General features: G+C 70.4%; 107 protein-coding genes, 3 pseudogenes and 1 other annotated feature (2 of these 111 only partly in view). Of the genes and pseudogenes, 57 read left to right on the top strand and 53 right to left on the bottom strand.

Going from position 1 to position 115343, the window contains the following annotated elements:
• The 10 genes from ACNF49_RS40880 to ACNF49_RS40835 all read right to left on the bottom strand — a co-directional run.
• A protein-coding gene (locus ACNF49_RS40880) for a hypothetical protein (protein ID WP_482941095.1) crosses the window boundary here: on the bottom strand, positions 1-28 show its start. It extends 275 nt beyond the left edge of the window; the window shows 28 of its 303 coding nt (coding positions 1-28); its start codon is at positions 26-28; its stop codon lies beyond the left edge, outside the window.
• 299 nt (positions 29-327) lie between these two features.
• Positions 328-624, bottom strand: coding sequence for a hypothetical protein (locus ACNF49_RS40875; RefSeq protein WP_482941094.1), 297 nt, complete (start codon positions 622-624; stop codon positions 328-330).
• 248 nt (positions 625-872) lie between these two features.
• A complete protein-coding gene (locus ACNF49_RS40870) occupies positions 873-1955 on the bottom strand; it encodes an AI-2E family transporter (RefSeq protein ID WP_482941093.1) in 1083 nt (360 codons plus the stop codon).
• A gap of 253 nt (positions 1956-2208) precedes the next feature.
• Entirely contained in the window at positions 2209-2499 is a 291-nt protein-coding gene (locus tag ACNF49_RS40865) for a DUF6328 family protein (protein ID WP_482945652.1), read from the bottom strand.
• A 248-nt stretch (positions 2500-2747) separates the two neighbouring features.
• A complete protein-coding gene (locus ACNF49_RS40860; protein ID WP_482941092.1) occupies positions 2748-3320 on the bottom strand; it encodes a hypothetical protein in 573 nt (190 codons plus the stop codon).
• 262 nt (positions 3321-3582) lie between these two features.
• Entirely contained in the window at positions 3583-3801 is a 219-nt protein-coding gene (locus ACNF49_RS40855) for a hypothetical protein (protein WP_482941091.1), read from the bottom strand.
• 71 nt (positions 3802-3872) lie between these two features.
• A complete protein-coding gene (locus ACNF49_RS40850; protein WP_482941090.1) occupies positions 3873-4847 on the bottom strand; it encodes a LysR family transcriptional regulator in 975 nt (324 codons plus the stop codon).
• Positions 4848-5018: 171 nt separating this feature from the next.
• Positions 5019-5192, bottom strand: coding sequence for a CsbD family protein (locus ACNF49_RS40845; protein ID WP_125630100.1), 174 nt, complete (start codon positions 5190-5192; stop codon positions 5019-5021).
• 99 nt (positions 5193-5291) lie between these two features.
• Positions 5292-6095, bottom strand: a complete 804-nt coding sequence (locus ACNF49_RS40840; RefSeq protein WP_482941089.1) for an acyl-CoA desaturase — start codon at positions 6093-6095, stop codon at positions 5292-5294.
• A gap of 239 nt (positions 6096-6334) precedes the next feature.
• Positions 6335-6646 (bottom strand): UBP-type zinc finger domain-containing protein, encoded by a 312-nt coding sequence (locus ACNF49_RS40835; RefSeq protein WP_482941088.1) that lies wholly within the window; start codon positions 6644-6646, stop codon positions 6335-6337.
• A gap of 338 nt (positions 6647-6984) precedes the next feature.
• On the opposite strand from ACNF49_RS40835, the gene ACNF49_RS40830 reads away from it, so the two are divergent.
• Positions 6985-7278, top strand: coding sequence for a hypothetical protein (locus ACNF49_RS40830; protein WP_482941087.1), 294 nt, complete (start codon positions 6985-6987; stop codon positions 7276-7278).
• Positions 7279-7424: 146 nt separating this feature from the next.
• On the opposite strand, the gene ACNF49_RS40825 is transcribed toward ACNF49_RS40830, so the two are convergent.
• Together ACNF49_RS40825 and ACNF49_RS40820 are read right to left on the bottom strand one after the other, a co-directional pair.
• Positions 7425-7682, bottom strand: a complete 258-nt coding sequence (locus ACNF49_RS40825) for a hypothetical protein (RefSeq protein ID WP_482941086.1) — start codon at positions 7680-7682, stop codon at positions 7425-7427.
• 261 nt (positions 7683-7943) lie between these two features.
• Positions 7944-9166 (bottom strand): IS3 family transposase gene (locus ACNF49_RS40820; RefSeq protein ID WP_482939532.1). Its coding sequence is split into 2 segments (ribosomal slippage): positions 7944-8887 and positions 8887-9166, totalling 1224 coding nucleotides; the frame shifts between segments, so codons are not numbered across the junction.
• Positions 8775-8888, bottom strand: a sequence feature (AL1L pseudoknot). Its footprint overlaps the gene before it by 114 nt.
• 186 nt (positions 9167-9352) lie before the next feature.
• Between ACNF49_RS40820 and ACNF49_RS40815 the strand changes: the two genes are divergently transcribed.
• Together ACNF49_RS40815 and ACNF49_RS40810 are read left to right on the top strand one after the other, a co-directional pair.
• Positions 9353-9718 carry an STAS domain-containing protein gene (locus ACNF49_RS40815; protein WP_482941085.1) on the top strand — a complete coding sequence of 122 codons (366 nt, stop codon included), beginning with the start codon at positions 9353-9355 and terminating at the stop codon, positions 9716-9718.
• On the top strand, positions 9715-10194 hold the full coding sequence (locus ACNF49_RS40810) for a hypothetical protein (RefSeq protein ID WP_482941084.1): 480 nt from the start codon (positions 9715-9717) through the stop codon (positions 10192-10194). Before ACNF49_RS40815 ends, ACNF49_RS40810 begins: the two co-directional genes overlap by 4 nt.
• Positions 10195-10205: 11 nt before the next feature.
• Here the strand turns inward: ACNF49_RS40810 and ACNF49_RS40805 are convergent, their stop codons facing one another.
• Genes ACNF49_RS40805 through ACNF49_RS40780 form a run of 6 tightly spaced genes read right to left on the bottom strand, consistent with a single transcriptional unit; the run spans position 10206 to position 18539 of the window.
• Positions 10206-11420, bottom strand: coding sequence for an alpha-L-fucosidase (locus tag ACNF49_RS40805; RefSeq protein ID WP_364338875.1), 1215 nt, complete (start codon positions 11418-11420; stop codon positions 10206-10208).
• Positions 11417-13621 carry a right-handed parallel beta-helix repeat-containing protein gene (locus ACNF49_RS40800; RefSeq protein WP_482941083.1) on the bottom strand — a complete coding sequence of 735 codons (2205 nt, stop codon included), beginning with the start codon at positions 13619-13621 and terminating at the stop codon, positions 11417-11419. Before ACNF49_RS40800 ends, ACNF49_RS40805 begins: the two co-directional genes overlap by 4 nt.
• Positions 13618-14988 carry a M1 family metallopeptidase gene (locus ACNF49_RS40795; RefSeq protein WP_482941082.1) on the bottom strand — a complete coding sequence of 457 codons (1371 nt, stop codon included), beginning with the start codon at positions 14986-14988 and terminating at the stop codon, positions 13618-13620. The genes ACNF49_RS40800 and ACNF49_RS40795 overlap by 4 nt, the downstream gene beginning before the upstream one ends.
• A gap of 2 nt (positions 14989-14990) precedes the next feature.
• A complete protein-coding gene (locus ACNF49_RS40790; RefSeq protein ID WP_482941081.1) occupies positions 14991-16658 on the bottom strand; it encodes an extracellular solute-binding protein in 1668 nt (555 codons plus the stop codon).
• A gap of 26 nt (positions 16659-16684) precedes the next feature.
• Positions 16685-17572, bottom strand: coding sequence for a carbohydrate ABC transporter permease (locus tag ACNF49_RS40785; RefSeq protein WP_482941080.1), 888 nt, complete (start codon positions 17570-17572; stop codon positions 16685-16687).
• The gene (locus ACNF49_RS40780) at positions 17559-18539 is read right to left on the bottom strand and encodes an ABC transporter permease (RefSeq protein ID WP_482941079.1); all 981 of its coding nucleotides are present in this window, start codon (positions 18537-18539) and stop codon (positions 17559-17561) included. The genes ACNF49_RS40785 and ACNF49_RS40780 overlap by 14 nt, the downstream gene beginning before the upstream one ends.
• A gap of 168 nt (positions 18540-18707) precedes the next feature.
• Here ACNF49_RS40780 and ACNF49_RS40775 point away from each other — a divergent pair, with 168 nt between their 5' ends.
• The 7 genes from ACNF49_RS40775 (at position 18708) to ACNF49_RS40745 (ending at position 28374) form a co-directional block, all read left to right on the top strand.
• Positions 18708-19748, top strand: a complete 1041-nt coding sequence (locus ACNF49_RS40775) for a hydroxyacid dehydrogenase (RefSeq protein ID WP_482941078.1) — start codon at positions 18708-18710, stop codon at positions 19746-19748.
• On the top strand, positions 19745-20824 hold the full coding sequence (locus ACNF49_RS40770) for a LacI family DNA-binding transcriptional regulator (RefSeq protein ID WP_482941077.1): 1080 nt from the start codon (positions 19745-19747) through the stop codon (positions 20822-20824). Before ACNF49_RS40775 ends, ACNF49_RS40770 begins: the two co-directional genes overlap by 4 nt.
• A 112-nt stretch (positions 20825-20936) precedes the next feature.
• The gene (locus ACNF49_RS40765; RefSeq protein ID WP_482941076.1) at positions 20937-22256 is read left to right on the top strand and encodes a M60 family metallopeptidase; all 1320 of its coding nucleotides are present in this window, start codon (positions 20937-20939) and stop codon (positions 22254-22256) included.
• Positions 22257-22609: 353 nt separating this feature from the next.
• Positions 22610-23917, top strand: a complete 1308-nt coding sequence (locus tag ACNF49_RS40760) for a M60 family metallopeptidase (RefSeq protein ID WP_482941075.1) — start codon at positions 22610-22612, stop codon at positions 23915-23917.
• A complete protein-coding gene (locus ACNF49_RS40755) occupies positions 23914-26271 on the top strand; it encodes a polysaccharide lyase 8 family protein (RefSeq protein ID WP_482941074.1) in 2358 nt (785 codons plus the stop codon). The genes ACNF49_RS40760 and ACNF49_RS40755 overlap by 4 nt, the downstream gene beginning before the upstream one ends.
• Positions 26272-26274: 3 nt before the next feature.
• On the top strand, positions 26275-28158 hold the full coding sequence (locus ACNF49_RS40750; RefSeq protein WP_482941073.1) for a DUF2264 domain-containing protein: 1884 nt from the start codon (positions 26275-26277) through the stop codon (positions 28156-28158).
• Positions 28159-28170: 12 nt separating this feature from the next.
• The gene (locus ACNF49_RS40745) at positions 28171-28374 is read left to right on the top strand and encodes a hypothetical protein (RefSeq protein ID WP_482941072.1); all 204 of its coding nucleotides are present in this window, start codon (positions 28171-28173) and stop codon (positions 28372-28374) included.
• 271 nt (positions 28375-28645) lie between these two features.
• Here the strand turns inward: ACNF49_RS40745 and ACNF49_RS40740 are convergent, their stop codons facing one another.
• The 8 genes and pseudogenes from ACNF49_RS40740 to ACNF49_RS40705 form a co-directional block, all read right to left on the bottom strand.
• Positions 28646-29008 (bottom strand): IS3 family transposase, encoded by a 363-nt coding sequence (locus ACNF49_RS40740; protein WP_482941071.1) that lies wholly within the window; start codon positions 29006-29008, stop codon positions 28646-28648.
• A gap of 194 nt (positions 29009-29202) precedes the next feature.
• Entirely contained in the window at positions 29203-30183 is a 981-nt protein-coding gene (locus tag ACNF49_RS40735; RefSeq protein ID WP_482941070.1) for an IS30 family transposase, read from the bottom strand.
• Between the two features lie 198 nt (positions 30184-30381).
• Positions 30382-30633 carry a hypothetical protein gene (locus ACNF49_RS40730; RefSeq protein ID WP_482941069.1) on the bottom strand — a complete coding sequence of 84 codons (252 nt, stop codon included), beginning with the start codon at positions 30631-30633 and terminating at the stop codon, positions 30382-30384.
• A 221-nt stretch (positions 30634-30854) separates the two neighbouring features.
• The gene (locus ACNF49_RS40725; RefSeq protein ID WP_482941068.1) at positions 30855-31379 is read right to left on the bottom strand and encodes a hypothetical protein; all 525 of its coding nucleotides are present in this window, start codon (positions 31377-31379) and stop codon (positions 30855-30857) included.
• 228 nt (positions 31380-31607) lie between these two features.
• The gene (locus ACNF49_RS40720; protein ID WP_482941067.1) at positions 31608-37289 is read right to left on the bottom strand and encodes a LamG-like jellyroll fold domain-containing protein; all 5682 of its coding nucleotides are present in this window, start codon (positions 37287-37289) and stop codon (positions 31608-31610) included.
• 1211 nt (positions 37290-38500) lie between these two features.
• Positions 38501-38791, bottom strand: coding sequence for a hypothetical protein (locus ACNF49_RS40715; protein ID WP_482941066.1), 291 nt, complete (start codon positions 38789-38791; stop codon positions 38501-38503).
• Between the two features lie 305 nt (positions 38792-39096).
• Positions 39097-39417, bottom strand: coding sequence for a class I SAM-dependent methyltransferase (locus tag ACNF49_RS40710; RefSeq protein ID WP_482941065.1), 321 nt, complete (start codon positions 39415-39417; stop codon positions 39097-39099).
• Between the two features lie 97 nt (positions 39418-39514).
• A pseudogene (locus ACNF49_RS40705) lies at positions 39515-39571 on the bottom strand (hypothetical protein); the annotation flags it as partial.
• 201 nt (positions 39572-39772) lie between these two features.
• Here ACNF49_RS40705 and ACNF49_RS40700 point away from each other — a divergent pair.
• Positions 39773-40864 (top strand): glycoside hydrolase family 18 protein, encoded by a 1092-nt coding sequence (locus ACNF49_RS40700; protein ID WP_482941064.1) that lies wholly within the window; start codon positions 39773-39775, stop codon positions 40862-40864.
• A gap of 649 nt (positions 40865-41513) precedes the next feature.
• Here the strand turns inward: ACNF49_RS40700 and ACNF49_RS40695 are convergent.
• Positions 41514-42293, bottom strand: coding sequence for a neutral zinc metallopeptidase (locus ACNF49_RS40695; protein ID WP_482941063.1), 780 nt, complete (start codon positions 42291-42293; stop codon positions 41514-41516).
• 176 nt (positions 42294-42469) lie between these two features.
• On the opposite strand from ACNF49_RS40695, the gene ACNF49_RS40690 reads away from it, so the two are divergent.
• Complete coding sequence (locus ACNF49_RS40690; RefSeq protein WP_498703310.1) at positions 42470-44431, top strand: ATP-binding protein; 1962 nt, start codon at positions 42470-42472, stop codon at positions 44429-44431.
• Complete coding sequence (locus tag ACNF49_RS40685) at positions 44422-46914, top strand: WD40 repeat domain-containing protein (RefSeq protein WP_482941061.1); 2493 nt, start codon at positions 44422-44424, stop codon at positions 46912-46914. The genes ACNF49_RS40690 and ACNF49_RS40685 overlap by 10 nt, the downstream gene beginning before the upstream one ends.
• Positions 46915-46916: 2 nt before the next feature.
• Here ACNF49_RS40685 and ACNF49_RS40680 read toward each other — a convergent pair whose 3' ends face one another.
• Together ACNF49_RS40680 and ACNF49_RS40675 are read right to left on the bottom strand one after the other, a co-directional pair.
• A complete protein-coding gene (locus tag ACNF49_RS40680) occupies positions 46917-47072 on the bottom strand; it encodes an SbtR family transcriptional regulator (RefSeq protein WP_498703872.1) in 156 nt (51 codons plus the stop codon).
• Between the two features lie 86 nt (positions 47073-47158).
• Entirely contained in the window at positions 47159-47305 is a 147-nt protein-coding gene (locus tag ACNF49_RS40675; protein WP_482941059.1) for a hypothetical protein, read from the bottom strand.
• A gap of 463 nt (positions 47306-47768) precedes the next feature.
• Here ACNF49_RS40675 and ACNF49_RS40670 point away from each other — a divergent pair, with 463 nt between their 5' ends.
• From ACNF49_RS40670 to ACNF49_RS40625, 10 genes are all read left to right on the top strand, one after another.
• The gene (locus ACNF49_RS40670) at positions 47769-48062 is read left to right on the top strand and encodes a hypothetical protein (RefSeq protein ID WP_482941057.1); all 294 of its coding nucleotides are present in this window, start codon (positions 47769-47771) and stop codon (positions 48060-48062) included.
• Positions 48059-48280 (top strand): hypothetical protein, encoded by a 222-nt coding sequence (locus tag ACNF49_RS40665; protein ID WP_482941056.1) that lies wholly within the window; start codon positions 48059-48061, stop codon positions 48278-48280. Before ACNF49_RS40670 ends, ACNF49_RS40665 begins: the two co-directional genes overlap by 4 nt.
• A gap of 31 nt (positions 48281-48311) precedes the next feature.
• Positions 48312-48908 (top strand): hypothetical protein, encoded by a 597-nt coding sequence (locus ACNF49_RS40660; protein ID WP_482941055.1) that lies wholly within the window; start codon positions 48312-48314, stop codon positions 48906-48908.
• A gap of 16 nt (positions 48909-48924) precedes the next feature.
• On the top strand, positions 48925-49836 hold the full coding sequence (locus tag ACNF49_RS40655) for a LysR family transcriptional regulator (RefSeq protein ID WP_482941054.1): 912 nt from the start codon (positions 48925-48927) through the stop codon (positions 49834-49836).
• A 64-nt stretch (positions 49837-49900) separates the two neighbouring features.
• Positions 49901-50788, top strand: coding sequence for an alpha/beta fold hydrolase (locus tag ACNF49_RS40650; RefSeq protein WP_357985960.1), 888 nt, complete (start codon positions 49901-49903; stop codon positions 50786-50788).
• On the top strand, positions 50785-51612 hold the full coding sequence (locus tag ACNF49_RS40645) for an LLM class flavin-dependent oxidoreductase (RefSeq protein ID WP_482941053.1): 828 nt from the start codon (positions 50785-50787) through the stop codon (positions 51610-51612). The genes ACNF49_RS40650 and ACNF49_RS40645 overlap by 4 nt, the downstream gene beginning before the upstream one ends.
• A 117-nt stretch (positions 51613-51729) precedes the next feature.
• Positions 51730-52263 (top strand): GlxA family transcriptional regulator, encoded by a 534-nt coding sequence (locus ACNF49_RS40640; RefSeq protein ID WP_482941052.1) that lies wholly within the window; start codon positions 51730-51732, stop codon positions 52261-52263.
• Positions 52264-52780: 517 nt separating this feature from the next.
• Positions 52781-53008 (top strand): GntR family transcriptional regulator, encoded by a 228-nt coding sequence (locus ACNF49_RS40635; RefSeq protein WP_482941051.1) that lies wholly within the window; start codon positions 52781-52783, stop codon positions 53006-53008.
• Positions 53009-53792: 784 nt separating this feature from the next.
• Positions 53793-56024 (top strand): RHS repeat domain-containing protein, encoded by a 2232-nt coding sequence (locus ACNF49_RS40630; RefSeq protein WP_482941050.1) that lies wholly within the window; start codon positions 53793-53795, stop codon positions 56022-56024.
• A 1204-nt stretch (positions 56025-57228) separates the two neighbouring features.
• Complete coding sequence (locus ACNF49_RS40625; protein ID WP_482941049.1) at positions 57229-58260, top strand: RHS repeat-associated core domain-containing protein; 1032 nt, start codon at positions 57229-57231, stop codon at positions 58258-58260.
• Between the two features lie 93 nt (positions 58261-58353).
• Here ACNF49_RS40625 and ACNF49_RS40620 read toward each other — a convergent pair whose 3' ends face one another.
• A complete protein-coding gene (locus tag ACNF49_RS40620) occupies positions 58354-58809 on the bottom strand; it encodes a hypothetical protein (protein ID WP_482941048.1) in 456 nt (151 codons plus the stop codon).
• 172 nt (positions 58810-58981) lie between these two features.
• Here ACNF49_RS40620 and ACNF49_RS40615 point away from each other — a divergent pair, with 172 nt between their 5' ends.
• Positions 58982-59167 (top strand): hypothetical protein, encoded by a 186-nt coding sequence (locus ACNF49_RS40615; protein ID WP_482941047.1) that lies wholly within the window; start codon positions 58982-58984, stop codon positions 59165-59167.
• The gene (locus ACNF49_RS40610; RefSeq protein ID WP_357985980.1) at positions 59164-59505 is read left to right on the top strand and encodes a hypothetical protein; all 342 of its coding nucleotides are present in this window, start codon (positions 59164-59166) and stop codon (positions 59503-59505) included. The genes ACNF49_RS40615 and ACNF49_RS40610 overlap by 4 nt, the downstream gene beginning before the upstream one ends.
• Before the next feature lie 287 nt (positions 59506-59792).
• On the opposite strand, the gene ACNF49_RS40605 is transcribed toward ACNF49_RS40610, so the two are convergent.
• Positions 59793-60128 (bottom strand): nuclear transport factor 2 family protein, encoded by a 336-nt coding sequence (locus tag ACNF49_RS40605; protein ID WP_482945651.1) that lies wholly within the window; start codon positions 60126-60128, stop codon positions 59793-59795.
• Positions 60129-60227: 99 nt separating this feature from the next.
• Here ACNF49_RS40605 and ACNF49_RS40600 point away from each other — a divergent pair, with 99 nt between their 5' ends.
• The 3 genes from ACNF49_RS40600 to ACNF49_RS40590 all read left to right on the top strand — a co-directional run bounded on the left by ACNF49_RS40600 (position 60228) and on the right by ACNF49_RS40590 (position 61897).
• On the top strand, positions 60228-60821 hold the full coding sequence (locus tag ACNF49_RS40600; RefSeq protein ID WP_357985983.1) for a TetR/AcrR family transcriptional regulator: 594 nt from the start codon (positions 60228-60230) through the stop codon (positions 60819-60821).
• Between the two features lie 305 nt (positions 60822-61126).
• The gene (locus ACNF49_RS40595) at positions 61127-61282 is read left to right on the top strand and encodes a hypothetical protein (RefSeq protein ID WP_357985986.1); all 156 of its coding nucleotides are present in this window, start codon (positions 61127-61129) and stop codon (positions 61280-61282) included.
• A 75-nt stretch (positions 61283-61357) separates the two neighbouring features.
• Positions 61358-61897, top strand: coding sequence for a hypothetical protein (locus ACNF49_RS40590; RefSeq protein ID WP_482941046.1), 540 nt, complete (start codon positions 61358-61360; stop codon positions 61895-61897).
• A 459-nt stretch (positions 61898-62356) separates the two neighbouring features.
• Here ACNF49_RS40590 and ACNF49_RS40585 read toward each other — a convergent pair whose 3' ends face one another.
• From ACNF49_RS40585 to ACNF49_RS40565, 5 genes are all read right to left on the bottom strand, one after another.
• Positions 62357-62932 carry a GNAT family N-acetyltransferase gene (locus ACNF49_RS40585; RefSeq protein ID WP_482941044.1) on the bottom strand — a complete coding sequence of 192 codons (576 nt, stop codon included), beginning with the start codon at positions 62930-62932 and terminating at the stop codon, positions 62357-62359.
• A 282-nt stretch (positions 62933-63214) separates the two neighbouring features.
• Positions 63215-63679 carry a GNAT family N-acetyltransferase gene (locus ACNF49_RS40580; protein ID WP_482941043.1) on the bottom strand — a complete coding sequence of 155 codons (465 nt, stop codon included), beginning with the start codon at positions 63677-63679 and terminating at the stop codon, positions 63215-63217.
• 424 nt (positions 63680-64103) lie between these two features.
• Positions 64104-64577 (bottom strand): MerR family transcriptional regulator, encoded by a 474-nt coding sequence (locus tag ACNF49_RS40575; protein WP_482941042.1) that lies wholly within the window; start codon positions 64575-64577, stop codon positions 64104-64106.
• A gap of 19 nt (positions 64578-64596) precedes the next feature.
• Positions 64597-65469 carry an SDR family NAD(P)-dependent oxidoreductase gene (locus tag ACNF49_RS40570; RefSeq protein WP_482941041.1) on the bottom strand — a complete coding sequence of 291 codons (873 nt, stop codon included), beginning with the start codon at positions 65467-65469 and terminating at the stop codon, positions 64597-64599.
• Between the two features lie 97 nt (positions 65470-65566).
• Positions 65567-66457, bottom strand: a complete 891-nt coding sequence (locus ACNF49_RS40565) for an SDR family oxidoreductase (RefSeq protein WP_482941040.1) — start codon at positions 66455-66457, stop codon at positions 65567-65569.
• 90 nt (positions 66458-66547) lie between these two features.
• On the opposite strand from ACNF49_RS40565, the gene ACNF49_RS40560 reads away from it, so the two are divergent.
• The gene (locus ACNF49_RS40560; RefSeq protein ID WP_498703309.1) at positions 66548-67111 is read left to right on the top strand and encodes a TetR/AcrR family transcriptional regulator; all 564 of its coding nucleotides are present in this window, start codon (positions 66548-66550) and stop codon (positions 67109-67111) included.
• A gap of 264 nt (positions 67112-67375) precedes the next feature.
• On the opposite strand, the pseudogene ACNF49_RS40555 reads toward ACNF49_RS40560, so the two are convergent.
• A pseudogene (locus ACNF49_RS40555) lies at positions 67376-67543 on the bottom strand (recombinase family protein); the annotation flags it as partial.
• 416 nt (positions 67544-67959) lie between these two features.
• Positions 67960-68790 carry a phytanoyl-CoA dioxygenase family protein gene (locus ACNF49_RS40550; RefSeq protein WP_482941038.1) on the bottom strand — a complete coding sequence of 277 codons (831 nt, stop codon included), beginning with the start codon at positions 68788-68790 and terminating at the stop codon, positions 67960-67962.
• A gap of 64 nt (positions 68791-68854) precedes the next feature.
• Here ACNF49_RS40550 and ACNF49_RS40545 point away from each other — a divergent pair, with 64 nt between their 5' ends.
• From ACNF49_RS40545 to ACNF49_RS40530, 4 genes are all read left to right on the top strand, one after another.
• Positions 68855-69445, top strand: coding sequence for an AraC family ligand binding domain-containing protein (locus tag ACNF49_RS40545; RefSeq protein WP_357988646.1), 591 nt, complete (start codon positions 68855-68857; stop codon positions 69443-69445).
• Positions 69445-72111 (top strand): helix-turn-helix transcriptional regulator, encoded by a 2667-nt coding sequence (locus ACNF49_RS40540; protein WP_498703308.1) that lies wholly within the window; start codon positions 69445-69447, stop codon positions 72109-72111. The genes ACNF49_RS40545 and ACNF49_RS40540 overlap by 1 nt, the downstream gene beginning before the upstream one ends.
• An 86-nt stretch (positions 72112-72197) precedes the next feature.
• Positions 72198-73094, top strand: a complete 897-nt coding sequence (locus ACNF49_RS40535; protein WP_482941037.1) for an ABC transporter ATP-binding protein — start codon at positions 72198-72200, stop codon at positions 73092-73094.
• Entirely contained in the window at positions 73091-74653 is a 1563-nt protein-coding gene (locus tag ACNF49_RS40530) for an ABC transporter permease (RefSeq protein ID WP_357988655.1), read from the top strand. The genes ACNF49_RS40535 and ACNF49_RS40530 overlap by 4 nt, the downstream gene beginning before the upstream one ends.
• A 187-nt stretch (positions 74654-74840) precedes the next feature.
• Here ACNF49_RS40530 and ACNF49_RS40525 read toward each other — a convergent pair.
• From ACNF49_RS40525 to ACNF49_RS40515, 3 genes and pseudogenes are all read right to left on the bottom strand, one after another.
• Positions 74841-76158 (bottom strand): annotated as a pseudogene (locus tag ACNF49_RS40525) (IS256 family transposase).
• A 248-nt stretch (positions 76159-76406) separates the two neighbouring features.
• Positions 76407-77546 carry a DUF6183 family protein gene (locus tag ACNF49_RS40520; RefSeq protein ID WP_482941036.1) on the bottom strand — a complete coding sequence of 380 codons (1140 nt, stop codon included), beginning with the start codon at positions 77544-77546 and terminating at the stop codon, positions 76407-76409.
• 80 nt (positions 77547-77626) lie between these two features.
• Positions 77627-78319 (bottom strand): recombinase family protein, encoded by a 693-nt coding sequence (locus ACNF49_RS40515; protein ID WP_482941035.1) that lies wholly within the window; start codon positions 78317-78319, stop codon positions 77627-77629.
• Positions 78320-78671: 352 nt separating this feature from the next.
• Here ACNF49_RS40515 and ACNF49_RS40510 point away from each other — a divergent pair, with 352 nt between their 5' ends.
• Positions 78672-79448: a helix-turn-helix transcriptional regulator gene (locus ACNF49_RS40510; protein ID WP_357988664.1), complete on the top strand. Its 777-nt coding sequence runs from the start codon at positions 78672-78674 to the stop codon at positions 79446-79448.
• A gap of 57 nt (positions 79449-79505) precedes the next feature.
• Positions 79506-80753, top strand: a complete 1248-nt coding sequence (nuoH, locus tag ACNF49_RS40505) for an NADH-quinone oxidoreductase subunit NuoH (protein WP_482941034.1) — start codon at positions 79506-79508, stop codon at positions 80751-80753.
• On the opposite strand, the gene ACNF49_RS40500 is transcribed toward nuoH, so the two are convergent.
• Positions 80741-80926, bottom strand: coding sequence for a hypothetical protein (locus ACNF49_RS40500; protein ID WP_357988670.1), 186 nt, complete (start codon positions 80924-80926; stop codon positions 80741-80743). The two genes, nuoH and ACNF49_RS40500, sit on opposite strands and share 13 nt — an antisense overlap.
• A gap of 257 nt (positions 80927-81183) precedes the next feature.
• On the opposite strand from ACNF49_RS40500, the gene ACNF49_RS40495 reads away from it, so the two are divergent.
• From ACNF49_RS40495 to ACNF49_RS40480, 4 genes are all read left to right on the top strand, one after another.
• Positions 81184-81762: an MFS transporter gene (locus ACNF49_RS40495; protein WP_482941033.1), complete on the top strand. Its 579-nt coding sequence runs from the start codon at positions 81184-81186 to the stop codon at positions 81760-81762.
• Positions 81763-81768: 6 nt separating this feature from the next.
• On the top strand, positions 81769-82725 hold the full coding sequence (locus ACNF49_RS40490; RefSeq protein ID WP_482941032.1) for a D-alanine--D-alanine ligase family protein: 957 nt from the start codon (positions 81769-81771) through the stop codon (positions 82723-82725).
• A 37-nt stretch (positions 82726-82762) separates the two neighbouring features.
• A complete protein-coding gene (locus ACNF49_RS40485) occupies positions 82763-84142 on the top strand; it encodes a UDP-N-acetylmuramoyl-tripeptide--D-alanyl-D-alanine ligase (RefSeq protein WP_482941031.1) in 1380 nt (459 codons plus the stop codon).
• Positions 84143-84215: 73 nt separating this feature from the next.
• Positions 84216-84908 carry an aspartate/glutamate racemase family protein gene (locus ACNF49_RS40480; protein ID WP_357988682.1) on the top strand — a complete coding sequence of 231 codons (693 nt, stop codon included), beginning with the start codon at positions 84216-84218 and terminating at the stop codon, positions 84906-84908.
• 1 nt (position 84909) lies between these two features.
• On the opposite strand, the gene ACNF49_RS40475 is transcribed toward ACNF49_RS40480, so the two are convergent.
• The 4 genes from ACNF49_RS40475 to ACNF49_RS40460 form a co-directional block, all read right to left on the bottom strand.
• Positions 84910-86766 carry an ATP-binding protein gene (locus ACNF49_RS40475; protein ID WP_482941029.1) on the bottom strand — a complete coding sequence of 619 codons (1857 nt, stop codon included), beginning with the start codon at positions 86764-86766 and terminating at the stop codon, positions 84910-84912.
• Between the two features lie 6 nt (positions 86767-86772).
• Entirely contained in the window at positions 86773-87336 is a 564-nt protein-coding gene (gene vanY-N, locus ACNF49_RS40470) for a D,D-peptidase/D,D-carboxypeptidase VanY-N (RefSeq protein ID WP_482941028.1), read from the bottom strand.
• Between the two features lie 141 nt (positions 87337-87477).
• Entirely contained in the window at positions 87478-88284 is an 807-nt protein-coding gene (locus ACNF49_RS40465) for an MFS transporter (protein WP_482941027.1), read from the bottom strand.
• Entirely contained in the window at positions 88281-88499 is a 219-nt protein-coding gene (locus tag ACNF49_RS40460; RefSeq protein WP_482941026.1) for a hypothetical protein, read from the bottom strand. Before ACNF49_RS40460 ends, ACNF49_RS40465 begins: the two co-directional genes overlap by 4 nt.
• Positions 88500-88746: 247 nt before the next feature.
• On the opposite strand from ACNF49_RS40460, the gene ACNF49_RS40455 reads away from it, so the two are divergent.
• The 5 genes from ACNF49_RS40455 (at position 88747) to ACNF49_RS40435 (ending at position 92237) form a co-directional block, all read left to right on the top strand.
• Positions 88747-89136, top strand: coding sequence for an NADPH-dependent FMN reductase (locus ACNF49_RS40455; protein WP_357988694.1), 390 nt, complete (start codon positions 88747-88749; stop codon positions 89134-89136).
• A 21-nt stretch (positions 89137-89157) separates the two neighbouring features.
• On the top strand, positions 89158-89802 hold the full coding sequence (locus tag ACNF49_RS40450; protein WP_482941025.1) for a TetR/AcrR family transcriptional regulator: 645 nt from the start codon (positions 89158-89160) through the stop codon (positions 89800-89802).
• A 457-nt stretch (positions 89803-90259) separates the two neighbouring features.
• The gene (locus ACNF49_RS40445) at positions 90260-90835 is read left to right on the top strand and encodes an RNA polymerase sigma factor (protein WP_482941024.1); all 576 of its coding nucleotides are present in this window, start codon (positions 90260-90262) and stop codon (positions 90833-90835) included.
• The gene (locus tag ACNF49_RS40440) at positions 90835-91719 is read left to right on the top strand and encodes a hypothetical protein (RefSeq protein WP_482941023.1); all 885 of its coding nucleotides are present in this window, start codon (positions 90835-90837) and stop codon (positions 91717-91719) included. Before ACNF49_RS40445 ends, ACNF49_RS40440 begins: the two co-directional genes overlap by 1 nt.
• Positions 91720-91778: 59 nt before the next feature.
• The gene (locus ACNF49_RS40435; protein ID WP_482941022.1) at positions 91779-92237 is read left to right on the top strand and encodes a hypothetical protein; all 459 of its coding nucleotides are present in this window, start codon (positions 91779-91781) and stop codon (positions 92235-92237) included.
• Positions 92238-92345: 108 nt separating this feature from the next.
• Here the strand turns inward: ACNF49_RS40435 and ACNF49_RS40430 are convergent, their stop codons facing one another.
• Positions 92346-93080 (bottom strand): helix-turn-helix transcriptional regulator, encoded by a 735-nt coding sequence (locus ACNF49_RS40430; protein WP_357971560.1) that lies wholly within the window; start codon positions 93078-93080, stop codon positions 92346-92348.
• A gap of 67 nt (positions 93081-93147) precedes the next feature.
• Between ACNF49_RS40430 and ACNF49_RS40425 the strand changes: the two genes are divergently transcribed.
• Positions 93148-94518, top strand: a complete 1371-nt coding sequence (locus tag ACNF49_RS40425; RefSeq protein WP_482945648.1) for an MFS transporter — start codon at positions 93148-93150, stop codon at positions 94516-94518.
• 258 nt (positions 94519-94776) lie between these two features.
• Here the strand turns inward: ACNF49_RS40425 and ACNF49_RS40420 are convergent, their stop codons facing one another.
• Entirely contained in the window at positions 94777-95136 is a 360-nt protein-coding gene (locus ACNF49_RS40420; RefSeq protein ID WP_482941021.1) for a hypothetical protein, read from the bottom strand.
• Positions 95137-95324: 188 nt separating this feature from the next.
• Here ACNF49_RS40420 and ACNF49_RS40415 point away from each other — a divergent pair, with 188 nt between their 5' ends.
• The 3 genes from ACNF49_RS40415 (at position 95325) to ACNF49_RS40405 (ending at position 99303) form a co-directional block, all read left to right on the top strand.
• Complete coding sequence (locus ACNF49_RS40415; protein ID WP_357971558.1) at positions 95325-95447, top strand: hypothetical protein; 123 nt, start codon at positions 95325-95327, stop codon at positions 95445-95447.
• Positions 95448-95572: 125 nt separating this feature from the next.
• Positions 95573-98653 carry an AfsR/SARP family transcriptional regulator gene (locus tag ACNF49_RS40410; RefSeq protein WP_482941020.1) on the top strand — a complete coding sequence of 1027 codons (3081 nt, stop codon included), beginning with the start codon at positions 95573-95575 and terminating at the stop codon, positions 98651-98653.
• 110 nt (positions 98654-98763) lie between these two features.
• Positions 98764-99303 carry a response regulator transcription factor gene (locus ACNF49_RS40405; RefSeq protein WP_357971556.1) on the top strand — a complete coding sequence of 180 codons (540 nt, stop codon included), beginning with the start codon at positions 98764-98766 and terminating at the stop codon, positions 99301-99303.
• Between the two features lie 4 nt (positions 99304-99307).
• Here the strand turns inward: ACNF49_RS40405 and ACNF49_RS40400 are convergent, their stop codons facing one another.
• The 5 genes from ACNF49_RS40400 to ACNF49_RS40380 all read right to left on the bottom strand — a co-directional run bounded on the left by ACNF49_RS40400 (position 99308) and on the right by ACNF49_RS40380 (position 105581).
• Positions 99308-100891 (bottom strand): thiopeptide-type bacteriocin biosynthesis protein, encoded by a 1584-nt coding sequence (locus ACNF49_RS40400; RefSeq protein ID WP_482941019.1) that lies wholly within the window; start codon positions 100889-100891, stop codon positions 99308-99310.
• Positions 100892-100904: 13 nt separating this feature from the next.
• Entirely contained in the window at positions 100905-102668 is a 1764-nt protein-coding gene (locus tag ACNF49_RS40395) for a TOMM precursor leader peptide-binding protein (protein WP_482941018.1), read from the bottom strand.
• A gap of 2 nt (positions 102669-102670) precedes the next feature.
• Entirely contained in the window at positions 102671-104236 is a 1566-nt protein-coding gene (locus ACNF49_RS40390) for a hypothetical protein (protein ID WP_482941017.1), read from the bottom strand.
• The gene (locus tag ACNF49_RS40385; protein WP_482941016.1) at positions 104233-105315 is read right to left on the bottom strand and encodes a hypothetical protein; all 1083 of its coding nucleotides are present in this window, start codon (positions 105313-105315) and stop codon (positions 104233-104235) included. Before ACNF49_RS40385 ends, ACNF49_RS40390 begins: the two co-directional genes overlap by 4 nt.
• An 80-nt stretch (positions 105316-105395) precedes the next feature.
• A complete protein-coding gene (locus ACNF49_RS40380; RefSeq protein ID WP_329579942.1) occupies positions 105396-105581 on the bottom strand; it encodes a thiazolylpeptide-type bacteriocin in 186 nt (61 codons plus the stop codon).
• A gap of 204 nt (positions 105582-105785) precedes the next feature.
• On the opposite strand from ACNF49_RS40380, the gene ACNF49_RS40375 reads away from it, so the two are divergent.
• The 9 genes from ACNF49_RS40375 to ACNF49_RS40335 form a co-directional block, all read left to right on the top strand.
• Positions 105786-106730, top strand: a complete 945-nt coding sequence (locus tag ACNF49_RS40375; RefSeq protein WP_357971551.1) for an ABC transporter ATP-binding protein — start codon at positions 105786-105788, stop codon at positions 106728-106730.
• A 40-nt stretch (positions 106731-106770) separates the two neighbouring features.
• Entirely contained in the window at positions 106771-107535 is a 765-nt protein-coding gene (locus tag ACNF49_RS40370; RefSeq protein ID WP_482941015.1) for an ABC transporter permease, read from the top strand.
• 76 nt (positions 107536-107611) lie between these two features.
• Positions 107612-107773, top strand: coding sequence for a thiazolylpeptide-type bacteriocin (locus ACNF49_RS40365; RefSeq protein WP_357971549.1), 162 nt, complete (start codon positions 107612-107614; stop codon positions 107771-107773).
• A 10-nt stretch (positions 107774-107783) separates the two neighbouring features.
• Complete coding sequence (locus ACNF49_RS40360) at positions 107784-107930, top strand: thiazolylpeptide-type bacteriocin (protein WP_329579955.1); 147 nt, start codon at positions 107784-107786, stop codon at positions 107928-107930.
• A gap of 15 nt (positions 107931-107945) precedes the next feature.
• Positions 107946-108107 (top strand): thiazolylpeptide-type bacteriocin, encoded by a 162-nt coding sequence (locus ACNF49_RS40355; protein WP_329579958.1) that lies wholly within the window; start codon positions 107946-107948, stop codon positions 108105-108107.
• Between the two features lie 63 nt (positions 108108-108170).
• Positions 108171-110738 (top strand): lantibiotic dehydratase, encoded by a 2568-nt coding sequence (locus tag ACNF49_RS40350; RefSeq protein WP_482941014.1) that lies wholly within the window; start codon positions 108171-108173, stop codon positions 110736-110738.
• Complete coding sequence (locus ACNF49_RS40345) at positions 110735-111901, top strand: hypothetical protein (RefSeq protein ID WP_482941013.1); 1167 nt, start codon at positions 110735-110737, stop codon at positions 111899-111901. The genes ACNF49_RS40350 and ACNF49_RS40345 overlap by 4 nt, the downstream gene beginning before the upstream one ends.
• Positions 111898-113568 carry a hypothetical protein gene (locus tag ACNF49_RS40340; protein ID WP_482941012.1) on the top strand — a complete coding sequence of 557 codons (1671 nt, stop codon included), beginning with the start codon at positions 111898-111900 and terminating at the stop codon, positions 113566-113568. The genes ACNF49_RS40345 and ACNF49_RS40340 overlap by 4 nt, the downstream gene beginning before the upstream one ends.
• A protein-coding gene (locus ACNF49_RS40335) for a TOMM precursor leader peptide-binding protein (RefSeq protein ID WP_482941011.1) crosses the window boundary here: on the top strand, positions 113565-115343 show its 5' portion. Its footprint extends 108 nt past the window's final position; only the first 1779 of its 1887 coding nucleotides appear in the window; it begins with the start codon at positions 113565-113567; its stop codon lies beyond the right edge, outside the window. Before ACNF49_RS40340 ends, ACNF49_RS40335 begins: the two co-directional genes overlap by 4 nt.

Below are 115343 nucleotides of genomic sequence, written 5' to 3'. Positions count from 1 at the left end.
CGAGGACGATCCGAGCGATGATGCCCATGGCGGCACTCCTCTGGCGGTGCGTCGATGTCCGCACGGGACCAGTCTTCCGGACCGGTCGAAGCAGGGTTCCGGCCGCTGCGTGATCGCCGCGGCCGGGGTCGAACGCTTTCACCTCCAGAGCACACCCACGGGAGCCGTACAGACACAGGCGATTCGGAATGGATCCATCTCCAGAAGCGATCACCACGCGTTGGGTCCCGCACACCAGGCAGACTCATCAGTGGGCGCCGCGCGGCTCGCGGACTTGACGCCGCTCCTCACCCTCATCGTGGCCTCCAGACGCGGCCAGTCGCTCGGTCAGCGGCTCGCCTGCTCGTCGGCGAGTGCTGGTTGCTCGTGGGGGGTTTCGGCTGGTTGCGGGTGGTGCTCGTCGCCGTTGTCGAGGAGTTCCTCGAACAGGACGCGGTAGTGCACCATGGCCTGCCGCAGGTCTTCGGTGGAGGCGTCGCCGGGGGCGGCGCGCTCGCTGATCCGATGGGCTTGCCGGTGATGGTGAAGGGCGCGGCCGTGCACCACCGACAGGTCCGTCAGCTGCTGCCGGGTCCATCGCCCCGCGTAGGTCTGCCGGGAGGCGGGGGGTGAGCGGGATGACATCGAGGGTGGCGAAGCGTTTCTCCCCGGCACGCAGCTCCTGCTCGGCCTCTCCACGACTGTCTTGCTCGTTCAGGGTGTGTTCGTGTTCAGGGCCGAAGCGCCGGCGCGGGCCTTGCCGGCGGCGGCGTGGCAAGACGTAGCCGAGCGCCGGCGCCAGGATCACCGCCAACGGTGCAGGGGTCATCTCCAGGACCGATCATCAGGGAGAAAAGGGGTTGTACGGCACGTCCAATGGTGAGGCCGGCTCGTCAGACAGCCTCATCGCCGCGGTTGCCGGTGGCCGCTGGTGCGCCTGCGCCGAGTGCCGGTCCCGCCGGGAGGGCGAGCGGGTCGTCCTTGAAGAGTTCGGGCACGGCCCGGTAGAGGATGGCGGTGATCGGCACGGCCACGACCGCGCCCGCGATCCCGGCCAGGATGCCGCCGACGGCCAGCACGATGATGATCGCCAGCGGGTGGAAGTGCAGCACCCGGCCGACGATCAGCGGCTGGAGCACGTGGTTCTCCAGTTGCTGCTCGACGATCAGGATGCCGACGAAGATCAGCGCGTAGATCGGGCCCTTCGCGCCGAGCGTGACCAGCGTCGCGACCGCGCCGGCGAAGAGGATGCCGACGATCGGGACGAAGCTGGCCAGGAAGATCAGTACGGCCAGTGCCGCCCACAGCGGTACTCCCATGACGGCCAGCACCACGCCCATGAGCACGCCGTGCACTGCGGCCACGGCGACCGTGCCCTGCACGTAGTGCGACAGCGTGGTCCAGGCGGTCCGCCCGGCCCGGTCGACCCGCGGCGCCATCCGGCCGAACCCCTTGAGGAACCAGGACCAGATCTGGTCACCGTCCTTGAGCAGGAAGAACGTCACGAACAGCAGGAGCACGATCGAGGCCAGCGCCTCCACCACCACCACGGTCCCCGCCAGAACCGTCGAGGTGATCTGCTGCTGCCGCTCGGTGACCAGCTTGGCGATCTCGTCCACCCAGCCGCTGAGCTGAACGGGCTTCACGTGCAGAGGGCCGGTGTAGAGCCAGCCCTCCACCGTCTTGGCCGTCTGCCTGACCTGTGTCACCAGGCCGGGGAACTCCTCGTTGGCCCGCACGCCGATGATCCAGCCCGTCCCGCTCAGCACAGCGAGGGCGACGAGCATGGTGATCCAGGTGGCGTAGATCGCCCGCAGCCCTGACGCGCGCAGGTGTCGGGTGAGCGGGAACAGCAGCGCGGTCAGCAGCACGGCGACCGCCACCGGCAGGGCGAGGATGCGCATCGTCGCCACGAAGCCGAACACGAAGTTGGCCACGATGCCCATGACGATCAGGCATGCGCACCACGCGGCCATCCTCGCCAAGATCGGTGGCACCAATCTCAACAGCCGCTCCTGAGGTGAATCCATGTACGGCAACCTTTCCCCACTGTTGGGTGATGGCGCGATTCCCGCCCTCGAGCCAGGGACGTGTCGGAGAGCCACCGTCGAAAAGGCTGATCTTCGACGAGGTGGGCCCGTGGTCCTCGCCGTCCTCCTGGAGATCACCGGAATTCGGCAGATGCTTCTGTACGGCGATCGCGATCAGCTGGGCGAGCCCCCGAACCCGCTACTCCACCTCATCTGCCGCCTGCCGCTGCGTGGCCGTCGCCTGGCGGCGCAGGTCGATGATCGGCTGCAGGAGCCACAGCCAGCAGGTCGCCGGCGCCGCGGCGCCGGCCAGGCCCAGCTCGTTGGCCCGGTGCACGATCTTTTCCTTCAGCCCGGTACGAAACAGCAGCCGGTGTTGAACGGCGGGTGTGACGAAACAGAGCGACGCGGTGGCCGACCCTGTCAACGCGATGAAGAACAGCCAGTGGCCCGAGGTGTCCACCGTGGCGAAGCCGCTCCGAAACGGCATCGCCAGCAAGGGCGATGGGTTCCTCATGGCTCTCGTCGGCGCCGCTCTCCTTGGCCGTCCTGCCTGAGGATCCGTCAGCGGTGAGAGGGCGGCTTGATCTCTCCTGATGAGGCAACCCGTCGGTCTGGCACCTCAGTGTGTTTCCACGGCACGACCACGGCGTGGACTCATCGATCGTGGTTCCGTCCCTCGACCTCCTGAGCGCCCATGACCTTACTGGCGGAAACCCGCAGCTCCAGATGGGCGTGTCAGGGGTGCCCGAGCGGCCGAGCCTCCAGGGGCCACTGGTCGCCGCCGATGAGGTCGTCGAACAGAGCGTGATAGTGCGTCATGGCCTGCCGCAGTTCGTGTATCGGCACCCACCCGTCCCCGGTGCGCCCGCTGATCTCGTGGGCCTGGCGGTAGTGCTCCAGAGTGCGGCTGTGGCGCAGCGACAAATCCGAGACCTGCTGCGCGAAGTCCTCGGTGCTGTATCCGCGCTTGGCCATGACAGCCCGCACCAGCAGATCGGCCTCGCAGACAGCGGGACTCGGCTCGTTCACGAAACGCTCCTGCACCGCGGCCCATCGGCCGGCGTAGCCGCGGCGCGCCTCGGGATCGAGCGGCCGTACGTCGAGTGGCCCTGATCGCGCCCGGCGGGCTCGCAGGTCACGCTCGGCCGCCCGCCGATCGCCCGCCGCGGCGGCCATGCGCTCGTAGCCGGGCCCGAATCGCTCGCGAAGGCGATCTCGACGTCTGCGCAGCAAGAAGAAGCCGATGGCCGGAACCATGGCCATCACCCCCACGATGAGAGCCACCCGCATGACGGCCTCGGTGGACATGATCGCCTCCATCCCGATATCGCCGGCGCGTCCCGCCTGAAGGCAGGTGACCGGACAGCGCCAGTCAAGCCCGTCTGCCCGGAGACGGACAGGGGCGTTCGCAGCAAAGCTCATCACGGGAGCTGATCACCGCCGACCCCGCGATGACCTGTGTGGACCCGGCAGGCCGGTAGTCATGAATTGCCGGACCGGCTGAGTGTCGTCGCGCCCGCGACAGGTCCAGCCGCCGTTCATGGACGGCTTGACCGTCGCTGTCAGGTGGTCACGGCGCGGTGTCGCGGCGGGCGGGCTCTTGGGTGTCCCCGCCTGCGTTGTCCCAGCCGGCCAGGCTCAGTTCCTGCTCGGCGGGGTTGTCGTGGTCCGCGGCGGCGAGGATGTCGCCAGGACGGGTGCGGCTGCGGCACCGGGTGGCCATGCCGAGCGCCTTGTCGGCGGCAGGCTGGGTGTCGGGCGGGATGCCGAGCAGGTTGAGGTGCCTCACGCGTTGCCAGACATCGATTCGCCTTCTCACGCACACCGCGGCTGCACACCTCGCCGCCCGGCCCGCGCGCGTCAGACAGCCTCGTCGCTGCGGCTGCTGATGGCTGCCGGCGCGTCTTCGCCGGACGGCGGTTCGGTGGCCGGGGCGACGGGTTCTAGCCAGGCGAGCTGTTCGGCCAGGTGCCGGGCGGTGTCGAGGAGGGTGGCGATGTGCGGGGAGGGATTGGCGTCGTGCCACAGCAAGGACCAGGGATAGTGCGTGGCAGGGTCGGTCAGGGGCCGCCAGGTGGTGCCGGGCCGGTTGGAGGAGCGGAAGGAGGAGGGGACGCAGTGCACGCAGCGGTGCTGGAATACGAGGTCGGCGGCGGCCCGGGAGCTCTCGACGGTGCCTTCGTAGAGAGTGGGCTCGAAGCCGGCCGAGCGGCACAGCGCGAGGACGAACTGGTTGAGCTCCGGCGTCTGCGATTCCTCGCCGAGCAGGAGCAGTTCGTCGGCGAGGGCGGCGACGGGTACGCCGTTGAGGACGACGAAGCGGTGGTCGTCGGGGACCAGCACGCCGAGAGGATCGAGCCTGACGAGTTTGGAGGTCATCTCGGCCGGTGTCTGGGAGGCGTGTCCGATGGCGATGTCGAGGCGGCCGTCGGCCAGTTGCCGGTACTGCTCGGGGGTGCCCGCTTCGATCTGGTGGATCGTGATGCCGGGACGGTTGTCCTGGAGTTCGCGCAGGATCTGCGGCATGGTGTCGTAGCCGGCGTCGATGATGCCGACGCGCAGCGTGGGCGCGGACGCGGCGGCGTTGCGCGCGGCCTGCGCGGCCCGGCTGACGTGGTGGAGGATTTGGCGCGCCTCGACGAGGAAGGCGGCGCCGGCGGGGGTCAGGCCGACGTGGTGGGTGCTGCGGTCCAGCAGTCGCACGCCGAGCTCGCGTTCCAGCCGCTGGATCTGCTGGCTCAGCGCGGACTGCACGATGTGCTCGCGGGCGGCGGCGCGGCCGAAGTGCAACTCTTCGGCCAGCGTCACGAAATAGCGCAACTGCCGTAACTCCATGGCCGCCACCCTTCCCTTCCCGGGCGATGCCGATGCGGGCCGCTGTCTCCCACCCTAAGTTCCCCGTGGGTGCCCGAGCTTCTGGAGGCGCTCCTGGCCCTGGTTGCTGGATTGGGGCCGGCGCCTACGGCAGGTGATCTTTTCGGGGGAAGGCGCTTCGCCGAAGCGGGATCAGCGTTTGAAGGCATCCCTGGCCTTGTCGCCGGCCTGCTTCAGGTTGCCCACGACCCGATCGCTCTTGCCTGTGGCCTGCTGACGCCGGTTGCCGGTGACGCGGCCGAAGCGTTGCCTGGCCCAGCCCTTGAAGGCCTGGACCTTGTTGCTGATTTCCCAACGTAAACTCATTGTGATCTTCCTTCGCTGCTCCGCCGCGGTCAGGCGGCTTGGAGCCCCAGTGTCTGCTCCCGCTGGGGAGGGGGAAACGAGCAATGGCCGTGCCGGTCATCACAGGAACTGATGAGCAGTGGGGTATCGGGGGCGGTCTCCGGCCGGTGAGAGCGGGCCGGTACGGTGGCGCCGGAGGCGTTCGGGACCGGGCCGGCGCACGTCGCTCGCCCAGCCGAGCCGTTCGAACAGGCGGATAACCCCGCTGGACGGGTCGATCTGGCCCCGGTCGAGACCGTGGCGGGCGCAGGTCGGCTCGCTGTGGCGGCCGTTGTGCCAGCTCTCGCCGAACGACAGCAGGGCCAGCGGCCACAGGTTCGTCGCCCGGTCGTGGCCGCGGGTCTTGAAGGGCCGGCTGCCGATGAGGTGGCACAGGGAGTTGACGCTCCAGGTGACGTGCTGGAGCAGCGCGATGCGGATCAGGCCGGCCCACAGGAAGGCGGTCAGGCCGCCGTACAGGGTGCCGGCGATCACCCAGCCCGCTGCGAACGGCAGCGCCGGCGACAGCCCGCACAGCGCGGGGAAGGCGCGGGCCACGCGGGTCATGGCCGGATCTGCCGGCAGGTGAGGGGCGTAGCGTTCGGCGGACGTCTGGTCGTCGGTGAACAGCCAGCCGAGGTGGGCGTGGGCAAGCCCCCGAAGCTGCCCGCGCAGGCTGGTTCCGTACCGGTAGGGCGATTGCGGATCGCCCGGCCGGTCGGTGAAGGCGTGATGGTGGCGGTGCACCGCCACCCAGTCGATCACGTCGCCCTGGAAGCCCATCGACCCGGCGACCGCCAGCACCACGCGCAACCATGGCCGGGCGGTGAAGGAGCCGTGGGTGAGCAGTCGGTGGAAGCCGGCCGTCACTCCCAGCCCGGTCACCACGTAGAAGGCGGCGGCCAGGGCCAGGTCGGTGAGCGCGCCCCCCGTGCCCCCACGCCAGATAGATCACCGCACCGAGCGCGGCGAACGGCGCGATCACGATCGCTCCGGTCAGCGCGGTCTGTGGCCGCCCGGCCGGCACGTGCTCGCCGGCCCCGGGGAAGGGCGAGGTTCCGTCGTAGTCCCGCCGGCGTTGCTCCGGTCGTTCAGAAACAGCCATGAAGCAGCCTTCTTCCCATCTATACGGTCCGCCGGTGCACGTAGCACCAACGCCAGGCCGGCCTCGACCCCAGGGCGGCGGCGACAGGGTGGTCGGTCTCCTGGTAGTGGGCCTTGGCGTGGCCGCGCTGGGAATTGTCGGAACAGGCGACCCGGCCGCAGGTCAGGCACGCCAGCAGGCGCGTCCAGGTCTGGCCGAGGGCCAGGCATTGCCTGCATTCGGGTGGTCCGTACCGCACCTGGGGGAGTTGGTCGATGTGATCGCAGCGCGGGGTCTGACCGTTCAGGCAGGCGCGGTCGGTCGCGTCCGTTCCCTGTGCGTCCAAGGTCATGACGACCCCCTCACGGTGCCAGCGACGCAAGGTGCGCCGGCTGGTCACTTGCCAGTCAACGTGCTCAGCCGGGCCGGTGAGAAGACGCAGTCCCAGTCAGCCTCATCAGTTGCGGCGATGGCGGGCCTGCGGGCGATTTCACGAGAGGCCGCCGGATCACGCGGATCGCGACGCTGGGAGCGGCCGGACCCGCGAAATCGGCCGGATATTTCACACGACGCAGACCTTCCGTCGCTTATGCCGAGAGCGGATACCGCTCATTTATGCGAAATCTCCTTGCTATTTATTCCGGCAGGGTATTGAATGAGGAATGCAAGCAAAGAAAAGGGGAGGCTCTCATGAGCTTCGTACAGATTCTGGAATTCAGCACCAAACGCGCCACGGAAGTCGAGTCGCTCATGAACGAGTGGCGGGCGCAGACCGAGGGAAAACGCCACGTGAAGCGCGAGGTCGTGGCGAAGCACCGCGATCGCCCCGATCACTACGTGGCCCTCGTCGAATTCTCCTCCTACGAGGAGGCCCAGCGTAACAGCAAGCTGCCGGAGACCGGCCGGTTCAACGCGCACATGGTCCAACTGTGCGAAGGCCCGATCAAGTTCTCCGACTACGACGTGATTCGCGACAAGAGCTGATCACCGGCTGAACATCGCGAAAAGCTCAACCTGTGCTGTGGCGTGCGAGAACATTCTCGCGTCATGGCGCGGGGCTTTTTTGTGTCGGCCCATCGTCGCGCGAGACGTGAAGGGGCCGGCGCCGGCCGACCGGCGCTGCCCGACCGCTACGGATTCCTCCTGGCGAGCGCCTGCTCGGCCGCGGCGCTCAGCAGCCGGGCGGCGGCGGCCACCTCGGCGAGGCGGCCAGGTCCCATCGCCTCCAAACAGATGGCCAGCCGCTGCCGGTCACCACGGCAGGCCATGTTCGTCGCATGCTGAACGGCGAGGGCGCGCGAGGCCGTGCCGAGCGCCGTCAAGACGTCGGCCAGGGCCTGATCCACGCCGTCGTTCGGACCCGGCGGCCGCGCAGGTCGAGCAGTCATGCCATTCACCATGCCGTCCTTGACCCCTGAGCGCGATCCGATGCCGCCGGCCGGTCGGCTCCAGAGGCGGCCGAGGACAACGGGAGAGCGCCCCAGTGGTTCCCATCACACGCCACGAGCGATGTGGCGTCAAACCACTCGCGTCACCCCGCCGGCGCCGGCCGGTGATCACGGCTGATGACAAGCGCGGGGCAGATTGCCGCTTTCCACCTGGCCGAGCCACGGGATGATTGAACCGCGCCGGGTTTGTTGGAGACCGGGTTATGTGGCTGGGGTGAGAGTAGCTGAGTTGATCTCTGCGCGGTAGAGGGCTTCGTATTCGGCGGGTGGAAGGTCCTGGCAGGCGCTGTGGAGTCGGCGGTTGTTGTACCAGTCGACCCATTCCATGGTGGCGAGTTCGACGTCGTCCAGGCCCTTCCACGGGCCGCGGCGGTGGATCAGTTCGGTCTTGTACAGTCCGATGGTGCTCTCGGCCAGGGCGTTGTCGTAGCTGTCCCCGCGCGAGCCGACCGAGCTGACCGCGCCGGCGTCGGCGAGCCGGTCGGTGTAGCGGATGGATAGATATTGGCAGCCGCGGTCGGAGTGGTGCACCAGCCCGTTCAGCGTGTCGGTCTGGCCGCCGCGGCGCCACAGGGCCATCTCCAGCGCGTCCAGTGGCAGGTCGGTACGCAGGTGGTCGGTCAGCCGCCAGCCGACGATCATCCGCGAGTAGACGTCGATGACGAACGCGGCGTAGACGAACCCGGCCCAGGTGTGGATGTAGGTCAGGTCGGCCACCCACAGCCGGTTCGGCGCCGGCGCGGCGAAGTCCCGCTCGACCAGGTCGGCCGGCCGCGGACACAGCGGCTCAGCGATGGTGGTGCGGCGCTTGTGATCGCCCCGGACCGCGCCGGACAGCCCTAACCTGCGCATCAACCGGGCGACCGTGCAGCGGGCCACGGCCACGCCCTGGCGGTTGAGCGCCTTCCACATCTTGCGCACCCCGTACACCTCGAAGTTGTCGTTCCACAGCCGGATGATCTCGGCCGACAGCTGCTCGTCGCGTCGCTGCCGGGCCGAGGGCGGCCGGTTGCGGGCCGCGTAGTACGTCGCCGGCGCGAGATCGAGCACCTGGCAGATCGGTTCGACACCGAATTCGTCGCGGTGGGCGTCGATGAAGGCGACTATCTGGGCGGTCGGGGGTCGAGTTCCCGGGCGAAAAAAGCGGCCGCCGACTTCAGGATCTCATTGGCCCGGCGCAGTTCACGGATCTCCCGTTCGAGCTCGGCGATCCTCTGCGCATCGGCTGTCGAGGTGCCCGGCCGCTGTCCTCCGTCGACCTCGGCCTGCCGGACCCAGCTGCGCAACGCTTCGCGGTGGACGCCGAGCTGCTGGGCGACCCGGGCGATGGCGCCTGGCGCGTTGCCGGTCTGCTCGCGGACCTCGAACACCATCCGCACCGCGCGCTCACGTACTTCCTGCGGGTACTTCCTGGGGGCTGGCATCGCGTGTGATTCTCCCTTCCGCCAGCACGATCATGCTGGCTTCAGGGCCTCCAAGAAAGTCGGTGCGGTTCAGATCAGTACAGCGCACCGGACTGCTCCACTCGCGCTGGCGCCAGCCCCACGTGTTCATGGCCGCCTCACACTCGCGGCCACCCTATTCCGTACTCCCCGCCCGTAGGAGTCAGCATGGACAGCGCGGACGCAGCCGGCATTCGCACGCCTGACACGGTCGCCGATCCGCCCTTGCGCCTTACGCCGCTCGTCGATCCCGCGGGCCTGCGGATCGAAGGCGAGCTCGACTACGCCACCTTGCCTGCCCTGACCAGGGCGCTGGCCTCGATGGCGAGAGGTGGCAGCTTCTGCGTCGATCTGAGCGGCCTGGTGTTCTGCGACGTCGGCGGGCTGCGCGCGTTGGTCACCGCCGCCGCCGGCATGCGCGACGGCCAGGTTCTGACATTACGCTCGCCCTCTCCGCAGGTGCGACGCCTGCTCCAGCTCACCGGCTGGCACCTGAAAGCCGGTCTTCGCGTGCAGGATCGGAGCACCTCGTGACGACCCTCGATCCCCGCACCGCGAGCCCGCAGCGGGTCTTCATCGGTAAGAACCCTGACAAGTCGTCGGCCGTGACGCTCGCCTACCTGCTGACCGGTCTGCCCGGCGGCGTCGCGGTGGCCGGCGATGATCACCATACCGAGGCGAGAGCGTCGACCTCCTTCGCGAACCCGGCAGCCTGGCGCGAGATCGGCTACGCGCTGCTGTGGGCGACGGTTCTGCCTGCGGTCAACGGCCTGGTCATCTCCTTGGCGGCATGGCCGGTCTTCTCCTACACCTCGGCTCTTCCCTCCGGCGGCTCGCCGCTGGTGGTCCTGCTGACCGTCGTCGTGGTGCTGGGCGGGCTGGAAAGTGCCAGTCATGGTGCCGGTGGCCGTGCACGGCCATGCGAAGATGCCGAGCTGGGGGCTTCCCCCATGAACGTGGACACCACCGCCACCACGACAGCTACGCCGACGGTTCACCTACACCTTTGAGGAACGCAGCACTAGGGCCTCAGGAACAGCTCGACGACCGGGATCGTCACGTCGGGGCGGGTGATCGGCAGCCGCAGGGTCAGGGTGTCCTCCGGCAGGCCGCGCAGGTAGTGGTGGAACGGCTCCTTCGGGTCGATCTCGACGAACGGCACCTCCGAGGCGTCGTGCAGGAACTGGGCGTAGGCCACCCGGCCGCCGAGGCCGGGCAGGTGCACGTGCTGCATCGGCCACGACAGCAGGTGCAGGTAGAGCCGGTCGCCGCGCCGGGTGTAGCGGCAGTCGGGCGGGGCCTCGAACTCCGCGGGCCCGGCCCCGTGGATGGACCGGGCGTGCAGGCGCATCCACGCGCCGATCCCGCGCAGCCGTTCCAGGGCGCGCGGCTCGAACTCGCCCCGGGCGTTCGGGCCGACGTTCAGCAGCATGTTGCCGCCCTTGGACACGGTGTCGACCAGCATCTTCACCAGCAGCTCGACCGGCTTCCAGTCCTGGTTGTCGCGGTGGTATCCCCAGCTGCCGTTGAGCGTCTGGCACGCCTCCCACGGCCGGTGGCCGGGCACGCCGCCGGGCGGCATGACCTGCTCGGGCGTGGTGAAGTCGCCGCCGCCGAGCCCGAGCCGGTTGTTGACGAGGATGCCCGGCTGCAGCTCGCGGACCATCCGCTCCAGCTCGGCCGAACGCCACTCGTCGGGGCCCTTGGCGCCGAACCCGCGCCCGGCGTAGGAGAAGTCGAACCACATCGTGTCGATGCGGCCGTAGCGGGTCAGCAGCTCGCGGACCTGGCCGTGCAGGTAGTCGGCGTATGTGGTGATGTCGCGTTCGCCGAGGTCCTCCTCCCGGCGGGGGTGGTAGAGGTCGTTGGGGAAGTCGGGGTGGTGCCAGTCGAGCAGGGAGTAGTACAGGCCGGTACGCAGGCCGCGCTCCCTGAAGGCGTCGAGCATGGGGGCGAGCAGGTCGCGGCGGGCCTTGAACCCGGTCAGGCCGGAGTCCCACAGACAGAAGCCGTCGTGGTGCTTGCTCGTCACGACCAGGTACTTCATCCCGGCGTTGACGGCCTCGTCGGCCCAGGCGGCCGGGTCGTAGAGGTCGGGGTCGAAGTGGTCGAAGTAGCGGCGGTAGCGCTCGTCGTCCATCTTCTCGTACGACTGCACCCACTCGTGGCGGGCGGCCGCCGCGTAGATGCCCCAGTGGATGAACAGGCCGAACCGGGCCTGCGTGAACCAGCTCATGGGTGCACCATGACGGCAGACAGGCCGATCCTGCCGGTGCCGGTCCGCTGGATCCGCACGTACCGGCCCTCGGCGTCCACCGCGACCACGGACGGGCGCAGCGCCCGGCCCGGCAGCGGCACCCGCGTGGCCTGCGCGAAGTCGGGCGTGGCCGAGACCAGCAGCTCGGTGTCGGCCGTGGTCATGGAGGCGTCGTTCCAGATCTCCACCGTGCCGATCCGGTGCAGGCCGCCCAGGTCGACCTGCCACCAGGAGCCGGGCGCGGACGTCGTCCTGGTGTCGGTCACCGTGGAGCCGTCGAGGGCGTCGGCGGCCGCCGCGGCGCCCTCGGTGGCGGACTGGGTGGCGCTGCCCGTCCTGGCCAGGTCGGGTTCAAGCTGCTCGACCGGGCCGGGGCTCGCGCCCGCCGCCGCGGCGACGGCGAGCGCCGCGTCGGGCAGCCGTTCCAGGGCGGTGTGGTTGTCCACCTGCCGCGAGCCGCGGCCGGACAGCTCCGGCGCGGTGGTGTCGGTCCAGTTGCCGGTCGCGAGGTTGTCGATGCCGTACCCGGCCCAGTTGGAGATCCACTTGTAGCCGACGCGGGTGATCACGTTGCCTTCGACCGTGACGTGGGAGCTCTGCTCGTCGAGGTAGACGCCGTTGCCGTCGCGCTCGGTGTTGCCGTACGCCGACCGGTTGAGGTAGTTGCCGGAGATCACCGTGCCGGGCTGCGGGCCCTGGGTGTAGATCGCGCCGCCGTCGTGCTGGTCCTCGGCGACCATCATGGCGTCCACGATCCTGTTGCCGGTGATCCGGTTGTCGCGCATGTCCGGGTTCTGGGCCACCGGCTGGTTCCAGCCCCACCCGACCGACACGCCCGAGTACGGCAGCTTCTCCAGCGTGTTGTGGTCCACGCGCAGCCCGGACTCGTAGCCCGCCCAGACGCCCACCGCGTCGGTGAACTCGCGGCCGGTCCAGGTGATGGTGTTGCGGGCCACCGTGTTGCGCTCGCCGCGCAGCTCGGCCGGGGGATTGGGGTCGGTGTCGCCGACGTAGACCGCGCCCGACGACAGATCGGTGAACGCCGAGCCGGTGACCGCCGAGTCCTTGGTGCCGCCCTCCAGGATCACGCCGGCGCCGCCGAGGCGCGCGAACGCGGCGCCGTCGACGGTCACGTCCCGGCCGCCGCGCACGACGACGGCCGCGGCCGGCTTGGTGTAGAAGCGGCCGGCGTGGTCCTCGGGGCCGGTCGCGCCGGTCAGGGTGAGGCCGCCCTGCGTGCCCGCGTACCCCTCGGCGGTGTCCGGCTGCCGGTAGGCGGCGTGCTCGAAGCCCAGCCCGGCGATCCTGACCCGGCTCGAGCCCTCCAGGCGCAGCAACGTCTCGGTGGCGGGCGCGATCACGTCGTCCAGTCGCTCGCCCGTCCGGGGCAGGTAGGAGACGGTACGGGCGGTCCGGTCGAAGACGAACTCGCCCGGCTCGTCGAGCAGCTCGGCGGCGTTCTCGAAGAAGGACACCTTGGAGTACCGGGAGGAGTCGACCGTCGTCGAGTCCCACGCGGGCCCGGTGCGGCCAGTGCCGCTCGCGGAGTTCGTCCAGCACGGCTGGACGAAGGTGATCACGTCGCCGTCCACGCGGTCGATCCTGCAGCGGTAGTTCCGCCACCTGACCTTGATGACCGCCTCGGCGTTCGCCGGGTCGGCCCAGCCCGCGACCCCGCTCTTCACCGCGCCGGTCATGCCCGTCTTCGTCGCGTCGCAGGTCGAGGCCGGGCACGACCCGCCGCGTGCCCGGACCGCGCGTACGCCGCCGACGAAGAGCTGCCGGGGCGAGAGGCCCTCGGGAACGGGCGCGACCTGGAGGCGTCCCTCCTGCCGCCAGCCGGTGACCGGCACGCCGCCGGACAGCACCGGACGAGCGCCGGGGGCGGCGGTCCAGGTCACCGTGTGCCCGTCGGGGCCGGAGTCGCGCCGGTCCAGGACGAGCGGCGCGGCCATCCGGTAGACGCCGCCCGCCAGGCGGACCTCGACGTCGCGGTCCATGCCGCCGGCCAGGGCCTCGCGGACCTTGTCCCGCGCGGTCTCCAGGGAGCACGGGTTGACCTGGTTGCAGGCCGCGGACCGGCCGTCCGGGGCGACGTGGAAGACCTTCGGGGCCGGGGCGGCCGCGAGGGTCGCGGGGGCCAGGGCCAGGGCCAGGGCGAGGGCGATCGCGGCGTTCACATTCCCTCCAGCGGGGGGTTCTGGGTGCCGAAGAGCCAGGCGCGCAGGAATCCGTCCAGGGCGGGACGGTGGGCGGTGGCGGCGGCGTGGGCGATGAAGTCCTCGGTGGAGGCGTTGCCGTCCTTGTTGCGCTGCACCCACCGGCGCATGATCCGGTCGAACGTCTCCTCGCCGACCTCGGTGCGCAGGGCGTACAGGACGAGGGCGCCGCCGTCGTAGATGTTGTAGCCGCCGAGGCCCTTCGGCCTGCCGGGCGGGCCGTCCTTGGCGCGGACCTCGTCGAGCTTGGCGTACACGCCGCGCATCTTGTCGGCCAGCGGCTGACCGCCGTGCTCCTGCGCCCACACGGCCGCGTAGTAGACGGCCGGGCCCTCGTTCAGCCAGGCGTCCTGCCACGTGGCGGGGGTCACCGAGTCGCCGAACCACTGGTGGACGAGTTCGTGCACCATCGTGTTGGAGTACGTGGGCCGGTCGAACCACCCGGTGCCGAACAGCGACAGCGTCTGGTTCTCCAGCGCGTCGCTGTACCCCGGGTAGATGTGCACCCCGTACGTGGAGAACGGGAACCGGCCGAACCTGGCCTCCGCCCAGGCGATCTGGGCACCGGTCTCGGCGGCGATCGGCGCGTACCTGGCCTCCTGGCCCTGCGGGACGACGTGCCGCAGCGGGAGCGCGTGCGGGCCGGTGCCGTAGACGTACGTGCCCTTGACCACGGCGAGGCCGATCAGCTCCGAGGCCATCGGCTCGCGCTCCTCGAACGTCCACGTGCCGCCGTCGCGGCCGGTCAGCTCGCCGTTGGCGGTGGCGACGTACCCCTGCGGGGCGGTGACGCGGAAGGTCCAGGTGGCCTTGTCCGACGGGTGGTCGTTGACGGGGAAGAACGTGTCGGCCCTGCTGGACTGCGCGGCGGCGGCGAACCCGCCGTCGGGGCCGAAACGCCAGCCGGTCAGGCCCGCGCGCGGCGCCTTGCCGTTGCCGTGGAAGCGCACCTCGGCCTCGAACGGGACGTGCTCGCGCAGCGGTTCGGCGGGCGTGACGGTCAGCTCCTGACCGCTCTGCCCGGGGGAGAGCGCCCAGGTGGCGGGCTCGCCGTCGACGGTGACGGCGTCGATCACGTGCCCGTCGGTGTCGAGGTTGAAGGACGACAGGGCCTGGGTGGCCTTCGCGGTGAACCGTACGACGCCGGAGAAGTCGTAGGTGACCGGGGTGAAGTCGAAGGAGACGTCGTAGTGGCGCACGTCGTAGCCGCCGTTGCCGAGCGTCGGGAAGAGCGGGTCGCCGAGGCCGGGCGAGCCCGGCGACGGGGGTACGGCGGCGGCGGTGCCGAGCAGCGCGGCCGCGACGAGGGCGATGACGGTCCGCTTCATGGTCAGCCCGCCTTCGGTGACTGCTTGAGTGCTTCCTCGAACTCGGCGCGTGCCTGGTCGCCGCCCTGCGCCCGCCAGTCCTTGACCAGCTTGTCCAGGTCACTCAGCGGCGCCCGCCCGGCCACGATGGAGGTCACGCGGTCGGTGCGCATGGTGTACAGCGACTCGTACTTGTTCTCGTTGGCGGGGGAGTACAACCCGACCGTCGGGTCCTCCACGCCCACGGCGATCATCTTGCCGATCGCGTCGTGCATGATCTTCACGGCCTCCTTCGAGGAGGAGTCGAACAGCGCCTGCGTCGGCGCGGCGACGAACTTCCACGGCACGGCGGTGTCCCGCCCGCCCTGCTCGGTCAGCACCGGCGCGCCCTTGGCGTCGCGCGTGTGGTCGGTGCCCTCCAGGCCGTAGTTGAACAGCGTGTACTCCTCGCTGCCGAACGGCGAGGCGAAGAAGTCGGCCACCCGCAGCAGCTCCTTGGCCCGCTGCTCGTCGCTCTTCTTCAGCATGGTGATCGAGACGACGATGTTGTTGAGGAACGCCTTGGCCTTCGGGCCGACCGGCGTGAGCGGCCGCGGATCGGCCGCCGGGTCGATCTTCTTGGACGTCTGCAGGTAGCCGGTGGGCCCGAGGTAGGCGGGCAGGCCGTCGTAGACCATCGCGGCGTGGCCGGAGTTGAACTCGTTCTTGCGCTTGAGGCCGTCGAAGCCCTCCGAGCCGGGGTAGATGACGCCCGCCTCGCGGAGCTTGCGGACGTACTCGACGGCCGCCTTGTACTCCTCGGTCTCGATGGCGTGGACGAGCCCGCCGTTCTCCAGCCGCCAGCCGTTGGGGGCGCCGAACAGCTGCGAGAAGATCGACAGGCCGTACACGCCGCCGACCATGGTGAGCACGCCCCACTGGTTGTCCTTGGGCCTGGTCACCTCCTTGAGCAGCTCGAACAGGCGGTCCATGTCGGAGATCTGCGCCAGGTCGGTGACGCCCGCCTTCGCGAACACGTCGGCCCGGTAGAAGCCGAGCCCGCCGACCATGTTGCGCGGGATGGGGATGCCGTACAGCTTGCCGCCGACGATGCCCTGCTTCCAGAACACCTGCGGGATCGCCGCCAGGTTCGGGTACTCCTTGACCGCGTCCCCGCCGAGCAACGCCGTCAGGTCGGTGCACTGGCTGGCCGCGAACGCGGGCAGGTTGTTCACCCCCTGCGACTGGATGTAGGTGAACATGTCGGGCAACGTGCCGCCCGCGACCATCGTGTTGAACTTCGTCGGCCAGTCGTCGGACGAGACCGCCTGCACGTCGGCCGTCCCGCCGAGCCGCTTCTCCACGTCCTGCCACGCCGGGTTCTCCGCGCGGCCGGGCGGCGGCGGCAGGAACGTCTGCACCGCGATCTTCACGGTCCCGCCCGACATCGGCGGCTTGGCGACGGCCCTGAACAGCTTGTCCGGATAGGTGAAGTAGCCCTCGGGCACGCCCGTGGGGCTGCCGGGCAGGTCGGGGGTGAGCGTGCCGGCCGGCGGCGTGTACGTCGGCAGCTTGATGGTCAGCCCCTGTGCCTTGGCGGCGGGCGCGGCGGACCCGCCACCGCAGGCCGCGAGGGCGGAGGAGGCGACGACACCCGCCGCCGTGGCGGCGCCGAGCCGGAGGAAACCTCGGCGCGAGACGCTTTCTCTCATGGGATCTTCCTTGGGGGGTTGGGGGGTCAGCCTTTGACGGCGCCGGTGAGCACGCCCTTGGTGAAGTAGCGCTGCAGGAAGGGGTAGACGAGCAGGATGGGCACGATCGCCACCACGAGCACGGCCATCTGGACCGCCTGCACGGGCGCGGGCGCCTCGGCGGCCGTCACGGTCTCCATCGAACGGCCCTGCAGGACGAACGTGCGCAGGATCAGCGGGAGCGGGAACTTGTCGGAGTCGTCGAGGTAGAGCAGGGCGTTGAAGAAGGCGTTCCAGTAGCCGACGGCGTAGAACAGCGAGATCACCGCGAGCACCGCCTTCGACAGCGGCAGCACGATCCTGACCAGGATGCCGAAGTCGCCCGCGCCGTCGATGCGGGCGCTCTCCAGCAGCTCGCGCGGCAGCCCCATGAAGAACGAGCGCAGCACGACCAGGTTGAACGCGCTCACCAGGCTCGGCAGGATCAGCGCGCCGAACGAGTCGATCAGGCCGACCTGCTTGACCAGCAGGAAGTTGGCGATCAGGCCCGGGTTGAAGAGCATGGTCAGCAGGGCGACCATCAGGATCCAGCGCGAGCCGGTCACCTCGCGGCGGCTCAGCCCGTACGCCATGCCGATGGTGGCGAGCATGCTGGCGAGCGTGCCGACGGCCGTCACCAGCACGCTGACCAGCAGCGCCCGCGTCACCACCCCGCCGCTGAGGATCGTCGAGTACGCCGCCAGGCTCGGCGTGGACGGGACCAGCACGAACCCGCCCGCCCGCGCGATGTCGGACTCGGCCGACAGGCTGGTGCCGATGACACCGACGAAGGGGTAGGCCACCAGCAGGACGACCGCGGTGAGGATCGCGCCCTTGAGGATCAGGCCGGGCGCGGAGGGCCGCTCCATCCAGGCCGGCCGGCTACTTGTCGCCACCGCGGTACACCCCCTCGTGGCCGAACAGGTGGGCCACCTTGTTCGCGCCGAGCACCATCGCGGTGCCGACGATGGTCTTGACCAGGCCGACCGCGGCCGCGGGTCCCCACTGGCCGTCCTTGACGCCGTTGAAGTAGACGAACGTGTCCAGCACCTCGCCCGCCTCGGGGCCGACGTTGTCGCGCTGGAGCAGGATCTGCTCGAAGCCGACGGACAGGATGCTGCCGAGGTTGAGTATCAGCAGCAGGATGATGATCGGCGTGATGCCGGGCAGCGTGACGTGCCACAGGCGGCGCCAGCGGCCCGCGCCGTCCATGGCGGCGGCCTCGTACAGGTCCTGGTTGATGGCGAGCAGGGCGGCGAGGAAGATGATCGTCGCCCAGCCGGCGTCCTTCCAGATCACCTGCAACGTCACCAGCAGCGGGAAGACGTCGGGGTCGGTCATCATGTCGTAGCGCGGCAGGCCGGCGCTCTGCAGGAAGTTCGGCAGCGCGCCCGCGCCGCCGAGGATCTGCTGGAACACCGAGACGATGATCACCCACCCGATGAAGTGCGGCAGGTAGACCACGCTCTGCACGAACCTGCGCACCCTGTCGCTGACCACGCTGTTGAGCAGCACTGCGAGGGCGATCGGTGCGGGGAAGAAGAGCACGAGCTGGGTTAGGGTGATCTTGAGGGTGTTGCCGAGGGCGTTCCAGACGCCGGGGTCGCCGAAGACGGTGGCGAAGTTCCGCAGCCCCACCCAGGCGCTGTCGATGAAGCCGATGTAGGGCTGGTAGTCCTTGAACGCGACCACGTAGCCGAACAGCGGCCCGTAGTGGAAGACCAGGAAATAGATCAGCCCGGGCAGCGTCAGCAGGAGCATCACCCGGTCGCGCCGGAGGCGTCGCCACAGCGAGAGCCTGCGCGGCCTCTCGCCGGACGACGACGCTGTCCCGGCACGGGGGGCGTCGAGGGTAGCGGTCATGCGCTGGGTCCTTCCAGTTGGCGAGGAAGCTAGTAAGCGCTTTCATGCTTCGTCAAGCCCCTAGCCGGAAGTCGTGCCGTTCTCGGCTCAGCTCCTTGACCTTTGCGCAGGTAAAGCCCTAGCGTGCCGCAGCAGTGCGTAGAACGCGCTTACTATCGGGAGATGGACGTGGGCAGACAAGAGGCGCCGGTGAGACCTCCGCACACCCGGCCGAGACCGCGCGCCGTGCTGGCGATGGCGCCTGGGGTGCGCGAGGAGGTGTTCGGGCACGAGGCCCTGCGCCGCCTCGGTGAGCTGACCGAGCTCCACGACCAGGTGCTGCACGAGGTCAGCTCGCCGGACGCCCTGCGCGCGCTGGCCGGGGCCGAGGTCATGGTGACCGGCTGGGGCTGCCCGAAGATCGACGCCGGGCTGCTCGATCGCGCCCCCGGCCTACGCCTCGTCGCGCACGCGGCGGGCACGGTCAAGACCTTCCTCGACCCGGCCGTCCTCGAACGCGGCGTCCGGGTCTGCAGCGCGGCCGACGCCAACGCGGTGCCCGTCGCCGAGTTCACCTTCGCCGCCATCGTCTTCGGCGCCAAGCGGGCCTTCACCCTGGCCCGCCGCTACCGGGAGCGCGGCACCCGGCGCGACTTCTCCGGCCTGCCCTGGCTCGGCACCCGCGGCATCACGGTCGGCCTGGTCGGGCTGTCCAGGATCGGCCGGCGCGTCATGGGGCTCCTCGGCGGCCTCGACGTGGACGTGCTGGTCTACGACCCGTACGCCGACCCCGCCGGGATCGCCGAGCTCGGCGGCACGGCCGTCGACCTCGACACCCTGGTCAGGCGGTCGCACGTGGTCAGCCTGCACGCCCCCGAGACCCGCGAGACCCGCCGCATGCTCGACGCCAGGCGGCTGTCGATGCTCCGCGACGGCGCCGTCGTCGTCAACACCGCCCGCGGCGGCCTGGTCGACACCGACGCGCTGGTCAAGGAGGTGCGCAGCGGCCGGCTCGACGCGATACTCGACGTCAGCGACCCCGAGCCGCTCCCGGCCGGCCATCCGCTGTTCGACCTGCCCAACGCGTTCGTGACCCCCCATCTGGCGGGCGCGCAGGGCAACGAGCTCGGCAGGCTGGCCGAGTCCACGCTCGGGGAGATCGCCCGCTACGCCGCCGGGCTGCCGCTGCTGCACGAGATCGATCGCGGCGAGCTCGACCGAATGGCATGATCGACAGCGAGGAGGTGCCGGTGACCGAGCCGAGCCTGGCGACGATGGCCGACGTGGCGAAACGCGCGGGCGTCTCCAGCGCGACCGTGTCCCGGGTGATCAACGGCAACTACCCGGTCTCGGCGGTCACGCGCCAGCGGGTCGAGCATGCCATCGCCGAGCTGGGCTACGTCGCCAACGCCCACGCCCGCGCCCTGGCCGGAGCCACCAACAGGACCGTCGGGATCATCATCAACGACGTGATCGACCCCTTCTACGCCTACATCGCCCGGGGCGTCGAGCGCGAGGCCACCAGGCACGGCCGCCTGTGCATGGTCTGCTGCACCCACGGCAGCCACGAGAAGGAGCTCGCGCTCATCGACCTGCTGCACGAGCAGCGGGCCGACGCCGTCATCCTGGTCGGCGGCGCCTACGAGGACCGCGCCTACGCCGCCCAGGTCGCCCGCCGGGCCCGCGCGCTGCATGCCAGCGGCTCCACGCTGGTGCTGTGCGGCCGGCCGTCGCTCGGCGACGACGTGCCCACCCGGGTCGTCGAGTACGACAACGAGGGCGGCGCCTTCGCGATCACGGACTACCTCATCACGCAGGGGCACCGGAAGGTCGTCTTCCTGGGCGGGCCGCCGAGCCTGTCCACGACCGTCGCGCGGCTCGCCGGGCACCGGCGCGCGCTCGCCTTCCGCGGCCTGCCCTACGACAAGGGGCTGATCCACCTCGGGCAGCTCAACCGCAGGTTCGGCTACGACAGGATCCGCGCGCTGCTGGCCGACAAGCTCGACTTCACGGCGCTGTTCTGCGCCAACGACACGGTCGCGGCGGGCGCGATGCAGGGGCTGGAGCTCGCGGGCGTGCCGGTGCCGGAGGCGGTCTCGGTGGTGGGCTACGACGACGTGCCGATCGCGCAGGAGCTGCGGCCGCAGCTGACGACCGTGCGCATCCCGCTGGAGGAGCTGGGCCGCCAGGCCGTACGCCTCGGCCTCGACGTCGGGGACGACGACGACTACCTCTCGCCCGTGCAGACGATGGCCAAGGTCGGCACGAGCATCGTGGTCAGGGCCTCGGTCGCGCCGCTGCCGTAGGAAGCGCTTACTGATCATGGCCTCGGATTGTGGCGTGCAGCAGGGATAGAAAGCCACAGAAAGATCTAGTAAGCCCTTGACCGGCATAGTAAGCGCTTACACAATCCCTGCCATGACCCCCCTCACACGCAGAACCTTCCTCGGCACCTCCATCGGCGCGGCCGGAGCAGTGACGGGCGAGGCCCTGCTCGGCTCCCGCCCGGCCCTGGCGCGCACGGCCGGCCAGGAGGCGCGGCACACCGTGACACTCAGGGCCAGGCCCGCGGCCGAGGGCGAACGCCTCCGGCTCCAGCAGGCGCTCAGGACCACCGAGTTCCACCCAACCCGCGTCCACCTGCCCGCCGGCACCCCGATGGCCGTCGAGGTGACCGCCCCCGACGGGGTGCTGCCCACCCTGTACGTCGGCGCACCCGACACCCACGCCGACGTCGCGTACAAGAACCCGCGCGCCTACCGGCTCACCGAGGGCGTCACCACCGTGACCGACCCCGGCGGCGGGCTCGTCTACCTGGCGCTGACCGGCGACGGGCAGCGCGCCAGGGTCAAGTTCCTGTCGGGCGGGGTGCGCGTGCCGACGTTCACGCTGGGGGAGAGCACCGAGGCCGAGTTCCAGTCCCAGCTCGACACGCTGACCGCCGCACCGCAGGCCGAGCTGGTCTCGCCGCACGCCATCGTCACGATCACCCGCGACGGCATGCTCGCCTGGCGCGACCAGGACCACGGGGAACTGCTCCGGCTCCTGGAGACGATCATCGCCTCGCACGCCGCGATCTCCGGCCTGTCCGCCGCCGAACGTTCCCCGCTGCCCTTCCACCTCGTCGAGGCCCCGCGCATGCCCACGGGCGCCGGCGCGTACGCCACCCACGGCTGGACCGCCTACCCGCGCACCTACCTCGACCGGCTCATCGCCGTGGACGGGCTGCGCACCCGTGGCTGGGGCGTCTACCACGAGCTCGGGCACCAGCACCAGCAGATGGCCTACAAGCCGGAGGACCTGACCGAGGTGACGGTCAACGTCTACGCGCTGGCCGCGCAGCGCACGCTGGCACAGCCGTCCAACCTCACCAGGCCCGACGCCAAGACGGGGCTCACGCCGTACCAGAGCGCGCTGGCCAAGCTGCCCGCGGCCGACTTCCGCAGGCTGGGGGCGTACGAGAAGCTCGTGCCGTTCCGGCAGCTCGAACTGGCCTTCGGCGAGGACTTCCACCCGCGCCTGCACCAGCTGGTCCGCGAGGAACGTCCGGCCTCCGACTACACCGAGTCCGCCAAGCGGTGGGGCAACCTCGCGATCTACACCTCGCGGATCGCGGGGGCCGACCTGTCGGGCTTCTGGACCCGCTGGGGCGCGCCGCTGACCGCCGAGTACCTGGCCCGGGTCGCCGCCCTCGGCCTCCCGGCCCCCGCCGCCGACCCCTCGACGCTCACCGACTAGGAGCCTCCCATGCCCCCTGCCCGCCCCACCTCCACACCCCCTGACGGGACCTCCGCCCGTCCCGCCTCGCCGTCCTTCGACGGGGGTCCCGCTCGTCCTGCCCCGGCGCCCCTTGACCGGGCCTGCGCCGGTCCCGTCGCTGCGTCCCTCGATGGGACGCCCGCTCGCCTCGCCCCGGCGACCCCCGATGGCACGTCCGCCCGTCCTGCCCCGGCGGTCCCCGGGCGGGCTTCCGGCCCGTTCCCCGATGGGGGGCTTTCTCGCAGGGGGATGGTCGTGGGGTTGGCCGCAGCCGGGGGTGTGGCGTTGTCGGGCGCCCCCGGGTTGCGGCCGCCGCGGTGCGGCGGGTCGCGGTGCCCGGGGCGCGTAGGGCCGTGGTGCTGCGGGGGCGGCCGGCGGCGGAGGCGGAACGGCTGCGCATGCAGACCGTCTACCGTACGACCGAGTTCGTGCCGACCGGCCTGTACCTGCCGCCCGGACGCCCCCTCACCCTGGAGGTACGCGCCCCCGACGGCCCCCGGCCCACCCTGCACGTCGGCGCCCCCGACACCAACCCCGACACCGCCTACCGGTACCCGCGCGCCCACCCGCTCACCGAGGGCGTCAACACGGTCACCGACGCGGGCGGCGGCATGGTCTATCTGTCGTTCACCGGTGACCGCAGGGCGAACGCGGTCGTGCGGTTCGGGCCGGAGGGCGTCCCGGCGCCGACGTACGTGCTGGCGCCGAGCAGCGGCTGCGGCGACCCGGCGCTGGCGACGCGGGCGGCGTGGCAGGGCCGCCCGGCCTTCGCCGCGCCCGTGTTCGCGCCCGAGGGCACCGCGGAGGCCGAGTTCCAGGCGCAGGTGGACGCGTTCACCCAGGCGCCCTTCGTCGAGCTGGTCTCGCCGCAGATGATCGTGACCGTCCGGCGCGAGACCTTCCTCCAGGTGCGCGACCAAGACCACGCCCAGCTCATGACCCTGCTGGAGCAGGTCGAGGACGTCGAGGCGGCGATCTCCGGCCTGGACGGCTCCGCCCCGCTGCACGCCCCGACCCCGCTCGGCCGGCACCTGGTCAACGTACGCCCCGGATACGGCCCCCAGTCCACCGCGTACACCACCCACGCCTACACCGCCTACTACGACGCGTACGCCACGACCCGCCTGCTCCTGCCCGACAAGGTGCGGACCACCGGCTGGGGCGTCTACCACGAGCTCGGGCATCAGCACCAGCAGATGGCCTGGCGGCCGGGCGAGCTCACCGAGGTCACGGTCAACATCTACAGCCTGGCCGTGCAGCGGCACTTCGGCATGCCGTCCAACCTGGTGACCAACAACGCCTACGAGACGGCGCTCGCCAAGCTGCCGGTCGCCGACTACGCCGGGCTCGGGGCGTTCGAGAAGCTGGTGCCGTTCCGGCAGCTCGAACTCGGGTTCGGCGACGACTTCTACCCTCGGGTGCACCGGCTGGTCAGGGAGGAGACGCCGCCGTCGTCCTCGGGGGACTCGGCGCGGCGCTTCACGCTGATGGCCCTGTACTTCAGCCGCGTCGCCGGACGCGACCTCTCCGGGTTCCTGCGCGCGTGGGCGTTCCCGATCCCGGAGAGCGGGTACGCCGAACTGGCCGCGCTCGGCCTGCCCGCGCCGGACGCCGACCTGACCCGGCTGAGCGAGCGATGACCAGCCGCCGCGCCTTCCTCGGCGCCGTCGCCGCCGCGCCCCTGCTCACCGCGACCCCGGCCTGGGCCGGAACCATCCGCCGCACAGCGGCCTCGGGGGCGGACGTACCGGCGGGTCCCGCCGACTTCGCCGGGCTCAGGGCCAAGGCGGCCGAGCTGATCACGGGCGGCGACCTCGACCCCCGCGACCCGGCCTTCGCCGCGCCGCTGGCCCGCCTGGACGCGGCCGCCTCGGCGTACCGGGCGTCGATGAACCTGGCTCCCGGACGTACGCACCTGTGGCCGGACCTCCCGCTGACCGGCGTGTCCGGCGACATCGCGACCAGCCACCAGCGCCTGCGCGCGCTCGCCACCGCCTGGGCGAGCCGCGGCTCGGCCCTGTACGCCGAGGAGACCCTGGCCGCGCAGATCATCGGCGGCCTCGACTTCCTCTACGAGCGCGCCTACAACGAGGGCAAGCGCGAGACCGGCAACTGGTGGCACTGGGAGATCGGCGCCCCGCGGGCGTTGATGGACACCTGCGTGCTCATGCACGACGCCGTCGACGCGGGACGGCGGGCAGCCTGGATCCGCGCCGTGGACCGCTTCTGCCCGAACCCCGACCGCCGGACGAACCTCACGAACTTCGCCGAGACCGGCGCGAACCGGGCCGACAAGGCGCTCATCGTGGCTCTGCGCGGCATCGTCGGCGAGAGCTCGGACAAGATCGCGCTCGCCCGCGACGGCCTGTCCGACCGGCGTGACGCAGGCAAGCACACCCTGTTCGGCTACGTCACCTCCGGCGACGGCTACTACGCCGACGGCTCGTTCGTCCAGCACGACGTCGTGGCCTACACCGGCTCGTACGGCGTCGTCCTGCTCCAGTCGGTGAGCGCGATCCTCGGCCTGCTCGGCGGGAGCGCCTGGCAGGTGGACGACCCGGCGGCGCGGGTCGTGCTGGACGCGGTGGAGCGCACGTACGCGCCGTGGATCCACGACGGGCTGATGATGGACAGTGTGCGCGGGCGGGCGGTGTCGCGGCAGTTCAACCGGGACCTCGACTCGGGCCGCGACACCGTGGACGCGATCCTGCGCCTGGCGGCCGGCGCGGGGGAGCCGTACGCGGCGCGGTTCCGCGAGCTGGCAAAGGGGTGGATCGCGCGCGGCCGGTTCCTGGAGGGCGCGGACGTCGCGGCCACCGCGAGGGCCGTCGCCGTGCTCGCCGACGACGCGGTCGCCGCCGCGCCCCGGCCGAGCGGCCACCACGTGTTCGCCGACATGGACCGCGTCGTGCACCGCCGCCCCGGCTGGTCATACGCGATCAGCCTGTCGTCGAAGCGGATCGCCCTGTACGAGTGCGGCAACGGCGAGAACTACCGGGCCTGGTACCAGGGCGACGGTGCGACGTACCTCTACCTCGAAGCCGGCCACTACAGCGACGGCTACTGGCCCACGGTCGACTCCCACCGGCTCGCCGGGACCACCGTCGACACCCGCCCGCGCGACCCGGCCGTCTCCTCCGGCGGCACCGGCACGTTCCGCCCGAAGAATGCCTGGGCGGGCGGCGCCACCGCGGACGGGTACGGCGTCGCCGCGCTCGACCTGATGGCCGTGGGGACCACGCTCACCGCCCGCAAGACCTGGGTGTGCCTCGACGACGCCGTCGTCTGCCTCGGCGCCGGGATCACCAGCGCCGACGGCCGCGTGATCGAGACGGTCGTGGAGAACCGGCGCACCTCCGCCCCGCTCACCACCGGCGACGGCTGGGCGCACCTCGAAGGCGTCGCCGGGTACGTCTTCCCGTCCGGCCACCGGCCGCGCACGCTCGCCGAGCGCCGCACCGACACCTGGCGGTCGATCAACGACGGCGCGAGCACGCAGGGCACGGACGCCACCGTGACCTGCGACTACACCACCCTCTGGCTCGACCACGGGATCAGCCCGTCCGGCGCGGACTACGCCTGGGTCATGCTCCCGGGCGCCACACCCGACCGGACGCGCGACTTCGACCGTGCCGAGATCCTGGCCAACACCGCGACCGTGCAGGCGGTGCGCGCGCATGGGCGCTCGGCGGGCGGCGGCGAGCTGTTCGCGGCCACGTTCTGGGCGGCGGGGGAGGCGGGCGGGGTGTCGGCCTCGGCTCCCTGCGCGGTCCTGGTCCGGCGGGAGGCGGGACGGACGACCGTGGCGGTCTCCGACCCGGGGCGTACCGTGGCGGCGGTGACGCTCGTGCTTCCCCATCCCGCGCACGCCCTGGTCAGGGCCGACGACACCGTCTCGGTCACGACGGGCGAGCGGCCCTCCGTCACCGTCGATCTGGCCGGCTCCCGCGGCCGGTCCCACACCGCCGTGCTCGCCGTCGGCAAGAAAGGCTGAACGTTGATCCCTCCGTACCTGTCGCTGCCGCCGACCGACCGCGTGCTCTCCTCGCGCACCGGCTGGACCCGCGCGCACTGGGAGGCTCTCGCCGACCGGCTGCTCGGGGCGGTGCCGCCGTACGCCTCCCCCGGTTTCGCACAGATCCGGCTTCCGGGCCGGGCGAGCTGGTCGGGCGTGGCGCTCGACGGGCTGGAGGGGTTCGCGCGCACGTTCCTGCTCGCCGCGTTCCGCCTCGCGGGCGCGGCGGGCGACGTCCCCGACCTCGCCGAGCGGTACGCCAGGGGCCTCGCGGCGGGCACCGACCCCGGCAGCGGCGAGGCGTGGCCCGAGCTGACCGACTGCTCGCAGCAGATGGTGGAGGCCGCCTCGATCGCGGTCGCGCTGCACGAGACCCGGCCGTGGCTGTGGGACCGGCTCGACGACGGCGTACGGGACCGGGTCGCCCACTGGCTCGGCGGCTTCGTCGGCAAGCGCACCTGGGACAACAACTGGATGTTGTTCCAGACGGTGACGGAGGAGTTCCTGAAGTCGGTGGGCGGGTCGTACGAGCAGCGGGAGATCGACTGCGGCCTTGAACGCATCGAGGACTGGTACGCCGGCGACGGCTGGTACACCGACGGCGGCTCGCGCAACTTCGACTACTACTGCGGCTGGGCGCTGCACCTGTACCCACTGCTGTGGACGCGCATGTCGGGCGACGCGGAGCGGGCCGGCGTGTACACGAGCCGCCTGCACGAATTCCTCACGACATATCAGCATTTCTTCGGTGCGGACGGCGCGCCCGTCCATCACGGCCGCTCGCTCACCTACCGCTTCGCCGCCCTCGCGCCCGTCTGGCTGGGCGCGCTCACCGGCGCCACCCCGCTCGCGCCGGGCCAGACCAGGAAGCTCGCCTCCTCCGTGGCGCGCCACTTCGCCGAGCGCGGCGTGCCGGACCCCGACGGGCTGCTCTCCCTCGGCTGGTACGAGCCGTTCCTGCCGGTGACGCAGGCGTACTCGGGGCCCGCGTCGCCGTACTGGGCGTCGAAGGGGTTCCTCGGGCTGCTGCTGCCGCCGGACCACCCGGTGTGGACCGAGCGCGAGCAGCCGCTGCCCATCGACGAGCACGACGTCGTCGCGGCCGTCCCCGCCGCCGGGCTGCTCCTGCACGGCACCCGGCACGACGGGATCGTCCGCCTGCTCAACCACGGCAGCGACCACGGCGCGCCGCCCGACGACCCGCACTACGCCAAGCTCGCCTACTCCACCCGCACCGCCCCCGAGGCAGCCGAGCACGCCTGGGCCCGCGATCTCGACAACCACCTCGCGCTGGTCGCGCCCGGCGGCACCCCCTCGCGCCGTACCGCGATCACGCCGCTGACGTGCGCGGACGCCACCGCCTCCTCCTCCCATCGGACCGCGGGCGGCGCGCACGTCACCAGCACCTCGGTCGTCCGCGGCCCCTGGGAGCTCCGCGTCCACGAGATCGCCAGTGGTGAGGGCGGCGGTGAGGGCGGCGGTGAGGGCGGCGTGCGTGAAGGCGGGTTCGCCGTGGCCGGGGACGTGCCGCCGACCGTGGCGACCGGGCGCGGATGGGCGATGGCGCGCCGCGCGGACGGCCTCACCTCCGCGATCGTCGCCCTGTACGGCTGGCGGCGGGCCGGCGTCGAGCGCGAGGTCGAGTCCAACGCGTTCGGCCCGCACTCTGCCGTCCCGTGCCTGCACGCCGACAAGCCCGGCCTGCACGTCTCGCTGGTCGTGCTCTCCGGCGACGCCGTGCACCCGGCCGCCCTCCGCGACGCGGTCACCGTGGACGTCTCCGCCCGCGAGGTCGTCATCGGCTTCCCCGACGGCACGTCCACGACGTTGACACGGTCTCCTGACCCGGACCGCAGTGCTTCGTGATCGCAGGCCCTGGTGGCCGGCGACGCGCTCACCGCGTCACCCAGCCACGTCAGCGGCTCGGAGATCCAGAAGCTCCTGAACGCGGTCGGCGCGGCCACCGGAGGCTACGCCGGGGCGGGCAACATCCGCTGGCTCTCCGGTGGGAAGGCCGGCTTGTTCAACAAGATCACTCCCAACAGGGTCGGGATCGGCGCCTGTGATCGCGGGCGTCGATGACTGTCTCTCTCGTACGAGCGGATGGGGACTGGGGACCCGCTCGGGATCACACGCCCTGTTCATGCCCGCGCGACCTGCGGGCCGACGAATGGCGTGCTCAGTGCATGAGTGCGTTCGACGTGCGGAAACGGCTACTCCCATGTTCTGGGGGTCAAGGGGTCGCAGGTTCAAATCCTGTCGTCCCGACCAGTTTTAGCTGGTCGGAAGGGGTGCCAGAGTTTCTCTGGTGCCCCTTTTCGGATCTTAGGGAGCCAAACGGGGAGCCACTGCTCTACCCGGCTCGCTGGCCGGGATCGGCCACGGTGGTAGGCAGCTCTTTGCCCCGCCGGGCCCACCCTGCAGGCCGAGCGCGCATGCGTCGCTCGACGGTGCAGCGAGCGACTCGATGGCCTTCGCGCTGGAGCTGGTGCCAGATCTTGCGGGTGCCGTGGACGCCGTAGTTGTCGGCGTGGATGCGGGTAATGTGCTCGTCCAGGTCGGCGGCGCGCAGGGCGCGGGCCGTGGATGCAGGCCAGGGGCGGGCGGTTCTTGGCGGCGTCGTAGGTGCTATGGAGATGGGGCCGTCGTGCTGGGTCAGGACACGGCAGATCGGCTCGACACCGAACACGTCGGCGTGCTGCTCGATGAAGGTCACGAGCGCGTGTGTGGCCGGTCGGGCTCGGCCGCGAATAAAGCCGACTTAGATTCAAAGAGTCAAGGCAACACATTGGGCCGGGGTTTGGTAGCCGAGGCACTTACGGGGTCGGTCGTTCAGTCGGGCGGCCAGGGCGTCAAGGTCGGCTTGGCTGTACAGGCTCAGATCGGTGCCCTTCGGCAGGTACTGCCGGATCAGTTTGTTGGTGTTCTCGTTTGTGCCCCGCTGCCACGGGCTGCCGGTGCTGCGAAGAAGACGTCGACGCCGGTCGCTTCGGTCAGCAGCCGGTGGCCGGCGAGTTCCATACCGCGGTCCCAGGTCAGAGTGCTGCGTAGGCGGGCATCCATCCGTGAGAACGCCTGCTGCAGGGCGGGGATGACCGTCGTGGTGTGACGGCTGGGTAGCGCGACCATGGTCAGGTAGCGGGTCTTGCGGTCGACCAGCGTCGCGATCTGGCTGTTCTTGGCTCCGACGATGAGGTCGCCTTCGAGATGGCCGAGCTCGGTTCGGGCGTTGGCTGCGTCAGGCCGTTCCTCGATCGGCCGTGCCCCGGTGATCTGGGAACGCCACTGACCCTTGACCGTGTTCTTCTTGTTCTTGCGGATGGGACGGCGCGTGCGCAGCTTGGTGCACAGCTCACGCGGGATCACTTTCCACCGGGTTGTGTAGATCGCGCGGTAGATGCTTTCGTGGCTGATCCGCATGAATGGGTTGCCGGCGTGCATCAGCCGCAGATGTCCCACGATCTGCTCCGGGGACCACTCGTGGTCGAGGAGTTCGATCACGAGCTGGCGCAGTACCGGGTTGTCCTGCAGGGCGGACGGTTTCGGGCGACGTGCCTGCTCTTGAGCGCGTTGCTCGGCGGCGACGGCACGGTACTTCTCTCGGCCGCCGTTGCGGGCGACCTCCCGGCTCACCGTGGAGGCCGGGCGGCCGATCGACACGGCGATCGAACGTAGTGAGGCTCCAGCCTCGAGGCCGCGAGAGATCGATTCCCGGTCCTCGGCGCTCAACCGGTCGGCCCGTCGCACCCGCACGGCCGGTGCGATGCCGCCATGGTGCTTCAGCACCGTGAAAACTGACCCTGGGGGCTTGCCCAGCGCCCGGGAGATCACGCTGATGGAGTCACCGGCACGCCACCGCCGCCACAAGTCTTCTTTCATCGCGTCCGACATTCCCGGCCGACCCGTCCGAGCCACGATCCACCCATCCACGAGCAGTGTTGCGTTGATCGTCTGAATCTAAGGACGCGGCCTTCAGGATCTCGTTGGCGCGGCGGAGTTCGGCGTGCTCCCTGCACAGCAGCTTCAGCTCGGCCGACTCATCGTTGTGCGGCCGGGTCGACCGCCCTCGTCGACCTGGGCCTGGCGGAATCAGGTGCGTAGTGTCTCCGGGGTGCCGATGCCGAGCTTGGTCGCGACCGCGTTGATCGTGGCCCACTCGGTCGAGTAGTCCGGTCGCACTTCGGTGACCATTCGCACGGCTTGGCGGCGCAGCTCGGCTTGCCCTGCCGCCATCCTCCTGAGCGCGCGGATGCGTTCTGTGCCCAGGACTTCCACCAGGACGGTGCAGTCGCGCTCCAGCAGACTGAGGCAATCGGCAGCGGAGACGGCCACCCGGCCCATGCTCGGCCGGATGGCCAAGGGCAGCACTGATCGGCAATCACGACGGGACAGGCGTGATCATCTCTGATGATCATTAGGTGTCGAGAACTTCTCGATCTTGAAGGTCGCGCCTGTTCTTATTTTTGGGCCCCTTACACAGCCCCGGAACAGTCACGCTACGAAACGGACTCTCAGGCTGTTACCGATGCCTCGCCACGGCCTGTCCCGTCACGAACAGCCATTCAATGCAGTTGGGTGATCAGTATGGCCCATTTGGCTCCCCGCGGTGCCTGAACCCTTAATTTGTAGGTCTTTGGCGGCTTGGGGGGATAGTCATCTACTGTATATGTCGTGTAACCGGCGATGCACTGGCGATTCAGGTGCAAGGCGTGGGGTGCTTGGATGACCAGCGTCCCCTCGGGGCCCACGCAATCCACGGCGACCCTGAAAGCGGTGCCAAGCGCTACCTGCGCCGTCCAGTCAGTCCTTTCTGCCTTCTCGTTGACATGAAAGAGAAGAACCTTTCCTTTGGCCCTTATTTTGAGGTCCGTTAGAGGTCGCTCTTTGAAGGGGGAGCGTTTGACTGAGGGCAGCGGACGAGAGGGCTCCGCAGCGGCGGGCAGATTCCTTTCTTTCTGCCCCTGCGCCGAGCAGCCGAATAACAGCATTACAACCAAGGCAACACTGGACAATTTGCGCATCATCTGTCTCATTTCGACAATAGGCTCACAGATTTTTGACCTGTTTAGGGCGGACAAGGTCGACACTGACAGATCCTATGACGTGATGAGGAGCCGTTCCAAGGCATACTAGCGCAGTACAGGAGCCTCTAGTCACCATAGAAATCTCCGGACGTCGAGGTGTCACAGATAGGACCGTGTCAACATGCAGCACCCAGGCTTGTGAAGCAGAACGGCCTAGTCGGGGGCATCGCCCGGCCAGGCCGCACTTGCTCAACGGATTCTATTGAGAATACGCATCAGGATGACCCGGCCTCACCGATCCATCCATTCGCTTCGGCTGGTCACGATGCGACTGTCCATATCTCCCTTGAAGGCACTGATATTGAAGGCGCCAGCCGTGACCAGGCGGAACTTGCCGAGGCTACAGGCCGTCGTCGTTCCCTGCCAGCAGTCCCCGAGTACGGAATCGGGTTCGGCGATTATCCTTGTGCGGAAGGCCCGTTTCCACGATTTTCCTGCGTCGGTTATCGGCTCGTTGTTGCCGCCGCCTTCTATGCCAGGGCGACTGCTGGGGGAGGGGCAGTCCTTGTTCTTTAGTTGAGAGTAGGCGATGGAGAAGGCGCCACTCCATTCTACGTTCGCCCACTGCGCTGGAAACCCTCCGGACAGCGCTGCACCGACCTGGAAACTGCTCTGCCATTGCGTGATTCTGGTCACGAAACAAGGAGACGCAGCAACATCGACCGTAGAATTTTTGATGAGGTAGTCGTTCCTCTTCTTCTGATCGGCATCGCGAATCTTCTTGCCGTTGACCGTCTTGACCGGATCACGGAATACGTTACCAGTCCAGACGACGGCGGACACCGCGACCTTGTCTATTGTCCACGTCGTATCGTCGCCCTGGTTATTACACCTGTCCCATTGGGCCAAGCCAGTAACTGTTAACCACATCCCCTTGCGAATGTGTTTCGTCGCGCTGTTCGAAGCCATGCCGGGCAGCATTGGCGGTTGTGTTGAGTCGCAGCCAGTGGCCGCTGCGAACGAACGGGTGTGGCCAGGGACCGTGAAGTCGCCCCAGCGGACCTCTTGCTTGAGCAGTTGGACCTCGTCGGTCTCGCCCATAAAATCTGACGGGTCCTCTTCCACTTCAATCGGTGCCTGGATGATCGTGAGGCCGCCACACCGGTCGAAAACGAATATATCGATGATGACGTCACTGGGCTCTACTGTGCCGCTTGTTCCGCTAACCGTCTTCGCAGTGCCAGTCGATGTACCTGGCCCTGAGATCTCCCAGGTGCGTTTGACGGCTGCGGTTACCCACACCCTGCCGTCGGCCCCCACCCGCGGAACCACGTTATCTACGACGACGGTGGAGTTGCTTCGGGTGATGCCCTCACCGTCCTGCTTCTTCTTCTGCTCGATCAGTTCCTTGTTGAACAGCGAGATCATCGCCGTGATGGATGCCTCCGGGGTTACGCCGGGTGCCTGCCACACCTGGGCCGCACGGCCCTCAAGCACTGCGTCTTGTGCCTGAAAGAAGTGCTTGATGCGATCAGCGTAGTCCCGGGTGGTGCCGGTTGCCGAGGACTTGGCGGCTCCGTTCGGCAGCGGTGTCGCCTCCAGCACGCAGGTCGATTCGCTGGGAGGCGGCGGTGCTGCCTTGGGGGTTACCGGTGCCGATTCCCATGCGCTGGTGCCGTACGCCGTCTTGGACCTGACTTTGACGGTGTATGTCGTTCCGTTAACCAGACCGTCGAGCGCGACCCACGGTTCAGCGACCGACACGGACTTGACAGACTGACCGCCTTCGACGATTTCGATGTCATAGCCTGCTAGAGCAGCAGTGCTGCCAGTGTTTGCAGGAAGTCCCCAGCTGGCGATCGCGCCTCCATCGCCGGCCTGTGTCGCCAAATTCATCACGGGGTCAGGAGCTACGGGAGGGGTGAAGGTGACGGCAATCGAGCTTGGCATGGCCGCCCCGGCCGCATCAAAAGATATTACCTCCTCACGGTTCGACGTGAGCATGAGCCACTGGTACGCGGTGTCCGCTACATCGGCCTGGGGCGCACTGATTGGCAGTGTGTAGGCGGCCCTGGTGTCGATGTCCTTAGCCAGATCCGAGCTCTTGGTCGTGGAGGTAACCGCGCTCCTGAGCGGCACCGCGGTAATTGCAGTATCGCCAGGGCAGGGGCCGGAAGGACAGGTGGGCGTACCCAGGTTGAGAAGAGCCCGCGTGATGGCGGAACCGCCCGGCAGCTCGTCCAACTTGACCTTCACAACCAGCGCAGTCTTATTCACACCAGCACCGCCGAACTGCAGAGTAGCGGTGTCCGCCACAAAGCAGGCGCCACCGTCACAAGCGGTCGGGTCGGTTTTCACGGTCTTCAGAACGAAGTTGTCCCGTCCTAGTGTGACCTGGGAATCGTTGCCCGGCTCCTCGATTACCTCGCCATTTACCGCTTCTAGCTCAAACGGAACTGGCGCAGTCTTAGGCGTGCAGATCTCCTCGCTACCGGATCCGTTCGACGTGATCGCGGTCGTGGCGGAAGTTGCGTTTAATGTAGCTGGAGCGACCGACGTCGTGGAGCCGCCGAGCGGGGTGGTCATGTCGGTAGTGATGTCGGCGGCAGTCAATGCCCGCTTGTAGATGCGGACGTCGTCGATGACGCCCTTGAAGTAGTCGCCGTTGGCGGTGTTGCCTCCGATGTGGATCTTTCCACCGTCATCGCTGATCGTACCGGTGACGGCAAATTCGGCGGCCTGGGTGCCGTTGACGTAGAGGCGGATGGTGCTGCCGTTGTAGGTGGCGGCGAGGTGCGTCCAGGTGTTGACCGAGAGCGGGAGGGCTCCGGCGGCTACCTCAGCGCTGTCATTGACGGCCAGCCATGCAGTGGGGCCGCCGCCGCCGGCAGTGGCGTACAGGCTGTAGGCCACCTCTTCGAAGAGGTCGTTGTCCTTGGCGATCACTGTCCGCCAGCCGTCCAGTGCGCTGGGCTTGATCCATGCCGATACGGTCAGCGCATCGCTCACCTGCAACGAGGCGGAGTCGTTGATGGTGACCCAGCTGGAGGTGCCGTTGAACGACAGGGCCTTGCCGGATTTGCCGGTCACCCAGGTGGTGCCGCTGGCAGTGCCATTGTTGGTGCCGGTCGTGTCGGTGATGACGGTGCCGGTGCCCTCGTTCATGCCGTAGGCCGCGACCAGGCCGGCAGGTGCCGGGGTCGGGGTCGGCGTAGGAGTTGGAGTCGGGGTCGGGGTCGGGGTCGGCGTAGGAGTTGGAGTCGGGGTCGGGGTGGGGCCGGGCCCGGAACCGCCGTCTTGTGCGCCGGTGACGCAGGCGTTCATCTGCCACTTGTAGGTGCGGCCTGACTGCACGGTGTTGGCTGGGAGCTGGAAGGAAGCACGCTGTCCGCCGTTGACGGTGCGGGTGCCCAGCGGGGCGGAGCCGACGGGCAGGCCGTTGCTGTCGTACAGGTAGTACTTGGCGGTGACGGCGGCGCCGGAGGGGCGGTTGACCATGCCGGACAGGATCGGCTGGGCCGGGTCGGCCATGCCGGTCTCGGTGTCGGACGGCAGGACCGGTGCGTCGCTGGTGATGCGGTAGGCCGGGCTCTCGTTGCAGAGAGGCGGAGAGATGCCGCTGCGGCATGCCTTGACCACGAACTTGAAGCTGGCCGGGTTGTCCAGTGTGAACACCTTGTCCAGCACCTGGCCGGACGGGATGTTGTTGTGCGTCGTGGTGCCCGGCACGCCGACCAGCGCCCGGATCTCGTCAGCCGACAGAGCGCGCTGGTAGGCGTGCACGTCGTCCACGGCCCCGTCGAGGGTTGCGTCTTCGGCGACGACCATGCCGCGGCCGATCTCGAAGGTGCCGCGGGCGTTCCAGTTCACCGTGTGGTCGCGTTCGGCGACCAGTTGTCCGTCCACGTACAGGCGGATCTTCTGGGCGGTCGAGTCGTACTGGGCCGCCAGGTGCTGCCACGATCCGGACTTGGCGGTGTTCTTGGACTGGACGGCGACCGGGCGGCGGTCGTTGGTGTTGTCGGACTCCATCAACGTCAGAGTCCAGCGCTGGTCCAGCTCTGCCGCGCTTGACGCGGTGTACCCCAGGGTGAAGGCTGGCACCTGGCTGCCCATCTGGGACAGGACGGCCTGGTCTGTTCCGGTGGCGTCCAGCCTGGCCCAGGTGGTCACCGTATAGCTCTGGTTGGTATTGAGGACCGGCTGGCTCGTCTTGACCAGACCGCCCGGTGACAGTTTGACTGACTGGCCGAGCTGTCCCGCGGCGCGGCTGTAGGTTCCGCTGAGCGTGGCGTTGCGTGCCTTGCCAGAGGAGTCTCCCGCAGTGGTGCCGGAGGTCTCGTCCAGCTTCCACAGGCCCTCTTCGCCTGTGGGGAGCTGGGCGGCGGGCGCGGCCATGGTGGAGTCGTTGACGCTGACGGTGTAGTCCAAGTTCGCCGTCTCAGGCACGCTGGACTTGTAGGTCACCTTGACGTTGGTGCTGCGCGCGATGGCGTCGTTGCCAGTCATGGAGTCGATCGACTCGGCCGTGACAGTGGGGATCTCGGGCGGTAGCAGCCAGTTCACGCTCAGCTTAGGCACCCTGGTGCCGCCCCACGCCTGCGCGTAGAAGGAGAACGACTCAGCCAGGTCCTTCGGGACCGGCAGTTCGTTGCCCAGCCGCAGTTGCAGCCCGTGGTTGGCGGTGCCGGTGGCCCAGGCGCGGGTCATCGCGGTCAGGTTCCAGCTCCAGATGGCGCCGTCGGTGCGCACCTGCGCGCACGGGTCGAGCGAGGAGCGTCCATCGTCGGTGGTGGCGGGCTGCACGTCCCAGTAGGTGTCGTCCGCGACCCACTGCTCGGTGATCCGGTAGGCGGTGACAGCTTGCAGGTTGCTGCACGTGGCAGCGTTGCCGTTGAGGGAGAGCTGCATGGTGGCCGTGTCCACGTACCGGCCGGTGATCGGCGTGGTGTCGAAGGCCAGCAGCGCCCGGGTGGCGTACTCGTTGGGGTAGCTGCAGGTGCCCCCAAGAGGGCAGGACTTGGCGTTGGACCGGGAAACCTGACCGGGCCCCATCGCGTGCCTCGGGGACTTGACCGTCGTTTCCTGCGTCACGCCGAGCGTGGTGGTCGGGTCCACCGTCACCGGGTACTGGGTGGCCGGATCGGCCAGCCACTTGGGATCCGGCTTGAGCACCAGCACGGTGCCGCCGTTCTCCGTCACGACCTCGGTACTGACCTTGGTCTGGCGGACCGGCCGCTGGCTGTCAGGAGCGGCCGAGGCATCCCACATACGCGGCGCCGGCGCGGTGGCCAGCGTCTTCTTCTTCTGCCCCTTAGCCCCGCCGTCGGCGGTCAGGGTAAGCATTCCGGATGTGGTCTTGCCGAGTTTGAGCCCCGGCGCCTGCACCGGGAGACGGTACTCCACCGGTCCGGCCGGTCGCTCGCGCAGCACCACATCGTGCCGGAAGCCGGTGGACAGTGCGGTGACCACCAAGTCGGCCGACGGCCCTGCGGCGTTCGCATAGGTTGCCACGTTGCCCTTGATCTGCGGCTTGGGCAGGGCGGTCGGCCAGGACAGGCCGAAACTGCCCTCATGGCCCAGTCGCATGGTCGCGAACGGGCCGGTCCCCCCGGTCGACAGGCGCAGCCCGGCCTTGGCCACGCGTGGCTTGAGCACGCCGTTGACTTCGGCCAGCGTGGTGTCGATCCAGGCCCAGGAGCCGTCGGCCTGACGCAGTTGCGCGGGCCCGTTGTAGGACTGGGTGGACAGATGCCCATCCGGATACGCCCACGTACGCGACGCCTCGGTAAAAGCGGCCTCTACCGCCACCGGCTTGTTTTGCTTCTTGGCTTCCGCGACCGCTGCCCGCAGAGGGGCATCCGGATCCTCCGGTCGCGGGAAGGTGGTCACCGAAGGAGTTGCGCGGCCGGTCGGCTCGGGCTCGGCCTGAGCCGATGGGATCGTTCCAGCTACCAGCAGCGATGCTGTCACCGTTAGCACCGTTGCCACTGTTACTTGCCGCGAGACGGGCCAGCCCCGTTTCGACGCGCTGACTAACTTGTTCACTGACACCCTTCGCATAATGGGACAAACAGCAAACAAGACTCACCTACGGCAAGATCGCCAGGCAAGGTTTCAGCAGTCACAATAAAATCTCGATAAATTTGGCTGTAACGCAGAGGCTCGAAAAACCTACAATAAGTAGTAAGAGGTAATTGGAATTACCGAATAGCTCTAGCCAATCCCTCCGCTGGACTCGTCGCAAGACCTGATCCAGCGACCCGAACCACTGTGAGCCCGAGGAAGCAGCACACGGCCACGACGGTCGCCCGGTGGTTCACCCGAACACCTCCTGGTCGGCGAACGCTCCCCGCAGATCTCGCGCTTGACCACAGGGCCGGTCCGGCGGTCATTCCGGCGAGCCACGTCTTCGTTTGGCGGCACACGTACACGACGCGGTGCCCGGCCGCCAGAAGCCTTGGACGATCGCGACGACGGGCGGGTTCGGCAGATCCTCGTCGTCATGGAGACCACGTTTTCAGGTAGATCGGTGCGCGAACTGTTCTCCACAGACGCCGTCGAAGTCCTCATGCAAAGGACAGAGCCAGAGCCGATCGGAAGCCCTTGCATCGCCACCGAGCCTGGCCCCCTGTCGGCAAACGGCTGATGTGACGGTGGTCCTCAGCAGCCGTTCGGCCTTCTCTCCTCTGGGGAGCCAGATGGGGGAGCCAACACGCTCAGACCTGTGACGACGGCACCTGACGGCTTGCGACATTCATGCAGGCAGAGGGCTCCCCGTCCGACTCCCTCAGACCCTGCCAGACCATGTTCCCTCGACTGGGGGTCAAGGGGTCGCAGGTTCAAATCCTGTCGTCCCGACCAGGTTTTCACTGGTCGGTAAGGGTGTCACTCGAAAGGGTGGCACCCTTTCGCATTGGTGAGCGACTGACTGCTCGGCTACCGGTCGAAGATCGTGTCCATGGCCGCAGCTCCTTGCAGGAGTACGGGGTGGATCTGCTTGCGGTAGACGCCTCGGTGACCGCCGCCCCGCCATGACCGACCAGGCTCTCGCGCAGAGTCCTCGATCAGATGGGAACTCGTCGATGTCCGTGCTGGCGGGTTTTTGATCAGTTCGTAGATCTTGTCCCGTCTTGCACCGAGTTGGTCGGTGACCTTCTCCACCTTGCGCGCGGTCGGCTGTGTCACCTGCCGCCGTCGGCTTCTGCCTGCTGGTTGTCGTCGGCCAGGGCGGCCTCGCGCTGGAGTCGGCGGAGGTGGTTCCAGGCGCGGCGGCCGAGTCTGAGGCGTAGGCCGGTGGCCTGGCATCGTAGGCAGAAGCGCCAGCCACGGCCGAACAGGTAGGGGATGTGGCCGGTGCCGTTGCAGCGGCGATGGCTACGGAACGGGCGTGCGTAACAGTTGTAGATGTAACTGAGCGTGATGGGGATGGCGGTGGCGATCACTGTGGCAGCAGCGAGCGTGTCCAGGGTCACACCACGTCCTGAGCTGCTCCTTGGGATGCTCGATGGGCAGGGCGCTACCTGCTGCCGACCTGGTCGGAGATTCGCCGAGGTGTGGGTCGCGGCCGGAATCGTCGACAAGCCTGGAGAGGTCCCCTGACGTCTCGCCGAAGCACGCAGGCGTCATAGATCAAGCAGCGTGTCATCAAGGTGACTGCGTCCCAGGTGAGGTCGGGTCGAATGGCGACGGCCACCGCAGCGATCATTTGGAGTCGTCAAGACAAGAAGAGATCACGCGATGGCCGCAGACCACAGCGCAGATCCGGACGGCTGGATGGTCATCCGTCAACGAGCTGATGGCCCGAATCGCCGGCCGGTTCCATCGCGTCGAACCACGTCGCGCCATGGGAGTCCTTCGTGTGGTCCAGGGTGAGCATGCTTGCCGGGGCGGCGAGGGTGGTGAATCGGTCGAGGCGCAGGTCGGCGGCTTCGTGCGGGAGCGCGTACAGGATGCCCTCGGCCGGCCAGGCGGCCGTCCGCCCCGGATATAAGCCGGACTCCGTCAGCGCGCGCGGCCAGTCTTGGCGCAGGTCGGTGGCGACTTCGCCGCGGCCGTCGAGTACGGCTGCCTTGAATGCGAGCGCGTCGGCGAAGTGCAACTCGAAGACCTTGGTGCCGGGCGGCCAGGCGGTTTGGAATGGGCGGGGCATCCATGCCGCATGCCAGGAGGACCACCTGCTCGCATCCTCGTTTGGCGGCTTCCAGTGGCGCGCGATCGAGGAACTGGGCGCGGACGGTGACCTTTTCGGCCATGACCTACAGGAAACGTGCAGTCGCCGGAGAGGCCAACGGCTGAACCCGGATCAGCGGCCTGACGGAAGTACTTGTCCGACATTCGGTGAGGGGCCACTAGCTGAGCGCTCGTGGCGACGCGAGCCCTTGTCGGACCCGGGTGTGTCCTCCGGGGGAGGGACAGCACCGTGCGGAATTAGTTAACCTCCTTTCCAGTTCCTCGTGAACGGAGGTATCGGCATGCGCCGTCCGGCCGCGCTCGTCTCCTTACTCCTCCCCCTCCTTCTCCTGCCCGTCCCCGCACAGGCCGCTGCGACCCCGCTGCAGGTCTACGGCGCCTGGCACTGCGGTGATGACGCCTGCATCTGGGGCAACGTCCGCAGCCCAACAGACTTCGACGCAAAGAACCACTGGCTGATCGACCGAGGAGACGGCCGCCCCTCGGTCAACCTCGTGGTGCTCAGCTTCGTCCACCCGGTCAAGTTGCTGCACAAGACCACCGACACGCAGACCCTCGACGGCGTGCCGCGTGGCATGACCGCTGACATCGTGAACTACTTCACCAGCCGTGGAATCCGGGTGATGCTCTCCATCGGCGGCATCACGTACACCACCGCGTGGAACTCCGCCCTGGCGGAGAATGCGGCGCAGTTCGGGCGCAACGCGGCCGAGGTCGCCCAGCGGCTCGGCGTCGGCATAGAGATCGACTACGAGGAGAACAGCAGGCCCGACCTGGCCGGTCTGCAGGCCTTCGTCGACGCCTACCGCTCCGCCCTGCCGTACGACGCGAGCGGTGCGAACCCAGCCGCCCGGCTGACCATCGACCTCGCCGCCGGTGACCGCTGGCTCATCGACATCACCAGGAAGGCGACCGCGGACTGGCTGCGCACCGACACCCCGGTCCTGGACTACGCCAACGCGATGGTGCCCGCCCAGCAGCCCAGGAGCTCCGACGCCATCGCCAACTGGCAGGAGCACATCGACGGCAAGACCACCTACTCTCCGCCGATCCCGTCGCTGGCTCCGGCCAAGTTCACCGGCGCGTTCTACATCGCCGAAGGAAGCAAGGTCCGCGCCGAATGCACGAACTTCAGCACCTCGCTGCAGAAGTCCACGGGATCGTTCGTCCAGACGGCCGCGCCGAAGGGGGCCGGACTCACTTCCGGCATGCTCGGCTACATGTTCTGGGCCGCCGAACGTCCCTCCACAAGGGGCGTGACCACCGCACCTCCGAACTCCTGCGAGGGAGGAGTGGGCGGTGGCGCCACCGCGTACGCCATCCCCCTCCCGATGCCCGCCCTACGGCAAAGCTGACCGCCTCCCGGGACCGGGCCGCCGGTCCCGGGACAGACCAATTACCCGTCCGAGATTCGGTGACGGGCCACTGGTGTCGTTGCCGGCGCTGTCGCAGCGGGGACGAAACTCAGCAGAGAGGGGAGCGGGCATCGATGACGGACCCAGACCGGCGCCGGACCGGACAGCCCGAGGTTGACACGCTCCCAGACCAGGCCGACGCCGCACATCAAGCGGTGGCCGAGATCGATGGTCATCTTGGGTTGTTGGCCTCTTCTCGCAGGTCAAAGCGAGATGATCTTCCTTTCACGTGGGATGGCCCAAGGGGCCGGCGTCGACCCGAGTGACGGTCCGTGCCTCGCCTGCGATTGTGGGTGGAGGCGGTCGCGCTGTCAGGCGCTGGGATTCACGGCAGCAGCACTGCGCAGAGGCCCAGGATGCGCAGCATCAGCCACTTCAGCACGAAGGTCATGACCAGCGCGGCCACAGAGGCTTCCTGGATCACCATTTTGAGTGACGGGGAACATACTGATCGCTCTCGGAGCCCTGGTTCAGTCGGATGCAGGCGCGCCACCGGGGGGAGATCGTCTCAGGCCTTGAGCATCTACGGGCTCACGCCGGCAAGAGGCTGATCACGGCCGCGCGGCGCGTCCTCCCCCCTGGGCGCGCGCTATTTCACCCTGGCGGCCGGAGCCGTGAAGGTGTTGCAGACGGACGGCGACTCGGACTCGAACCCCCGCCTGATCCAGTAGACACGATTGGACGCTTTGCCGAAGCCGGCGAAACTGCCGTCGATAACGTGCCGATCGATGTAGTAGTCCTGGCCGTGCTCGCGCGTGTGGCCGAGCGAATCCCAGACACTGCCGGTGAACGCCCCGGAGAAGCAGAGCGTCTGCAGCGTGTATCTGGACTGAAGGGCCAGCGCGTCCCGCTTGGACAGCTTCTTCATGGTCTTGGCCACGGCGTTCATGATGCCCGCGACGTTCTGGACATGGATGGCATAGCCCGCGCTGAGGGCCTCCAGCAGTTGTGGCTTGTCGATCTCGCCCTTCAGCCCGTAGTCGCTGACCATCATGTGGACGGTCTTGGTGTTCGTGCAGTAGACGCTGTCAGTGGCGTCAGGCGCGTAGATGCCGCAGGAGGTCTTGACCCGCTCGCCGTACGACAACACCACCTTGGGCTTGGTGTACCGCAGACCGGCCTTCGTCAGCAGCGGCCCCCACGCCTTGTCCAGACAGAGGGAGACCTCTTCGACATAGCGCCGGAACACCTCGACGTCGGCGCTGGCCGCATACGGCTCCTCGCAGGTCTTGAGCGCGAACTTGCCCGCCTTATACAGCGGGTTCTTGGTCAGCACGGCCGGGGCCGACGCGGCGCCGGCCGTCCCGCTGAACGCGGCGCTGGTGAGCACGCCGACGAGTAATGGCACGATCAAGGAGCTCGGACGCATGGCACCGGACTTTACCTAGGTGTCGGCCCACATGCGCCCAAACCCACATTGACCCGACCAGGACCGTGGCCGCGTCCAGCCTGCCACCAGCGAGGGGGGCCGGGCCGTACTCGGGCTGGACGGGCGGTGGCCGGTGCGGGGCCTGCGTGCGCTCTTCCGCCTGGGGCCACGAGCGCATGTCGATCGGCCGGGACCTCGAGAGCGGTTGTAGCGGTGTGAGGCGCTGTGGCGATATCAGAGGGCAGGCGGGCGCCTTCGCGGATCGATGGGGGTTGTGGATGGGATCGGCCACCGGGGTGCCCGGCGATTCCCAGGCGCACGCGGCGCGGGAGCGGATCGCCTCGGTGGTGCGGCGAAGCGGGAGCGGCCTGCTGAAGCTGTCGCCGCACGCGGTCATCGCGACGTTGTGCGCCAGCGCCCTGGTGCCGCTGGCCTTCGAAGGCGCCGATGGTCCCGTCGCGGCCGGGGTGCAGGTGCTGGCCGGTGTCGGCGGCAACGTGCTGGCCGATGTGATCATCAAGTCGATGGACGCGGTACGGAGGCGCGCCGCCGGCCGTCTGCTGTCAGGGGAGGAGATCGAGAACGAGATCGGAACCCAGCTCCTGCAAGCCCTGGAGGCCGCCAACAGCAACACGCCGGACCTGCGGCGGGAGATCGCCGGCGTGCTGCACGGGATCGATGCGGCAGGAGCCGCTCTGGAGGCCGCGCTCACCAGCGGAGACCAGCGGCTGCAGGCCCATCTCACGACGGTCTTCGCCGAGTTGAGCGGAAGCTTCGCCGAGTTCCGTCAACTGCTGGGCGATCTGTCGGGCAAGGCCACTCAGCTTCAGGACTTGCTGTACCGCCAGGCCGCCGAGCAACGGCACGATCGGGATCTCGCCCTTCAGCAGTCGGTGCAGCTGATCCTGATACGTGATGAGATAGCGGCCGTCAACCGGCGCGCGGCCACCTCGCAGCAGCAGGCGGATGCCCCCAGTCCTCGATGGTTGGACGAGGCGCCGTACCGGGGGTTGTGGCCGTTCGACCGCCACCATTCCCCGATCTTCTATGGCCGTGAGCGCGCCACCGCGAAGCTGCTGGGCAAGCTCGCCGAGCGCTTGCCCGGGGCGCGGCTGGCCATGGTCACCGGCGCGTCGGGGGCGGGCAAATCCTCCCTGCTGCGGGCCGGGCTGCTGCCCGCGCTGGCCCGCGGGCTGCTGCCCGGCGCCGTGAACTGCCGGGACTGGCCGCAGGTGGTGATGACTCCGACCGCGCGCCCACTGGATGAGATGGCGGTCCGGTTGAGCGCTCTGGGCGGGCTCGAACCAGGTGCGGTACGCCGCTCACTGGAGGCCAATCCGCAGGACGCGCACCTCACCGTGCGGCACGCCGTACTCGCTGACGCCGAGCGGCACGCCCGGCACGAGGCCGGTCGGCTCGTGCTGGTCGTGGACCAGTTCGAGGAGGTGTTCCTGCTGGCCGGCGGTCGGGAACGCGAGGCGTTCCTGACCGCCCTGGTCGCGGTCGCGGGCACGCCCGCGCTGGTCGTCCTGGCCGTTCGTGGCGACTTCGCCTCCACCTGCGCCGCTCACCCCACGCTGGCCGAGGCGTTGGAGGACGGGCAGTTCGTCCTCGGTCCGATGACCGAATCCGACCTGCGCCGGGCCATTACCGGGCCGGCGGGCATCGCCGGCCTGGAGGTCGAGGCAGGTCTGGTCGACAGCGTGCTGAGCGATCTGCGCTCGTACGCCGACGAGGGCGGCTATGGCGCAGGCGTGCTGCCCCTGTTGTCCCAGGCGATGCTTCTCACCTGGGAGAAGAGCCAGGGCGGAACGCTGACCAGCAGGACGTACGGGCTGGTCGGCGGCGTCGCCCATGCCGTGGAGTCGGCCGCCGAAGAGGTCTACGGGAGCCTGTCCGCCGAGCGGCGACGCCTGGCGCGCGAGGTGTTCCTGCGGCTGGCCGCCACCGGCCCGGACGGGCGGCCGGTGCGCCGCCGCGTCACGCGCGCCGAACTGCTGGGCTCGCACGCCGCCGGCCGGGCGGCCGACGTGAATGACGTGCTGGAGGCGTTCACCGAGCGCCGGCTCCTCGTTCAGGGCGGCGCCGACGAGGGGGCCCGCGCGGCACCGTCGAGATCGCGCACGACGTGCTGCTGAGCGCGTGGCCCAAGCTGCACGGCTGGCTCGACGACGATCGTAGCGATCACCTGGTGCTGCGGCAGTTCCTGGACAGCGCCGCCGACTGGCAGACCAGAGGCCGCGATCCGGCGTTCCTCTACCGGGGCACCAGGCTGACGGCGCTGCAGGAGGCGTTCCCCCGCTGGGACGACGATCCTGTACGCAGCCCCGCGCTCACCGGCGTGCATCGCGCGTTCCTGCACGCGAGCGAGCGGGCGGCGACGCGGACCGCGCGGACCCGTCGCGTGGTCCTCGCCCTGCTCACCATCCTGGCGCTGGCGTCACTGACGGGCGTCGGCGTGGCGATGAACCGCGCCACCGAGGCGAGCAACCAGGAAAGCACCGTGCGCTCGCGCGAACTGGCCGGTCGCAGCGTGGAGTTGAGCGAGACCGATCCGGCTCTGTCCCGGCTGCTGGCGGTCACGGCCCATGAGATACGGGACACCCCGGATTCCCGCGCGGCCATGACCACCGCCCTGCTCAACCCTGCTCGCGCCGTGTTCACCGGTCACGTCGGCGAGGTCGAGAGGGTGGCGTTCGCCCCCGACGCGAGGACGCTGGCCTCGGCCGGACGTGACGGCAGCGTCCGGCTGTGGAACATCGCCACGGGCCGTCCGATCGCGCGCTTCACCACCGGGCCGGGCGAATGGGCGCGGGCAGTGGCTTTCAGCCGCGACGGCAAACTCCTGTTCTGCGCGAGCGGTACGGAGGAATCCAACAGGGGCGCGATCTACATCTGGGACGTCGCCGGCCAACGGCAGGCCGGCGCCCCGCTCACCGTCGCGGACGTCATCGAGGGGCAGACCGTGCGCTTCAACGCGCTGGCACTCAGCCCCGACGGCGAGACGCTGGCCGGGGCGGGAGACGACGGCATCCTGTACCTCTGGGAGGTCGCCACCCGGCGGCGCCTCGCCCAGATCACCACCGACCAGGTCGAGGACGTCGTCTTCAGCCCGGACGGGCGCGTACTGGCCACCGCCGGCACGGACGGAACCGTGCTGTTCTGGGACGTGGCCCGTCGCCGCGAGATCACGCCCCGGACGGCCACCCGCAAGGGCAACATCACGGCGTGGAAGGTGGCCTACACCCCTGACGGCACCAAGCTGCTGAGCGATGACAGCGATGGAACCGTGCGCTGGTGGGACACGACCACCCACCGCCGGCTCGGCGCCGCCCTCAAAGCCTCCGGTTCGGCGCTGGCCGTCAGCCCCGACGGCGTCACCATGGCCACCGGCGGTGAGGCGGGCACGATCGCCCTGTACGACCTCAGCACCCGCCGGCCGGTCGGCGCTCCCCTCGTCGGCCACACCGGCACGCCGCTGGACGTGGCCTTCTCCCCGGACGGGAAGGCGCTGGCCAGCGCCGGGAACGACGGAACCGTACGCGTCTGGGACCTCGTCCGCGGCCGGCAGATCGAGCGGCCCGTCACCAGGCCAGGCACCGGCGATGTCTACGAAATGGCCCTCAGCCATGACGGCCGTACGCTCGCCACCTCCAGCGGCACGAGCGTGCTGCTGTGGAAGCTGGCCGGGCGCGACCGCCGCGGACGCCTCGTCGTGAGCCCGCTCGGGCAGCCCATCGCGCCGGGCAGGACCGGCGACGGCGGCCCGGTGGCCTTCAGCCGCGACGGCACGATGCTGGCCACCGGCGCGGCCGACGGCGTGATCGACCTGTGGACGGTCGCCACCCAGCGGCCGATCGGGCCACCGCTGCGCGGCCACACCGAGCACAACGGGCAGAGCTGGGTCCGCGGGCTCGCGTTCAGCCCCGACGGGAGGATGCTGGCCAGCACCGGCGCGGACGGCACCTTGCGGTTCTGGGACGTACGCGCCCGGCGGCAGCTCGGCCCGCCGGTGGCAGGCGTGCGCGGTTCCGCCCTGGCCTTCTCCCCCGACGGCGCCACCCTCGCGGCAGGGCTGGACGACGGGAGCATCCGCCAGTGGGATCGGCGTTCCCGCCGCGAGAAGGCCGCCCCGCTGCGCGGCCACATCGACGCCGTCACCTCCATCACGTACAACGCGGACGGCTCGCTGCTGGCCAGCGCGAGCAGCGACCGCACGATCCGGCTGTGGGATCCGCACGCGGTACGGCCGAAGAACCAGCCGCTCGTGGGGCACACCCACACGGTATGGAAGGCGGCCTTCAGCCCCGACGGCCGGCTGCTCGCGAGCGCAAGCCGTGATCATACGATCCGGCTGTGGGACGTCGCCACCCAGCGGCCACTCGGCCGTCCACTGACCGGACACGACGGGGACGTCTCCGGGATCGCCTTCACCCCGGACGGCCGCACCCTCGTCAGCACCGGCTATGACTCCACCATTCGCGCGTGGAATGTGAGCCTGCCCTCCGACCTCGAAGCCGCCGTTTGCGCCCTGGCCCAGCGGCCGATCAGCCGCGCGGAGTGGAACCTGTACGTACCTGGCAAACCGTACGTGCCGACCTGCGCTGCCTTCGTACGCTGAGTTCAGCGTGCCGGCCGGGCGGGCGGCCTGAGGCCGTCCATCAGGAGGTCCAGCAGGCGACCGGCCTTGGCTTCATGCTCGCGCCGGGGGGCCACGGTGAAGATGCCGATGAGGGAGGCGGCGATGTCTTCGGCGGTGACGTCGGAGCGGAGGTCGATGGTTATCGTGGGTTATCGGTGGCTTCTCGCAGGTCAGGGCTAGGTGATCTCTTCTTTCACGTGCGGCACGTCAGCTGATATTCACATCATGTTGTGTCGAGAATCTCGATCTGGAGCTCCGCCACGCGCGAGTCACCGGCAAAGGGCAGCACCATCGAGTGGCTGGGCCAGTCGCGTCCCGGCCGCGCGGGCGGCAATCGCTGTACCGTTGGAGGGGCGATGCTCAGGTCCATGTCACCAGACGTAAAGTAGCTATGAGTAGCCGAGAGCTCTCGGCAGGTGACATAAGCACCGTTAAGCGAGCAACGCGACCTGCGGAAACGCGCTTGCCGCCGTTATCGGGGCAGCGAGCGCCGGACCCATCCCCGGGCGCGGACCGAAACCCGCAGTTGGGCACCGCGACCGTCGCCCCCCGTGGCCTGCGGCAACGCTCTACCTTGCCCCTGGGGGCATGGACCCGAGCGCCGGGCCTTCGATGCAAGACCCGGAACATCGTGACGAAGCCGCGCCTGAGGCGCTCCCAGAACGTCTGGATACCCCAGTGCGAGCGCGAGGTGTTCTTCGGGCATCACCCGCAGGCCGGGGTGCCCATCGCCGATGCGGCCTTGATCAGCGTCGGTGCCGAGGGCGATGATGCCTCATGAGCGACACCGTGAAGTTCCGCATCTGGTCCGAGACGCGACTCGGAGGTCGGCGATGAACGCCACGCCGATCGACCTCACCGAGGGGCAACGCAAGCTCTTGACTCGCATCCGGGACCATACAGTGATCACTGGCGACGTGAACACCTTGTGGGGCGACTGGACAAAGCGCGCTGACTTCAAGCGGTTGGCCGAAGAGGGGCTGATTCGCGACGAATGGGACGATCTTGCGAATGGTTACCGCTGGCACGTCACCGACGCGGGCCGGGTAGTGCTAGACCAAATCGCGGAAGTCAAGCGTGCGAGCGCGATCGGGCATCGGCCCACCCGCGCCGGCTGGAGTTCATGAGCAAGCTGGCCGAGCACGGCAGCCTGGCCCTGTACTACTCGTACGAAGACATCCCGGAGTACGGGCTGAACCAGCCCGACGTGGACGCGCTGGTCGCCCTCGGCTTCATCGACGTCGGGGAGCCGAGCGGTCATCACGGCACGGCGCGCAAGACGGTGCTCACCGACGCGGGCCGCGCCGAACTGGAACGGCGCGGGGCTGGGGAACACCGACGATGAGTGAGGTCTTCGACCATGGCGAGTAGTGGCCGTGGACGCCGGCGATCTGGGTAAGGCACTCAAGGTCCTGGCTGACCGTGAGGATCACTTGTGGAACCCGCCTGCTGAGTTGGTGACCGCACTCGTTGCTGGGGAGTCGTTCCGCATGTCCGCCGGGCTGCTGTGGCGCCTCACGCACCTGGCCTGCCCCGCTCTGGTGTATGACCTGGACAACAGATTCGGCCGACCAGCGGAAACGTTGACCTGGGACCGGTGGGTCAGGCTGTGGCAGGCACCGCTGCCGTCCTGCCGTCCTGTCGTCGTGCTCGCGCAGCATCCGCAGGACGGTGGCCGGGGAGGGGTGGCGACCCTTCTTGCCCTTGGTGATGACGAGGCGGGCGGCGATGTCGCGCAGGCTGAGATTCTGCGCGCGCAGGTGCAGGGCCATGGACAGCATGGCGCCATCGGTGACGGTGGCACCGCCGATGGTCTTGCCGCGGACGCGGGCGGATTCGTGGCCTTCCCAGGGTGCGGTCGCGGATGTATTCGCGTTCCATCCCGGGGCGGCCCAGCCGGACGCGCAGAAGCATCGGCAGCGGCGCGATTCATCACCAGGAGCGATTGTTTCGCTCGAATCAATCGCCCTTGACGATACTCTGGCTGTCATGGCTGACGTGGAACTGCGCCACCTGAGGACGATGGCCGCCATCGCCGAGGAGGGGACGTTCGGCCGGGCGGCGGTTCGCCTCGGCTACACCCAGTCGTCGGTGAGCCAGCAGATCGCCGCGCTGGAGAAGGCCGTCGGCGGGGCCGTCTTCGACCGGCCGGGAGGTCCCAGGCCGGTACGCGCCACTCCTCTCGGCGAGCTGGTCCTGGCCCACGGGCGTGATCTGCTCGCGAGGTCGGAGGCGCTGACCGACGCCGTCGATCGGTTCAGGGCGGGTCACGGCCGGATCGACATCGGCACCTTCCAGGGCGCGACCCGGCTGATCCTGCCCGCAGTGGTGCGCGGGTTGCTGAGCGAGTACCCCGGCTGCGACATCAGGCTGTCGGAGGTGGAACCGGAGAACCCGAACATCGGAGATCTCGACCTGTTGTTCCACTACGACCGCATCGACGGCGACGTCGAACACGTCGAGCTGCTGGACGAGCCTCACCTCCTGGTGGCCGCCGCGGGCGCGTTCCCCGACGGTCCGGTACCGGTCGAGCTGCTCGACGACACTCCCATGGTCGCCTGGCCGCCCACGGTCCACCAAAGATGGCTGGAACGGGAGCTCGCCGGCGCGGGCGCCCGGCCGCGGATCGTGTTCCGCACGGCCGGCCACGAAACCGTCGTCTCGATGGTGCGGGTGGGCCTGGGCTCAGCGGTGTTGCCCTGGCTCGCCCTCCTGGGGTCGGACGTCTGGTCCGACGACCGGCTCCGCATCCATCGGCTGGAACCGCCGCCTACCTGCACGTGGTACCTGTGTCGGCCGGCCGGGCGCACCCGGTCGCCGCTCGCGGCCCAGGCCATCGACCTCGCCGTCGCAGCCGCCGCTGAGCTGACCGGCCAGATGGAACACGGTATATCGCTGTAGGCGATCGACTCGATCGATAATCATAGCTTTTCGCGATGAGGTGGCCAGGCTTAGCGTGCCGGACATGAACGCCAATCAAGATCACCCCGAGCGGCTCCTCGACATCAACGGCATAAAGCTCTGCGTCCAGACGTTCGGCGACCCGGCCGCGCCCGCCCTGCTGCTCATCGGCGGCGCCGAAGCGTCGATGGACTGGTGGGACGACGAGTTCTGCGAGCGCCTCGCCGCCGGCGGCCGGCACGTCATCCGGTACGACACCCGGGACACCGGCCGCTCCACGACCTTCCCGCCCGGCGCGCCGCCGTACGGAAACGACGCCCTGTTCGACGACGCCGTCGGCCTGCTCGACGAACTCGGCATCGCGGCCGCCCACATCGTCGGCGTCTCCATGGGCGGCGGAATCGCCCAGCGCCTGGCCGTGCGCCACCCCGGCCGGGTCGCCTCCCTGACGCTCATCGCCACCAGCCCGGGCGGCCCCGGCGGCCCCGACCGCCATGACCTGCCGCCGATGAGCGCCGAACTGGCGAAGCGGTTCGCCGAGGGCGGCGACCAGACGCCCGACTGGTCCGACCGCGAGGCCGTCATCGCGTACTACACCGACGGCGAGCGCACCTTCGCGGGCACCATTCCCGTCGACGAGGAGCGGATGCGCCGCATCGCCGGCCGCGTCTGGGACCGCAGCCCGTCTCCTGCGTCGGCGCAGAACCACTGGCAGCTCGACGGCGGCGAGCCCGTCCGCGCCCGTCTCGGTGCGATCGCGACGCCCACGCTGGTGTTGCACGGCACCGCGGACCCGCTGCTCCCGTACGGGCACGGCGAGGCGCTGGCACGGGAGATCCCGGGAGCCCGGCTGGTTCCGCTCAAGGGCATGGGGCACCAGATGCCACCGCCGGAGCTCTGGGACGTCGCGATCGCAGAGATCCTTTCGGTCTCCAGCGGAGAGCGCCCGTGAGCCGGCTGCGATCGGCACTCTGGCTGCCGCTCTTCGACGAGCTCGCCGACCCGCGGGCGGTGGCGAATCTGGCCGCCGACGCGGAGGAGACCGGCTGGGACGGCTGCTTCGTGTGGGATCACCTGTCCTGGCGGGAGCCGGTCCAGCAGGTCGCCGACTCGTGGATCACGCTGGCGGCGATCGCGACCGCCACCGAGCGGCTGCGGCTCGGTCCGATGGTGGCGACGCTCGCCCGCCGGCGTCCGGCCAAAGTGGCGCGGGAAACCGCGACCCTGGACCAGCTGAGCGACGGCCGTCTCACCCTTGGCGTCGGACTGGGCAGCGATCGGTTCGGCGGCGAACTGTCCAGGACCGGCGAGCAGCTCGACGACCGGCAGCGGGGACGGATGCTCGATGAGTCCTTGGCCATCCTGGCCGCCGCATGGTCCGGAGAGCCGGTGCGCCACCGCGGCGAGCACTACACCGTCGACGACATCACGTTCCTGCCGCAGCCGGTTCAGCGGCCAGGCGTGCCGGTATGGGCCGCCGGATTCCCCGGCAACGTCAAGCCGATCCGGCGGGCCGCCCGTCTCGACGGCTTCTTTCCGATCAACATGGAACGCCCGGACCAACTCGCCGAGGTCGCCGGCACCCTCACCGAGCTGCGACACGGCGACATGGCCTCGTACGACATCGCCGTCAGCCTGCCCGCCGGCGTCGACCCGCTGCCGTACGCGGCCGCCGGCGCGACCTGGTGGCTGACGGAGTTCGACCCGGGTGTACGGCTCGACACGGTACGCGGCGTACTCCGCGACGGCCCCTGCCCGCGCCCGCGGCCCCATTGACACCCTGATCGTCTCGGGCGGCCAGGGGCATGAGACCGCCGCCGCCAACCCTCGGTTCGTGAGTCAGGTCATGCGGCTCGCCGGGCTGTCGCGGCGGGTCGCGTCCGTGTGCAGGGGGTGACCGTGCCGGCCGCGGCCGGGTTGCTCGACAACCGCCGGGCCACCACGTATCGGTACGAGGCAGGACGGCCGGCCGCCCCATTCCCGCACGTACGGGTCGACCCCGCTCCGATCTTCGTACGTGACGGCACGGTCGCGACGTCAGGCGGGGTCACGGCCGCTCTGGATCTCACGCTGTCGTTCATCGAGGAGGACCACGGGGCCGAGCTGGCCGACCAGGTCTTGGTCCGGCGGGTCGTCGACCACGTGGTCAGCCATCTGGACGAGGACCTCGGTGTTGCTCGTCTGGCCGCGCCCGTCGGGGTGAGCGAGCGACATTTGAGCAGGCTGTTCGTCGAGTGCGTCGGCCGGAGTCCCTCGCGGCTGGTGTGCGAGACGCGGCTCGAAGCGGCCGCCCAGTTGCTCACCGGCACTCGTGAGCCGGTCGCGGCCATCGCCCGGCGGTGCGGGTTCTCCTCCGCCGAGTCCTTGCGGCAGGCGTTCGTGGTGTGGGCCGGGGTTTCGCCCTCGCGTTTCCACAGGAGATCATGACGCTTCCGTTCGCCGCCGACGGCACAGAGCACCGGCCCGGGGGAGCTTCCCGGACCGGCGCTCTCGTGTGTCAGCCGCCGGCGCTGAAGGATCTCGCGCCGTTACCGTAGACGGTCATGTCCACCCAGGGGTGCGATTCCTGGGACCGTACCGAGAGAGGAATTCCATGCTTGCCTCGATGTCATCCGAAGTGGATCGCACGGGGGGATTCTTGCGCAATCTGCTGCCAACGCGCTCGGGCGCTCAGCCGCCGTTCCTCCCATGTGACTTCTCGAGGGTCGCGCCTGTCCCACTCGGTTTGGCGATGCAGAGGTTCTCCGCGGCCTGCGGCGCCCAGTCGATCAGCGTGTTGGGGCCGCTTTGCGGGACGGGGGAGGGGGGCTCGCGCGCTTGGTCCTCCTCGCTGCTCATGACTGCTCACAAGGCATGGCGTATCTCGCTTGCCATGGTATCCCTTGCCTAGGTCGTCTTCGTGGCTGATCTAGAGCTGGAGTGGAGGGCTGGCATCCCTCGTTGGGTGCAGGTCTACGAGGACATCAAGGGCAAGATTGAAAGCGGTGAGCTTGCTCCTGGCGACCAGATGCCCTCTGTCCTGAGACTGCAGCAGATCTACGGCATTGCCACAGCAACCGGCAAGAGGGTTCACCGCGCCTTGCGGAGTGATGGGTTCATCAGAACCGAGCCGGGCATGGGCAGCTTCGTAGTCCCTCGTGCCGACCAGGCGGGGGAGCGAGGCCGTTCCTAGTGGTCGACGCTGGCGGTCTCCCGGTGACGATTGGCCGGATGGCGTGCCGCTTGTGATCAGCTCGCGTGCTCCTCACGTAAAGCGATACACCAGCTGCAGAGCCTCTTGTGGACTTGCGAGTGAAAGCGCTTCGTCCTCATATCTGTCGCGTTCGGCGCGGTGATGGTGAGGGACATGGGGGTCGACGGCGACAGGGGTGCGGCGATCAGGCGGTATGCCACTCGGACCTCTTGGTAGGCAGCGGAACGGCTCAGGTCTACGGTGACTTGGCCGCCGAACGCCACACCTCCTGCAAGCGGCGGAACCAGCACGCGAACACGCTGGACCCGGGCCAGCTCGGGCTCGTCAGCTTCGAGTACATCCCTCCCGCTCCGATGAGGCGGCGGTGACCGGCGTCCAGACTCTGGAGGACCCAGTCACATGTTCCGCCATGGCGGGAAGGCGTATTCCCAGACTCTCGTAAAGGTGTATTGAGGACTCTCAAACCCTTTGGCGCTTAGATAATCTATCCTGCCGTCGGTGCTTCTCCCTTTGACCAAGGAGAGAGACCAGTCCGGCGGGTCAGGAGTGCGAAACACTATTTTGTTTCCTCCCTGCGGCATGACAACCCATGGGGTGCTGGGATCAGAGCATGGTTTTAGGATGATCCCGCGACCACCGCCTGGCGTCTCAGGGGTATCAGCTGCTATGCATTGCCCCGTGAATTTGTTGACCAATTTTGCCCGGCCAATACTTCCTGAGGCGGGGAATCTAAACTTCCATAGCTCTGAGTCGTGACGGGTAGTTGGAGCACGCCTTCCCCGATCCGGACGACCGGGGCGCCGGCAACACGGTGACCCCCGTGCTGTGGCTGTCCAGGATCTCCCACACCGGCCGCGCGAGCACCGAGCCGGGCTCGCAGGCGGACCTGCCCGACGTGCTGTTCACCGGAAAGCTGCTGGCCAACCGGGTGGACACCGGCGGCGACCAGTTCCCGGCCATGAACCGCTACCGGATCGGCGCGATCAGCACCGACACGGGCGCCAGGATCGAGGTCGTCTACGGGCCGCCGGACTGCGTGGCGGGCACCAGGATGCCCGCGCCGGACCACCTGCACGACCACGGCCTGCGCTGCTACCCGGTCAAGTGGACCCCCTCGGGCCGCACCGCCCCGATCGACGACTTCTTCCACAAGTACGTGGTGACGCGGGTGTCGCAGGCCGAGGCGATCGGCTCGTCGCCACGGGTGATCACCGGCTACGCCTACGGCGGCGCCCCCGCATGGCACTACACCGACGAGGACGGCCTGCTCCAGGAGGAGGACAGGACCTGGTCGGTGTGGCGCGGCTACGAAACGGTCACCACGACCACCGGCGAGGGCGGCGCGCGCACCCAGGTCGAGACCCGCTACTTCCGCGGGATGAACGGGGACCGGCTGCCGTCGGGCACCCGCTCGGTGCAGGTGCCCGCCGCGGGCGGCGCGCCCGCCGTCGCCGACGAGGACGCGTTCGCCGGCCTGGTACGCGAGGCCGTCACCCGCGACGTGGGCAACGGCGCCGAGGTCAGCGCGACGGTGAACCAGCCGTGGCAGTCGGAGCCGACCGCCGTCCGGACCATCGGCGGATCCAGCGTGCACGCCCGGTTCGTCGGGACGGCCGTCACCCGGACCCGCACCGCCCGCGACGGCGGACGGGCGCCCCGCACGACCACCGAGTTCGACGCCTACGGCATGCCCACCTGGGCCGAGGACCAGGGTGACGACGCGGTCGACGGCGACGAGAGGTGCACCGCCACCGAGTACATCCGCGAAACCGACCTCTGGCTGGTCGACCGGGTCTCACGGGTGCGCCGGTTCGCGATGGGCTGCGCGGCGGCCAAGGCCAAGGCGGCGGCGGGCACGCTGACCGAGGCCGACCTGATCGGCGACGAGCGCACCGCCTACGACGGCGCCCCGGCCTGGGAGGGCGCGCCGGCCCCCGCCAAGGGGGAGGCCACCCTGGTCGAGGCCGTCAAGGAGATCAAGGACGGCACGCCCTCGTACGTGGCGGAGCGGAAGCGGACCTACGACGCCTACGGACGCGTGCTGACCGAGACCGACGCCCGCGGCGCCACCACCGAGACCAAGTACACGCCCACGACGGGCGGCCCGGTCACCAGGACGGTGACGACCGCACCGCTGGGCTGGAGCACCACCACCGACCTCGACCCGGCGCTCGGCCTGCCGGTCACCACCACCGACCCCAACGGCCGCGTCACCGACCTGCCCTACGACGGGCTGGGACGGCTGACGGCGGCGTGGCTGCCGGGCAACGACAAGGCCGGCCACCGGGACCGGCCCACGATCAGCCACGACTCCCGGGTCCGCGCCGACGGGCCGGTCGTGGTGACCAGCCGGCGGCTCAACCAGGCGGGCGCGTACCTGACGACCCACGCCTACTACGACAACCTGCTGCGTCCCCGGCAGACCCAGAGCGCCGACGGCGTGGGCTCGGCCGGCCGCGTCGTGGTGACCGACACGTTCTACGACGCCGCCGGACGGGCCTACAAGACCCACAACCCCTACCTGGCGGGCGCGGTGCCGGGGACGGCTCTCGTCGTGCCGGCCGAGGACGTCCCCTCGGCGGAGGTCACCCTGTTCGACGGCGCCGGGCGCAGGAGCGCCGAGGTGCATCTGGTGGACGAGTCGCCCACCAGCCCCGGCGGCCTCGACGAACGCCGGCGGACGACCTACTCCTACGGCGGCGACCGGGAGGACGTCATCCCGCCCACCGGCGGCACCGCCACCTCGACCGTGAAGGACGCCGCCGGGCGCGTGGTGGAGATGCGCCAGTACCGCACCGGGCAAGCGGCCGGCTCGGCCTCCGGCTTCGTGCGCACGTCGTACGACTTCGACCGCAAGGGGAACCTCGCCAAGGTGACCGACGCGGTGGCAACACCTGGCTCTACACCCATGACCTGCGCGGCCGGCTGGTGCGCAGCACCGACCCCGACGTGGGCACGCTCACCCGCACCTACGACGACGCCGGTGACCTGCTGACCACCACCGACAACGCCGGGGCCGTCGTCGCCTACACCTACGACGCGACCGGCCGCAGGACGACTGTGCGCGACGACTCGGCCACCGGCCCCAAACGCGCCGAGTGGGTGTACGACACCCTCGCCAAGGGGCAGCTCACGAAGAGCGTCAGGTACGACGGCCCCGACGAGTACGTCAAGACCGTCGGCGGCTACACCGTCGGCTACCAGCCGACCCAGGTGACGTACACGATCCCGGCCGCTCAGGGCGGGGTGAACGGCGCCTACACCTACGTCCACACCTACCCCCGACGGCTCGCCCAGGACGACCCGCCTGCCCGCCGTGGGCCAGCTGCCCCAGGAGGAGCTGAGCCACGGCTACGACGCCCTGGGGCTGCCCGACACCCTGAGCACGACCGGCACGTCCGGCGGCACGTACGTGACCGGGACGGACTACACCAGCTTCGCGGAGGTCGCCAAGATCAAGCTGAGGAACAACGCGGGCCGGACGGCCGACATCAGCCGCGTCTACGAGACCGACACCCGGCGGCTGGAGACGATCACGACCGTACGGCAGGCCGAACCGGCGGCCGTCAGCGAGCTGAACCTGGCCTACGACGCGGCCGGGAACGTCACCCGGCTGTCCGACCTGACCAGCGGCGACCACCAGTGCTTCGCCACCGACTTCCTGCGCAGGCTGACCGAGGCGTGGACGCAGACCTCCCCGGCCTGCCCGGCCGTCCCCTCGGCGGCGGTGGTCGGCGGGACGGGCGCGTACTGGCACTCCTACAGCTACGACGACATCGGCAACCGGGTGCGGATGGTCAGGCGCGGCACCGCCTCGGGCGACTCGGTCACCACCTACACCGTCCCCGGCGGCGCCCACCAGCTCAGCGCGTCCTCGACCACCGACGGCACGGGCACGCGGACGACGTCCCAGACCTACGACGCCGCGGGCAACATGAGGACCAGGGCGACGGCGTCGGGGACCCAGACGCTGACCTGGGACAGAGGGCCACCTGACCGCGGTCCAGGACGCCGCCGGCACGACCGGCTACGTCTACGACGCCGACGGCGAGCGGCTGATCCGCAAGGACCCGGGCGGCACGACGCTGTACCTGCCAGGTCAGCAGATCCGCTACGCGGCCGGGGCCAGGACCGGCACCCGCTACTACAGCCACGGCGGGCAGGTCGTCGCCGTCCGCTCCGGCGGCACGGCGGCGGGGGTGAGCTGGCTCAGCGGCGACCACCACGGCACCACCGGCGCCGCGATCGCCAACACCGATGGCCAGGCCGTCGCCACCCGCCGCCACACGCCCTTCGGCGAGCCCCGCGACGGCGGCGCCGGCACCTGGCCCGCCTCCATGGACCGCGGTTTCGTCGGCGGGACCAGCGACGGCACCGGCCTGACCCACCTGGGCGCCCGCGAGTACGAGCCGGGCACGGGCCGGTTCGTCTCCGTCGACCCGCTCGTGGACGTCCAGGACTCCCAGCAGGTCAACGGCTACACCTACGCCAACAACAACCCGCTGGCGCTCAGCGACCCCGACGGGCGGATGCCCCGCTCCTGCCCCGACGGGGTGTGCAACGACGGGAAGGGCGGCGGCGCCCACCAGAACCGGGAGCACAACCCGGCCGACTCCTACAACCCGCCGGTCGGCGGAGGGGTCAGGGGCGGCCCGTGCGCGCCCGCCGACGGCCAGGCGGGGACCCGCCCGCGTGGTGACAACCTGCTGCCCAAGGGCGGCCCGTGCGGGGCGCGCCCGTGCCACGAGTACGAGCAGGCGCCCTTCGTGTGGCATCCGAAGAAGTACCACAAGACGGTGGAGTCGTCGGGGTTGTGCGACGGCTTGTTCAACTGCGCCTGGGAGGTCGGCTGGCGCGGGGCCGCCGCCACGAACCCCCTCACCCTGATCGGGCAGGCCACGGCCGACCTGACCGGGACGAGCCTCACCCCCGACTACGTGACGGTGGACGAGAGCTTCCCCCTGGTCCCGTCGTTCGCCGGGTTCGGGCTGACCAGCGGGATCACGGTCAGCAAGTACGGCCAGGTGACCGTCAACGTGCCGCTCGGCTCGGCGGGCGTCTCGGGGCCCGGCGTGAGCGCCCGCATGGGATGGACGAACGTGCCCGACGACAAGGCGGCGGTCAACGGGTTCCTCCAGGGGGCTGCGGTGGGCCTGGGCGGCGCCGTGCCGAGGGGCGGCGGCGTCGGCATGGCGTCGACGTACGGCATCGTGGTGTGGCCCGGCTGGTGACCACAACGCGGTGCAGGGCCTCCCCGTCCTCGCAGGGACGGAGAGGCCCTGCGCTCGCTCGCCCGCCCCTGCTCGTCGGCCTGCTGACGTCGTCTACCCGCCCAGGAGCACGGTCACGACGACGCCGGCGATGAAGAAGAACGCTCCGCTGACGATGTTCAGCCACATGCCTTGCTTGAACGATTTCCTGCCGCTCTCCTCCAGTCGTGCCGCCAGCCGCGCATCGAGCATCTTCTCGACGGCAGCCTGAGCTTCCTTGTGCATCGAGGCGATGCTCTCGGCGTGTTGGGCCTCGGCTTGCAGCTCACGGACTGTCGCGGTGCGTGCCTCCATCTCGGCCGAGAGTTCGGCGAGCAACGCCGTCGAGCGCTTGAGGAGATCAGCCAATTCGTCGGCCCGCTCCTCGATGCCGGAAGCGCTCGGTGCGGGGGACTCCTCCGCGCTGCCGGGCCGTCTGAGTCTGCTCTGCACCTTTTCCAGGGCGCCTGATCCCAGCCCGCTGAGCACGGCTCCGACGACGGTCGAGATGAGAAGGGGGTCCACGTCCACGCGGGCAGATTAGGAGCGGCGACCCGACATGGGCGCCACAACGAACAAGCGGTGATCGGATCGATACATGTAGCCACGTCACGGCGCATCATGAGCTCACCCGTCAACGAAGCGCGCCCCGCACCGCCTCCGGGCCGCCCGGGCGGACCAGGCGATCACCTGGAGTACGGGCATGGATCCCGTGAGCGTCGTGGGGGTGTTGACGGGAGTGGCCGCGGCCGAGCCGGACGGGGACTTCCATGTGCTGGGCGGTCGCGGGGGAGTCGGCAAGACCACGGTCGCGCCGGCGGTGGCCGAGCGGGCTCAGAATGCGGGGCGGCCCGTCTGGCGGATCGCCGCCACGGACGTGCGGCCGTGACGTCCTGCCTGCTGGCGCTGGCCGCCGAGCTGGGCGCGTCGGCGACCGAGATCGAGGAGGCGCGAACCGGACGGCGGGATGCCGCCGACGTACTCTGGAGGCGGCTGGAGGAGCGGACCGGCTGGCTCCTCGTCCTCGACAACGCCGACGACCCGGCGACGCTGGAAGTGGCGGGGGCCGGTGCGGCCGGGTGCACTACCTGTCATGCCTGCCCGAGGACGACGGGGCACGCACACTGCCGAACCTTGCAGGAACAGCCGGCCGAACGGGTCGTTCCAGTCGTAGACCGACCCGCCCAGCCCGAACAGGTGGTCCCGGAGAAGCCCCCGTCGATGTAGATCCGATCGGCCGGGACCTGAGACCGAGGAACTGCTCGGTCTGGACGACGACGGCCTGCACGTCGGTGGACCAGCGGGCGTAGTCGACCCGGACCGCGGCGGCCGAGGCGTTGACGGTGTTCCCGCCCTTCAGTGTTCCGGATAGGGCCCCGTCACCGGAACGGTTCGCGGAACACTCCTACGGAACCCTCGACCTGGGCGGCCATCCTGGCCGGTGGGTGTTCCGGTGGGGAGCCCCCGGTCCCATCCGTTGGTATCGAGCGCCGTAGTGGCGGACAGCACCCGGTTCAGGCATGGTTCGGCTCGACGAAGAACCAGTGCTCGACGAGCCGGCCGTCGATGACTCGGACCATGTCCATGCCGCGGGTCTCGGCACCGCCCGAGCCCGGGGCTCCGCGCAGCCGGTAGAGGTTGGCAACCCACTCGCCGTCCTCCAGGGTCCGATCGGTGACGACCTCCAGGCCGGACGCCAGCAGGCCTTCCCATTTCCGCCGCCAGTCCGCGTGGCTGACCACCCGTCCCTGGTCGCGGGACTCCGGAGCGATCAGCCCGATGGCGCCGTCAACGTCACCCTCGGCACGAGCCCTGATTATCGCCTGGACCACGTCGCCCGGTCCCTTCACTGTGTCCAATCGACTCACCTCCAGTGAAACGGGGATCTGTCCCCGTTTTGCGTGTGGAACAATACGGGGACTGCCCCCCGGTTGACAAGGAGGCCCGGCATGCAGCCACCGCCGCGTCGCGCCGACGCCGCACGCAACCGCGAGCGGCTGCTCGCAGCCGCTGACATCGTGTTGAACAGCCACGGCGCCACCGCGTCGCTCGACGAGATCGCCAAGCTCGCGGGGGTCGGCAACGCCACGCTCTACCGGCATTTCCCGACCCGGGGGCGGCTGATCGAGGCCGTGTACGAGCAGCGGATCCAGGACCTGTGCGACAGCGCACGTGACTTCGCCGCGGCCCCGGACCCCGGTGCGGCGCTGACGGCGTGGCTGCGGTTGGTCGCCGCGCACGTCAGCGACAGCCGCCTGCTCAGGGAGGCGTTCCTCGCCGACCACCCGGTCCCCGCTGACGTCGAGCCGCCGCAAGCGACCGCCTGGCACGATTCGCTCTTCGAGGCCGCCGCGCCGCTCTTGGCCCGCGCCCAGGACGCCGGTGCGGTGCGACCCGACATCGGCATCGCGGAGTTGCTCGCGTTCCTGACCGCCGCCACCCGAGCCGCCCCGCTGTGCGCCGACCGCGCCCTCGAACTGCTCATGGAGGGCGTCCTCCCGCGACCCGCGCTCGCCCCAGCACGGCCCGATACCGACGGCTAGCTAATCGGAGAAGCCGACCACCAACTCGACCGGCAGGGCTGCCTCGGCTCGGGCAGGCGACAGCGCAGCCGAGCGGCTTCAGGGACCAGCTACGGCCCTGGTGACCACACACGGGTTCAGACGGGCGGTGTGCCGAACACCACCCGTGGTTCGAGATCGAGCCGGGTGGTGGGGGGTGAGGTTGAGGGTCCACTTGCCGAATCGGCGGATGGTGTGGGTGATGTACGGGTGCAGCCGGGATGCGGGTGAACCGGCCATGAGCCGATCTTGAGAACGTCAGGACATACCTGCTGCACCAGGCTCGGGTGAGGGCCCGCGACGACCTGGTGACCATGCCGTGCAAGCGGATGAACAGCATGCACAACAAGGCCCGCGAGCCGCTGGAGACCAGCCGCGCCGAGCAGCGCCAGCGCCACGAGCGGATGCTGGCGGTGCTCGGCGACCTGCTGAACGCGGCCTAGGAGGTCGATCTGGCGGCCCGGAACGCGCCGAACCCGCGGACGACGGTGCGGGGCCGCCATGAGACCGGCCGGGCGGTGCTGGAGACGATCGAGACCGACGGCGGCCTGACCGGCCTGGTGCCCGAGCACGAGGCGCTGGCCGCCTTTCACGGTGACAACTATCTGCCGCTGCTGGACCGCTTCTACCGCTCGCACCGCGGGCTGTTGCCGCGCCTGGCCGGCGTACTGGCGCTGGAGCCGGCCGGCAGGCTCACGAACACCGACGGTTCCAGATCATCGTTGACCAGGGCCGGCGTCCGCCGGATCGTCGTCGCGTTCGACCGGATCGTGCAGACGTTCATCCCCGCGACGTCATTGATCCGCCCCCGGGCCATGATCCTGTCCGGATCCGGATGGTGGTCGATCTCCACACGCACAACCGACCCCCGGATGACCTCTCTGATCGCCTCCACGCGATCAGAGAGCGCCACCTGCGTGTCGACGATGAAGGTCATCCCCACTCCATGCACCGAGTGTAGATCGGCACGCCACCAGCCGATCTGCACGGCACAGACAGACAAAACCCTCGCACGTACCGACAGAACAACGTCAACCGGCCTCGCACCCGGACGGTGACCCTCTCGCCGACGCCCACGACCGCGACTTCGCCGCCCGCGACCACAAGACCCACATGAGGACGGTCCTGCACCGCACCTCCGACACCGTGAACGCCCATCTGACCGCGCTGGATCATTTCTTGTCCCAGCTCGGCTGCGGTTGCAACCGTGGAGGCTCTGGTGCCCGAGGACGACGGCTCGTCCGAAGCCGCGATGCGCGAGAAACTGGCCCTGCGCTACAACAGCGTGCCGTCCGCGACGTCATCGACCGGGGCGAGGCTACCCCAGCTCACCGGTCATGGACTCTGCGAGATCCAAAGTCCGGCACCTCTCACCGCGCTTCACCCCACGCACTGAGCCGTGCCGGCGCGGTGGCGTCCCTGGGTTCCAGCCGCAGCGCCGGCAGGAAAACGGCCGCGTGTATGAGTGACAGCGTGATCTTCGTCCCGGCGAGGGCTCCCGAGCGTCTTCGCCGTAATCACTCGTGAGCGGGCCATTCCTCGGCCAGGAGCGCGTATGAGAGACCGTCGAGCCATCCCTTGGTGCGGTGGAGTGAGTCTCTCACCGTGTGCTGTTCGCGGCGCATCCCGACCCGCTCCATCAGCCGCCACGAGGATTCGTTGTCGTAGAAGCAGTCCGCGTGCAGGCGGCGCAGGCCAAGACTTCTGAAGGAGATGTCGATGAGGGCGCGTACCGCTTCGGTGGCGTAGCCCTTGCCGCCGTAGGAGGGATCGAGCGTCCACCCGAGCTCTGCTTGGACGCTTTTCGCCTGGTCAGCGACCTCTTCCTGGGCCCAACCGTCCTGGACCCTCAGTGTCAGGTCGCCGATCACCCGGCCGTCCAGTTCGACGATGAGCAGGTCTACGAGCCGCTCCTCGCGGAGGAAACGCTCACGGTAGTCGTCGTAGGTCTCTGTGGCGGCCGCGATCCATTCGTGAGTCTCCGGCAGCTGCCGGAAGGCCCAGGTCGCGTCCAGGTCGTCGGGGGCAGCTCGGCGCAACAGCAGCCGCTCGGTGGAAATCGGCCACTTCAGCGTGTCAAGAGGGTGACGCATGGGCCCTCATCTTGACAGCGGGCTGTGGTGACACACAAACGGATTATTGCGGACGACGACTCCGACAACGACGCGGCGATCGCCCCACAGGAACCGACAGGACACCGAAGCGACCAGGGCTCCCGGAATCCGGCCAGTCGTCAACGACGCTGCGACCAAGTACTGAAGGCCGTTCTGTGTCCAGAATCCGCCACGCCCGGATCTGTCAGGCGGCGTCCAGCGCGCGGCCGTCCTACCATCTGGGCCGTACGTCATCGGTGGTATCCGGGTGCACTGTCGGAATTACTCTGCACTTTCGGCGCTCGGAGAAGTACGGAGGTAGAAGACCTCAGGATCACCTTCATCGAGGCCGTGCACCATTCCTACCGGCTGCCAGCCGACCCGCTGGAGCAGTCGCTGCATGGGATGGTTGGACAGGTTCGTTGAGGTGAACAGCTTCGCGGTCTGACATGAAGCTGCTGCGGCGCGCAGCAGCCTCTCGCCGACGCCATGCCCCCGGGCGGCCTCAGCCACCATGAGCATCGTCACGAACCCCTGCTCGAAGAAGGTGTACTCAACGACGCAGTAACCGACCAGCCCGGACGGAGTGCCGGCTACCAGGACGGACCCGTCGCGACACCAACGTTCGATGCTGCCGCGCCGCTCGCCTCCATCGGATCTCGCGACCGGATCAAGGAGCACGAGTGCCTCGGCATCGGCCGCTCCGCCGGCTCGAACGGACACTGCACGGAAGTTGTCGGTGTTCATAGGCGTGATCTTCCTCTCCTGACAAGATCCCTCCTGATGCAGGGATATCCCAGACGTAGCCGGCAGCCTTCGTGTGTACTTCGTCGCCGCTTCGTCAACAACAGGCCGTGTTCGCGGGCGTCCAGGCAGTTCGTGGGCCGCACGGTGGCCGTACCGGCCAAGGACTGGCGTAGCCCGGCGAGCTGGGCGGCGTGGTCGAATCCGGGCACTTTGGGGGGCCGCAGCAGACGGTGACGTGCAGCGGGCCGCCCCCGCCCCCGCCGCGACAGGGACAGGAACTGGGGGTGCGGCGGCTCACCGGCCGCCGCCGTTTCGGGCGCGGCGCCAGGCCGGAAGCCCACGTTGATCGCGGCTACGATCAGCGCGAGGACGGCGACGCGAGAAGGCTCGCCGGGGCTTGTTGCGCGGTCACCCCGGCCGCCGGTCAGCCTTCTGGGTGCCCGTCATAGACGCGGATCTTGTATTCGGTCGTCTCCAGGGCGAGAGTGAGTTCGCGGATCTGTCGCACGATGCGGTCGCGCTGGTCGAGCATGATGCGCCGGCGTTCCGGGATGGTGCTCGGGCCTTGCTCGACGAGGGCGATGTAGCGCTTGAGATCCTGCATGGTCATTCCCGACAGCCGCATCCGGGTGAGGAAGATGAGGCGGCGCAGGTCGAACGCCGAGTATTCGCGGTAACCGGAGGCGTTGCGTGCCGGCCGCAGGAGTCCCTCCTGCTCGTAGTAGCGGAGGGTGTGGGGGGACAGGCCGATCAGGCGGGCGGCCTCGGCGACGCTCTTGGGCGTCGCCGAGGTGTCGATCGTGGTGTCGTCGAGGAGGTCGTGCAGCGCGTCGATGACCGATGCGGACGGTTCGTCGCCGGCGGCGAGGATGCGCTCGATCAGGTCTTCGGTGGCCATGTTCGACAGGGTACGGAGTTCAGAACGCGCGTAGCGCCGGCGGCATGCCGGGAAAGTCGGCCGTTTGGCTTACATGCGCCCACTTCTCGACGTCGCTGAGCCCGTTCCTGTAGGCGCGGGTGAGATTGCGCACGGCCTCGGCGCCGAGCGGAAGCCTGAGCGGCGCGTCGGGCGTGTCCAGCATGCCGCGGATGGCCGAGGCGGCGCGTGCCGGGTCGCCCTCCTGGACGCCGTCGGCCTCGGCCATGTTCGCGCGGACGGCGCCGAGCACCTCGTCGTAGATCGGGTGCTGGTCCACGGTGCTGAGTACGTCGGCGGAATTGAAGGCGGTGCGGAAGCGGCTCGGCTCGGCGATGAGGACGCGGACGCCGAACGGCGCGACCTCGCCCGCCAGCGCCTCCGACCAGCCTTCGAGCGCGAACTTGCCGGCCGAGTAGCTGCCGACGGCGGGGAAGGACATCCGCCCGCCCTGACTGCTCATCTGCACGATCGCACCGGAACGACGCGCACGCATGTGCGGCAGCACCGCGCGCACGTAGGCGGCCGGGCCAAAGAGGTGCTGCTCCAGCATGTCGCGCAACTGCGCGTCCGTGACCTCCTCCGCGGCGCCCACCTGCCCGGCTCCGGCATTGTTGACAAGGACGTCGACGTGCCCGAACGCGTCGAGCGCGCGCCGTACGACCGCCGCGGCCGCGTCCGTGTCGCGCACGTCGTGCTCGACCGGCAGCAGCCGGTCACCGTACTGAGCCCGGAGCGCGTCGAACCGGTCGGCACGCCGCGCCGTGCCGACCACCTGCTCGCCCGCGGCCAGCGCCGCCTCGGCCAACGCCAGGCCGAGCCCGGAGCTCGCACCGGTGATGATCCAGGTCTTGGTCCCGTTTGTCGTAGTCATGACGGCGAAGATAGACATTCGAGCGCGCTCGAAGGCAAGCGCGCTTTCCGGCGGTGTGCCCCACAGCGTGCCGTCCAGGACGATTTTCGTAGGGGCATCACCCGCTCGACGACGGCAGGGCGGCGCGCAGAGCGTCCAGGTTCGCGGTCAGGAACTCCTTGAACGTGCGGGGCGGACGGCCGGTGAGGTCCTGCACCGTCGTCGTGGTAGCGGCGAGGGAACCGGATGCCACCTCCAGAGAGAGCGCGCTCACATCGTCGGCGAACCCGCCCGGGAGCCCCTGCGCCCGCAGAGCCGCGGAGAGTTCGGCGGGCGACAGGTCGACGTACTCCACGGGCCTTTCCAGCACGTCCGAGATCTGTTCGGCCACCTGGGCCTGAGTGAGCGCTTGCGGGCCGGTCACGACGAAGGTCTCGCCTCGGCCGTACGGCCCGGTCAAGAGCACGGCGGCGCAGTCGGCGATGTCCTGGCAGTCGACGTAGGACACGGCGCCGTCGCCATAGGCGCCCAGTAGCCGGCCGTCGGCGGTGAAGGAGCCTGCCCCTGTGACGAAGTTCTGCATGAACCCGCTGGGTTGCAGCACCGACCAGGCGAGCCCCGACTCCCTCAGATGGCGCTCGATCTCCCAGTGCGCACCCTCCGCGAGCCTGCCGCCTTCGTGGGCGTGCCAGACGGAGATCTTGACGATCCTGGACACCCCGGCGGATCGCGCTGCGTCGATGACGGTCTTCTGCTGCCGGACCATCGGTTGCTCGCCGGGCGCCGGGCGTGCGCCGCCGGCGTTGAGAAACAGCCGGTCGACGCCCTCCATCGCGGAGGCGATGGAGGCTTCGTCGTCGAAGTCGCCCACGACGAAGTCGCACCCCAGCGCGTTGCCCTTGGCCTCGTCACGGACCAGTGCCCTGAAAGGCACGGCATCGCGCTGGAGGCGCCGCACCAGGTGCGTGCCGATGGACCCGGTGGCTCCGGTTACCAAGATCATGAACATTCCTTCCGGGCACGGGGATCAACGCCCGATAAGCTGAGGCTACCTCGAGAACAATATACTGAGGCGGCCTCGAATTAACAGGGAGCCATGATGAGCACCACGGGCCGACGCCCCCGCGCCGACGCGCGACGCAACTACGAACGCCTCCTCGCGGAGGCTGACTCCGCCTTCCGCGAGCACGGCGTCGACACGTCGCTGGAGAGCATCGCCCGCCGGGCCGGCGTCGCGATCGGCACGCTCTACGGCCACTTCTCCAGCCGTCGCGCGTTGGTCGGCGCGCTGCTCAGGGAGCGCAACGAGGCCCTGTTCGCGTACGGGGACAGGTTGGTCGCCCTCCTGGAGGGCCCCGAAACACTCTCCAGTTGGGTGAACGCGGTGATCGAGCATGCCGCCATCTACAGCGGGCTGGCGGACCTGCTGATGAACGGCCTGGACGACGAGGCGTCCGAACTGCACGCGTCATGCCTGCGGATGACCGACATCAGCGAGCGGCTGCTCGCCGGCGCCCGCGAGCGTGGTGTCGTCCGCTCTGATGTGACAGGCGTCGACATGTTCACCCTGATCAACGCAGCCGCCTGGGTCCGCGAACAGCGGTCGCGGGAGGACGCCGACCGTCTCGTACGCTTCACGATCGACGGGTTCACGCCCCGCTGAGCGGGTGGGGCAGCCATCCGTTCCCGGGCGCAGGGGCCAGAGGAGGTACGGAAGGGGCCCTCGGTGGCGAACCTGGTCTGCAAGCGACCGGCCGGCAGTCCGCAGCCCGGCAGAATCTCGTCCCGGACGGGATCGCAGAAGAGGACGGTCTAGTTGTCGCCTCGGTGTCCGTCGCGGACCACCGCCAACCCGCCGACCCGGGTCGTGATGCCCGCCGGACCGCGTCGGGCCGAAGCGAGCACGCTGGCCGGTCGCCCCAGGGCGTCACCCTGCTCCACTTCGATCGCCACCGTCTCTGCCCCTGTCGTGTCGAGCAGGTGGGCGGCCGAGTCGCACGCCGCGAGCCTTGGCGGCGGCCAGGCCCTCGTGGGTTCCCTCGACGATCAGCTCGCGAATGAACTCGGCCAGGGCGGCGAAGACGTGGAAGACGGCCCGGAGCTCGGGTCGGTGTCACCAGACGCAAAGTAGAGCGTCCGCGCTGGTCAGAGGGCCCGGACGGCGGGTGGCCGCCGGAGCCCATACGGCTATGGACAACCGGGGTCGGGCAGTGGCCGAATCATGGTGTTCAAGGTGTCCTAGACGCTGACCTGGGCGAATGTGATTGGGGAGACCCGACAGAGCACGTTCTGTCGGGTCAACCCTCACTCTGAGCTACCTTGCCCCTGGTGACACCGACCCGAGCGCCGGGCCTTCCAGCCAGTCGCGCGGGTTGAACCGGGGCCACCTCGTTCTCGTAGCCCGGGTCGGTCCGGCGCAACTGCATGTACGGGTAGTAGACCGTCGGGTCCGGTGCATCGGGCGGTGCGCGGCAGAGCGGTTTCGTCCCGCGACGGCCTGCCCCACGTGAACTACAACCCGTCCCCGTCGTGCCAGTGGTTCTGCCAGCGCAGGTCGATGGGCTGGTCGGCTCGCTGGTAACGGATGTCCGTCGACAGGCGGACGAACCCGTCGGGGTCGACGTTGTCCAGCGCCGCATGGACGGTGTAGGCCGAGTGGACGACCATGTCCCCGGCCCGGTAGTCGGCGACCAGCCAGCGGGAGCCGTACTCCTCCGCCAGCCGGGGGAGGTCGGCGGTGATGGAGGCGGCGTTGATCCGCAGCTCCCCCCGTCGTTCGAGGTCCAGGACGCGGTGGTGGCTGCGCTCGAGGTAGGTGAGCCCGCCCCGGGTGAGCGGGCAGTCGCCGAGCGGGATCCAGGAGCTGAGCACGCGATCGGTGCCCTCACGCAGGTAGACCAGGTCGTAGTGGGCCTGGGTGGCGGTCCCGATGCCGGTCTCGCCGGGACGCACATGGCGGATGATCTTGCGGCGGTGCAGGAAGGTCTCACCGCCGAGGAACCACGCGTACCAGCCGGCGATCGCCTGCTGGGAGCAGAACTCGTGATACGCCGCGCCCGGCACGATCTCCCGGAAGAGAGAGCGCCGCATCGCGGCCCGGTCCTCCCCGCCACCGGTGATCATGCCGCTGTCGGTGAGCGCCGCCGCCGGGCCGATCACCGAGAAGTAGTAGGCCCTGAACACGTTGACAACGTCCGGCTCCAAGGCGCCGCGCAGGAACAGGTAACCCTCGCGACGCAGACGCTCCCACAGCGCCTCACGGTCGCGAAGCTCGTTGTCTGGAACCGCCTCCAGCTCTCCGAGCTGGCCGGAGGGAAGACGGTAACCGTTGGAAGTGAGCATGTCAGCACTGTGCCGCCCCCTCCCGCCGGTGGCCATGGACGGCGCGACCGCCACACTTGGACTCATGAGTTGGGCTCGCTACTTCACCCCGGCACCGGCGCTCGAGCGGCTGGGCCTGACCTGCCTCGGCGTCGGATGGCAGGAGGGAGCCTTGCGACCATGCGGTCCACGCACCCTCGACTCGTACGCCCTGGTGCTGGTGGTACGCGGTGACGGCTGGATCGACGCCGACGGGGTCCGCCATCCGATCAGTGCACCCGCGGCCGTGTGGCTGCGTCCGGGCATGCGGCACGCCTACGGCCCGCACCAAGGGTGGGAGGAGTGGTGGACGCTGTGCGATGGCAGCGCGGCAGAGATCTATCTCGAACTCGGCTGGATCGGCCGGGCCGGCCCGGTCACCACGCTCGACGCGGACATCGCCCGGCGGATGGTCCAGATCTTCGTGAAGATGCGACGGACCCTCGCGGAGGGGCCCGTGGATGTGGACGCGATCCTGGCAGCCGTCCTGCACGAGCTCATGCTGACGGGCCGCGAGTCCGGGGTTCGGCGCCACCCGCTGGTCGCTCACGCGCTGCCCCAATCAGCGGCACACCGCCAAACGCGTATGCTGCCCAGCGTTGATATCACCAGGCCTGGGAGCGCAAGGAGCGCCTGATGTTGTATGGGCGGGAGCGGGAGCAGCGGGAACTCGGCCGGCTCCTGGCGGAGGCCGCCTCTGGCCGGGGCGGTGCCGTCATGGTCCTGGGTGAGCCGGGTGGTGGCAAGTCGGCGCTGCTGCGGTGGGCGGGTTCGGGCCAGGAGTTCCAGGTGCTCGGCTGCACGGGCGTGGAGAGCGAGGCCGAGCTGCCATTTGCGGCGCTGCAGGTGCTGCTGTCCGGAGCGATGGGGCACCTGCCCGGCCTTCCCGGTCCTCAGGCGGAGGCGTTGCGGGCGGCGCTGGGGTTGGCCGCGGAGGGGGGCGACAACCGGTTCCTGGTCGGCTTGGCCACGGTGTCGCTGCTGGCGGAGCTGGCCGCGGAGGGGCCGGTGTTGTGCCTGGTGGACGACGCGCAGTGGCTGGACCGGCCGTCGGCCGAGGCGCTGGCGTTTGCCGCCCGCCGGCTGATGGCCGAGAAGGTGTTCCTGCTGTTCGCGGCGCGCGAGGGAGCTGCCCTGCCGGGCGTGCCCGAACTGGCGCTCAAGCGGCTGGATGCGACGGCTGCGCGGGCGCTGCTTGCCGAGCACGCTCCCGACCTGCCGGTGCATATACGGGACCGGGTGCTGTCCGAGGCCGACGGCAACCCGCTGGCCCTGCTCGAACTGCCCAAGACCGACGACGGCGAGCCCGGGCACCTCCCGCTGCCGCACCGGCTGCAGGACGCCTACCAGCAACGCATCGGCAAACTGCCCGCGCCGGCCCGTAACGCCCTGCTGGTCGCGGCGGCGGAGGAGAGTGGCGCGCTGGCGGCCACGCTGCGGGCCATGACGGTTCTCGGGCTGGCGGCGGACGCGCTGGCGGCGGCCGAGGGCGAGGGGCTGATCACCGTAGAGGAGCAGACGGTCGTCTTTCGGCATCCGCTCATCCGTACGGCCGCCTATCGGGGCGCGCCCTTCACCGACCGGCTGGCCGCGCACGCCGCGCTCGCGGACGCGCTGGCCGGCGACCCCGACCGGGCGGCCTGGCACCGGGCGGCGGCGGCCACCGGGCCGGATGAGGAGGTGGCGGCGGACCTGGAGGCGGCCGCCCTGCGCGCCCGCCGGCGTTCCGGGCACGCCACGGCGGTCACGGCGCTGGAGCGAGCCGTCCGGCTCACCTCCGAGGAAGCGGAGCGGGCGCGGCGGCTGGTGCTGGCCGCCGAGATCGCCGTGGACGCGGGGCTGCCCGACCGCGCCCGCCACTTGGCCGGTCAGGCGTCGCGGCTCACCGAGGACGCCCGGGTGCTGGCGCGCGTCGCGACCGTGCGGGCCCGGGTGGAGTTCGAGCACGGCTCGTTGCGCACGGTCCATGAGGTGCTGGTCGCGGCGGCGCGCCAGGTCGCGCCGCTCGCTGCGGACGCCGCCGCGTCGATGCTGGCGGACGCGGCGCGCGCGTCCTGGTCGGCAGGTGATCCCGGACGGGTGGCGCAGGCCCACCGAATGCTCGAAATGCTGCCTCCGGATCCGTTCAGGGACAAGCTCGTCGCCTCCATAGGCGGGGCGCTGAAGCTGTACTCCGACGACGCGGCTGAGGCCGCCGAGGGCGTGGCGCTGCTGCGTGAGCACGTCGCGCAGGGCAGGAACGGCCCGCGGGGATTGCGGCTCAACGTGGCGTCGCAGGCGCTACTGACCGGCGACTACGACGACACCCGCGACATCATGGCCGGCCTGGCCGAGGAGAGCCGCGCGAGCGGGGCCGTCGGCTGGCTGCCGATGGTGCTGTGCACCCTCGCGACCGCCGAGATCAACCTGGGTCGTCATCGCGACGCGATCCAGTCCGCGAGCGAGGCGCTGCGCATCGCCGAGGACACCGGCCAGCCCAGCCGGATGGCGCACGCCGAGGCGCTGCTGGCGTACGTGGCCGCCGTCCGCGGCGACGAGCCCGGCACGCGTCCTGCCGAGCGGAGCCTGCGGCGTTTCCCCGCGCACGCCAACGCGCTCGTGGCCGCGTGGTGCGAGTGGGCGCTGGCGCTGCTCGACCTCGGCCGGGGCCGGTACGAGGCGGCTCTGGACCGGCTGGAGACGGCCACCTGCGGCCCGATCCGGCACGTGGGCCCCGGCGTGCACTTCGCGGCCGACCAGGTGGAGGCGGCCGTTCGGCTCGGCCGTCCGGAACGCGCCGCGGAGCCGCTGGCCCGGCTGGAGCAGTGGGCCGCCGCCGCCCGCCTGCCGTGGGAGGACGGTCTCGTGCTGCGCTGCCGTGCGCTGACGAGCGGGGATGGCTCCCTGTACGTGCGGGCACTGGAGCTGCAGGGCGAGGTCCGGCCGTTCGAACGGGCCCGTACCGAGCTGCTGTACGGCGAATGGCTGCGCCGCGAGCGGCACAAGGCCGAGGCCCGCACGCACCTGCGCGAGGCACTGGAGCGGTTCGAACGGCTCGGCGCGGCACCGTGGGCCGAGCATGCCCGCGCTGAGCTGCGCGCGGCCGGCGAAAGCTCCGTCCCCACGGCGACGGCGGACGCGGCGGCCCAGCTCACCCCGCAGGAGTTGCAGGTGGTACGGCTCGCGGCGACCGGTGCGACGAACAAGGAGATCGCCGCGCGGCTGTTCCTCAGCCCCAAGACCGTCGGCCACCACCTCTACCGCGCCTTCCCCAAGCTCGGCGTCTCCACCCGGACGGAGCTGGCCCGCCTGAGCCTCGAATAGGGGCACATGCCCGATACCGCCGGATGATCGCCGCTTCTAACGTCTTGACCAGCACCAAAGGGAACAAGACGAGGAGTGTGGCGGCCATGGAACTGGCCATCGACGTGGAGGGACTGGTCAAGTCCTTCGGCCGGGCCCGGGCCCTGGACGGTCTGGACCTGACCGTACGAGCCGGGGAGGTGCACGGCTTCCTCGGCCCGAACGGGGCCGGGAAGTCGACCACCATCAGGACCCTGCTGGGCCTGCTGCGGGCCGACGCCGGCCGGGTGACGCTGCTGGCTGGTGACCCGTGGCGCGAGGCGGCCGAGCTGCACCGGCGGGTGGCGTACGTGCCGGGTGACGTGAGCCTGTGGCCGGGCCTGTCCGGCGGCGAGGTGATCGATTTGCTCGGCCGGCTGCGCGGCGGCCTGGACCGAGCCCGGCGGGCGGAACTGTTGGAGCGGTTCGAGCTGGACCCGCGCAAGAAGGCCAAGACCTACTCCAAGGGCAACCGGCAGAAGGTGGCGCTGGTGGCGGCGTTCGCGTCCGACGCCGACCTGCTCATCCTGGACGAGCCCACCTCCGGCCTGGACCCGCTGATGGAGGCGGTCTTCCAGCAGTGTGTGGCCGAGGAGAAGGCCCGCGGCCGGACCGTGCTGCTGTCCAGCCACATCCTGTCGGAGGTGGAGGCGCTGTGCGACCGCGTCACGATCATCCGCCGGGGCCGGACGGTGCAGGCCGGCCCCCTGTCCCAGCTACGCGGTCTGGCCCGCAGTCAGGTCACCGCCGAGCTGGCCTCCCCACCCGAGGGGCTGGCCCGGATGCCGGACCTGCACGCGGTGCGCATCGAGGGAAACCGGATCTCCTTCGAGGTGGACCGTACCCGGCTGGATGCGGCGCTGGCCGAGCTGATCAGGGTGGGCGTACGCGACCTGACCTGCACCCCGCCCTCGCTGGAAGACCTGTTCCTGCGCCACTACGAGAGCGAGAGGACGGAGCGATGAACGGCACCTGGACCCTGACCAAGCTCGCGCTCAAGCGTGAGCGCCTCATCGTCCCGCTCTGGCTGCTGCTGCTCGTCACGCTCGCGGCCGGGCAGGTCCAGCGGTACGCCGCCGGCATTCCCGACATCGCAGCCTTCGCCCGCGAGATGGCCGCCAACCAGGCGCTGACCGCGTTCGCCGGCGAGATCCCCTCCGCCACCCTGGCCGGCATGGCGGTCTGGAAGAACGCCGACGCCATCTACACCATCCTCGGCCTGATCATGATCCTCACCGTCGTCCGGCACAGCCGGGGCGAGGAGGAGTCCGGCCGCGCCGAACTGGTCGGCGCCGGCGTGGTCGGCCGCCTGGCACCGCTGACCGCCGCGCTCGCCGTCGCCTGCGGCTCGGCCGTCCTGGCCGGGCTGCTCACCGCCGCCGCCATGGCCGCGACCGGCGCGGGCGCGGCCGGGTCGCTGGCCTTCGGCGCCGCGATCACGGCCGCCGGCCTGGTCTTCGCCGGCATGGGCGCGGTGGCCGCCCAGCTCACCCAGACCGCGCGTACCGCGATCGGCGTGGCCGCGCTCGGCCTGGGCCTCAGCTACGTGCTGCGCTTCGTCGCCGACGGCAGCGGCCTGGCCGCGCTCAAGTGGCTCTCACCGCAAGGCTGGTCGCACCTGGTACGGCCGTACGGGGACAACAACGTGACCGTGCTGCTGCTCAGCCTCGCCTTCACCGCCGCGACCCTCGCCCTGGCCTACCGGCTGCTCACCCGGCGCGACCTCGGTCACGGCCTGATTCCCGAACGTCCCGGCCCGGCCGCCTCCGACCGGCTGCGCAGCCCCCTGCGCCTGGCCCGGCGGCTGCAGAAGGGCCTGCTCGCCGGCTGGATCGCCGGATACGCGATCGCCGGGCTGGTTCTGGGCGCCCTGGCCACCTCCATCGAGGAGGTCGCCCGGCAGGGCGCCGCCGTCGAGGAGTTCTTCCGCCGCTACACCGCCTCGCCCGAGGCCACCATGACCGACGCCTACCTGTGGCTGATCGTGCTCAGCCTCGGCTACGTCTCGGCCCTCTACCCGCTGCTGGCCCTGCTGCGGCTGCGCAGCGAGGAGACCACCGGCCGAGCTGAGCTGCTCCTGTCCACCCCGGTCTCCCGCGCGCGCTGGGTCGCAGGCCACCTGCTCTTCGCCCTGGCCGGAACCGCCCTGATCCTCGCCACCGCGGGACTGACCATGGGCCTGGTGGCCGGAGCGCCCGGCAAGGTCCTCGCCGGCGCCCTGGTGCAAGTGCCCGCCACCTGGATGATGGCCGGGGTCGGCGTCCTGGCCTTCGGCCTGCTGCCCCGCGCCGCGGCCGCGATCTCCTGGGCGGCCTTCCTGTTCGTCAACCTCTTCGGCGAGGTACTCGGCCCGATCCTCGGCATCGACTACCGGATCGCCAAGTACGCCGTGCCCTACCCCAACCTGCCCATGGTCATCACTGGCGAGCCCTTCACCGCCACCGCCATCGCGATCATGACAGGCATCACCGCCGTCCTCATCGTGGCCGGCCTCGCCGCCATCAGACGCAGGGCACTCACTTGAGCCCCAGCGACGCCACGGAGAGATCCGCCCTGGACTCCAGGGCGGATCTCTCCGTACCCCCAGCACCATGCCCACACTCTCGATGGCGCAGTCGGGTGCGGTGTTCCATAAGCGAAAACACCCATGAAACACTGCCTCCGGCCGGGCAGGGACTGTCTAGATAACGGTGTATCTCGATCTTGAGTGATTATCGGGTGGTCGAGGTCAAGCGGCCTTCGAAGGTGATGGCGAAGGCGTTCAGAGCGGCCTTCCAGCGGGTGATCCAGCGTTTGCGGCCCTTGCCGGTCGGGTCCAGGCTCATGATGGCCATGTAGACGCACTTGAGCGCGGCTTGCTCGTTGGGGAAGTGGCCGCGGGCCTTGACCGCCCGCCGGATGCGGGCGTTGACCGACTCGATGGCGTTGGTCGAGCAGATCACCCGGCGGATCTCGGTGTCGAAGTTGAGGAAGGGGACGAACTCGGCCCAGGCGTCCTCCCACAGCTTCACGATCGCCGGATACCTGCCGCCCCACGTCTCGGCGAACTCCAGGAAACGCTCCAGCGCGGCGGCCTCGGTCGGCGCGGTGTAGACCGGCTTGAGCGCCTTGGCGATGGCATCCCAGTGCTGGCGAGCGGCATACCGGAACGAGGCGCGCAGCAAATGAACGACGCACGTCTGCACGACGGCCTGCGGCCAGACCTGTTCGATGGCCTGCGGCAGGCGCCTTGAGGCCGTCGCAGACCACCATCAGCGCATCGCCGACGCCGCGGTTCTTGATCTCGGTCAGCACATGCAGCCAGAACTTGGCCCCTTCGCCGCCGTCGCCGGCCCACAATCCGAGGATGTCGCGCTCACCGTCCACGGTGACGGCCATGGCCACGTAGATGGGCCGGTTGGCGACCTGGCCGTCGCGCAGCTTCACGTGGATGGCGTCGATGAAGATCACCGGGTAGACGGGGTCGAGCGGCCGGTTCTGCCATTCGGCCATCCCGTCCAGCACCTTGTCGGTGATGGTGGAGATGGTCTGCTTGGACACCTCGGCGCCGTAGACCTCGGCCAGGTGGGCGGAGATCTCCCCGGTGGTCAAGCCCTTGGCGGCCAGCGAGATGACCATCTCATCGACCCCGGACAGGCGCCGCTGCCGCTTGCGTACGATCTTCGGCTCGAAACTACCGTCCCGGTCCCGCGGCACGGTGATCTCCACGGGCCCGACGTCGGTGATGACGGTCTTGGATCGGCTGCCGTTGCGGGTGTTACCGGTCTCGTTGCCAGAGCGTTCGTGCTTGTCGTGGCCGAGATGGTCGGTGATCTCACCTTCTAGAGCAGACTCCAGCACCAGCTTGGTCAGCCTGCCCAGCAGCCCGTTCTCACCGACCAGCTCCACGCCCTCGGCACGGGCCTGGTCGACCAGCCGGGCCACCAGCTCTCGATCCGACTCTTTGGCCTTGACGTCCTTCGGCTGCTTGCGCGCCACGGCGCCGTCCTCCAGGTCGATCTCCGTCGATGCCTGGATCACAGTACTCATCAGGGGTGTCCTCCGTGATCAGGAGTTACACCGTTGTTTTTACAGTCCCGCCGGGCACGTCCAGGGCGAATGCTGTTTCATGAGTCGGTTCAAACGGGTGATCCTTTGAAACACTCCTATGAAACACCTCTGGGGCGCGCGACGACGACTTTGTCGATGCCCGAAGTCAACTGCACGGATTTCTGAAGTCGTGTGCACAGACGGCTGAGCGCAGAGGGCTCATGGCTTCCTGAGGATCCCGCGCAAGATCAGTCCGTGTCGGTTGCGGCGAGCAAGCGTAGTCGTTGGTTATCCGGAGACAGGGCGGTGATGCCGATGTCCCAGGCGACTTGCTCGAACCATTTCGTGGTCGCTCCGAAGGTGTACCAGCGGGATGTCTGGACTCGCTGTTCGGTGTCGGCGAAGGCCGCCCCGCCCGACGTTCCGGTCAAGCCGCGGAGCGACTGCCATGCGGCCAGCCTGCCGTACGCGCCGTAGAGGCCTTGGTTGTAGGCGCCTCCCGTGGACGCGGCGGCGAACAACACCTGCCAGGCCCGAGAAGGTGGACAGGAAGAAGTCGACAGCGTCATCTTGCGGCCGAGACCAGTGAGGCATTCGAGATTCAGCGCGGCGAGCAGGTCGGCGATCGATCCTGCAGGTCCGTCGAGCTCGAATGATCTGGATTCGATCCGGCCGTTCGATTCCTCTGCCCAGTTCGTGACGGCGCTCTCGATGGCCTCGGAAGTCTCGGGCGTGCTGATCTCACGGACCGGGGGTGGAGCGGCGCCTTTCTCGGAGGTGACCGCTGATCCTTCGTCTGACGGTCCGAAGGGAAGCGAGTGGCTGGAGCCGCGAACGCTGTAGCCGGGAAGCTCGTGTCCCTCTTCTACTGGTGAGCGTCTCAGAGGAAGCCACCGCAAGGGGTGGTGGCTCCAGTGCGGAGACGTGGCCCACTTCGCGATCGCCGGCACATTTTCGATGACCGAGTCCCGGAGGATCAGTTCATGAACGAGGCATGCCCGGAGTTCCTCTGAGCCGCCCTCGCTCCGCAACCCACCGGCGAAGACCTGTGCCAGGTCCTCTGCAGAATGGTTGGAGGCAAGGAGTGACGCCAGATACCGCGCCTTCTTGCGGTCTCCTTCTTCGACGACCGCAAGAAGGCGGAGCGTCTGCTCCATGTGCTCACGTCCGGCTGCGACGGTCAGAAGACGCAGAACGGAGTCGAACACGCTTCGGTACTGCCAGATCGGATTGGAGGATGCCCCGAACCGCTTGAAGAGGGCGATTCCAAGATCTGCGACGAACATGGCATCTCCCTGGGTCAGCCTTCGCTCCGCCAGGTCGCGCACACTGTTCACGTCGTCCATGCCCGACAGGGCTTCAACGGTCTGCTTGATCGAGTCGGACATGCTCTGAGCGTACGCGGTTCGCGATCAAGACCAGTCTCCGGCGGTCTCAGAAACCCTCGATTCCGCAACGGCCGCAGCTGTCAGTCGCCGAGGTAGCGGTGCAGCGAAGTCTTGGGGATACCCGTCTTGCCTGCGATGACGCCGAGGGAGTCGCCCCGGGCCTGCAAGGGTCGGGCGTATTCGATCTTGTCTTCGGGGTGGGCGAGAGGTCGGCCGATCTGGCGGTGGTTGGCTTCAGCGACGGCGCGGGCGTGGGCGGCGCGTTCGGTGGTGAAGCTGCGTTCCATCTCGGCGAACAGAGCCAGGAGGAGGAAGGCGATGCGTCCCATCCCCTCGTCGGCGGTATTGATGGGCAGTGGGTCGGCCAGCGACCGTACTCCGATCTTCTTCTCCGATAGTTCGTGGACGAGGTTGAGCACCTCGCGCAGGTTGCGGCCGATCCGGTCGAGGGTGTGCACGACGATGGTGTCGCCGGGCCGGGCATAAGCCGGCAGCCGGTTCAGTCCGTCGCGGTCGAGGTTGGTGCCGGTCTTCTTGTCGATGTAGGTCCGCTCGTCGGTGATCCCGGCCGCGGCGAAAGCGTCCAGTTGCCGGTCGAGGGACTGCTGCGTGGTCGAAACCCGGGCATACCCGAGCTCGAGTCCGGGTGGAGCATGATCGTTCCCGGTTCCATCCCGAGGTCGTACCGGAAATCGTTCCCATACGCTCTTTTCGGAACGCACCAAGTGGAACGAATTGTGGAACGAGGGCTGTCCCGTGGTGTCCGTTTCCACAGATGCCACCACCCAGCCCGGTGGCCGTTCCACTTCCAAGGAAGTGGAACGGGTGCCGTGAGCACGGCAGGCTCAGCCGGTCACAGGATCCCGAAGGTGCCCGGTCGGCTGAAATCCCATTCGTGGGCCTCCGGGAGGAACTCCGCCGGTATGCCGCACATCATGATCAGGGACTCGCGTTCGCGTTCGAAGGCCGCGGTGCTCCGGTCATCTTCGGTGCTGTTGGAGTGTCAGGCATGCTAGGCACATGAAGGATTCAGAACATGTCTGACGCGTTATCCATGGTCGGTCTGGCATGTAAGGCACGTCAGGCACGCGCCATGCTCCTGCCGACCACGGCATGATCCACTCGGTGCCCGCGCTGAGGCAGGCTGAGCCGTACGAGATGATTGTGCGGCGGTCGCCGCTGCACCTGCGCCCGTACGCGCTGGGGGCGGCGGGGTTCCGGACGCGGACGGCGGAGGACGCGCGGATGCTGCCGCTCAACGCGGCCACCTTGATCGTCGACTTCACCGGCATGAGCCCGATCGTCACCGGCCCGCGCGCCACCGCGACGTTCGCGGTCCGCACGCCGTGGCGTCACGGGATGGCGGTCGGGCTCACCCCCGTCGGGATGTCCGCGCTGACGGGCGCGCCGGTCCGGGAGGTGGCCGGGGCGACCGTGCCGCTCGCTGACCTCCTCGGCGTCCGGGCCGAGGAGCTGGCGGGGCGGCTGGGCGAGTCAGCGAGCTGGGATGAGCGCTTCGCCCTGCTGTGGGAGCGCCTGACGGCGTGGCTGTGCCCCGGCCCGGGACGCGACCACCTGATCATGCGCGCCTGGTGGCGGCTGCAGGCCCCGGACTGTCCGCGCACGATCGCGGGCCTCGCCGCCGAGGTCGGTGTCAGCAGGCGGTACGTCGAGCTCGGATTTCGCAGAGTGGTGGGTTTGTCACCCAAGACCGTCGCCCGGATCGCCCGCTTCCAGCGGACCGTGGACAGCTGGCGCCGCCCGTCAGCCACCCTGGACGCGGCCCTGAGCTGTGGTTTCGCCGACCAGCCGCATCTCAGCCGGGAGATCAGGGCGATGTCGCGGCTGACGCCCGCGCAGCTGTTCGCATTCGTTCAAGACACCGGGCGGCTCGCCGAATAGCGTGACCTTCCGCTCCCGGCCGAACGGCGTGCCCGGGACGGGAAGGGGCAGCACGTCATGGGAGTCACGCTCGCCGACTTCGGCAGGGATCCGCTGGGGATCACCATCGTCAAGGCGGTATTCCTGTTCCTCTTCCTGTCGCTGGGGGTCGTGTTCGGGGTCTGGTTCGAGCGCAAGCTCATCTCCAGGATGCAGAACCGCATCGGCCCCAACCGGGCGGGACCCTTCGGGATCCTGCAGTCGGTGGCGGACGCGATCAAGATGGGGTTGAAGGAGGATCTCTTCCCCAACACCGTGGACAAGGTGCTGTATCTGCTGGCTCCGGTCATGATGGTGGTTCCGGCGTTCGTGGCGTTCTCGATCGTGCCGTTCGGGCCGAAGGTGTGGATGTTCGGGCACCAGACGCCGTTGCAGCTGGTCGATCTGCCGGTGGCGGTGTTGTTCATGCTGGCGATGGGGGCCATCTCGGTGTACGGGGTGGTGCTGGCCGGGTGGTCGTCGCGCTCGCCGTACGCGCTGCTCGGTGGTTTGCGTTCGGCGGCGCAGGTGGTCTCCTACGAGATCGCGATGGGCCTGTCGTTCGTGGCCGTCTTCATCTTCGCCGGGACGCTGTCGACCTCGGAGATCGTGAACGCGCAGACGTCGCTGTGGTACGGCATCATGCTGCTGCCGTCGTTCCTGGTGTATGTGGTCTGCATGTTCGGTGACGCGGCGCGGATTCCGTTCGACCTGCCCGAGGGTGAGGGTGAGCTGGTCGGCGGGTTCCAGACGGAGTACTCCTCGTCGCTGAAGTTCGCTCTGATCATGATGGGCGAGTACCTGCACACGTTCACCGCCTCCGGCATCGCGGTCACCCTGTTCATGGGTGGCTGGCGGGCGCCGCTCCCGATCTCGCTGTGGGCGGGCGCGAACGAGGGCTGGTGGCCGATGCTCTGGTTCTTCATCAAGTTCGTGCTGACGTTCTGCTTCATCATCTGGGTCCGCGCCTCGCTGCCCCGCGTGCGCTACGACCAGCTCATGTCCTTGGGCTGGAAGGTCCTCATCCCGGTCAATCTGGGCTGGATCCTCCTCGTCGCCGCCGTCCGGACGATCACGCAGAGCCCGGGAGTCGTCTCCATCGCGCTCGGGGTCGTCATCGCCGTCGGCGTACTGGCCATCTGGATGCGGTTCGACACCGTCGGCCAGCGGCGAAGGGAAGCCAGGAAGGCACAGGTCGACGCCGAGTTCGAGGAGCTCGGCGAAGAGCCGACCGCAGGCGGCTTCCCGGTGCCGCCGCTCGATCTACCGCACTATCACGGCCGCTGATCCGCCACCCGGGCGCTGACCAGGGTGGCCTGCCGTTCGGCGAGCCGGGCCGCGGGTGGCACCAGGAGGCCGACGAGGGCGAAGCCGACGCCGAGGGCGATCCAGCCGGGGCGGCTCCAGCCCAGGCACAGCGTGGTAACGACGGCCGGGCCGAGGAACTCCAGCGCGCTCATGCGCATCCCGAACAGCCCCTGGTACTGGCCGATGGCGTGCGGCGGGGCGAACGCGAAGGACAGCTCGAAGCCGCCGGCTTCTCCACGAACACGACGCTGCCGGCCTTCTACGGGCCCTCAGCGCAGAGTTCCAGACGAGTTCGCTGTTCGCGACCTCCGCTCTCGGCTGCGACTGCACACATACCTCCCAGCCGCCAGTCTTTGCTCCGTTCGACCTGACGGGCAGTGCGCTGTTCGTCGCCGCGCCGACCCTGTTGATGTTCGCGTTGCTGGAGGCGCCCGCCTTCGGCTGGACCCATCCGCTCATCCTGGTCACCGCCGTCGCCGGGCTGGTCGCGCTGGTGTGGTTCGGCCTTTCCCGGCGGCGCAGCGCCGCCCCGGTCCTGGCTCCCTTCCTGGTCGCCAACCGCGCCTTTCTGGGCCGGAGCCTCATCGCTCTGGCCCTGGCGGTGGTGGGGAACCTATGGCTGATGGGACTGAACGCCGACAATCCGGTCGCAGCGGCCGCCGCACCGCTGCTGATGATCGGCGTCGGCATGGAAGCACCCTTCGGCATCACCGACGGCCAGGCCATGGCCGCGATGCTCGACAGGGACGGGAGGCGGGACGTGACCGTGCACGCCGCAGAGCCAAGTGCCGGCCGCCCGGTCACCGTCACCGTTCCAGCCCACGGCGACCAGGTGAGGTGGGAGCCGCGGCGGCACAGGCGTGGACATCTTCGGCCCACTCATGCGCCTATAGCCGGAAATTGGACAGTGAATGGCCTGGGAACTGGTCAGGTGAAATGCCGACACTCGGCAGGCAGGTCCTGCGACCGTCCCACCGAGGAAGGCTGATCGATAGTGACAGAACGCGTACGCGTGGCGGTGCTGGCCGGCGGGCCGTCCGCCGAGCACGAGGTGTCGCTGCTGTCGGCGCACGCCGTGCTCGACGCCCTGCCGAAGGAGCTGTACGAGCCCGTGCCCGTCATCATCGACCGCCAGGGCAGGTGGCCGGTGGAGCTGCGACGCGATCAGGTGGACGTGGTCTTCCCGGTGCTGCACGGACCGTTCGGCGAGGACGGCGTCGTCCAGGGGCACCTGGAGACGCTGGGCATCCCGTACGTGGGTTGCGGCGTCCTGGCCTCCGCCGTGGCGATGGACAAGGTCGCGATGCGGCGCGCGTTCCTGGCGGAGGGCATCCCTGTCACTCCGGGTGTGTGGTTCACCGAGCACGAATGGCGCGCCACCATCGACTCCTGGGGGCTGGTGAAGTCGCTCGACTGGCCGATGTACGTGAAACCGTCCGGTCTGGGCTCCTCCATCGGCATCTCGCGTGTCACCACGATGGAGGAGCTGCGCGCGGGTGTGGAGCTGGCGCTGACCCACGACCGGTTGGTCATCGTCGAGCAAGAGGTAGCCGCGCGCGAGCTCATCTGCAGCGTGCTCGGCGGTCACGACTTCCCGGAGGCGTCGCTGCCCGGCGAGCTCCTCGTGCCAGGCGACTGGCTCGACTACGAGGCCAAGTACCTCAGCAATGCCGAGATCGCCACGATCCCCGCCGTCCTGCCTGAACGCGTGGCCGAGGACGTGCGCGAGATGTCGCTGCGCGCCTTCCAGGCGATCGGCGGTTACGGCCTGGCCAGGGTCGACTTCCTCTACGAGGAGGAGTCGGGACGCCTGTACGTGCTGGAGATCAACACCATGCCCGGCTTCACGGCCCGTTCCGTCTACGCCAGGGCCTGGGCCGAGAGCGGTGTCCCGTACCCGGATCTGCTGCGCCGCCTCATCGACCTCGCGTTCGCCCGGAGCGGCAAGTGATCGCCGGAAGCAGGCAAGTGACCGTCAGGAGGGGCAAGTGATCGCCACGACGCTGGAGAGGATCGCGCAGGTCGTCGGCGCGAGCCTGCACGACGTGCGCGATCCGCGCGCGCTGGTGACGGCGCCCGCGGCGGTCGATTCGCGCGAGGTGGTGCCCGGCGGCCTGTTCGCCGCGACGGTCGGCGCCCGCGTCGACGGCCACGACTACGCGGGCCGTGCCGTCGAGGGCGGCGCCGTCGCCGTGCTGGCCTCGCGGCCCGTCGGCGTGCCCGCCCTCGTGGTCGACGACGTACAGCTCGCGCTCGGCGTGCTGGCCAAGCACCTGCTCGGACGCATCAGCCCGACCGTGATCGGCCTGACCGGCTCCGTGGGCAAGACCACCACCAAGGACCTGCTGGCGCAGGTGCTCGAACGGCACGCCGAGACGGTCGCCACGGACAGGTCGTTCAACAACGAGCTCGGACTGCCGCTCACCGTGCTGCGCGCCGATGCCGCCACCCGGTACCTGGTGCTGGAGATGGGGGCCAGCAGGAAGGGCGACCTGACGTACCTGACCGGACTCGCGCCACCGCAGCTTGGGCTGGTGCTCAATGTCGGCAGCGCGCACGTGGAGCGCATGGGATCCGGGCCGGCCGACATAGCCGAGGCCAAGGGCGAGCTGGTCGAGGCGCTTCCGGCGGACGGGTTCGCGCTGCTCAACGCCGACGACCCGTACGTCGTCGGGATGGCCGGCCGTACCAGGGCCAAGGTCCTGCTGTACGGCGCGGCGGCGGGGGCACAGGTGCGGGCGGAAGGCGTGCGGATGGACGACCGCGCGCGGCCCGTGTTCGAGCTGGTGACGCCGGACGGCGGCGCCCCGGTCACGCTCGACCTCATAGGCGAGCATCAGGTGGGCAACGCGCTGGCCGCCGCCGCCGTGGCCACCGCGCTCGGCCTGGGCGCCGCCGAGATCGCCGAGGGACTGAACGCCGCCCGGCGGCGCTCCGGGGGCCGGTTGGAGATCGTCGAACGACGTGACGGCATCACCATCGTCAACGACGCCTACAACGCCAGCCCCGAGTCCATGAAGGCCGGGCTGCGGGCGGTGCGGGCGATGGCGGGCGCCCGCCGTACCGTCGCCGTGCTCGGCGCGATGGGGCAGCAGGCGGACACCTCGCGCGCCCGGCACGTCGAGATCGGCCGGCTCGTCGCCGACCTCCGCTTCGACGTGCTGATCGCGGTGGGGGAGGGGGATCCGCTCGCGATGGCGTGGGCGGCGGAGTCCGCGAACCGGGGCGTGGCCGTCCACACGGTCGAGGACGTGCCCGGCGCCACCGAGCTGGCCGGCTCGCTGCTCGAACCGGGCGACGTGGTGTTCGTCAAGGCCTCAAGCGAGATCGGGCTCGGCACCTGCGCCCGCGCGCTGGCCGACGCCTGAACAGCTTCTGTTCTGCCGAATGACCGGCCACCCTGTCAAGCCTTCCGGCGACGAGCCGGCGAAACGGAGTTCCATGCGCACCATCGGTCTTATAGGCGGGTTGAGCTGGGAATCGACGGTGATCTACTACCAGATCATCAACCAGCGCACCCGCGAGCACCTCGGCGGCAGCCATTCCGCCAACAGCCTCATCTGGTCGGTCGACTACACGACGGTAGAGGACCTCATCTTCGCCGACCGCTGGGACGAGGTGAGCACGTTGCTGACCGGTGCGGGCAGGCGACTGGAGGATTCCGGCGCCGACGTCCTGCTCGTCTGCAGCAACACCTTTAGCCGGGTGAGCGATGACGTGGAGCGGGCCGTGGGCGTGCCGGTGCTGCACATCGCCGACACCGTGGGCGCCGAGATCCGCGCCAGGGGCATGCGCAAGGTCGGCCTGCTCGGCACCAGGTTCACCATGGAGGAGCCGTTCTACCTGGATCGGCTGGCCGCCCACGGCGTCGAGGTGGTCGTCCCGCGTCGCGAACAGCGGAAGCTGGTCCACGACGTGATCTTCGACGAGCTGGTGCGCGGGGTGATCAGGGAAGCGTCCAGGGACGCCTACGCGCGGATCATCCAGGACCTCGCGGACGACGGCGCGGAGGGCGTCGTCCTCGGCTGCACGGAGATCGAGCTGCTGATCAGTGAGAAGCACAGCCCGATCCCTGTGCTGCCGAGCGCCCGGCTGCACGCCGAGGCGGCGGTCGGGTTCGCCCTCGCCGAGTGATTCACGTACGGCTGGTTCCGTACAGCTCGCGGTGCCACAGGTCGGCGCAGACCCGTTCGATGCCGGCCGCCAGGTGGCGGCGGTAGGTGGTGAAGGGGATGCCGAGCCGTTCCGCGGCCAGCTCCTGCGTGGGCGTACCGCAGAGGAACGTGACGGACAGCGCCCGATGGAACTTGACCGAGCGCGGGTCCTCGCTCAGGTCGCCGATCGCCTGGCGCAGCAGGTCACCCAGAGCCGTGGCGGGATTCTGCTCCTCGGCGACCAGCCTGGTGCGCGTCAGGGGGGAGGTGGCCAGCTCGTCCGGCCGCGGCAACCTGCGCAACGCTCCGCGGACCGCGTCGGCGAACTCCTCCCTGGACAGCACCGCCAGTCTCGCCGTAGCGGCGCCAGGGCCGCTCGCGGGCCTCTTGACCATCTGCTCCAGCCACGCCTGCGCGGGCACCGCCCGCCAGTCATGAACGAACAGGCCGCCGGAGATGTCACGCATCCCGTGATACCGCTCCGTCCGTGCTTCGATGTACGACCAGGCCAGCCGTTCGGCCCGCAGACAGTTGCCGAGCGCTCGCCACTGGATCAGCTCCAGCAACAGCGAGTTACCGCGGTACGGCGGCAGCACCCACTGCCTGCTGACCGCCAGGTGCTCACCGGCGCGCAGCGGGGTGGTGGCGCGCGCGTGCGCCCACGCCGCGGCCACGACGGGATCGGCCGCCAGCTCCTCCTCATCGAGCTCCGTCAACCGCAGCCACGCGGAGAGAGCCACCGGCTCGCCCGTCTCGGCGCTTCGATAGAGGCGGAACGCTTCCGGCTGACGCTCCACCCAGAATGCCGCCTCCTGCACCAGGATGCCGGCCTCCGCCTGTGGCAAGGCCTCTTCCTGGAACTCGCCGTCGCCGGTAGGCGGCCCGTGGTGGAGATGGAGCAGTGCCGCCACCGCGCCGGGCACGTCCGCGTCGCTCGCCGTACGCACCCTGTCCGCCACGCGCGCATGCACGCGCTCGTGCATCACCGTGTACGCCTCGGGGTCCCGCCAGCGCAGGTCCGCCTCCAGCAGCCGCCGGACCACGCCGTGCGGGAACAGCCCGAGACCGCTCGATTCGACGAACGGCAACCGCAGCAGCCAGCGGAACAGCGTCCCCGCGTCCTCGGGGAAGGCCGCCCGCAGCAGGTCCTCCGTCGTCCTGTACGCGTGCGCGCAGATCTCCAGGGCACGCCGGTGCGCGGCCGAGGGCAGCTCGCCCACCAGCTGATCCAGCAACTCGGCCACCAGGTCCTGATCAGGCCTCCATCGCCCGCCGTCCTTCGCCGCCACGGCCGCCCCCAGGAGCAGCGCCAGCGGGTGACCGCCGGCGAAGGCGAGCAGCGGCTCGCGCGCCTCGGCCGGCACACCGGCGGCGTCCAGCAGGGTGTGCGCGTCCGCGGCCCGCAGATCGCGCAGCGGCAGCACCTCCAGCGACCCCGCCCATGCCGGGTCCGCCTGCCAGCGCACATCCGGCGGGTTCCGTCCCGCGATCACCACCAGCGCCCCCGCGGGCACCCGCGGCAGGAACCGTTCGCGCAGCCACCCCTCCAGGCTCTGCACGCGGTCGAAACCGTCGAACAGCAGCACCGCGTCGTCCTGGCAGGCCGCCGGGTCCATCAGGCGCTCGTCCAGCATGGACACGGGCCGCCCCGCCGTCTCGGCCTCGTCGGCGAAGCGCCGCAGCAGGGCCGACTTCCCGATGCCGCCCGGACCGTGCACGTACAGGACGCTGCGGGCGCCGCTGTACAGCGCCGTGGTGAAAAGCGCGAGCTCCTCCTCCCGCCCCACGAACGCCATCTCGCGCGCCGCGCGCAGCCGCCGCCCCAGAGAACCGGACATGGATCGCTACCCCTTCTCCAAGAGGTGGTGCACGCCGGGGTGGGGGAGCCGTCGCGGCGGTATGCCCCGCCTGTCCGGGCGGTGCTCGAAATGCCACCACTCGTTGTCGTACAGGCGGTAGAGGTCGTAGCGGGCGCCGTGCTCCTCCAGCCAGCGAGCGCCTTCGTGCGGGCGCACGTCCAGGGCGATGCCCTTGACGTGGCTGGACTCGGCCGGTGGCAGCACGAGCATGCGGGCCAGGAACGGAGAGCCGGAACGGCGCACCTCGTCGTCGAACATCCGCTGCTGGACGACGGGGTCGCGGTACCCGGAGGTGACGCCGATGAGCTGGCCGTGACGCCACAGCGCCTCGGTGCGTGCCGCGGTGAACGCGGCCGTCGCGCCGTCGGTGAGCCCGGCGAGGTTCTCGGCGGGGAATCGCATCCGCAACGCCCAGCGGCAGGCCAGTTCGCGGGCGCGGCCTGGATGGCGAACGAGGGCTGGCGGCAGCAGCAGCACGGCGAGCACCAGCGTGGCCGCGGCGTACAGCCTGTCTCGGGGCCGGGGAGGGATGGTGCGTGGTTCGTCCATGACGAACCACCCTTGGCGCCAAATATGAGCGCGTCGTCCCCCGAATGTCACCGTTTGTCGACGGCCCCAGGCTGTGCGCCTCTCACCGTCGAGCGAACTACCAGGACGGGCATCCTCCAGTGCTGGGACCGGAGCCCCCGCTTACGCGATCAGGAGGCCGGCCAGCGCCGGACCGAAGGCGCCGCCGAGTTGGTAGCACAGGGTGAACAGGGCGAGCGCGGTGGCTCGATGCGCGCCTGGCACGGCCTTGCCGGCGCGATCGGAGTGCCAGGCCATCGCCGCCGTGGCGGCGAACACTGCGAACGCGTTGGCCGCCACGAGGGCCGTCGGCCAGGGCGCGGTCAGCGGCAGGGCCACGGCCACGGCGCCGGCGGTCAGGAGGACCGTCCGGGTGAGGGCGGGGTCGTACCGGGAGGTCCAGCGGGTGAACAGCAGCGAGGCGATTGAGCCGGCGGCCAGCATGACGAGCGTCGCCAGCCCGATCCGTTCGGCCGGCCAGTGGCGTTCCAGCATGCTGGGAACGGTGTAGAGCGGGGCGAAGTAGGAGGTGGACAGCGCGCACGCGGTCGCCGAGGCGATGATGAACACGCGGGAGCTCACCACCGCCCGGGGGATGAACCCGGCGTTGTTCCTGCGGATGTGCTGGGTCAGGAGCGCGGTCGCGATGGCGGCTGCGGCCAGTGTGGCCGGGCCCAGGCGCGGGGGCAGGATGAACGCGCTGATCAGCGTCATCACCAGCAGGATGCCGACGATGTCGGTGGGCGCGGAGGCGTCGGCGGGTCCGGCGTCGTGATCGTGGGGGTGTGCGGGGGTGTGGCGCAGGACGGCGGGGACGGCCGGCAGCGCGGGCACGGACAGCAGCAGCGGCGTCTGCCAGGAGATCGCTGACAGGGTGGAGCCGACCAGCGGGCCGAACGCGCCGACGAGGCCGACTCCGGCGGTGATCACGCCTGTCGGGAGGTCGTCCCGGCCAGGGTGACGGCGAGGGTCACCAGGCCGCCCCCGCCGGCAGCCTGAGCGGCGCGTCCGGCCAGCAGCATCGGCAGCGCCGGCGCGAGTGCCACCAGGAGCGTGCCGAGCAGCACCAGGGCGGCGTTGGCGAGTGTGGCGACGCGGCTGCCGCGGGTACGCAGCAGCGCGGCGGTGCGTGGGGCGCCCAGCACCCCAGCCGAAGGCGGTGGCGGCCCAGGTGGCGTCGGCGGCCGAAATGTCGAGCGCGTGGGCCAGAGCGGGGATGACGGTGGTGGTGCTGTTGGCGCTGAGTGAGGTCGGCGTCGCCAGCAAGGCGAGAGAGAGGACGGAGATCCGTCCCCTGTGTGCAGTTGCATGGATCACTCGCTCAAAGTACACCGAATAGTGTAAAATTTGCACTCAACGGTGTAGTTTGACCTGGACAGCGGTACGCCACCCGTGCCGGTCGCCGAATTCCGGGCCCGCATCGCCGCCGCCGACGCCCTGCTGATCGCCACCCCGGAACACAACGCCTCGGTCCCGGCCGTACTGAAGAACGCCATCGACTGGGCGAGCACCCCACCCGAAGGGTTGTTGCGTGGCAAGCCGGTGGCCATCGCAGGCGCCTCACCGGGACCGTTCGGTTCGGTACGCGCGCAACTCGCCCTCCGCCAGATCCTGGCCGCGGTGGGGGCCGAAGTCGTGGTCAAACCGGAGGTCACGGTGTTCCACTGTGACACCCGCTTCACCGGCGAACGCGAGCTGAGCGACCCCTACACCGCCGACCTGCTGCGAGAACTGCTCAACGCCCTGTCACGCAAGGTCCGCCCGTACACTGCGGCCAAGTAGCCCCAGCCCGAAAGGACACCGATGACCCTGAGCCGGCCCGAGCCGTACGGCAGAGCGGACAAGCGGCAGGCGATCACCCAAGCCGCTCGCCGTGTGTTCGGCCGCAACGGCTACACCCGCGCCAGCATGGACGCCATCGCCGCCGCGGCCGGGGTGTCCAAGCGGACGGTCTACAACCACTTCACCGACAAGGAACAGCTGTTCCTGACCGTCGCGCTGGAAGGCGCCGAGGACGTCACCGCCGCGATCGCACAGATCATGGACCGGCACCTGCACAAAATCGTGGACCTGGAGCAGGACCTGATCGACTTCTCCCTCGACCGGGTCGCCGCAGTGACCTCTTTTCCCGATCACTTCGCTCTGGTACGGGCCATCGAGGCCGAGGCCGCGCACATCCCTCCACCGATCCTGAAGTCCTGGATCGCAGCCGGACCACAGACCGGGCACCTGCGCCTGGCACCATACCTGCGCCGGATCGCCGACCGCGGCCTGCTGGACATCCAGGACGCCGACAGCGCCGCCGCCCACCTCACCCTGTTGACCGTCACCGATGTCAACCAGCAGACGTTCTACGGCGCCGTCCCGCTGCCCCAGGAAGAGATCACTCGGCTCGTCACCATCGGCGTACGGGCCTTCCTGCGCAGTTACGCCCCCACCGTCCCTTAGCGTGATGCGCCAGGAGTTCGCGCTGAAGTGCTCTGCTGGTTTTCGATGGTCGTGTGGTCTCGGTGCGGACCTCGCGCACCGGCTCGGCGCTCACGATCGCCGCGGCGATGTCGCGCTGCAGGCAGCGCTCGGTGGTGCGCACCCGGCAGGACTTGCTGCAGTAGCTCGGCGGCCGACCGCGCCCGGAGTAGGCGACGTAGGCGGCACACCGGGGGGCCACCGGAAGACGGCGGAAACGGGCCGCGGGCTTGATCGCTGATCGTTAAGGTCCTTGCGTTTCGGCTGCTTAGCAATGGTCCCTGGAGGTTTGGATGGCCTCGATCGATCGGACGGCGTACCCGGGGCTCACCCGGGCGGTTACGCGCAGGTCAGGCATTTCTGCGCTGGATTCACGGCTGAAACTACGAGGACCCCGGTTTCGCGACACACCTGCGGGCCCGCCGGACATGACCTGGGTATGAACGTCACCGACACCGGGCCGCCGCGCAGCCAGCGCTTCGCCCACCTCTACGAGCAGACGTACGCCGCGTTGCTGCGGTTCGTCGAACGTCGCGTCCACCCCTCCCACGCCGAGGACGTGGTCGCCGACGTGTTCCTCGTCGCCTGGCGGCGCCTGGACGACGTGCCGCGTGCGGCGGACGAGGCGCGCGCCTGGCTGTTCGGCGTGGCGCACCGCACTCTCCGCAACGGGCTGCGGGCCGACCAGCGACGGCAGGCGCTCACCGTCCGCATCGCCGACAGCCGGCTGACCGACGCCGCGGCGGCCGGGCTGGACCCCGAGCTGGTGGCACGTCGGCTCGACCTCGTCCAGGCGTGGCGGCGGCTCAGCCCGCGCCACCAGGAGACGCTCGCCTTGGCCGTGTGGGATGGCCTCACAGCCCCACAGGCCGCGCGGGTGCTCGGCATCACTCCCGTCGCGTTCCGGCTCAGGCTCGCCCGTGCCCGGCGTGCCCTGCGCCACCACGCCGACGCCGCCCCCGCCACTACGACCCAGCCCGTGGCGACCGCCACCGTTGACTCCAGGAGCATGTGATGAACGACACCCTCGACCACGCCCTGCGCGGCCTCGACCCGGCCGTCACCCCCGCTGACCTGGACACCAGCATCGACCCCAAGGCTCAGGCCCTGCTGGCCCGGGTGATGGCCACCGACCCCATGGGGGCGCCCGCAGCGACGACCAGCAGCCCTCGCGTACTCACCGCCAGGCGTCTCACCGTTGCCGGCGGAGGGGTGGCCGCCGGCATCGCGGCAGCGCTGCTGCTGCCCAGCGTGTTCGGCGGCGGCTCGGCGATGGCAGCGTGGACCGCGACGCCGCACACGGTGAGCGGTGACCGGGCCATCGACGCCCAGGAGAAGTGCCTCGACCATGCCCAGGACACCGCCAAGCGCACAACCGGCCGCGACCTCGGCTTCCGGCCCGTGGTGACCGAGGGCCGGGGGCCATGGACGCTCGTCTACGTCAACGACGGCAGCAGCCACCTGGCCGAGATCACCTGCCTGCTCCGCGACGGCGACCTCGTCGGCGCGCATGGCAGCGCGCCGGGGCCCGGCGCACAACCGCTTCCACCGGTTCCTGCGGGGTCGGCGCGGGCCGCCCTCGGCTCGGCCCTGAGCACGAGTGAGGAGAGCGTGCGTACCGTGACCGGCAGAGTCGGTGCCGACGTGGTGGGCCTGGAGCTCTCCACGGAGGCGAAAGGCGACGTGACCGCGACCGTCACCGGCGGCTACTTCGCGGCCTGGTGGCCGGACGCGCCGACGACGGAGGAGCGCGAGAACGCCTCACTTCGTGGCGGCGTCAAGAGCGTCACGGCGATCCTCCAGGACGGGTCGCGGCACAGCGTCTCCCTCGAGGAGCTCACCGGCCTGACGAGCACGCAGCTGAACACACCGGCCACGGGCGGCTCCGCGCGCGACTGACCTGGCCGCCCGCGGCGGCGTCGGGCCTCACGGTCCGGCGCCGCGAAGCCACTGGCGCTTTGCTGCCCGGCAAGGGGAAGACCAGCCGGCCACGCGTCACAGGCACCGCCGAACTGGCCACACTGCATCGCCTGATCGACGACGGCGTCTCGGTCAGCGAGGCCGCCCGCACCTTCAAATCGGTCGCTCCGCCGCCTACGCAGCCCTCACGCGACGCTGACCAGCGGCTATCTCACCTCGCGGCCCAGCTCTGCCGTATTCCGATGGCACCCCCTGCACCGATCTCCACCATCGCGAAGTTCGCGTTCGAAGGGCTGACGTTCGGGCAAGCCCGCCAGGCCTACATCAAGGCTGGGCTCCCCATGGAGATCGCCGAGTACGTCCTGTGCTACCAGGCCGAGTACGCCGACGAGCCCCCGCCGGTCTCACCCGCCTTCGAGCAGGTCACCGGCAGGAAGGGCCGCACGCTCGCGCAGTGGGCGGCCGACCGTGCCGACGAATTCGCCCCAGCCACCTGACGTCCGACGACATGCGGCTGGCGGCCCGCCGACCACTTAGCCCGTGCTGAACAAGCCGTCAGCGCGTTGCCAGAGTCATCTCCCCGGCTGCCATGGAGAAGATCAAAGTCAACGACTGATCAGGTAGCGCCGGGGTGTGGTGCCGACGGTGCGGCGGAAGGCGGCCAGGAAGGCGCTCGCCGTGGCGTACCCCACGTCGTGTGCTACCCGCGACACCGGCTGCCCCTCGGCCAGCAGCGGGAGGGCGGCGCGCAGCCGTACCTGCGTGCGCCAATGATCGAAGCTCATGCCCGTGTCGCGCACGAACAACCGCGTCAACGTCCGCCTGCTCACGCCCGCCGCGCGGGCGTGAGCCTCCAGGCTGCGCGGGTCGGCGGGATTGGCCAGCAGGGCGGCCGCCACCACCCGGACACGCTCGTCGGTGGGCTGGGGCACGTCGATGGGCCGGGTGGGCAGCGGGCGTAGCAGGTCGGGCACCACCGCCTCGGCGCGCAGTCGCGCGTCGCCGGTGAGGTCGGTGCGTGCCAGGTAGCCGATCAGCTCGGCCAGCAGGCCGTCGACGCCGACCGCCGTGGGCTCGGGCCAGTCCAGTGGGCAGCGCTCCGGCGCCAGGTACAGGCTGCAGAGCACGGCGTCGCGGGTCGCGCCGGTGGCGTGGGCGACCCCCGCGGGCAGCCACAGCGCCCTGGTGGGCGGCAGGACCCAGTACACCTCGCCCACTTTTACGCTCAGGACGCCGCGCCGGGTCCAGGCGATTTGGTGGTGGGTGTGGCGGTGCGGGGGGATCCATTCACCCGAGGCAAGTGGGAAGTGGCCGACGATGATCGCGCCTATGTCCTCCATGCGACACAGTCTGGCCTCATCGCGGATTGTGGCCAAATACGGCGGATCATAACGTCGTCGGGTGCCGATGATTGTGTTGTGTCTCGTCCAGTTCATGCTCGTGCTTGATGACACCGTTGTGAACGTTGCCCTGCCCAGCATCAGCGATGAGCTGGGCTTCAGCGCGTCTGGCTTGCCCTGGGTCGTCAACGCCTACTTCCTGGCCTTCGGCGGTTTGCTGCTGCTGTGCGGCCGGATGGCGGATCTGCTGGGCCGCCGTCGCGTCTTCCTCATCGGGGTGGCGTCGTTCGGGGTGGCCAGCCTGGGCTGCGGGCTGGCTCAGGAGCCGTGGCAGCTCGTGATCGGGCGGTTTGTCCAGGGCGGCGGCGCTGCGATGGCCAGCCCGGCGGCGATGTCGATGATCACGTTGCTGTATCCGGGGCCGGAGGAGCGGGCCAAGGCGCTGGGCATCTGGGGTGGTATCGCCGCCCTGGGCGGGACCTCGGGCCTGGTGCTGTCCGGGGCACTGACCGATCTGGTGTCCTGGCGCGGCATCTTCCTGATCAACCTGCCCATCGTCGCCGTGGCCCTGGCGTTGCTCCCGCGCCTGGTCCCCGAGTCCCGCGCCCTCGGCAGGCGGCGCCGCCTCGACGTTCCCGGCGCGGTCCTGGTCACCGGTGCTGCGGTGTCGCTGGTGTACGGGCTGCTGAGGGCCGGAGAGACCGGCTGGAGCGATCCGATCGTCATCGGGGCCGTCGGGTTCTCCGCGGTCCTGGCAGCGGCGTTCCTGATGGTCGAGTCGCGGGCGGCGGCGCCGCTGGTGCCCGCATCGTTCCTGGCCTCGCGGACGCGGGCGGTGGCCAACGGCGCGACCCTGCTGTTCTCGATGGCGATGTACGCGATGTCGTTCCTGCTGATGATCCAAGTGCAGACCGTTCTGGGCTACAGCCCGTTCCTGGCCGGCATCGCCTATCTGCCCTACGGCGCCAGCATCCTGGCGGGCATGTGGCTGTCCTCCCGCGTTTCGCTCAGGATCGGGACGCGCTGGGCGCTCCTGCTGGCCTTCTTGGTCAACATCACCGGCCTGCTGCTGCTGTCCGGCGTGGCGGCGGGCGACTCCTACACCGCCCACGTCCTGCCCGGCATGCTCATACTGAGTGTGGGCAACGGGCTGAGCCTGCCCGTCATGGCGGTGGCCGCGGTCGACGGCACCACCGAGGAGGACGCCGGTCTCGGCTCGGCCCTGTTCACCTCCGTTCAGCAGGTCGGCGGTGCCGTCGGGGTGGCCGCGCTGGCCATCATGGGCTACTCGGGCGGGCTCACGGCGGGCGCGGTCTGCGTGGCGCTCGGTGCTGTGATCATCGTCGTGCTGCTGCCGTCACGGGCCAGCGGCCCGCGGCAGACCGCTGCACATGAAGCCGATGGCCGAAGCAAGCCGGCAACCGCTCCCCGGCCCTGAGTAGGCGTGACTCGGCCTGAATCCGCAGGGACACGCCCGCTTCCGCCATGACCTGCGGAAACCCTTCGGCGAGATGCATTTGAACGGATAGTCACGGCAAGCCGCTCAACGCTGCTCCGCTAACGGGACTTTTCGTTCGGATGCTCGGCCAGCTCGCCGATCGTCAACTGCTCGCTCATGGGACCGCAAGCATACGCGAGCCCCGGCCACCCGGCCCCGCACGCCGCTCACCGTCCCGCGCCCGGGCCTGGACGCAGCTCAGCGTCCCGCGCCCGCCGTGAACGCCAGGATCGCCTCGGAGATGAGCTCGGGCGAGTCGAGGGTCGGGAAGTGCGTGGGACCGCCCAGCCAGCGCGGCTGGAACCACGGGTGCCCGGCGCTGAACGCGCGCTGCTCCCGGCGGTGGCCGAGGTCGCCGGGCTGCGAGAACAGGTGCGCGATGGGCCGTTCCTCCTTGATCGCCAGCATCCGCTCCAGCGGCGAGCCCCACCGGGCGTACGCCGCCTCGATCACCCGGCAGGACCTGGTCCACATCTCCTCCTCGAAGCCGGCCATCTCCTCCTCCAGGTGGCGCCGCACCTCCGGGCTGTCGGAGCGGTCGAGCCAGATGTCGAACAACCTCTGGCGTCCCGCCCTCCAGGTGTCCGGGTGGTACCGTCCCGCAGGCCCGCCACGAACTCCGGCGAGGCCCGGCCCACCAGCCAGTCCACGACCACGACGCGGGGCACGCGCCCGGCGCCCAGCCGGTCGGCCCATCAACGACGCCCTGCGCTGCCTGGAGAACACGTGGGGACAGCAAGAACCCCGTGCTCGTCAAGAACGCGCTGTACGAGGCCGGGCCGCTGCCCACCACGACCTGTAACGACCTGCCGGACGAGCCCACGACATCGGACGACTGGATTGTCTCGCCGTCCTCGGACCCGCAGTAGTTCTTGGGCAGGCGGGTCACGTACCGCACCTTGACGGCTCCGCTCTCCTGCTCCTGGCTGTCACCGGGCACCCCACGCCCGTCGGGCCCTGGATCTTGGTCGCGATTGCCTCCATACTGCCGTGGGTGACGTTGCGGATAGAGATCCTCGGCTCCCTCCGTGCTCATCGCGGGCAGGCGGAACTCGACCTCGGGCCGGCCCAGCAGCGAAGCGTCCTGGCCGTGCTGGCCCTGGCCGAGGGACGCTGCACGCCGATGTCAGAGCTGGTCGACGTCCTGTGGGGCGAGAGATCGCCCGCCACGGCCGTCAATGTCCTGCACACCTACGTCAAACGGCTGCGGCGCATCCTCGAACCCGATCGCCCCAGCCGCGTGGCCAGCCGCCTGCTCCCGCGCGTCGGCGACGGCTACCTGCTCAGCACCGACGAGGTCGAGGTGGACCTCTGGGAGTTTCGCGCCCTGGCCAGGCAGGGTGGCGGTCACGATGCGGTGCGGCGGGCGGTGGCGCTCTGGCGCGGCCAGCCGCTGGCCGAGCTGCGCCCCCTGGCGGGGCATCCGCTGCTGGCGGGACTGGCCCAGGAGCTGATCGTCGCCCTGGAGACCTTTGCCGAATCGGCCGTCCTGAACGGGCACGCGGTCGACGTGCTGCCCCTGGCCGAGGAGATAGGCCGTATGGCGCCGCTGGACGAGCGCGTTCACAGCGTCCTCATCGAGCTCTACCTGGCCACCGGCAGGCGGGCCGAGGCGCTGATGCACTACCGCGACATCAGCCGCAGGCTCGACGAGGAACTCGGCGTGCGGCCGGGTGCGCAGCTCAGTGCCGCCCACGAGCTCGCCCTGCACGCCGACACGCTCCAGCCGGGCAAGCAGCAGGCCGCCAAGCCGCAGGCGGGCCGGCCGCCGGTCGCGCCGGGGTGGGGAAGATTACCCGTCCCCGCCCAGCTCCCTCCCGACATCAGCGACTTCTCGGGCCGGCTCGGCCAGCTCTCGGCGCTGTCGCGCATCCTCGGCTCCCCGGCCGACGGTCGTACGGCGATGCCGACGGCGGTGGTCACCGGGCTGGGCGGCGTCGGCAAGACCACCCTGGCCGTGCATCTGGGGCATCTGGTGCGGGAGAACTTCCCCGACGGCCAGCTCTTCGTCGACCTGCACGGCACCGACCGGCCCGCCGCCGATCCCGCGGCGGTGCTGCACCGGCTGCTGATGTCCATGGGCGTGAACGGGGCTGTCATCCCCAAGGAGCTCGACGACCGGGTGGCGCTGTACCGCAGCAGGATGGCGGGCCCCCGGGTGCTGCTGGTGCTGGACAACGCCGTGGAGGAGAGCCAGGTGCGCCCGTTGCTGCCCGGCGCCGCCACCTGCGCCACGGTGGTCACCAGCCGGTCGCGGCTCATGGGATTGAGCGGCGCGCACCGGCTCGACCTCGACGTCTTCACCGCCGACGAGGCGATGGACCTGCTCGTGCACCTGATCGGCGAGCAGCGGGTGAGGGGTGAGGGCGACGCCGCCCGCGCGATCCTGGAGGCGTGCGGCCACATCCCGCTGGCCGTCCGCGTGGCGGGCGCCCGCCTGGCCGCCCAGCCCCAGCTGAGCCTGGAACGTTTTCGCAGGCAGCTGAGCAACGAGCGCCGCAGGCTGGACCACCTGTCGGCCGGTGACCTGGCGGTGCGGGCGACCTTCGGGCTGAGCTACGACGCGCTGCCGCCGGCCGTACGGCGGGCCTTCCGCGTCCTGGGGCTGCTGGACGTCGCCGACTTCGCCGACTGGACCCTGGCGGCCCTCCTGGACGAGCCGCAGGACCAGGCGGAGCGCCTTCTCGACCAGCTCATCGACGTGCAGCTGGTGTCGGTCGCCGACGAGGACGAGACAGGCGAGCCGCGTTACCGCATGCACGACCTGATCAAGCTGTACGCGGCAGAGCGGGCGGCGCTGGAGGACGACGAGGCCGCGCGGGAGGAGGCCAGGGTCAGGACCTACGCGACCTGGCTCTCGCTCGCCGAGCAGGCGGACACGGAACTGGCCTACCGGACCCTGCCCGCGCTGCGCGGTCCGGCGCCCCGCAGGAGGCTGCCGGCGGAGCACACCGGACTGCTGCTGGACGATCCGGTGAAATGGTTCCAGAGCGAGCGGGCGAACCTGGCGGTCGTGATCACGCAGAGCGCTCGCGAGGGACGAGCTGACCTGGCGTGGAACCTGGCCGAGGCGTGCGTGGGCTTCCACGAGATGCGCGACCTGCTGGAGGAGAGCCAGGCGGTGCACGCGGCCGCGATGGCGGCGTGTGGCGAGGACGTTCCGCGTGGGCGGGCGGTGATGGCCCGCAACCTCGCCTACCTGTTCAGCGTGCCGATGATCCAGCCGATCGCGATGCACGAGCACGCCCAGATCGCGCTCGACCTGTTCCGCTCGGTGGGAGACGTCCGCGGCGAGATCCATGCGCTCGCGATGCTGGGCACCGCGGTGCTCGCCGAGGGGCACGACGAGGGGCACGACGAGGGGCACGGCGAGGAGGGTCTGGAGCTGATGCACCTGGCGCAACGGCTGACCAGGGAGCACGGCCACGATGCGGGCTTCGACTTCGTCCACGCGGGACTGGGTTTCTCCTACCGCGAGCGCGGCGAGCTGGAACTCGCCTCGGCGCACCTCGAGCAGGTGGTCGAGCGGGCCAGGGATCGCAAGGTGAACCGGCTGCACCTGACGGCGCTCCGCTCGCTCGGCATGGTCCGCCACTACCAGGGCCGCTACGACGAGAGCCGCGAGGCGCTGCTGCAGGGCCTGCGGCTCAGCAGGAGCCTCGGAGTGCGGCTGAAGGAGCTGCTGGCGCTGGTCGTGCTCGGCGAGAGCGGGGTGCTCACCGGGCAGCCGGACGCCGACTCCTTCCTCGACACGGCCGAGGAGCTCGGCGAGGAGATGGCCGGCGAGATCACCCGCGCCATCGTCTCGCGGAGTTTGGCCACCAGGGACCTGGTGAACGGCCACTTCGAGCAGGCGCGCGAGCGTCTGCTGTTCTCCCTGCGGGTCTTCCGCGAGCTGGGGGTGCTGCACCTTCAGGCCATGGTGCTGAAGGCCCTCGGCATCGCCCACGTCATGCTGGGCGAGAACGCGCAGGCCCTGGCGGCGTGGGAGGAGGCCAGGGGACTGTACGGGAGGATCGGCAACCGGCATGAGATGGGAGAGATCGAGACGCTCGTCGCCGGAGTCACCGGCTGACGATGATCCATTCGGCGTCCAGTCGTGATCCATTCAGGTGGTCTAGCCTCCGTGGCGGATCCACTGCCGGATCCGCCGCCGGGACCGCCCCCTCCCCGCCTGGAGCGCCCATGATCTCCGTGTCCCTGATCATCGACAATCCCGATCTGCTGGTCGTCGCCATCGCCTCGCTGGCGGCCGACCCCGGCTGCAGGCTTCTGGCCAGGGCCGGCAGCCTCCCCGAGCTGACCGAGCGGCAGGGGGACCGGGCGGACGTGATCGTCGTGGACGCCGCCCTGGCCGGGCCGCCCGACGGCGCCGAGACCCTCCGGCTCCTGCGCGCCGCGGGCCACCGCGCCTTCGCACTCGGCGAGGACGCCACCCTCGTGGAGGCGCCCGCGCAGTCCGCTCTCGCGCCCGGCCGGCTCGCGCCCGCCATCCGCACCTTGCTGGGGGCCGGCCCCCAGCTGTCGGGCCAGGAACGGGCGGTGCTGCTCGGCTACGCCTCCGGGCTCACGCTGGAGACCGCCGCGCGCCGGGCGGGCATCCAGCCGTCCACGGCCAAGAAGTACCTGGAACGCATCAAACGCAAGTACGCCGACTGCGGGCGCAGCGCCTACACCAAGGTGGACCTGGCTCGCTGCGCCCGTGAGGACGGCCTGCTCGGCTGACGGCTCAGCCGGGAAGGCCGACCGGCAGCAGGTACAGCGCGCTCTCGGCGACCCCGTCGAGCCCGAACAGCTCGTGCACCAGGTCGTCGTAGAAACCGCCGAGGGTGATCGTGCCCAGCCCCAGCGCGGTCGCCGCCAGGGTCAGGTTCTGCGCGACGTGGCCTGCCTCCAGCAGGGCGAAGCGCAGGGCCCGCGTGCCGTACCTGGGCCGATGGGTGTCGAGGTGGGCGGTCAGCAGCAGGACGGCGGGCACGCGGGTGACGTCGATCAGGCCGAGCCGCTCGTCCACCTGCGCCGAGGTCAGCCACATCGAGGTGGCCGCCAGTTCGTCGTCCGCCGGCGGCGCTCCGAGCCGTCGCAGGGCGCGGCCGTCCTCGCCGACGTGGTAGGTGCCCGGGTCCAGCCCTTCGACCTCGCGCACGACCAACCGCAGGCGCGTGCCGTACCTGGCTCCCGCGCCGGGGAACGGGCGGCGCCGGTAGGCATGGGCGGGGCCGTCGCCGAAGCGCAGCGTGCGGTCGGCCCTGGCGCCGAACGCCAGGCCCAACAGCGAGCCCAGCTCCGCGGCGCCCACCGGGCCGGTGAAGGTACGGCAGGAGGCCCGGCGGTTCAGGGCCTCGCCCAGCGGCAGGCTGAGCGGCGGGCCCTCCGGCAGGCGCACCTCGGGCAGTCCGGGCATCGGCGGTCGGTCCTGGGACGGCTCGCCGTGGGAGTCGTCGGGCAGCGACGGCAGGATCCCCGGCGGGTACTTCGACTCCTCCAGGTAGCGCTGGTCGGCTCCCGCGTCGGCGGCCAACAGCGCGGCGACCAGCCAGCACACCGCGCGCTCCTCGTCGGGCAGGACGCCCAGGCGGTTGCAGAGCATGTGCAGCTGCGACGCCCAGATCCACAGCCGGCGCACCTCGTCGAGCCCGCGCGCGGCCAGCTCGCCGTCCGCCTCGGCCACCGTACGGCTCCAGCGGACGCACAGGTCGTCGTCCTCGGCGGCGGCCAGCAGGCGGCGCAGCGCCTCGCCCTGGCCGGCCACGAGCCTGGCGGTGCGCGCCAGGGGCACGGCGGGCGGCAGGAGCTCGACCTCGCTGGTGTACCGCCAGCTCGCCGCGTGCCTGCGCAGCCAGGCCGCCGCGGCCCGCTCGTCCAGGCCGAGTCCCAGCGTGGTGGCGCGGACGAGGTGGATGGCGGCGCTCATCCGTCCTTGCGGGAAGCGCCCTGACAGCGCCTCCACGGCGGTCTCGGTGGAGCGGCAGAAGACCCGCTCGGCCACGCCGATGCCCTCGGCTTCGCCGTACCTGCCGGTCTCCGGCTCGTAGGCGATCGACTTCACGATCCCGTGCGGCGTCCAGCCGGCGTCGGCGGGCAGGTCGGCGGGCGGGGCGTCCGCCAGCGCGTCCGTCACCGCCCGCTCCAGCTCCGCCGGGTCGCCGAGGGCGCGCACGCGCAGGTGCGGCCCGCCCTCCCAGTACCTGATGAAGAACCAACCGGACGTGCGGCGGGCGGCCATGAGCGGGCCCAGGACGCCGGTGAGGAAGTCGTCGGTCCGCTCCACGGACCAGTGCACGAAGCAATGCAGGCTCGTCCAGGTGTCCACGGCAGTCCTCACGTCAGGGGAAGGGGTGGGGGTGGAAGGGCAGGTCGTCGTAGCGCGGCGGTGCGGGCAGGCGGCCCAGCCTCGCGGGCACCTCCAGCAGCCGGGGCAGGCCGCGGGTGCGGCGGTAGACGTGGCCGAAGGTCATCGGCAGCGACCCCGGCACGATCACCTTGGCGGCGTGCAGCCCGAGCCGCTCGCGGGTGACCGGCTCGCTCTGGTCGACCGCTATCACCTCCAGCTCCCGCGCCGCGAGCTGCGCCACCCACTCCGACAGGTATTCGCCCAGGTCGGGTACGGCGGGGCGGCGGGGCCACACCTCGCGCCAGGACACGGGGGTCTCCTCGCCGCTCAGGAAGGAGTGCCAGGGGGCGGCCTCGGCCAGAGCGTTGACGAAGACGTGGTCGTCGACCGTGCGGACCAGCGTGGGATCCTCCAGCATGGGCTGCAGCCGGTCGGGGTCGAAGGAGACGATGCGCGGATCCGCGGCGTTCCTGGCGTTGATGTAGACCTCGACGACGGCCGACCTGACGGCGGTGAGCGGGTCGTGGTGGGCCCCGGCCGCGAACAGGGCGTTCGGCCGCCGCGGATCCGGCACGCGTCGGCGGATCATGCTGAGGACGGCCGGCACGCCGAAGTCGTTGGTGGCGTCGAACAGCAGCAGATCGTGCCCGAGCGAGCCGAGCCGGTCGGCCAGGCGGCAGATCTGCGGGTCCTCCGTCGGGGTGGCGATCCGCCGCAGCGGGGTGCGGGCGTACCAGGCCATCAGGAAGGCGTCGCGCTCGGCGACCTCGAACAGTCCGTACAGAATCGCCTCGGCCAGGCTGGAGCCGAGCCCGCAGCCGTTGGAGGAGTCGTAGATCGAGCGCCTGCCGCGCAGCCGCCAGTACACCAGCTCCTCGGGCACCAGCCGGTCGCGCCCGTGGGTCAGCGACCAGCCGTGGACCCAGGCGAGCGGCAGGCCGGGAGCGTAGGGCGTCAGGCGGAAGGCCGGATGGTCAGTCAACTCCGGCTCGTGCAGGCCGAGGGTGGCCGGGTCGACCGCGACGTGCGGGTCGAGCTGGGCGTGGGCGGCGCGCACGACGGTACGGCTGCCGCGCGGCGTCATGCCGGTCAGCCGCTCCAGCGCCTCGAACAACGCCACCCGCTCGGCGTCGGCGAAGTCCTCCGCCCTGCCGTACCCCGCCTCGGAGGAGTCGGCGGCGCCCGGCAACTCGGCGCTGGCCAGGGGCAGGCTGCGCGAGCCCCAGCGGAACAGCCGCAGCACCGGGCCGACCCGCCAGTCCAGCAGGATCTCACGCAGCCCGCCCGCGCCGGCCGTGCGGGGGTTGGCCTCGCGCAGGCCGGTGCCGGTGACCGGGTGCGAGGCGATCGTGATCGGGCGCGGGGAGTCGTCGGGCAGCGGTGCGCAGACCCGGCAGCCGCCGAAGGGCCGCACCCGGTGGGTGGAGACCTCCAGACTCTCGCCCCTGATCGCCCACATGATGCCGTCCTGCGGTCGCTCCGCCAGGCGCTCGACCAGGGCGGCGACCGTCGGCGAGACCGAGCCGCCCATGACCTGGCCGGTGTGCGGGGGACGGCCGGGCAGGGCGTGGATCCTGGCGTGCTCGGCGCAGGCCACGCACGCGCTCGTTCCCGGTCCGGTGAGCGGGCCGACCAGCACCAGGCCGCCGTCGCAGCGCACCGGAAGGACGGCGGGCCCGCCGTCCACGGCGCGGGCGGCCAGCTCGGTGATCGATTCCAGGGTCCAGGTGTCGAGGACGACGACGTCGAAGTCCATGCTCAGCTCCGCCAGATCTGGAAGCCCGCGGCGCTCACCGCGCAGGGCCGTTCGTCGCGGTGAGGCAGGCAGCCGGTCAGCTCGCGCAGGCGGGCCTGCAGCTCCTCCTCGTGCGCGGAGAGCGCGGCGGGCCACAACCACCGGCCCAGATCGCCGTCGCGCTCCTCCGGGGTGAGATCGGGGCAGGGTACGGCTCCGCAGACCGGCGTGACCGGCCCCGGTGCCAGGAGCGTGCCGACTGCGGCCATGGCGGCCATGGCCGCCGCCTCGTCACGGTCGCGCTCGACCGCCCAGCCCAGGCGGGAGCCGCCGCTGTCGACGATCTCGGCGTGCCAGGCGCCGTCCAGGTCGCGCAGGCACAGCCGCACGGCGCGGCCCAGACGGCGGGTCAGGACGCGCCACCAGTGGCTGCCGGGGACCGGGCCGCGCCACGGGGCGAGCCCGGCGGCCAGGCGGTCGGCCAGGTGGCGCAGGAGGACGCCGCAGGCGTGCAGCTCGTCCGCGCCCACGGCCGTGTGCGCCGGGTCCTCGCCGGTGAGCGCCTGGGCGGCGGCCTGAACGGCCGCCAGATGGGCGGTGTCGGTCGTGGGACCGGCTCCGGTGACCTCGCGGCCGGGCAGCGGGCAGACGACCAGGCCGAGGGGGAGCTGGGGGTGGCCGTCCGGGACGGCGGGGGGCAGCGCTCCGAGGTCGGGGTCGGTGAGCAGCGCGGCCCGCCGGAGCGCCTCCTCCAGCGTGACGCGGTGGGCGGGCGAGACCGGGGCGGCCGGAGGCCAGGGGCGGTAGGAGGCCTCCAGCGGGTCGGCCTTGGCGAGCAGGATCTGGCCGGACCTGGCGGGCCATCCGGCGATCGCCCTCGCCATCCGGTCGGCCGCCGCGGCTCCCAGCAGCTCGGCCAGCATCGCATCGGGCGCGAGCCCGTGGCCCGCGCCGGGCGGGTGAGTGGTGGCCGGGGCGTCGGGCAGGTGAGTGGTGGTCGGGGGGCCCGCGAGGCGGGTGGTCAGGGCGTCGGCCAGGGCGGCGGCCTGGGCGGGGGGCAGGGCGGGCGTGACGAACCCCGTCGGGCCCAGGCCGGCGGCGCGGACCACCAGTACGCCCGCGATGAGCGTGAGGCCGTCCGAGGCGGGTGCCGTGCGGGCGTCGATATGGCAGCGTGCCAGCGCGTCACGCGCCGCCTCCGCCAGCCGTCCCTCGCCCCGCACCGTCACGGTGGCCGCGCCCAGCGAGCGCCACGCCGCGTCCGGGTCGGGCGCCGCCGATTCCAGCCACCCCCGTACGGCCGGCGGCATGCCGTCGCCGGGCCGTACCGCCACCAGCAGGTCGTGCTCCCGCAGCCGATCGAGCAGCATCCGCACGGCCTCCCGCAGAGCGGGCTCCGGGCACAGCGCGTCGAGATCGCGCTCGCTCACCCCCTCTGCGAGCAACGGCGCCAGCCGCTGCCACAGCGGCCACAGCCCGGCCGCCCCCTCCAGGCTGACCGCGCCGCTCCACGACCGCAGGTGCACACCCGCGGGCAGGCGACCGGCCCGCACCACAGGGCGCAGCCGCAGGACCGCCTCGGCGCTCACGCCGGAACTCCGCTCAGCCGCTCGCGCCACGTCCGCCCGGTGATGCGCTCGACCGCCTGGCTGAACAGGTAGGCGGCCAGGTAACGCTCCACAGGCCGCAGGTCGCACAGCGCCAGCAGGCGGTAGAGCACGTTGGTGCCGAAACGGTAGAGCCCGAAGGGCCTGCTCAGCGCCACCTTCTCGAACCCGGACCGGTTGAGCAGCTGGTGGTATTCGCTGTAGTGGCGGCGGGTGAAGTCCCACCGGATCTCGGTGTCGCCGCCGAACCGGGCGGCGACGGCGGCGTGCCCGTTCCGGTCGCCGACCAGGGCGGCGGTGTCGAGAGCGGCGTCGGCGTGCGCGGACGCGTCACGTGACCAGGCGCGCCAGGCCGCCGCGACGCCCTCCAGCCGGCCGGGCAGGACCCCGCCTTCCGCGACGGTGCGGACCAGCTCGCTCACCCCCGCGCCGCGCTCGGCCCACTGGTGCTCGAAGGCCGCCTCCAGGCTGCCGTCGGGATCCTCGTAGGCCAGATGGTCGGCCACGTGCGACAGGAAGGACTGGTAGCCCGCTCCCAGCCCGGGCGGATAGCCAGCGGCATGGGCGGTGATCGCGACCAGGGCGAGGGTGACGCGGGAGCCGGGGGCGCCGGCCAGCTCGAGTGACCGCTCCACCGCGCCCAGGCCGAGGGCCAGCAGCTCGCACCGCTCGAGCACGGCGGCCCGCGAGCCCAGCAGGTCGACCAGGGGAGTCAGGTCGGCAGGGCGCACCAGCACCGAGTTGTCGGGGTGGAGGGGTGCGTACGGTCCGGGCACGAGCTCGGCGCGCCCGATCAGTTCCGCCTGCCGTACCAGCTCGGCCGGATCCACCACGGCGGTGGAGGGGAAGGCCGCCAGGTGGCGTCGGCAGGCGTCGGCGGCCTCCTCCGCGGCCCGGGCGTGATCGCCGGGACCGTGGAAGCGGAGCAGGACGTGCGGTCCGCGCAACCAGTGCCGATCGAGGTGGACGCTGCCGGGGAAAGACCGCGCGAGCGGAATGAGGAATTGCCGCAACAATGGCGCCTTGAAGTCCTCGTAATAATGGCAGATCACGTCGATCATACGTACCCGTCCAAGCGCGTAGAAGGGCTCTTGAATGGCCGGGGCGCGGTTCCGGCGGAAGCGGCGTCCCGGCCGGTAAATCATTCGATCTCGGTGCCGCCGCAGCAGGACGACGAGCCGCAGGTGGAGCAACCGCCGCAGCTCGACGATCCTGACGAGGCGCCGGTCTCGGGCAGGGCGACGGCGTCACGCATGGCCGTCACCTGCAGACTGGACAGATCCAGGTCGGCGAGGCCGAAGTCGGCGGTAGTGATCGCAGGGGACATGATTCACCTCCCAGGTGCTGGAGTTCGACTCCCGAAGTATGGGCCGCGTCCCGCCGCGATCACCTGACAGGTTTTCTGCTGTCTTGACCATGCTGTCGGAAAGGTGTACTGACAGCGGTCGGCCAATTTTCGGACCTTGACTGTCGGGAGCCCGCGTGAATACGCTTCGCCCGTTTCCACGACGCGATCGGTATCGGTGAAGAAATGAACGCTGTCGAGGTCGAGAATCTCACCAAGAATTACCGGGGAAATCCCCGTGCTGCGGTCGACGGAATCAGCTTCGAGGTACGCCACGGAGAGGTCTTCGGCATGCTCGGCCCGAACGGGGCCGGCAAGACCACCACCGTCGGCGTGCTGACCACGCGGGTGCGTCCCAGCGGCGGCCGGGTGGTCGTCGAGGGCGTCGACGTGCTGCGGGAACCGACGCGGGCCAGGCAGGTGCTGGCCGTGGTGCCGCAGCGGACCAACCTGGACCGCTCGCTGAGCATCCGGCAGGTCCTGCAGTGCCACGCCGCCTACCACGCGGTGCCCCGCGCCGAGCGGCGCAGGAGGGCCGGCGAGCTGCTGGAGCGCATGGGCCTGGCCGACCGCGCGAGCGACCGCACCGACCGGCTCTCCGGCGGTCAGGCGCAGCGCGTGATGATCGCCAGGGCGCTCATGCACGAGCCGCGCGTGCTGTTCCTGGACGAGCCGTCCGGCGGGCTGGACCCGCAGTCACGGCTGTTCGTGCACGAGCGCATCGCCGAGCTGCGCGAGCGCGGCGTGACCGTGGTGCTGACGACGCACCAGATGGACGAGGCGGCCAAGCTCTGCGACCGGGTCGCCATCCTGGACCACGGCAAGGTGCTGGCGCTGGACACCCCCGGCGCCCTGGTCAGGGAGCTGCCGGGCAGCAACACCCTCACGCTCGCGCTGGACTCGGCCGAGGGCGCGGCGGCCGCGGCGCTCGCCGCCGTCGAGACCGTCGAACGCGTGGAGGAGCTGCCGGGCGGGCGCGTACGCCTGTACACCTCGCACGATCCCGGTGAGGTGCTGCCCACCGTGGTCAAGGCGCTGGCCGGCCACGACCTCACGCTCGCCGGGGTGGAGTTCGCCCGCCTCGGCCTGGAGGACGTCTTCCTCCGCCTCACCGGACGGGAGCTGCGATGACCACCATCGACGAGGCCAGGGCCGCGGCCCCCGGCCGCCCGTGGCGCGCTCCTTCGCCGCCATCCTCACGCGCGACCTCGTCGTCACCTGGCGCGAGCTGCCCGCCTTCCTGACCCAGGTGGTGCTGCAGCCGCTGTTCATCCTGTTCGTCTTCGGCACGGTCCTGGGCGACCTGGGCTACGTCGGCCGCGACTTCGGAGCGGTGCTGCTGCCTGGAGTCATCGCGCTCAACGCCTTCGTCGGAGGGCTGCAGAACACCGCGCTGCCGCTGACGCTGGACTTCTCCTACAGCAGGGAGATCGAGGACCGGCTGCTGGCGCCGCTGCCGATCTGGCTGGTGGCCGTCGAGAAGATGCTCTTCGGCACGGTTCGCGGCCTGCTCGCCGGAGCGGTCATGATCCCGCTGGGCATGCTCGTCCTGCCGGGCACCGAGATCGCCCTCGCCGCCGTGTCGCCCGCCCTGCTCGTCATGGCCCTGGGGGCCTTCGTGGGCTCGGCGATCGGGATGACCCTGGGCACCGCGGTCTCGCCCCGGGGCATCAACACCGTCTTCGCGGCGGTGCTGACGCCGCTGATGTTCACCGGGGCCACCCAGTTCCCCTGGCCGGAGCTGGAGCGGCTGCCGTGGTTCCAGGTCGTCTGCGCGCTCAACCCGCTCACCTACGTCAGCGAGGCCATGCGCGCGGTCATGGTCCCCCAGATCCCGCACCTCGCGTTCTGGCTCTGCCTGCTCGTCATGGCGGTGGCCGGCGCGGGGTTCGCGGTCGCAGGCGCGCTCGGCTTCGGCCGCCGCGCCCTGGACTGAAGGAGGTGCCCGCCGCTTCCCTTCCACCCGCCAGCCGCACTCGCACGTGTACGTGTACGGAAAGGAATGAAACCCCATGTCGAACCTGACCTTCAACCTGGAGGACCTGGCTCTGGAGGAGCTGTCGGTCACCACGATGCGCGACGGCGTCGCGCTTCCCGAGACCGGCGCCTCCGCCTGCAGCGCGTTCACCTCGATCGCCACATCCTCGTCCTGCTGCTGCATCGTCATCCAGTAGGGAGCATGCGATGACCGCTTTCCCCTTCGAGGTGACGGATCTGAACCTGGAGGAGCTGTCGGTGACGGCGATGCGCGACAGCGTCGCCCTCCCCGAGACCGCCGCCTCCGGGTGCCTGACCACCTCTTCGTGCTGCTCGTGCATCCAACCCACCTGAGTGAGAGAAGGTGCCATGCCCAGTTTCGCCTTCCAGGTCGACGAGCTGGCTCTGGAGGAGCTGTCGGTGACGGCGATGCGTGACAGCGTCGCGCTTCCCGAGACCGGCGCATCCGGCATCAGCTGCTCCAACCTGTCGATGTCGTGCAGCTCCTGCTGCTCCATCGACCCGATATAGGAAGCCGCTCACACCCCCCGGCCGCTCACGGGTGGCCGGGGGACCACCCACAGAGGATGCGTGATGACCAGCACATTGGACAGGCCGGCAGGCAGCGGTACGGCGAGCGCTGAACTGGCGCCCTTCGCGGTGGTCAGGCGCGCGGCCCTGCCGTACCCCGAACGTCCCCAGCAGGCCGAGCCGTGGCGTGCGGCCCTGCGTGAGCTGGCCGGACTGCTGCGCACCATGGAGGCGGCCGCGCCCGGCCTGGCCGACGCGCTCGCGGCCAGTGCCGCCCGCCACTCCCTCGACTTCCACCGCGCCGTGGTGCTGCCGCTGCGGCGCGACGTCCACAACGGCCGGGTGCCGCGCGAATCCCTCGCGGCCCGGCTCGGCGACCTGCCCGAAAGGGTGCCCGGCCTGGCCGGGTGGCTGGCCGCCGCCCGCGCACGCGCCCGGCTGGAGCAGGAGCTCGCGGCCGGATGGGGCGACGCGCTGACGGCGGAACGCGAGGTCCTGGCGGGCATCTGTAGGGCGGAGCCGCTGCGCCAGGCCGTCACCCTCACCGGGCGCGACCTGCTGTACGGCGTGGACCGTACGGCCGCGTGCGCCGGGCGCCCCGACAAGCGCGCCCGCCAGGCCGAGCCCACCGTGCTGCGCTACGCGCTGCGCGCCACCGCCAAGACCAGCCCGCTGTCCTGGTACACCTCGGTCGGCCTCGGCTGGTGGGACGGGCGCCCTGGCTGCGACCCCCAGCCGCGCGCCTGCTCGCAGGTCAACCACGTCCTGGTCACACGGCTGCTGAACGCCCTGCTCAAAGACCCGGGCAGACGCGTGAACCTGCCGCACCGGCTCGCACCCGCCCTGCGGGAGCGCGACGGGCGGGTGGTGTACCAGCGCGACATCCCCCAGGCCGACGCCACCCACGTGCACGCGGCCCGAGAGGAACGGGTCGAACTCGCCCTCACCGGGCCGGTCTCCTTCCTCCTCCGGCACCTGCACGAGGGGGAACGCACCCCTCGGGAACTGGCCGAACTGCTGGCGCGCAACATCGCCGACCCGGCGGCCGCGCAGGCGGCGGGCGCGTACGTGGGACAGATGATCGACGTCGGGCTCATCGTGCCGGTGTGGCCGGTCGACCCGCAGGACCCGGACGTGCTGGGCTCCCTGGCACGCTGGCTGGAGACCGCCCCGGCCGCCGGCGGCCTGGTTTCGGACGGCGTGGCCGCTGATCCTCTGGTCGCGGGCGGCTCGCCGGCCGGGCGGCTGGCGAGCCTGCGAGAGCGCACCGCGGCCTTCTCCAGCCTGCCCGCCGCCGCCCGCCCGGCCGCGCTGGCCGCGCTGGCCGACGACTGGCGGGAGACGGGCGAGCTCGTGGGCGCCGACCTGGCCGGGGTGCCGGTTCTCATGGAGGACGTCACCCTCCCCGGCCCCCTGCCCCTGGGCGCCGGGCACGGCCGCGCCGACCTGCCCGCGCTGGCCCGGCTCACCCCGCTGACCATGCTCTTCGACCACCACCTGTTCGTCCGCCGCCTGGTCACCGAGCGGTTCGTCGACCTGTACGGCAGCGGCGCCCGCGTGCCCCTGTCCGCCTGCACAGAGCTGATGTCGCAGGTCTGGAGCCAGGTGCTCGGCAACAGGCAGCGCGACCCCGGCATCGAGGCCGCCCGCGAGCAGGTGCGCGAGCTGATCTCCGCCGCCGGCGACCCGCACTCGCTCGACCGCGAGATCCCCAGGGAAGCCGTCAACGCCGCCGCGGACCTGCTGCCCGCCTGGGTGCACGCCCGGCCGGTCTCCTACTCCTACTTCGTCCAGCCCGTCCCCGGCGGCGGGCTCGCGGTCAACCACGTCTACGCCGGGTTCGCCAGGTTCACCAGCCGTTTCCTGCCCCAGCTCGACCCCTCGGCCACGGCGGCCGTGACGGAATGGCTGCACCGCGTCCTGGGCCCCGACACCGTGCAATACCGCCCGGTGCTGGGCTTCAACGCCAACCTGCACCCCATGGTCACCGCCCGCGAGGTGGGCGAGGACCCGCGCTGGGCCGACCTCCCGCCCGAGGAGCTCGACCTCCTCCACGACGAGGACACCGAGCTCGTCCGGGTCGTCGACCGCGCCACCGGACGCCCCCTGAGCGTGCTCTACCTCGGCTTCCTCGTGCCCTACTCGCTACCGGACCGCACCGCGCCCCTCACCGCGGACCTGGTGTGCGGGCATCCGGCACTGTCCGGCCTCGCTGGCAGGCGCGAGACGGGCGGGGTGACGGAGCTGGGACGGCTGACCCACGACGGGATCGTGCTGCAGCGCCGCAAGTGGAAGTTCGCCGACGACGCGGCCACCGCGCTGCGCGAAGCCTTCAGGAGCGAGCATCCCGCCGTCGCCGCCGCCCGCCTCCGGGCCCGCCACGGGCTGCCCGAGCACCTGTTCGCCGAGGCGTCCACGGCCGTGGACTCGCTGGCCGGGTTCCTGCGCAAGCTGCGGGCGGCCAAGCCGCAGTACGTCGATCTGGGCAACGCGCTGCACCTGCGCTGCCTGCCCGCCCACCTGGAGCGGTACCCCGAGGACATCGCCCTGGTGGAGGCCCTGCCCGTACCGGGGACCGTGGACGAACCGGTGACCGAGCTCATCGTCGAATCCTGCTGGAGAGCCTCATGAGCGAGTTGGACGTCGTCTGCTATTACTACGAGCCCGTCAAGGCGGGGCTGCTCAGGCAGGCCGTCTTTCCCGCGCTGGGGGAGGCGGTCGCGGCGGGCGTACGCGGGCACGTCGAGCGCCACTGGCTCCACGGCCCCCACCTGCGCGTCCGCCTCCGACCTGGCCCAGGCACGACGAGCGCCGCGAACCCGGCGGACGGCATGGCCGCCCCGGCGGAGCTGGCCGCTGCCGCAGAGCTGGTCGCCGATCGGTTGCGCGGCCACCTGAGCCGCCACCCCTCGACCAGCCGGCAGACCCCCGCCGAGCTACTCGCCCACTCGCGCGAGGCCGGGCGCCTGGAGCTGGTCGCCGGGCCGTACGAGCCCATTTTTCCCGACAACACCGTCACCATCACCCCCGCCGACCACGCCCCGACCGCCGGGCTGCTGGGCTCGGCCGAGCTGGTACGGCTGCGCTCGCGCGTGCTCGAACGGGGCATGCCGCCGTGCCGTACCGCCCTGGACCAGCTCGCATCGGACGGCGACAGCGCGCCCGGCCGGATCGCCCTGGCGATCACCGCGATGACCGTGCACGCCGACGAGTACCCGCACGGCCTGCAGCACGGCTACCACTCCTTCCTGTCGCACGTGGAGGATTTCCTCACCTGGCACGACCCGGACGGCCGGGTTCGGCATGGTCTCGACACCGCCTGGGAACGCAACCGCGAGGCGACCGTCGACCTCGTGGCACGCATCGCCGAAGGACACCGACCCTCCGCCGCCGTGTCGGCCTGGCGGGCCTGGAGCACGGCGGCCCGCGCCGAGGCCGGGCAGGCCTGCGACGACGGCGTCCTGGTGATGGAGCTCGGACCCGGCTACGCCGCACGCGCCGCCCTGCTCGACGATCCGCGCACCGCCCGGCGCTGGGACCCGGGCGCCCCGCGCGAGGTCAGTGAATACCACCGGGCGCTGCGCTCGGTGGACTTCACCCGGCCTCCGCTCGGCCGCAGCTTCACCGTTTACCGGTTCGGCACGAACATGCTCTACCAGCTCCTGGCCGTCTGCGACGTCACCCCCATGGAGCGGTACCTGGCCGCCTCGATGATGGCCCGCGCGGTCCAGCAGGTGACGGGCACCAGCTGGCGCGAACAGCTCGGGGCGCCCCTCGGGTCGGTGGCGCGATGACGGAGGTGCTCCGGCTGCGCCCGGTCGTCCACGCCGCCCCCACCGCCGACGGGGTGCACGTACGCGGGTGGACGTCGAGCTTCACCGTCAAGGGCGGGGCCGGGCTGTGGCGGCTGTGGGAGCAGCTCGCCGCGGCCCTGGCGGGCGGCGTGCCCGCCCCCGAGCTGGCCGCCCCACCCGGCACCCCGGAACCGGTCGCCCGCGCCATCGAGCTGATCATCGGCCAGCTGCGCGAGCACGACATGCTCGTGGCCGTGCCGCAGGGGTGGGGAGAACCGGGCCCCGACCTGCCGCCGATCGCGGTGGCCGGCTGGCTTGAGTCCTCGGCGGCCGACCCCGCCGCCGCGTGGCACCGGCTCGCCGGGACGGTGTTCACGGTCTGCGGCGCAGGCGCACCGGCCGCCGCCGCCGAGCGCGCCCTGGCCGCAGCGGGGATGCGCTGCCGCCGCGTACCGGGGCCGGCCTCCACGCTGACGCTGGAGGCGTCGGACCAGCTCGCCGTGGTGGCCGGGTGCCTGGGAGAGGTCGGCTACGCCGTACCCCCGGGCTCCGCCGACACGGCGGCAGCGCAGGCCGCCGCCGTGGCCCACCACCTGTCGGACGGGCCCACCGCGGAGCCGCCCGAGGTCCTTTGCGCACTGGTGGCCGGGGCTGCGGTGCACCGGTTGCTGTGCGCGGCGGCCGGGCTGCCCGACCCCTCCCGGGAAGGGCGCGAGACCCCCACACCGCACCACGCGGTCCTGGTCGCCCGCCTCGACCCGCTCAGGATGGCCTATCACCCCTGGCCCGGCGCCGAGCCACCCCGCGAGGCGCTCTCCTGGGAGGAGGCCATGGCGGCACTCGACGTCCTCGGCGATCCTGAGCTGGGCCTGGTGCCCGCCCCACAGGCGCAGGATCTGCCCCAGCTCCCCGTCAACCTGGCCGCCTGTGGCGAGATGGTGGGCTACGGCACCACACTGGACGCCGCCCGCCTGCACGCCGCCCTGTCCGCGGTCGCCCGGCCCTCCGACGTGGCCATCGGCATGGATCACCTGCACGCCCGCGGCCTGGCCCTGCGCCTGGCCACCCATCGCGACCGGCCGGAACCGGTGGCGTCCGTGGAGCTCGTGGAGGAGGCGGAGTGGGCCGACGATCCCGCGGCGCGCCGCTGGTGGAAGGCGCTGACCCTACGCCTGGCCGTACCGGCGAGCATCGAGGTGGTACGGCTCGCGGCCGGCGTGGTGCATGCCCAGGTGAGTGCACGCGGGTGCGTCCTCGGCTGGGCGGTGGAAGCCGAAGCAGGCGAGGCGGCAGCCTTCGCCCTGCTCGCGGCGACGGCGAGGGAACAGGCGCGCCGTGCGGGCCGGTCGATCGCCGAAGGTGCACCGGTCTGCGGCGCGACCCCGGCATGGCAGCCCTCGCCCCAGCCGCTTCCCTGGGGGTACCGGGACCATGCCTGGCCGTCTGGTTCCCGCGAAGGCGAGGCCCGCTTTCAGCAGGCCCTCGCAGCCCTGGCCGGCGAGCATGAGACCCCTGGAGCCGAAATCGGGGCCACCGCGCTCAGGCCGGCTGCACTCGTGGCAGACGAAGCCGGGGTCGGCGGGCTGTGGGCGACCTCGGGTCTGGTCGCGGTCCGGGTACCCCCTGCCCGCGCGGCGCGGCCGCTCGTCCTCGGACGCGCCCAATGAAGATCCGCTCCTGCGCGACAGAGCTACGCGACACGGACGCCGAGGCGCTCTTCCTGACCCGGTACCGCCTGGCCGAGCTGGAGGAGCTCGCCGCCCGCACCAAGAGCAGACGGCATCCGTTGCTGCCGATCTGCCACGAGGGCGCACTGGTCCTGATCGGCCCGGTCCAGGGCCCCCGAGGCGGCGTCTGCCTGGCCTGCGCCGAGACCCAGCGGCTGGCCGCGTTCGGGACCGCCGTCCCGGTGGGCGACCCGCGGCTCACCCTGCGAGGTGTGGCATCGCCCGCCTTCCAGCCCGCTCTGCTGGAGCTGGCGGTCACGATGCTCGCCGACGCCGAGCGGCACGCGGACGTCGTCTACGCCCTGCGGACCGACCACGGCTCCCTGACCCGCCACACCGTCATGCCCCGCACCGAGGGATGCCCGACATGCGCACCGCGGCCGACGGAGGAGCCCATCGCCCAGCCATCGCCCCCAGCTGCGACGGCCGTCGCGGGCACCTTGCGGACCCACAACCCGAGGACCGAGGGCTCACGCCTGCACGACACGCTCATCGACTCGCGTTACGGCCCAGTGGCAGGTCTCAGACGCAGTGGCTCCCTGGCTCTGCCCACGGTGGCCGCGATGCTGGCCGGTGACCCGGACGGGCAGGTGGCCGGGTTCGGCCGGACGGGGGACTTCGCGCAGTCGGAGCGGGTGGCCCTGTTCGAGGCGGTCGAGCGACTCAGCGGCATGCGCCCGCACGGCGGCCTGGCCGGCGCGGCCGGCACGGGTGGCACGGGTGGCGCGGGCAGAGCGGCGCGGGCGGGTGGCGCAGGCGGTGCGGTGTGGGCGGCCTTCGCCGACCTGGGCCCGGACCGCGCGGTCGATCCCGCCACGCTGGGCCTGCACGAGCCCGACCGGTACCGGACCGACCCCCACCGCACCCTGGTCCCCTACACCCCCGACGTGCCGACCACCTGGGCGCAAGGTTGGTCCTTCACCCGCTCCACGCCCCTTCTCGTCCCCGAGCACGTCGCCTACTGGGGGCTGCCACGAAGCGACGCGGCCAGGTTCGTGGCCGAGACCTCCAGCGGTTGCGGGCTGGGCAACAGCCTGGCCGAGGCGGTGCTGCACGGCTTCTTCGAGGTCGCGGAGCGCGACGCGTTCCTGATGGCCTGGTACGCGGGCACCCCGCTGCCCCGCCTCGCCGTACCGGACGATCATCCCCTGCTGCCCCACCTGGTCGATCGCCTCGACCACCGTGGGTACGTCCTGGAATTTTTCGACGCCACGAACGATCTCGGCGTCCCCGTCGCCCTGGCGATGGCCCGGCAAAGGGACGGCAGGCAGCCCGCGGCCTTCTTCGCCGCAGGAGCGCATCCCGATCCGGTGGCCGCGATGGTCTCGGCCGCCGCGGAGATCGCCGTGGACGTCGAATCCGCCGCCGACCGGGCCAGGCGGGCGCCGGGCGACTACACGAGGGAGCGGCTGCTGCGCCTGCTCGACGACCCGGACCGGATCCGCACCATGGAGGACCACGTCGCCGTGTACGGCCTGGCGGAGGCGGCAGGGAGGTACGCGTTCCTCCTGGAGGACGCTCCGGATCCGGTGCCCGCCCCCGCTCCACCCGGCGGCGACCTGTGGGCGGTTCTCGACCACTACGTCGGCCATCTGCGTGGGCTCGGCCTGGAGCTCGCCGCCGTGGACCAGAGCCATCCCGTCATCCGCGACCGTTTGGGCCTGCGTGCGGCGAAGGTGATCGTGCCGGGCACGCTGCCCATGACTTTCGGCCAC

Source organism: Actinomadura sp. ATCC 39365 (genome assembly GCF_054392275.1).
Note: the sequence above shows the minus strand (reverse complement) of the source record. Positions and strands in the feature narration are given on the sequence as shown.

Coding starts and splice junctions, on each gene's coding strand:
- ACNF49_RS40355 (WP_329579958.1), top strand. CDS start 107,946: ATGCCCAGTTTCGCCTTCCAGGTCGACGAGCTGGCTCTGGAGGAGCTG.
- ACNF49_RS40480 (WP_357988682.1), top strand. CDS start 84,216: ATGCGCACCATCGGTCTTATAGGCGGGTTGAGCTGGGAATCGACGGTG.
- ACNF49_RS40440 (WP_482941023.1), top strand. CDS start 90,835: ATGAACGACACCCTCGACCACGCCCTGCGCGGCCTCGACCCGGCCGTC.
- ACNF49_RS40495 (WP_482941033.1), top strand. CDS start 81,184: ATGTTCGCGTTGCTGGAGGCGCCCGCCTTCGGCTGGACCCATCCGCTC.
- ACNF49_RS40830 (WP_482941087.1), top strand. CDS start 6,985: ATGAGCTTCGTACAGATTCTGGAATTCAGCACCAAACGCGCCACGGAA.
- ACNF49_RS40865 (WP_482945652.1), bottom strand. CDS start 2,499: ATGCCGTTTCGGAGCGGCTTCGCCACGGTGGACACCTCGGGCCACTGG.
- ACNF49_RS40545 (WP_357988646.1), top strand. CDS start 68,855: ATGAGTTGGGCTCGCTACTTCACCCCGGCACCGGCGCTCGAGCGGCTG.
- ACNF49_RS40575 (WP_482941042.1), bottom strand. CDS start 64,577: ATGGCCACCGAAGACCTGATCGAGCGCATCCTCGCCGCCGGCGACGAA.
- ACNF49_RS40395 (WP_482941018.1), bottom strand. CDS start 102,668: ATGGACTTCGACGTCGTCGTCCTCGACACCTGGACCCTGGAATCGATC.
- ACNF49_RS40650 (WP_357985960.1), top strand. CDS start 49,901: ATGAACGCCAATCAAGATCACCCCGAGCGGCTCCTCGACATCAACGGC.
- ACNF49_RS40615 (WP_482941047.1), top strand. CDS start 58,982: ATGGATCCCGTGAGCGTCGTGGGGGTGTTGACGGGAGTGGCCGCGGCC.
- ACNF49_RS40860 (WP_482941092.1), bottom strand. CDS start 3,320: ATGTCCACCGAGGCCGTCATGCGGGTGGCTCTCATCGTGGGGGTGATG.
- ACNF49_RS40375 (WP_357971551.1), top strand. CDS start 105,786: ATGAACGCTGTCGAGGTCGAGAATCTCACCAAGAATTACCGGGGAAAT.
- ACNF49_RS40500 (WP_357988670.1), bottom strand. CDS start 80,926: ATGAGCGCGCTGGAGTTCCTCGGCCCGGCCGTCGTTACCACGCTGTGC.
- ACNF49_RS40385 (WP_482941016.1), bottom strand. CDS start 105,315: ATGATCGACGTGATCTGCCATTATTACGAGGACTTCAAGGCGCCATTG.
- ACNF49_RS40815 (WP_482941085.1), top strand. CDS start 9,353: ATGGACAGCGCGGACGCAGCCGGCATTCGCACGCCTGACACGGTCGCC.
- ACNF49_RS40765 (WP_482941076.1), top strand. CDS start 20,937: ATGACCCCCCTCACACGCAGAACCTTCCTCGGCACCTCCATCGGCGCG.
- ACNF49_RS40345 (WP_482941013.1), top strand. CDS start 110,735: ATGAGCGAGTTGGACGTCGTCTGCTATTACTACGAGCCCGTCAAGGCG.
- ACNF49_RS40365 (WP_357971549.1), top strand. CDS start 107,612: ATGTCGAACCTGACCTTCAACCTGGAGGACCTGGCTCTGGAGGAGCTG.
- ACNF49_RS40835 (WP_482941088.1), bottom strand. CDS start 6,646: ATGACCTTGGACGCACAGGGAACGGACGCGACCGACCGCGCCTGCCTG.
- ACNF49_RS40535 (WP_482941037.1), top strand. CDS start 72,198: ATGGAACTGGCCATCGACGTGGAGGGACTGGTCAAGTCCTTCGGCCGG.
- ACNF49_RS40665 (WP_482941056.1), top strand. CDS start 48,059: ATGAGCAAGCTGGCCGAGCACGGCAGCCTGGCCCTGTACTACTCGTAC.
- ACNF49_RS40825 (WP_482941086.1), bottom strand. CDS start 7,682: ATGACTGCTCGACCTGCGCGGCCGCCGGGTCCGAACGACGGCGTGGAT.
- ACNF49_RS40670 (WP_482941057.1), top strand. CDS start 47,769: ATGAACGCCACGCCGATCGACCTCACCGAGGGGCAACGCAAGCTCTTG.
- ACNF49_RS40690 (WP_498703310.1), top strand. CDS start 42,470: ATGTCGATCGGCCGGGACCTCGAGAGCGGTTGTAGCGGTGTGAGGCGC.
- ACNF49_RS40730 (WP_482941069.1), bottom strand. CDS start 30,633: ATGGGCCGGGTGGCCGTCTCCGCTGCCGATTGCCTCAGTCTGCTGGAG.
- ACNF49_RS40565 (WP_482941040.1), bottom strand. CDS start 66,457: ATGTTCATGATCTTGGTAACCGGAGCCACCGGGTCCATCGGCACGCAC.
- ACNF49_RS40850 (WP_482941090.1), bottom strand. CDS start 4,847: ATGGAGTTACGGCAGTTGCGCTATTTCGTGACGCTGGCCGAAGAGTTG.
- ACNF49_RS40655 (WP_482941054.1), top strand. CDS start 48,925: ATGGCTGACGTGGAACTGCGCCACCTGAGGACGATGGCCGCCATCGCC.
- ACNF49_RS40430 (WP_357971560.1), bottom strand. CDS start 93,080: ATGGAGGACATAGGCGCGATCATCGTCGGCCACTTCCCACTTGCCTCG.
- ACNF49_RS40475 (WP_482941029.1), bottom strand. CDS start 86,766: ATGTCCGGTTCTCTGGGGCGGCGGCTGCGCGCGGCGCGCGAGATGGCG.
- ACNF49_RS40870 (WP_482941093.1), bottom strand. CDS start 1,955: ATGGCCGCGTGGTGCGCATGCCTGATCGTCATGGGCATCGTGGCCAAC.
- ACNF49_RS40585 (WP_482941044.1), bottom strand. CDS start 62,932: ATGCGTCACCCTCTTGACACGCTGAAGTGGCCGATTTCCACCGAGCGG.
- ACNF49_RS40845 (WP_125630100.1), bottom strand. CDS start 5,192: ATGAGTTTACGTTGGGAAATCAGCAACAAGGTCCAGGCCTTCAAGGGC.
- ACNF49_RS40675 (WP_482941059.1), bottom strand. CDS start 47,305: ATGGACCTGAGCATCGCCCCTCCAACGGTACAGCGATTGCCGCCCGCG.
- ACNF49_RS40755 (WP_482941074.1), top strand. CDS start 23,914: ATGACCAGCCGCCGCGCCTTCCTCGGCGCCGTCGCCGCCGCGCCCCTG.
- ACNF49_RS40795 (WP_482941082.1), bottom strand. CDS start 14,988: ATGAAGCGGACCGTCATCGCCCTCGTCGCGGCCGCGCTGCTCGGCACC.
- ACNF49_RS40780 (WP_482941079.1), bottom strand. CDS start 18,539: ATGACCGCTACCCTCGACGCCCCCCGTGCCGGGACAGCGTCGTCGTCC.
- ACNF49_RS40425 (WP_482945648.1), top strand. CDS start 93,148: ATGATTGTGTTGTGTCTCGTCCAGTTCATGCTCGTGCTTGATGACACC.
- ACNF49_RS40570 (WP_482941041.1), bottom strand. CDS start 65,469: ATGACTACGACAAACGGGACCAAGACCTGGATCATCACCGGTGCGAGC.
- ACNF49_RS40350 (WP_482941014.1), top strand. CDS start 108,171: ATGACCAGCACATTGGACAGGCCGGCAGGCAGCGGTACGGCGAGCGCT.
- vanY-N (WP_482941028.1), bottom strand. CDS start 87,336: ATGGACGAACCACGCACCATCCCTCCCCGGCCCCGAGACAGGCTGTAC.
- ACNF49_RS40380 (WP_329579942.1), bottom strand. CDS start 105,581: ATGTCCCCTGCGATCACTACCGCCGACTTCGGCCTCGCCGACCTGGAT.
- ACNF49_RS40735 (WP_482941070.1), bottom strand. CDS start 30,183: ATGTCGGACGCGATGAAAGAAGACTTGTGGCGGCGGTGGCGTGCCGGT.
- ACNF49_RS40540 (WP_498703308.1), top strand. CDS start 69,445: ATGTTGTATGGGCGGGAGCGGGAGCAGCGGGAACTCGGCCGGCTCCTG.
- ACNF49_RS40340 (WP_482941012.1), top strand. CDS start 111,898: ATGACGGAGGTGCTCCGGCTGCGCCCGGTCGTCCACGCCGCCCCCACC.
- ACNF49_RS40580 (WP_482941043.1), bottom strand. CDS start 63,679: ATGAACACCGACAACTTCCGTGCAGTGTCCGTTCGAGCCGGCGGAGCG.
- ACNF49_RS40560 (WP_498703309.1), top strand. CDS start 66,548: ATGAGCACCACGGGCCGACGCCCCCGCGCCGACGCGCGACGCAACTAC.
- ACNF49_RS40695 (WP_482941063.1), bottom strand. CDS start 42,293: ATGCGTCCGAGCTCCTTGATCGTGCCATTACTCGTCGGCGTGCTCACC.
- ACNF49_RS40790 (WP_482941081.1), bottom strand. CDS start 16,658: ATGAGAGAAAGCGTCTCGCGCCGAGGTTTCCTCCGGCTCGGCGCCGCC.
- ACNF49_RS40805 (WP_364338875.1), bottom strand. CDS start 11,420: ATGAGCTGGTTCACGCAGGCCCGGTTCGGCCTGTTCATCCACTGGGGC.
- ACNF49_RS40530 (WP_357988655.1), top strand. CDS start 73,091: ATGAACGGCACCTGGACCCTGACCAAGCTCGCGCTCAAGCGTGAGCGC.
- ACNF49_RS40875 (WP_482941094.1), bottom strand. CDS start 624: ATGTCATCCCGCTCACCCCCCGCCTCCCGGCAGACCTACGCGGGGCGA.
- ACNF49_RS40520 (WP_482941036.1), bottom strand. CDS start 77,546: ATGTCCGACTCGATCAAGCAGACCGTTGAAGCCCTGTCGGGCATGGAC.
- ACNF49_RS40405 (WP_357971556.1), top strand. CDS start 98,764: ATGATCTCCGTGTCCCTGATCATCGACAATCCCGATCTGCTGGTCGTC.
- nuoH (WP_482941034.1), top strand. CDS start 79,506: ATGGGAGTCACGCTCGCCGACTTCGGCAGGGATCCGCTGGGGATCACC.
- ACNF49_RS40770 (WP_482941077.1), top strand. CDS start 19,745: ATGATCGACAGCGAGGAGGTGCCGGTGACCGAGCCGAGCCTGGCGACG.
- ACNF49_RS40600 (WP_357985983.1), top strand. CDS start 60,228: ATGCAGCCACCGCCGCGTCGCGCCGACGCCGCACGCAACCGCGAGCGG.
- ACNF49_RS40360 (WP_329579955.1), top strand. CDS start 107,784: ATGACCGCTTTCCCCTTCGAGGTGACGGATCTGAACCTGGAGGAGCTG.
- ACNF49_RS40445 (WP_482941024.1), top strand. CDS start 90,260: ATGAACGTCACCGACACCGGGCCGCCGCGCAGCCAGCGCTTCGCCCAC.
- ACNF49_RS40450 (WP_482941025.1), top strand. CDS start 89,158: ATGACCCTGAGCCGGCCCGAGCCGTACGGCAGAGCGGACAAGCGGCAG.
- ACNF49_RS40550 (WP_482941038.1), bottom strand. CDS start 68,790: ATGCTCACTTCCAACGGTTACCGTCTTCCCTCCGGCCAGCTCGGAGAG.